Annotated in this window: 88 protein-coding genes and 1 pseudogene (2 of these 89 cut by a window edge); 49 read left to right on the top strand and 40 right to left on the bottom strand. The window is 68.4% G+C overall.

All coding sequences use genetic code 11. The features are described from left to right. Window positions 1–1,070 carry the 3' portion of a M23 family metallopeptidase gene (locus ABIE41_RS05045; RefSeq protein ID WP_192643695.1) on the top strand. Its footprint begins 958 nt before the window's first position, so only the last 1,070 of its 2,028 coding nucleotides appear in the window; its start codon lies beyond the left edge, outside the window; it ends in the stop codon at window positions 1,068–1,070. Between the two features lie 109 nt (window positions 1,071–1,179). After that, the gene (locus ABIE41_RS05040) at window positions 1,180–2,097 is read left to right on the top strand and encodes an AEC family transporter (protein WP_192643694.1); all 918 of its coding nucleotides are present in this window, start codon (window positions 1,180–1,182) and stop codon (window positions 2,095–2,097) included. A gap of 6 nt (window positions 2,098–2,103) precedes the next feature. On the opposite strand, the gene gluQRS is transcribed toward ABIE41_RS05040, so the two are convergent. Continuing rightward, window positions 2,104–2,994: a tRNA glutamyl-Q(34) synthetase GluQRS gene (gluQRS, locus tag ABIE41_RS05035; protein ID WP_192643693.1), complete on the bottom strand. Its 891-nt coding sequence runs from the start codon at window positions 2,992–2,994 to the stop codon at window positions 2,104–2,106. 119 nt (window positions 2,995–3,113) lie between these two features. On the opposite strand from gluQRS, the gene ABIE41_RS05030 reads away from it, so the two are divergent. Continuing rightward, window positions 3,114–3,758 carry a DNA-3-methyladenine glycosylase family protein gene (locus ABIE41_RS05030; RefSeq protein ID WP_192643692.1) on the top strand — a complete coding sequence of 215 codons (645 nt, stop codon included), beginning with the start codon at window positions 3,114–3,116 and terminating at the stop codon, window positions 3,756–3,758. A 7-nt stretch (window positions 3,759–3,765) separates the two neighbouring features. Here ABIE41_RS05030 and ABIE41_RS05025 read toward each other — a convergent pair whose 3' ends face one another. Both ABIE41_RS05025 and ABIE41_RS05020 read right to left on the bottom strand, forming a co-directional pair. Continuing rightward, window positions 3,766–4,545 (bottom strand): HpcH/HpaI aldolase family protein, encoded by a 780-nt coding sequence (locus ABIE41_RS05025; protein WP_192643691.1) that lies wholly within the window; start codon window positions 4,543–4,545, stop codon window positions 3,766–3,768. A gap of 144 nt (window positions 4,546–4,689) precedes the next feature. Continuing rightward, window positions 4,690–5,013: a DUF1476 domain-containing protein gene (locus tag ABIE41_RS05020; RefSeq protein WP_192643690.1), complete on the bottom strand. Its 324-nt coding sequence runs from the start codon at window positions 5,011–5,013 to the stop codon at window positions 4,690–4,692. 350 nt (window positions 5,014–5,363) lie between these two features. Here ABIE41_RS05020 and purC point away from each other — a divergent pair, with 350 nt between their 5' ends. The 4 genes from purC to purQ all read left to right on the top strand — a co-directional run bounded on the left by purC (window position 5,364) and on the right by purQ (window position 7,830). Continuing rightward, window positions 5,364–6,158: a phosphoribosylaminoimidazolesuccinocarboxamide synthase gene (purC, locus tag ABIE41_RS05015; protein ID WP_354191785.1), complete on the top strand. Its 795-nt coding sequence runs from the start codon at window positions 5,364–5,366 to the stop codon at window positions 6,156–6,158. Between the two features lie 142 nt (window positions 6,159–6,300). Then, window positions 6,301–6,807: a hypothetical protein gene (locus ABIE41_RS05010; RefSeq protein WP_354191784.1), complete on the top strand. Its 507-nt coding sequence runs from the start codon at window positions 6,301–6,303 to the stop codon at window positions 6,805–6,807. Window positions 6,808–6,887: 80 nt separating this feature from the next. Further along, on the top strand, window positions 6,888–7,130 hold the full coding sequence (purS, locus tag ABIE41_RS05005; RefSeq protein WP_192643687.1) for a phosphoribosylformylglycinamidine synthase subunit PurS: 243 nt from the start codon (window positions 6,888–6,890) through the stop codon (window positions 7,128–7,130). Between the two features lie 4 nt (window positions 7,131–7,134). After that, a complete protein-coding gene (purQ, locus tag ABIE41_RS05000) occupies window positions 7,135–7,830 on the top strand; it encodes a phosphoribosylformylglycinamidine synthase subunit PurQ (protein WP_192643686.1) in 696 nt (231 codons plus the stop codon). Between the two features lie 116 nt (window positions 7,831–7,946). Here the strand turns inward: purQ and ABIE41_RS04995 are convergent, their stop codons facing one another. From ABIE41_RS04995 to ABIE41_RS04985, 3 genes are read right to left on the bottom strand one after another with little or no spacing between them, the layout of a single operon-like run. Continuing rightward, window positions 7,947–8,552 carry a DsbE family thiol:disulfide interchange protein gene (locus ABIE41_RS04995; protein WP_192643685.1) on the bottom strand — a complete coding sequence of 202 codons (606 nt, stop codon included), beginning with the start codon at window positions 8,550–8,552 and terminating at the stop codon, window positions 7,947–7,949. Beyond that, window positions 8,549–8,722: a heme exporter protein CcmD gene (gene ccmD / locus ABIE41_RS04990; protein ID WP_192643684.1), complete on the bottom strand. Its 174-nt coding sequence runs from the start codon at window positions 8,720–8,722 to the stop codon at window positions 8,549–8,551. Before ccmD ends, ABIE41_RS04995 begins: the two co-directional genes overlap by 4 nt. Window positions 8,723–8,735: 13 nt before the next feature. Further along, complete coding sequence (locus ABIE41_RS04985) at window positions 8,736–9,497, bottom strand: heme ABC transporter permease (RefSeq protein WP_192643683.1); 762 nt, start codon at window positions 9,495–9,497, stop codon at window positions 8,736–8,738. A gap of 316 nt (window positions 9,498–9,813) precedes the next feature. Here ABIE41_RS04985 and ABIE41_RS04980 point away from each other — a divergent pair, with 316 nt between their 5' ends. Next, window positions 9,814–10,056: a hypothetical protein gene (locus ABIE41_RS04980; RefSeq protein ID WP_192643682.1), complete on the top strand. Its 243-nt coding sequence runs from the start codon at window positions 9,814–9,816 to the stop codon at window positions 10,054–10,056. A gap of 2 nt (window positions 10,057–10,058) precedes the next feature. On the opposite strand, the gene ccmB is transcribed toward ABIE41_RS04980, so the two are convergent. Both ccmB and ccmA read right to left on the bottom strand, forming a co-directional pair. Beyond that, entirely contained in the window at window positions 10,059–10,727 is a 669-nt protein-coding gene (ccmB, locus tag ABIE41_RS04975) for a heme exporter protein CcmB (RefSeq protein WP_192643681.1), read from the bottom strand. Beyond that, window positions 10,724–11,344 (bottom strand): heme ABC exporter ATP-binding protein CcmA, encoded by a 621-nt coding sequence (gene ccmA / locus ABIE41_RS04970; RefSeq protein WP_192643680.1) that lies wholly within the window; start codon window positions 11,342–11,344, stop codon window positions 10,724–10,726. Before ccmA ends, ccmB begins: the two co-directional genes overlap by 4 nt. A 233-nt stretch (window positions 11,345–11,577) precedes the next feature. On the opposite strand from ccmA, the gene acnA reads away from it, so the two are divergent. Next, window positions 11,578–14,277 carry an aconitate hydratase AcnA gene (gene acnA, locus ABIE41_RS04965; RefSeq protein ID WP_192643679.1) on the top strand — a complete coding sequence of 900 codons (2,700 nt, stop codon included), beginning with the start codon at window positions 11,578–11,580 and terminating at the stop codon, window positions 14,275–14,277. Between the two features lie 112 nt (window positions 14,278–14,389). Here acnA and ABIE41_RS04960 read toward each other — a convergent pair whose 3' ends face one another. Further along, entirely contained in the window at window positions 14,390–16,324 is a 1,935-nt protein-coding gene (locus ABIE41_RS04960; protein WP_354191783.1) for a methyl-accepting chemotaxis protein, read from the bottom strand. Between the two features lie 265 nt (window positions 16,325–16,589). Here ABIE41_RS04960 and ABIE41_RS04955 point away from each other — a divergent pair, with 265 nt between their 5' ends. From ABIE41_RS04955 to ABIE41_RS04910, 10 genes are all read left to right on the top strand, one after another. After that, window positions 16,590–16,871, top strand: coding sequence for an acyl carrier protein (locus tag ABIE41_RS04955; RefSeq protein ID WP_066473700.1), 282 nt, complete (start codon window positions 16,590–16,592; stop codon window positions 16,869–16,871). Between the two features lie 183 nt (window positions 16,872–17,054). Next, window positions 17,055–17,528, top strand: a complete 474-nt coding sequence (locus tag ABIE41_RS04950; protein WP_192643678.1) for a 3-hydroxyacyl-ACP dehydratase FabZ family protein — start codon at window positions 17,055–17,057, stop codon at window positions 17,526–17,528. Beyond that, window positions 17,525–18,652: a beta-ketoacyl-ACP synthase gene (locus tag ABIE41_RS04945; protein WP_192643677.1), complete on the top strand. Its 1,128-nt coding sequence runs from the start codon at window positions 17,525–17,527 to the stop codon at window positions 18,650–18,652. The genes ABIE41_RS04950 and ABIE41_RS04945 overlap by 4 nt, the downstream gene beginning before the upstream one ends. Before the next feature lie 10 nt (window positions 18,653–18,662). Then, window positions 18,663–19,976, top strand: a complete 1,314-nt coding sequence (locus ABIE41_RS04940; protein ID WP_192643676.1) for a beta-ketoacyl-ACP synthase — start codon at window positions 18,663–18,665, stop codon at window positions 19,974–19,976. Then, entirely contained in the window at window positions 19,973–20,719 is a 747-nt protein-coding gene (locus ABIE41_RS04935) for an SDR family oxidoreductase (RefSeq protein WP_192643675.1), read from the top strand. Before ABIE41_RS04940 ends, ABIE41_RS04935 begins: the two co-directional genes overlap by 4 nt. 60 nt (window positions 20,720–20,779) lie before the next feature. Then, window positions 20,780–21,022 carry a CopG family ribbon-helix-helix protein gene (locus ABIE41_RS04930; RefSeq protein ID WP_192643674.1) on the top strand — a complete coding sequence of 81 codons (243 nt, stop codon included), beginning with the start codon at window positions 20,780–20,782 and terminating at the stop codon, window positions 21,020–21,022. Further along, window positions 21,019–21,303 carry a type II toxin-antitoxin system RelE/ParE family toxin gene (locus ABIE41_RS04925; RefSeq protein WP_192643673.1) on the top strand — a complete coding sequence of 95 codons (285 nt, stop codon included), beginning with the start codon at window positions 21,019–21,021 and terminating at the stop codon, window positions 21,301–21,303. Before ABIE41_RS04930 ends, ABIE41_RS04925 begins: the two co-directional genes overlap by 4 nt. A 15-nt stretch (window positions 21,304–21,318) precedes the next feature. Further along, window positions 21,319–22,341 (top strand): zinc-binding dehydrogenase, encoded by a 1,023-nt coding sequence (locus ABIE41_RS04920; protein WP_192643672.1) that lies wholly within the window; start codon window positions 21,319–21,321, stop codon window positions 22,339–22,341. Window positions 22,342–22,481: 140 nt separating this feature from the next. After that, entirely contained in the window at window positions 22,482–23,450 is a 969-nt protein-coding gene (locus ABIE41_RS04915; protein ID WP_354191782.1) for a lipid A biosynthesis lauroyl acyltransferase, read from the top strand. Between the two features lie 67 nt (window positions 23,451–23,517). After that, window positions 23,518–24,276, top strand: a complete 759-nt coding sequence (locus ABIE41_RS04910; protein WP_192643671.1) for a DUF1223 domain-containing protein — start codon at window positions 23,518–23,520, stop codon at window positions 24,274–24,276. A 7-nt stretch (window positions 24,277–24,283) separates the two neighbouring features. Here ABIE41_RS04910 and ABIE41_RS04905 read toward each other — a convergent pair whose 3' ends face one another. From ABIE41_RS04905 to ABIE41_RS04895, 3 genes are all read right to left on the bottom strand, one after another. Continuing rightward, complete coding sequence (locus ABIE41_RS04905) at window positions 24,284–24,889, bottom strand: TPM domain-containing protein (protein ID WP_192643670.1); 606 nt, start codon at window positions 24,887–24,889, stop codon at window positions 24,284–24,286. Continuing rightward, entirely contained in the window at window positions 24,889–25,677 is a 789-nt protein-coding gene (locus tag ABIE41_RS04900; protein ID WP_354191781.1) for a TPM domain-containing protein, read from the bottom strand. Before ABIE41_RS04900 ends, ABIE41_RS04905 begins: the two co-directional genes overlap by 1 nt. 109 nt (window positions 25,678–25,786) lie before the next feature. After that, on the bottom strand, window positions 25,787–26,395 hold the full coding sequence (locus ABIE41_RS04895) for a LemA family protein (RefSeq protein WP_192643668.1): 609 nt from the start codon (window positions 26,393–26,395) through the stop codon (window positions 25,787–25,789). Window positions 26,396–26,541: 146 nt separating this feature from the next. On the opposite strand from ABIE41_RS04895, the gene ggt reads away from it, so the two are divergent. Further along, the gene (ggt, locus tag ABIE41_RS04890; protein ID WP_192643667.1) at window positions 26,542–28,296 is read left to right on the top strand and encodes a gamma-glutamyltransferase; all 1,755 of its coding nucleotides are present in this window, start codon (window positions 26,542–26,544) and stop codon (window positions 28,294–28,296) included. 289 nt (window positions 28,297–28,585) lie between these two features. Here ggt and ABIE41_RS04885 read toward each other — a convergent pair whose 3' ends face one another. From ABIE41_RS04885 to ABIE41_RS04875, 3 genes are all read right to left on the bottom strand, one after another. Then, a complete protein-coding gene (locus tag ABIE41_RS04885) occupies window positions 28,586–29,065 on the bottom strand; it encodes a hypothetical protein (RefSeq protein WP_192643666.1) in 480 nt (159 codons plus the stop codon). A gap of 4 nt (window positions 29,066–29,069) precedes the next feature. Further along, entirely contained in the window at window positions 29,070–30,290 is a 1,221-nt protein-coding gene (gene rlmN, locus ABIE41_RS04880; protein ID WP_192643665.1) for a dual-specificity RNA methyltransferase RlmN, read from the bottom strand. Between the two features lie 85 nt (window positions 30,291–30,375). After that, entirely contained in the window at window positions 30,376–30,987 is a 612-nt protein-coding gene (locus tag ABIE41_RS04875; protein WP_192643664.1) for a hypothetical protein, read from the bottom strand. A 205-nt stretch (window positions 30,988–31,192) separates the two neighbouring features. On the opposite strand from ABIE41_RS04875, the gene ABIE41_RS04870 reads away from it, so the two are divergent. Continuing rightward, window positions 31,193–32,167: an NADPH:quinone oxidoreductase family protein gene (locus ABIE41_RS04870; protein WP_192643663.1), complete on the top strand. Its 975-nt coding sequence runs from the start codon at window positions 31,193–31,195 to the stop codon at window positions 32,165–32,167. Between the two features lie 4 nt (window positions 32,168–32,171). Here the strand turns inward: ABIE41_RS04870 and ABIE41_RS04865 are convergent, their stop codons facing one another. Next, window positions 32,172–32,546, bottom strand: a complete 375-nt coding sequence (locus ABIE41_RS04865) for a YkvA family protein (RefSeq protein WP_192643662.1) — start codon at window positions 32,544–32,546, stop codon at window positions 32,172–32,174. Between the two features lie 193 nt (window positions 32,547–32,739). Between ABIE41_RS04865 and ABIE41_RS04860 the strand changes: the two genes are divergently transcribed. After that, entirely contained in the window at window positions 32,740–33,525 is a 786-nt protein-coding gene (locus tag ABIE41_RS04860) for an SDR family NAD(P)-dependent oxidoreductase (protein ID WP_192643661.1), read from the top strand. A 16-nt stretch (window positions 33,526–33,541) separates the two neighbouring features. Here ABIE41_RS04860 and ABIE41_RS04855 read toward each other — a convergent pair whose 3' ends face one another. The 4 genes from ABIE41_RS04855 to ftsY all read right to left on the bottom strand — a co-directional run bounded on the left by ABIE41_RS04855 (window position 33,542) and on the right by ftsY (window position 36,627). Further along, window positions 33,542–34,279: an RES family NAD+ phosphorylase gene (locus ABIE41_RS04855; RefSeq protein ID WP_192643660.1), complete on the bottom strand. Its 738-nt coding sequence runs from the start codon at window positions 34,277–34,279 to the stop codon at window positions 33,542–33,544. Then, window positions 34,276–34,686, bottom strand: coding sequence for an MbcA/ParS/Xre antitoxin family protein (locus tag ABIE41_RS04850; protein ID WP_192643659.1), 411 nt, complete (start codon window positions 34,684–34,686; stop codon window positions 34,276–34,278). The genes ABIE41_RS04855 and ABIE41_RS04850 overlap by 4 nt, the downstream gene beginning before the upstream one ends. A 71-nt stretch (window positions 34,687–34,757) precedes the next feature. Then, window positions 34,758–35,375: a septation protein A gene (locus ABIE41_RS04845; RefSeq protein WP_192643658.1), complete on the bottom strand. Its 618-nt coding sequence runs from the start codon at window positions 35,373–35,375 to the stop codon at window positions 34,758–34,760. A 55-nt stretch (window positions 35,376–35,430) separates the two neighbouring features. After that, complete coding sequence (gene ftsY, locus ABIE41_RS04840; protein ID WP_192643657.1) at window positions 35,431–36,627, bottom strand: signal recognition particle-docking protein FtsY; 1,197 nt, start codon at window positions 36,625–36,627, stop codon at window positions 35,431–35,433. 73 nt (window positions 36,628–36,700) lie between these two features. Here ftsY and ABIE41_RS04835 point away from each other — a divergent pair, with 73 nt between their 5' ends. Beyond that, window positions 36,701–37,456 (top strand): pseudouridine synthase family protein, encoded by a 756-nt coding sequence (locus ABIE41_RS04835; RefSeq protein ID WP_192643656.1) that lies wholly within the window; start codon window positions 36,701–36,703, stop codon window positions 37,454–37,456. A 9-nt stretch (window positions 37,457–37,465) separates the two neighbouring features. Here the strand turns inward: ABIE41_RS04835 and ABIE41_RS04830 are convergent, their stop codons facing one another. From ABIE41_RS04830 to ABIE41_RS04815, 4 genes are all read right to left on the bottom strand, one after another. After that, window positions 37,466–37,756 carry a 4a-hydroxytetrahydrobiopterin dehydratase gene (locus ABIE41_RS04830; protein ID WP_069053161.1) on the bottom strand — a complete coding sequence of 97 codons (291 nt, stop codon included), beginning with the start codon at window positions 37,754–37,756 and terminating at the stop codon, window positions 37,466–37,468. A 2-nt stretch (window positions 37,757–37,758) separates the two neighbouring features. Beyond that, a complete protein-coding gene (gene thpR / locus ABIE41_RS04825) occupies window positions 37,759–38,337 on the bottom strand; it encodes an RNA 2',3'-cyclic phosphodiesterase (RefSeq protein WP_192643655.1) in 579 nt (192 codons plus the stop codon). An 86-nt stretch (window positions 38,338–38,423) separates the two neighbouring features. Continuing rightward, on the bottom strand, window positions 38,424–39,479 hold the full coding sequence (locus tag ABIE41_RS04820; RefSeq protein ID WP_192643654.1) for an aldo/keto reductase: 1,056 nt from the start codon (window positions 39,477–39,479) through the stop codon (window positions 38,424–38,426). An 87-nt stretch (window positions 39,480–39,566) separates the two neighbouring features. Further along, complete coding sequence (locus ABIE41_RS04815; RefSeq protein ID WP_354191780.1) at window positions 39,567–40,175, bottom strand: arylesterase; 609 nt, start codon at window positions 40,173–40,175, stop codon at window positions 39,567–39,569. A 174-nt stretch (window positions 40,176–40,349) separates the two neighbouring features. Here ABIE41_RS04815 and ABIE41_RS04810 point away from each other — a divergent pair, with 174 nt between their 5' ends. The 4 genes from ABIE41_RS04810 to ABIE41_RS04795 all read left to right on the top strand — a co-directional run bounded on the left by ABIE41_RS04810 (window position 40,350) and on the right by ABIE41_RS04795 (window position 45,315). Continuing rightward, a complete protein-coding gene (locus tag ABIE41_RS04810) occupies window positions 40,350–41,087 on the top strand; it encodes an ABC transporter ATP-binding protein (protein ID WP_354191779.1) in 738 nt (245 codons plus the stop codon). A gap of 1 nt (window position 41,088) precedes the next feature. Further along, window positions 41,089–43,683, top strand: a complete 2,595-nt coding sequence (locus tag ABIE41_RS04805) for an ABC transporter permease (protein WP_192643651.1) — start codon at window positions 41,089–41,091, stop codon at window positions 43,681–43,683. Between the two features lie 218 nt (window positions 43,684–43,901). Further along, window positions 43,902–44,678 (top strand): Bax inhibitor-1/YccA family protein, encoded by a 777-nt coding sequence (locus ABIE41_RS04800; RefSeq protein ID WP_192643650.1) that lies wholly within the window; start codon window positions 43,902–43,904, stop codon window positions 44,676–44,678. A gap of 100 nt (window positions 44,679–44,778) precedes the next feature. Continuing rightward, complete coding sequence (locus ABIE41_RS04795) at window positions 44,779–45,315, top strand: GNAT family N-acetyltransferase (RefSeq protein WP_192643649.1); 537 nt, start codon at window positions 44,779–44,781, stop codon at window positions 45,313–45,315. Window positions 45,316–45,324: 9 nt separating this feature from the next. Here the strand turns inward: ABIE41_RS04795 and ABIE41_RS04790 are convergent, their stop codons facing one another. Both ABIE41_RS04790 and ABIE41_RS04785 read right to left on the bottom strand, forming a co-directional pair. Next, complete coding sequence (locus ABIE41_RS04790; protein ID WP_192643648.1) at window positions 45,325–45,693, bottom strand: DUF2794 domain-containing protein; 369 nt, start codon at window positions 45,691–45,693, stop codon at window positions 45,325–45,327. 363 nt (window positions 45,694–46,056) lie between these two features. Next, on the bottom strand, window positions 46,057–46,605 hold the full coding sequence (locus ABIE41_RS04785; RefSeq protein ID WP_210321014.1) for a peroxidase-related enzyme: 549 nt from the start codon (window positions 46,603–46,605) through the stop codon (window positions 46,057–46,059). Window positions 46,606–46,778: 173 nt separating this feature from the next. Here ABIE41_RS04785 and ABIE41_RS04780 point away from each other — a divergent pair, with 173 nt between their 5' ends. Together ABIE41_RS04780 and ABIE41_RS04775 are read left to right on the top strand one after the other, a co-directional pair. Beyond that, window positions 46,779–51,614, top strand: coding sequence for an NAD-glutamate dehydrogenase (locus tag ABIE41_RS04780; RefSeq protein WP_192643646.1), 4,836 nt, complete (start codon window positions 46,779–46,781; stop codon window positions 51,612–51,614). 26 nt (window positions 51,615–51,640) lie between these two features. Then, complete coding sequence (locus tag ABIE41_RS04775; RefSeq protein ID WP_192643645.1) at window positions 51,641–51,841, top strand: Trm112 family protein; 201 nt, start codon at window positions 51,641–51,643, stop codon at window positions 51,839–51,841. A gap of 105 nt (window positions 51,842–51,946) precedes the next feature. Here the strand turns inward: ABIE41_RS04775 and ABIE41_RS04770 are convergent, their stop codons facing one another. Further along, entirely contained in the window at window positions 51,947–53,194 is a 1,248-nt protein-coding gene (locus tag ABIE41_RS04770; protein WP_192643644.1) for a ubiquinone biosynthesis hydroxylase, read from the bottom strand. Window positions 53,195–53,343: 149 nt separating this feature from the next. Here ABIE41_RS04770 and tesB point away from each other — a divergent pair, with 149 nt between their 5' ends. The 6 genes from tesB (at window position 53,344) to xth (ending at window position 61,047) form a co-directional block, all read left to right on the top strand. Further along, window positions 53,344–54,213 carry an acyl-CoA thioesterase II gene (gene tesB, locus ABIE41_RS04765; RefSeq protein WP_192643643.1) on the top strand — a complete coding sequence of 290 codons (870 nt, stop codon included), beginning with the start codon at window positions 53,344–53,346 and terminating at the stop codon, window positions 54,211–54,213. Between the two features lie 237 nt (window positions 54,214–54,450). Further along, window positions 54,451–54,789 carry a P-II family nitrogen regulator gene (locus tag ABIE41_RS04760; RefSeq protein WP_054141588.1) on the top strand — a complete coding sequence of 113 codons (339 nt, stop codon included), beginning with the start codon at window positions 54,451–54,453 and terminating at the stop codon, window positions 54,787–54,789. Window positions 54,790–54,821: 32 nt separating this feature from the next. Next, entirely contained in the window at window positions 54,822–56,294 is a 1,473-nt protein-coding gene (locus tag ABIE41_RS04755; protein WP_192643642.1) for an ammonium transporter, read from the top strand. 198 nt (window positions 56,295–56,492) lie between these two features. Beyond that, on the top strand, window positions 56,493–59,096 hold the full coding sequence (locus ABIE41_RS04750; RefSeq protein ID WP_192643641.1) for a DNA translocase FtsK: 2,604 nt from the start codon (window positions 56,493–56,495) through the stop codon (window positions 59,094–59,096). A gap of 178 nt (window positions 59,097–59,274) precedes the next feature. Beyond that, complete coding sequence (locus ABIE41_RS04745; protein WP_192643640.1) at window positions 59,275–60,132, top strand: LolA family protein; 858 nt, start codon at window positions 59,275–59,277, stop codon at window positions 60,130–60,132. Between the two features lie 99 nt (window positions 60,133–60,231). Continuing rightward, the gene (xth, locus tag ABIE41_RS04740; RefSeq protein WP_192643639.1) at window positions 60,232–61,047 is read left to right on the top strand and encodes an exodeoxyribonuclease III; all 816 of its coding nucleotides are present in this window, start codon (window positions 60,232–60,234) and stop codon (window positions 61,045–61,047) included. 9 nt (window positions 61,048–61,056) lie between these two features. Here xth and ABIE41_RS04735 read toward each other — a convergent pair whose 3' ends face one another. After that, on the bottom strand, window positions 61,057–61,521 hold the full coding sequence (locus ABIE41_RS04735) for a cyclic nucleotide-binding domain-containing protein (protein ID WP_192643638.1): 465 nt from the start codon (window positions 61,519–61,521) through the stop codon (window positions 61,057–61,059). A 3-nt stretch (window positions 61,522–61,524) separates the two neighbouring features. Then, complete coding sequence (locus ABIE41_RS04730) at window positions 61,525–62,211, bottom strand: response regulator transcription factor (RefSeq protein ID WP_192643637.1); 687 nt, start codon at window positions 62,209–62,211, stop codon at window positions 61,525–61,527. 80 nt (window positions 62,212–62,291) lie between these two features. On the opposite strand from ABIE41_RS04730, the gene ABIE41_RS04725 reads away from it, so the two are divergent. Then, window positions 62,292–62,861 (top strand): L,D-transpeptidase family protein, encoded by a 570-nt coding sequence (locus ABIE41_RS04725; protein WP_354191778.1) that lies wholly within the window; start codon window positions 62,292–62,294, stop codon window positions 62,859–62,861. 139 nt (window positions 62,862–63,000) lie between these two features. Here the strand turns inward: ABIE41_RS04725 and ABIE41_RS04720 are convergent, their stop codons facing one another. Beyond that, window positions 63,001–63,666 (bottom strand): YggS family pyridoxal phosphate-dependent enzyme, encoded by a 666-nt coding sequence (locus ABIE41_RS04720; RefSeq protein WP_192643636.1) that lies wholly within the window; start codon window positions 63,664–63,666, stop codon window positions 63,001–63,003. Window positions 63,667–63,761: 95 nt separating this feature from the next. Between ABIE41_RS04720 and leuS the strand changes: the two genes are divergently transcribed. From leuS to holA, 3 genes are read left to right on the top strand one after another with little or no spacing between them, the layout of a single operon-like run. Continuing rightward, window positions 63,762–66,386, top strand: coding sequence for a leucine--tRNA ligase (gene leuS, locus ABIE41_RS04715; protein ID WP_192643635.1), 2,625 nt, complete (start codon window positions 63,762–63,764; stop codon window positions 66,384–66,386). Then, on the top strand, window positions 66,373–66,924 hold the full coding sequence (locus ABIE41_RS04710; RefSeq protein ID WP_192643634.1) for an LPS assembly lipoprotein LptE: 552 nt from the start codon (window positions 66,373–66,375) through the stop codon (window positions 66,922–66,924). Before leuS ends, ABIE41_RS04710 begins: the two co-directional genes overlap by 14 nt. A 17-nt stretch (window positions 66,925–66,941) precedes the next feature. After that, a complete protein-coding gene (gene holA, locus ABIE41_RS04705; RefSeq protein ID WP_192643633.1) occupies window positions 66,942–67,973 on the top strand; it encodes a DNA polymerase III subunit delta in 1,032 nt (343 codons plus the stop codon). 4 nt (window positions 67,974–67,977) lie between these two features. Here holA and ABIE41_RS04700 read toward each other — a convergent pair whose 3' ends face one another. The 8 genes and pseudogenes from ABIE41_RS04700 to hemE form a co-directional block, all read right to left on the bottom strand. Further along, entirely contained in the window at window positions 67,978–68,856 is an 879-nt protein-coding gene (locus tag ABIE41_RS04700; protein WP_192643632.1) for a ParB/RepB/Spo0J family partition protein, read from the bottom strand. A 31-nt stretch (window positions 68,857–68,887) separates the two neighbouring features. Next, entirely contained in the window at window positions 68,888–69,718 is an 831-nt protein-coding gene (locus ABIE41_RS04695; RefSeq protein WP_192643631.1) for a ParA family protein, read from the bottom strand. Further along, window positions 69,715–70,362 carry a 16S rRNA (guanine(527)-N(7))-methyltransferase RsmG gene (rsmG, locus tag ABIE41_RS04690; RefSeq protein ID WP_192643630.1) on the bottom strand — a complete coding sequence of 216 codons (648 nt, stop codon included), beginning with the start codon at window positions 70,360–70,362 and terminating at the stop codon, window positions 69,715–69,717. The genes ABIE41_RS04695 and rsmG overlap by 4 nt, the downstream gene beginning before the upstream one ends. Window positions 70,363–70,401: 39 nt before the next feature. Beyond that, window positions 70,402–72,285 (bottom strand): tRNA uridine-5-carboxymethylaminomethyl(34) synthesis enzyme MnmG, encoded by a 1,884-nt coding sequence (gene mnmG, locus ABIE41_RS04685; protein WP_192643629.1) that lies wholly within the window; start codon window positions 72,283–72,285, stop codon window positions 70,402–70,404. 69 nt (window positions 72,286–72,354) lie between these two features. Then, window positions 72,355–73,668, bottom strand: a complete 1,314-nt coding sequence (mnmE, locus tag ABIE41_RS04680; RefSeq protein WP_192643628.1) for a tRNA uridine-5-carboxymethylaminomethyl(34) synthesis GTPase MnmE — start codon at window positions 73,666–73,668, stop codon at window positions 72,355–72,357. A 55-nt stretch (window positions 73,669–73,723) separates the two neighbouring features. After that, window positions 73,724–74,989, bottom strand: coding sequence for a transcription termination factor Rho (gene rho / locus ABIE41_RS04675; protein WP_069053186.1), 1,266 nt, complete (start codon window positions 74,987–74,989; stop codon window positions 73,724–73,726). Between the two features lie 218 nt (window positions 74,990–75,207). Further along, window positions 75,208–75,630, bottom strand: a pseudogene (hemJ, locus tag ABIE41_RS04670) (protoporphyrinogen oxidase HemJ); the annotation flags it as partial. A gap of 29 nt (window positions 75,631–75,659) precedes the next feature. Then, a complete protein-coding gene (hemE, locus tag ABIE41_RS04665; protein WP_465247080.1) occupies window positions 75,660–76,718 on the bottom strand; it encodes a uroporphyrinogen decarboxylase in 1,059 nt (352 codons plus the stop codon). Between the two features lie 440 nt (window positions 76,719–77,158). Here hemE and ABIE41_RS04660 point away from each other — a divergent pair, with 440 nt between their 5' ends. The 5 genes from ABIE41_RS04660 to dnaQ are packed head-to-tail and all read left to right on the top strand — an operon-like array spanning window position 77,159 to window position 80,825. After that, complete coding sequence (locus ABIE41_RS04660) at window positions 77,159–77,989, top strand: pyruvate, water dikinase regulatory protein (protein ID WP_192643625.1); 831 nt, start codon at window positions 77,159–77,161, stop codon at window positions 77,987–77,989. After that, the gene (locus ABIE41_RS04655) at window positions 77,986–78,612 is read left to right on the top strand and encodes a Maf family protein (protein ID WP_192643624.1); all 627 of its coding nucleotides are present in this window, start codon (window positions 77,986–77,988) and stop codon (window positions 78,610–78,612) included. Before ABIE41_RS04660 ends, ABIE41_RS04655 begins: the two co-directional genes overlap by 4 nt. Before the next feature lie 12 nt (window positions 78,613–78,624). Continuing rightward, window positions 78,625–79,458 carry a shikimate dehydrogenase gene (locus ABIE41_RS04650; RefSeq protein ID WP_192643623.1) on the top strand — a complete coding sequence of 278 codons (834 nt, stop codon included), beginning with the start codon at window positions 78,625–78,627 and terminating at the stop codon, window positions 79,456–79,458. 43 nt (window positions 79,459–79,501) lie between these two features. Continuing rightward, window positions 79,502–80,125, top strand: coding sequence for a dephospho-CoA kinase (gene coaE, locus ABIE41_RS04645; protein ID WP_192643622.1), 624 nt, complete (start codon window positions 79,502–79,504; stop codon window positions 80,123–80,125). Continuing rightward, window positions 80,118–80,825, top strand: a complete 708-nt coding sequence (gene dnaQ / locus ABIE41_RS04640) for a DNA polymerase III subunit epsilon (RefSeq protein ID WP_192643621.1) — start codon at window positions 80,118–80,120, stop codon at window positions 80,823–80,825. Before coaE ends, dnaQ begins: the two co-directional genes overlap by 8 nt. Before the next feature lie 8 nt (window positions 80,826–80,833). Here the strand turns inward: dnaQ and ABIE41_RS04635 are convergent, their stop codons facing one another. Continuing rightward, window positions 80,834–81,577 (bottom strand): TerC family protein, encoded by a 744-nt coding sequence (locus ABIE41_RS04635; RefSeq protein ID WP_192643620.1) that lies wholly within the window; start codon window positions 81,575–81,577, stop codon window positions 80,834–80,836. Window positions 81,578–81,720: 143 nt separating this feature from the next. Beyond that, window positions 81,721–82,212 carry a protein-export chaperone SecB gene (gene secB / locus ABIE41_RS04630; RefSeq protein WP_192643619.1) on the bottom strand — a complete coding sequence of 164 codons (492 nt, stop codon included), beginning with the start codon at window positions 82,210–82,212 and terminating at the stop codon, window positions 81,721–81,723. A 242-nt stretch (window positions 82,213–82,454) separates the two neighbouring features. Here secB and ABIE41_RS04625 point away from each other — a divergent pair, with 242 nt between their 5' ends. The 5 genes from ABIE41_RS04625 to ABIE41_RS04605 all read left to right on the top strand — a co-directional run. After that, complete coding sequence (locus ABIE41_RS04625) at window positions 82,455–83,183, top strand: Tim44/TimA family putative adaptor protein (RefSeq protein WP_192643618.1); 729 nt, start codon at window positions 82,455–82,457, stop codon at window positions 83,181–83,183. Next, complete coding sequence (gene mltA, locus ABIE41_RS04620; protein ID WP_192643617.1) at window positions 83,180–84,358, top strand: murein transglycosylase A; 1,179 nt, start codon at window positions 83,180–83,182, stop codon at window positions 84,356–84,358. The genes ABIE41_RS04625 and mltA overlap by 4 nt, the downstream gene beginning before the upstream one ends. Window positions 84,359–84,360: 2 nt before the next feature. Further along, complete coding sequence (locus ABIE41_RS04615) at window positions 84,361–84,924, top strand: Smr/MutS family protein (RefSeq protein ID WP_192643616.1); 564 nt, start codon at window positions 84,361–84,363, stop codon at window positions 84,922–84,924. Then, window positions 84,921–85,307 carry a helix-turn-helix domain-containing protein gene (locus ABIE41_RS04610; RefSeq protein ID WP_192643615.1) on the top strand — a complete coding sequence of 129 codons (387 nt, stop codon included), beginning with the start codon at window positions 84,921–84,923 and terminating at the stop codon, window positions 85,305–85,307. The genes ABIE41_RS04615 and ABIE41_RS04610 overlap by 4 nt, the downstream gene beginning before the upstream one ends. Before the next feature lie 85 nt (window positions 85,308–85,392). Beyond that, window positions 85,393–85,609 carry the 5' end (the start) of an adenosine kinase gene (locus ABIE41_RS04605; protein WP_192643614.1) on the top strand. It continues 782 nt past the right edge of the window, so the window shows 217 of its 999 coding nt (coding positions 1–217); its start codon is at window positions 85,393–85,395; its stop codon lies beyond the right edge, outside the window.

Here is an 85,609-nt window from a genome sequence, read left to right as displayed (position 1 = left end):
GCTCGATGATGACGGCCTTCGCGGGCCGGGTCCGCACCGCGCCCCTGCCAGACGGCCAGGTGCTGCAGGCCCTCTATGCGCCCGGCCCCAATCCGGGCGATCCGCGCCAGATCGCCCGCGTCTCGCTGCTGACCAACGGCCAGCCCGACGGCACGGTCGCGATCAACGACCGCGGCGCCTTCGTGCTCGTGACGCTGCCGCGCCAAGAGCTGGCGGCTCCGCAACGGCCGCAGCGCCGGGCCGAGGACGGCGAGGACGAGGATGACGAGGAGAGCGGCGGTGCCCGTCTCTACGAGAGCATCTATGAGACCGGGATGCGGCACGATCTGCCGCGCCCGCTGATCGACGAACTCGTCCGCATCTTCTCCTACGATCTCGACTTCCAGCAGCGCGTCCGCGGCGGCGACAATCTCGAGGTGATCTTCACCGAAGAGGACGAAGGCGAGCGCGCCGAGATCCTCTCGGCCTCGCTGACGATCGGCGGCGAGACCCGCCGCGTCTTCCGCTTCCAGGCGCCGGAGGATGGCCTCATCGATTACTTCGACGAGGAGGGGAAATCGCTGAAGAAGTTCCTGCTGCGCAAGCCGATCGCCGATGGCGAGATGCGCTCGGGCTTCGGCATGCGCTACCACCCGATCATGCGCTATTCGAAGATGCACACCGGCGTCGACTGGGCCAACCGCATCGGGACACCGATCCTCGCCGCCGGCAACGGCACCGTGATCAAGGCGGAATGGGATTCGGGCTATGGCCGCCGCATCGAGATCCAGCACGCCAACGGCTATGTCACGACCTATTCGCACCAATCGGCCTTCGCCAAGGGCATGGCGCCCGGCGTGAAGGTGCGCCAGGGCCAGGTCATCGGCTATCTCGGCTCGACCGGCCTCTCGACCGGGCCCCATCTCCACTACGAAGTCCTGGTCAATGGCAGCTTCGTCAATCCGATGAAGATCCGCGTCCCGCGCGGCCGCGAGCTCCAGGGCCCGGCGCTGGTCGAATACAAGCGTCAGCGCGACGAGATTCAGGGCCTGATCGAGCGGGCCGGAGGAGCGGTCGCGCAACTGCGCTGAGCGCATGGCAGGCGGCGTCGCCGCAAGGCGATCTGCTCGCAGCGCTTGACTTGCACCGGCCGAACGGACACGCGCAGGGCTTGGTCTCCTCCTGCGCCGGTGCCGCACCATGCTCGCCGCCCTGCTCGTCGTCCTGCCCGTCTTCGGGCTGATCGCCCTCGGCTATCTGGCGCGCTGGACGAAGTTGTTGCGCGAGACCACGGGCGAGGGCCTGTCCGACTTCGTCTTCGTGCTGGCCGTGCCCTGCCTGCTCTTCCGCACGCTGGCCAAGGCCGATGTGCCGCAGACCCAGCCCTGGGGTTACTGGATCGCCTATTTCACCGGTCTCGCCATCGTCTGGGCACTAGCCATGCTGATCGCGAGCCGCGTCTTCGCCCGCAAGGGGCCGGAACTCGTCGTGTCCGGCTTCGCCGCCGCCCAATCCAACACCGTCTTCGTCGGCGTGCCGATGATCCTGAAGGCCTATGGCGAGGCCGGCGCCGTGCCGCTCGGCCTGCTGCTGGCGATCCACCTGCCCGTCACCATGACGGTCGCGACGCTCCTGGCGGAAGGGCGCTCGGCCTCCCCCGCGATGATGACCCGGCGGCTCTTCACGCATCCGATCATCATCGGCATCATTCTGGGCATGCTGGCACGCCCAGTCGTCGGGCAATTGCCCGTCCCGTTCTGGACGCTGATCGATCTGATCGCCGGTGCGGCGGTGCCCTGTGCGCTGATCAGCCTTGGCATCAGCATGCGCCGCTACGGGCTCGAATCGGGGCTCGGCCTGCCGGTGGCGCTGAGCGCCCTCAAGCTCGGCCTGCATCCGCTGATCGTCTATGTGCTGGCGACGATGGTCTTCGACATGCCGGCGCACTGGTCGGGCGTTGCGGTGCTGTTCGCCGCCTGTCCCTGCGGGATCAACGCCTATCTCTTCGCAGAGCGCTATCGCCAGGGCGTCGCCGACGCCTCGAGCGCGATCACGCTTTCGACTCTGATCTCGCTGTTCACCACGGCAGCCTGGCTGACCTGGCTCGGCGTCGGCTGACGGAGCTCAACCGAAGCCGAGGTCGCGCCTGATCTGATCCGGCGTGAGGCCCTGGGCCATCAGATCGGCGAGACTTTCCGAGCCGCGGCTCTTGGCGAGCTTGCGCCCCTCCGCATCCGCCAGCAGGTCATGGAAATGATAGAGCGGTGTCGGCAGCCCGAGCAGCCGCTGCAGCAGCACATGGATGTCGGTCGCCGCCTCGAGATCGCGGCCGCGCACCACATGCGTCACCCCCTGCAGTGCATCGTCGAGAACGACGGCGAGGTGATAGCTCGTCGGCACGTCCTTGCGCGCCAGCACCACATCGCCCCAGCGGCGCGGCTGCGCGACCACGCGCGTGACGCCGCCCGAGGAGTCGAAGACGCCATAGGCGAGGTCCTCCCCTACGGCCGCCAGCGCGCGCTCCAGATCGAGGCGCAGCACATGGGGCGCCTCGATCTCGCGGGTTCCCCCGCCCAGGGCGGTCGCGCGACAGGTCCCGGAATAGAGCGGTGCACCGTCCGGATCCGTCGGCCAGGGCTTGCCCGAGGCCGCGGCCTGGGCGGCTGCGGCCGCCCTGACCTCCTGGCGCGAGCAGAAACAGGGATAGACCAGGCTGCGTCGGCGCAGATCCTCGAGCGCCACGCGATATTCGCCAAAATGCTCGGATTGCCGCCGGACATCGCCGTCGAAGGCGATTCCGAGCCAGGCGAGATCCTCCCGCAGCGCGACGTCCAGCGCCGGAGTGCAGCGCTCGCGGTCGATGTCCTCGATCCGCAGCAGCAGGCGACCGTCCATCGTCCGGGCGAGGCGCTCATTCGTCAGCGCCGAGAGCGCATGGCCGAGATGCAGCCGTCCGTTCGGACTCGGCGCGAAGCGCAGGACGAGTTGTCCGGAGGCAGGAGGCGACGTCGGCATGCCATCTGTCTAGAATCGCGCGGCGATGCCGCCAAGCGGGAGGAGGCGCCCGACCGGAACGGCCAAGCGGCGCTGCTGCTGACGCCGACGGGCGGCGGCATCGGGCAGATCGGAGCGCCATGACACAGCTCATCACCACAGAAGCCGATCTCGAGGACGGCATGGCCGCGCTCGCGGTGCACGACCCTCGCTGGCTTCCCATCATCACCAGCACCGGCGTCCCGCCGCTGCGGCGCCGGGAGGGCGGCTTTCCGGGCCTGGCCGCGATCATCGTCTCGCAGCAGCTTTCGGTGGCCAGCGCGCGGGCCGTCTGGGCGCGCGTCGAGACCGTGCTGTCACCGCTGACCCCCGAACGCATCCTGGCGGCCGACGACGAAGCGATGCGGCTGTCGGGCCTGTCGCGCCCGAAGCAGAAGGCGATGCGCGCGGTTGCAACGGCTGTCGCGGAAGGGCGGTTATGCTTCGACCGGCTGGCGGAGGCGACGGCCGAGGAGGTCCACCATCACCTCACGGCGGTCTCCGGCATCGGCCCCTGGACGGCCGACATCTATCTGCTGTTCTGCCTCGGCCATCGCGACGGCTTTGCGCCGGGCGATCTGGCGATCCAGGAAGCGGCCCGGGTCGCCTTCGATCTGCCGGCGCGGCCGGGAGCCGCCGCGCTCGAGGCGCTGGCCGAAGGCTGGCGGCCGTGGCGGGGCGTCGCCGCACGGCTGCTCTGGGCCTATTACGCCGTGCTGAAGGCCCGCGAAGGCGTAAACGCCTGAGCGATCGTCAGCGCCCGAGCACCGTCAGGGCGCTCTGGGCGGCGCCGCGCAGGAACGCGGTATCGCTCATCACCGTCACCAGCTTCGCCCCCATGTCGAGGAAGGCCTTGGCCCGCTCGGCCGACTGCGCATAGATCGCGACAGGTTTTCCGGCAGCCGAGGCCCGCGCCACGATGTGCCGGATCGCCTCGTCGACCTCGGAGGACAGCGCATTGACCTCCTTGCCGCCCGAGAGCGCGATCGAGAGGTCGGAGGGGCCGACGAAGACGGCGTCGATGCCCTCCAGCGCCAGGATGTCGTCGAGGATCGCCATCGCCTCGCGGGTCTCGATCATCGCGAAGGAGAGCGAGAAGCGGTTCGCCTCGCGCAGATAGCCGTTCTGGTCGAGCCCGGAGGCGCCGAGCCCGCCATAGCTGCCCCAGCTCCGCTCGCCCATCGGCGGATATTTGGAATAGGCCGCGAAGGCGCGGGCATCCTCCATCGTGTTGATCATCGGCGCGATGACGCCGGAGACGCCGGCATCGAACAGCCGCGAGACGTTCTGGAACTCGCCGACGGCGATGCGCGCCAGCGCCGGCTTGCCGGCGGCGTTGATCAGCGGGATCGCCCGGATGACCTCGCCCAGCGTGATCGGCCCGTGCTGCATGTCGAGGGTGACGGCGTCGAACCCTTCTTTCGCCAGCAGCCCGGCGATGGCGGGGTCCTGCAGGCCGCACCAGGCGGAAACGAGGCTGTCTCCCCGGGCAAGGCGGTCGGCGAGGGAGGACAGGACGGTCTGTGAGGCCATGGCGCGTTTCATCCGTTGCGGGCCCCGCTCTTGGCTCGGCCGGCGGGTGCGTCACGTTGGACCGGGCCATGGCCGAAAAGCAAACGGGCGCCCATGCGCCCGCTTCAATCTCGACCTGCGTTTTTTGGCGCCGGAGCGCCGCCGTCAGCGGCCGGCCTGGATCTCGTCGGCGGCGCGCAGCAGAAGCTCGCCCATCACGCGGCGGATCTCGTCGTCACCCACGGCGACATTGCCGGCGGCGAAATCGCCCTTCACCTTGCGCAGCACGTCGTCGTCGCCCGCTTCCTCGAAATCGGCCACGACCACGGACTTGGCATAGGCGTCGGCATCAGCGCCCGACTTGCCGAGCTTCTCTGCCGCCCAGAGCCCGAGCAGCTTGTTGCGCCGCGCCGTCGCCTTGAAGCGCAGCTCCTCGTCATGGGCGAACTTGTTTTCGAAGGCATCCTTGCGCTGATCGAAAGTCGACATGCGGTAAAGTCCTCTGCGGGGCACGGCCGGGACGGCTCTGGAAGCACGCCGCAGGCATATAGGATGTCGCCGCCGAACAGACCAGTCCGGATTGCGGACCAGCGCCGGCAGAGATCGGACGGACCCGTGAAAACCCGGTTGCGCGGAGCGGTTTGTTGCGTTTGCGGTGCAGAAGCGCCATATAGCGCCGCATGGGCGGCCCCGGTGGCCGTCCGCACGATGAGCCGGCCGGCGGTGCGCCCGGGACCGATGTCGATTCGAATGGAATCGCCATGGACGGGCGCCAAACCGGCTGATCAGGGGCCCAGATCCCGCCGCGGGGCAACCCGCGTCCAGAGAAAGGCCGACCTTTGGATTTCCTCAAGCCACGGTATATCCCAATGAATCGCCGCCGTCGCATCTACGAAGGCAAGGCGAAGGTCCTCTATGAGGGACCGGAGCCCGGAACGCTGATCCAGCACTTCAAGGATGACGCCACCGCCTTCAACGCCAAGAAGCACGAAGTCATCGACGGCAAGGGCGTGCTCAACAACCGCATCTGCGAGCACATCTTCTCCAACCTGAACGACATCGGCGTTCCCACGCATTTCATCCGTCGGCTGAACATGCGCGAGCAGCTCATCCGCGAGGTCGAGATCATTCCGCTCGAGGTCGTCGTGCGCAACGTCGCCGCCGGCTCGCTCTCGACCCGGCTCGGGCTCGAGGAGGGCACGCAGCTGCCGCGCTCGATCATCGAGTTCTATTACAAGAACGACGCCCTCAACGACCCGATGGTCTCGGAAGAGCACATCACCGCCTTCGGCTGGGCGACGCCGCAGGAGATCGACGACGTCATGGCGCTCGCCATCCGCGTCAACGACTTCCTCTCCGGCCTCTTCCTCGGCGCCGGCATCCGTCTCGTCGACTTCAAGATGGAATGCGGCCGCCTCTGGGAAGGCGAGATGATGCGCATCGTCGTCGCCGACGAGATCAGCCCCGATTCCTGCCGGCTCTGGGACATCAAGTCCAAGGACAAGCTCGACAAGGACCGGTTCCGCCGCGACATGGGCGGCCTGATCGAGGCCTATTCCGAGGTCGCGCGCCGCCTCGGCATCCTCGGCGAGAATGAGAAGCCTGGCCCCGCCGGCCCGCGGCTCGTCCAGTAAGCGCCGACGCGCCGCCATGAAGACCGGTCTGCCGCAACGTCGGACCATGATACGGGAGCGCCTGCGCTCCCGTTTTCATGTCGCGGGCCTGGTCGCAGCCTTTGTCCTCCTGACCGGCTGCGCCGGATCCTTCGGCCCGGGATTGGCCGAACTCCCCGCCTCACAGGGCTGGCAGCCCCTTCCCATCGGCGACTGGGTGCTGAACGAGGGCATCGAGGCCCGCACCATGGTGTTCTGCCCGCGCGAGGCCTGTGCGCAGCAGGGCTTTGCCTCGGTCCTCGCCTTTTCTGGCCGCGAGGCGCAGCAGATGGAGCAGGCGCTGAAGGCCGATCCGGAGCGACTGGCGCGTCTCTTCTCGAAGCCGCCGGAGACCGCCGGCAAACCGGGCGCCACGAAGACCGCCGCGAGCAAGGCGCCGGCGAAGCCCAAGAGCACGACCCGCGTCAGCCGTTTCGAGGCCGAGGGCACGAGTGGCCTCATCGTCGAGATCCGCGCGCTCGATGCGGGCAACCCAGACCGGGGCGCCAGGAGCGCCGCGACCGCGATCCTGCACGGCCGCGAGGGCGACCGGCTGGTCCTGGCCATCGCCGTCTCGCCCGACGCCGGGAGCGCCCGCCGCGATGCGGTGGCCGCATGGCGCAGCCGCTGATTCACGTGAAACCCGCCCCGGCGGTTGAGCCCGGCCCGATTCGCGGTTAAGGCAGCCGCAGAACGCCTCCGGAGATCACCATGAAAGCCCGCGTCACCGTCACCCTCAAGACCGGCGTGCTCGATCCGCAGGGCAAGGCGATCGAGGGCGCGCTGAAATCCCTCGGCATCGAGGGCGTCGGCGCCGTCCGCCAAGGCAAGGTCTTCGATATCGAATTGTCGGGCTCCGACCAGGCCGCGGCGGAAGCCGCGCTCAAAACCGCCTGCGAAAAGCTGCTCGCCAACACCGTGATCGAGAACTACCGCGTCGAGATCGGGGCTTGATCCGATGAAAGCCGCCGTCATCACCTTTCCCGGCTCCAACCGTGACGGCGACGTCGCCAAGGCGCTGAAGCAGGCCGGGGCCGAGGTGGCTCACATCTGGCATGCCGACACCGACCTCCCGGCCGGGACCGACCTCGTCGTCCTGCCCGGCGGCTTTTCCTATGGCGATTATCTGCGCACCGGCGCCATCGCCGGCCGCGCCAACGTCATGGACGCGACCCGCGCGCATGCCGCCCGCGGCGGCTATGTGCTGGGCATCTGCAACGGCTTCCAGATCGCCTGCGAGGCAGGGCTCCTGCCCGGCATCCTGATGCGCAATGCCGATCTCAAATTCGTCTGCAGGCGCCAGCACCTCAAGGTCGAGCGCGCCGACACGCCCTATACCGCCGCCTATGCGCCGGGGCAGGTCATCGATGTCTGCATCGCCCATGGCGAGGGCAACTACGTCGCCGACCCGGAGACGCTGGCGCGGCTCGAGGGCGAAGGCCTCGTCGCCTTCCGCTATGCCGACGCGCGGGGGCAGGTCACGGCGGACGCCAATCCCAACGGCTCGCTCAACAACATCGCCGGCATCTACTCGCCCGGCTTCAACGTGCTCGGCCTGATGCCGCACCCCGAGAATCTGATCGATTCGCTGACCGGCGGCACCGATGGCCGCGGCCTGTTCGACAGCCTGATGGGCGGCAAGAAAGCGGCCTGACCGCGTCATTCCCGGGCAAAGCGAAGCGCGGACCCGGGAATCTCAGGCCGGAAGGCAGAACCGGATACTTCGCGTCATGAGATGCTCAGGGCAAGCCCGAGCATGACGCGCCTGCTTCACTTGCCCGCCATGGCCCGCGCCAGAAGCTTCCCGGCGCTCGCCGCGTCGAGCGGGCCGACATGCTTCTCGAGGATGCGCCCGTCTGGGCCGATCACGAAGGTCTCGGGCACGCCATAGACGCCCCATTCGATCGCCGCGCGGCCCGAGGCATCGACGCCGACCGCCGAGAACGGGTTGCCGAGCGCGCCGAGGAACCGGCGGGCATTCTCCGCCTCGTCCTTGTAGTTGATGCCGACCACCGCGACGCGGCCCGCCTTCACCGGCGGCGAATCGGCCAGCGCCACGAGGAAGGGATGCTCCACCCGGCAGGGCGCGCACCAGCTCGCGAAGACATTGACGATCGTCGCCCGTCCGGCCGCGAGATCCGCCATGGCGAAGGCCGGGACCGGCCGCCCCTCGCGCTGCAGACCCTCGAGCGCCGACAGCGTGATCGGCGGCGCCGGCTTGCCGATCAGAGCCGAGGGCACCTTGCTGGCGTCGCCTGCGAAAAGCCCGACGAGAAAGACGACCGCAAGCGCGCCGAACAGGATCAGCGGTAGCAGGAAGAGCAAAGGCGAGCGCCGGCGCGGCGCGGCCTCGGTGCCGGTCTCGGACTCGCTCATGACGGCTCCCGTCCGGAGCGGCGGGACGCGCCGCGCCGCTCGAGTTCGGCCAAGGCCCGCTTCTGCGCCCGGTGATCGAACAGCACGGAGAGGATCAGCCCGCCGAGCACCACCGCGACGGCCGCGTAGGAAGCCAAGATGAAGCTGGCATGAGGCCCGAGCCCGCTCATGATCGCAAACCCCTCACGCCGGAGAGCCGTCGGCGGCGAGGCGGTCGAGCCGCTCCGCCTCGAGGATCGTCAGCGTGCGCACGCGCCGCCGCATGATCTCGGCGCGCATCGCCACCAGATGCAGCGCCAGCGCCATCAGCGTGAAGCCGACCGCGAGGATCAGCAGCGGCCAGAGCATCGAGGCATGGATCGTCGGCCCGTCCAGCCGCAGCACCGAGGCCGGCTGGTGCAGGGTGTTCCACCAATCGACCGAGAACTTGATGATCGGCACGTTGACGAAGCCGACCAGCGTCAGGATCGCCACCGCACGCCCCGCCTGGGACGGCTCGTCCAGGGTGCGCCACAACGCCATGATGCCGAGATAGATCAGCAGCAGCACCAGCATCGAGGTCAGCCGCGCATCCCAGACCCAGTAGGTCCCCCACATCGGCTTGCCCCAGAAGGCGCCGGTGAGCAGGCAGATCAGCGCAAAGGCGGCACCGATCGGGGCGGCGGCCTTCTGCGCGACATCCGCCAGCGGATGGCGCCAGACCAGCGTGCCCAGCGCCGAGAGCGTCATCATCGTGTAGAACATCATCGCCAGCCAGGCGGCCGGCACATGCACGAACATGATGCGGATCGTCTCGCCCTGCTGGTAATCGGCCGGCGCGACGAACCAGGCGAGATAGAAGCCGACGCCGAGCAGCAGCGCCGCCGCCCCTGCGAACCAGGGCAGCAGGGTGGCGGAGAGGCGCATGAAGCGCGTCGGGTTCGCGAGATCGATCAGGCCAGCCATGTCATCGCATCGTGCTCGAAGGCTGCCGCCAGAGCTGCCGACGCAGCCTTACCAAGGCGAGCCACCCTCAGCAATCCGCCAGCCGCCCATGCGACATCACAGCGTCATGCCGGGTGGCGAGAACGGCGGTCACAGGGGCAGGCGGTCCCGCCGAGCGGCGCTGCGAGGAAACCGGATGGCGTGCGAGTGCCACCGGGCAACGGCGGCTGCCCATTCGCTCAAATGCTAAGCAATTGGCAGGATTGATATATCGACCGACGGCCGTTGTCGTGGCGGGAAGCCCTTGCTAGCCTGAAGTTCAGCGAGGGGAAGGGCCATGACGGGACATCTGCCGGACGACATCCAGCGCGAGGTCGAGGCCACGATCCGCGCCAAAGCCGGTGAATCGCGCGTGCTCGACGTCGATGCGACGGCGCAGGAAATCCTCGGCCGGCATACTCTGCCGGGCGTCGAGATCGGAACCATCGCTGCGATCGTCGCCCGGCTCGCCGGCCGCTATGGCTGCGCGGTCGAGCTCGGCGGCGGGCGTGAGGCCGCCTGCCGGAGCGGGACGGCCTGAGGCTAGTTCGACTGCCGTAGCGCCGCCGCGGCAGCCAGCGTGCCGACGACGATCGCCGCCAGCGACAGCGCGCACAGGATCAGGAACGGCGTGCGGAAGGGAATCGTCCCGCCCAGCGCCGCATTGGCCGCCGAGACGCCGAAAATCAGCACCGGCACCGTCAACGGCGCCACCAGCACGGGCAGGATCAGCCCGCCGCGCCGCAGGCTCGCCGTGAGCGCCGCCGCGCCGGCCCCGATGAAGCTGAGCGCCGGTGTCCCGACCAGCAGTGTCGCCGCCACCGGCAGCATCGCCTCGCCCGGCAACGCCACCAGCAGGCTGAGCAGCGGCGCCGCCAGCGCCAGTGGCAGCCCGGTCGTCAGCCAATGTGCCAGCCCCTTGGCAACCACCGCGAGCTCCAGCGGCAGGACGCCGCCGCGAATGAGGTCGAGCGAACCGTCCTCCTCATCGGCCTGGAACAGCCGGTCGAGCCCGATCAGCACCGAAAGCAGCGCCCCCAGCCAGAGAATCGCCGGGCCGATCCGCGAGAGCAGGTTGAGATCGGGCCCGAGCGCAAACGGCACCAGTACGACGATCGTCAGGAAGAAGACGAGCGCGAGTTCGCCCCCGCCCCCGGCCCGCGAGGCCAGAGCGAGATCGCGCTTCAGGATGGCGAGGAAGGCGCGGGTCACGGCCCGATCCTCACATCGCGCACGCCGTCCAGCCCGAGCGGGCCATGGGTTGCGGCCAGGATCGCCCCGCCCTGCGCCAGATGATCCCGCATCAGGCCGCTCAGCATCGCCTGGGCCGCGGCATCGAGCGCCGACATCGGCTCGTCCAGAAGCCAGATCGGCCGCCGTGCGACGAGAAGCCGGGCGAGCGCGACGCGGCGGCGCTGTCCGGCCGAGAGATAGCCGACCGGCAGCGCCGCGACATGGGGCAGGCCGACGGCGGCCAGCGCCTCGGCCGGCGACAGGGAGGCCTCCCCCAGGATCGCCTGCGCGAAGACGAGATTTTCCTGCGCCGTCAGCGCCGTCTTCAGCCCGTCGCGATGGCCGACGACATGGCTGACCTCGACCGGCGCGACCTCCTCGGCCCCCACGATCCTGATCGTGCCCGCGTCCGGCCGCAGCCGCCCGCACAGCATGGCGAGCAGGCTCGACTTGCCGGCCCCGTTGCGCCCCGTCAGCGCGATCGCCTCGCCATTGCCGAGCCGGAAGCCGAGTTCGGAAAAGATCAGCCTGCCCCCGCGGCGGCAGGCCAGCCGGTCGACGTCGAGGACGAGGGTGGGATAGGGCGGGCGCGTCAAGACAGGAGCATCTTCCGGAGCGTCAGGATTGCGCAAGAACGCGCTTCGTTCATGTAGCGGGCTTCTTGGAATTGCTCTATAGAGCCCGTGGCTACGCCGCACGCCGATCCGGCGCGGGGCTCGGGCACTCCCGGGGCGGCGCGCGCGACATGCGCAATAGGCCTTCGATCTGGCGATCCCGCAAGGGTGCCCGCCGGTTCGCGACCGCAACCCCTTGATCAGGATCAGCCCGCATGGCTTCGCTCGATTCCTTCAAATGCCGCCAGACGCTCACCGTCGGCGACAAGACCTATGTCTACTACTCCCTGCCGCTGGCCGAGCAGAACGGCCTGGCGGGCATCTCGAAGCTGCCCTTCTCGATGAAGGTGCTGCTGGAGAACCTGCTGCGCTTCGAGGATGGCCGCTCGGTCTTCAAGGCCGACATCGAGGGCTTCGTCGCCTGGCTGACCGACAGGGGCACCGCCGGCAAGGAGATCGGCTTCCGTCCCGCCCGCGTGCTGATGCAGGACTTCACCGGCGTCCCCGCCGTGGTCGACCTCGCCGCCATGCGTGACGGCGTCGTGGCGCTCGGCGGTGACCCGGCCAAGATCAACCCGCTCGTCCCGGTCGATCTGGTCATCGACCATTCGGTCATCGTCGACGAGTTCGGCACGCCCAAGGCGCTCTCGCAGAACGTCGAGCTCGAATATGAGCGCAATGGCGAGCGCTACCGCTTCCTGAAATGGGGCCAGGGCGCCTTCGACAATTTCCGCGTCGTTCCGCCGGGCACCGGCATCTGCCACCAGGTCAATCTCGAATACCTCGCCCAGACGGTCTGGACCCGCAAGGAGACGATCGACGGCGCCGAGGTCGAGGTCGCCTATCCCGACACCGTCGTCGGCACCGATTCGCACACCACCATGGTCAATGGCCTGGCCGTGCTCGGCTGGGGCGTCGGCGGCATCGAGGCCGAGGCCGCGATGCTCGGCCAGCCGCAGTCGATGCTGCTGCCCGAGGTGATCGGCTTCAAGCTGACCGGCTCGCTCAAGGAAGGCATCACCGCCACCGACCTCGTGCTGACCGTCACGCAGATGCTGCGCAAGAAGGGCGTCGTCGGCAAGTTCGTCGAGTTCTTCGGCCCTGGCCTCTACAATCTGACGCTGGCCGACCGCGCCACCATCGCAAACATGGGCCCGGAATACGGCGCCACCTGCGGCTTCTTCCCGGTCGATGCTGAAACGCTGGAATACCTCACCACGACCGGCCGCAAGACCGACCGGATCGCGCTGGTCGAGGCCTACAGCAAGGCTCAAGGCCTGTTCGCGACGATCGAGACCGCCGATCCGGTCTTCACCGACACGCTCGAGGTCGATCTCTCGACCGTCCAGCCTTCGATGGCCGGCCCCAAGCGTCCCGAAGGCCGCATCGACCTGAACGGCGTCGCCAAGGGCTTCAAGGCGGCGATGGACACCGAATACAAGAAGGGCGGCGAGATTTCGCGCCGCGTGCCGGTCGAGGGCCAGTCCTTCGATCTCGGCCATGGCGACGTCGTGATCGCCGCCATCACCTCCTGCACCAACACCTCGAACCCGTCCGTGCTGATGGCGGCGGGCCTGCTCGCCCGCAACGCGGTCGCCAAGGGCTTGACCGTCAAGCCCTGGGTCAAGACCTCGCTGGCCCCCGGCTCGCAGGTCGTCGCCGAATATCTCGCCAAGGCCGGCCTGCAGGCCGATCTCGACAAGCTCGGCTTTAACCTGGTTGGCTTCGGCTGCACCACCTGCATCGGCAACTCCGGCCCGCTGCCGGCGCCGATCTCGAAGGCCATCAACGATCAGGGCCTGATCGCGGGCGCCGTCATCTCCGGCAACCGCAACTTCGAGGGCCGCGTTTCGCCCGACGTGCAGGCGAACTACCTCGCCTCGCCGCCGCTGGTCGTCGCCTATGCGCTGGCCGGTTCGGTCCAGATGGACCTGACGACCGAGCCGCTCGGCACCGACTCCGACGGCAAGCCCGTCTTCCTGAAGGACATCTGGCCCTCCAACAAGGAGATCCAGGACTTCATCGCCAAGAACGTCACGCGCGCCATCTTCGAGGCGAAGTATGCCGACGTCTTCAAGGGCGATGCGCACTGGCAGGCGGTAAAGACCCCGGAAAGCCAGACCTACGCCTGGGAGGACGCCTCGACCTACGTCCAGAACCCGCCCTACTTCCAGGGGATCAGCAAGACGCCGACGCCGGTCACCGACATCAAGGGCGCCCGCATCCTCGGCCTCTTCGGCGACAAGATCACCACCGACCACATCTCGCCGGCCGGTTCGATCAAGGTCGCCTCGCCCGCCGGCGCCTATCTCACCGAGCATGGCGTCGCGGTGGCCGACTTCAACCAGTACGGCACGCGCCGCGGCAATCATGAGGTGATGATGCGCGGCACCTTCGCCAATATCCGCATCCGCAACCACATGATGGGCCCCAACGGGCGCGAAGGCGGCTACACCATCCACTATCCGACGAAGGAAGAGCTGCCGATCTACGACGCGGCGATGCGCTATCAGCAGGAGAAGGTGCCGCTGGTCGTCTTCGCCGGCGTCGAATACGGCAACGGCTCGTCGCGCGACTGGGCGGCGAAGGGCACCAACCTGCTCGGCGTGAAGGCCGTGATCGCGCAGAGCTTCGAGCGCATTCACCGCTCGAACCTGGTTGGCATGGGCGTCGTCCCCTTCACCCTGCAGGAGGGCACGAGCTGGGCCTCGCTCGACCTGAAGGGCGACGAGATCGTCTCGATCAAGGGTCTGGCCACGGTCAAGCCGCGCCAGATGCTCGAAGCCGAGATCACCTCGGCCGACGGCTCGGTCAAGAAGGTGCCGATCCTCTGCCGCATCGATACGCTGGACGAGATCGACTACTTCAAGAACGCCGGCATCCTGCACTACGTGCTGCGCGGCCTCGCCGCCTGAGCGCGGCTACCCTCCGCACGCCGCGGAGGGAGCGAAACGATCGAGGGCTGCGGCATCGCACGATGCCGCAGCCCTTTTCGTCTCAACGGCACCGAAGCGCGCGAGCGGCCCGTCAACCAGCCAGGCGCAGGGGCTCGGCTTGGGCGGGCCGGACCATCGCCCGGGCGCTGCCTGCGGTGCGGAACGCGGCGACCAGCGAATCGAGTTCGGCGATCTTGCGGCTGAGCATGACGGCGGCGGCCGCGCTTTCCTCGGCCAGCGCCGCATTCTGCTGCGTCATCTCGTCCATCCGCACGACGGTCTGGCTCATCGCGTCGATGCCGTTGGACTGTTCGCCCGAGGCGGCGGCGACCACCGTCACCGTGCCGGCCACCTTCTGGGTCGCCTCGACGATCTCGCCCAGCACCTCGCCAGCGCTCCGCACGAGCTTGACCCCGGCGGCCACCTCCTGCGTAGTGTCGTTGATCAGGCCGGAGATGCTCTTGGCCGCATCCGCGGATTGCTGCGCCAGCGCCCGGACCTCGGAGGCGACGACCGCGAAACCCTTGCCGGCATCGCCCGCCCTCGCCGCCTCGACCGCAGCGTTCAGCGCCAGCAGGTTGGTCTGGAAAGCGATGCCGTCGATGACCGACGTGATGTCGGTGATCTTGCCGCTGGCCAGCTCGATGCGGTTCATCGCGCCGATGGCATCGGTCACGATCGCACCGCCATTGCGGGCAACCCGCGTCGCGTTCTCGGCGAGATCGACGGCCTGGCGCGAGGCGTTGGCCGAGGCCTTCACCGAAGCGGCCAGTTCCTCAGTGGTAGCGGCGGTTTCTTCCAGCGAGGAGGCCTGCTCCTCCGTGCGCATCGACAGGTTTTCCGCGCCCGACTTGATCTCGTCGGCGGCGGCCGCGACCTCGCGCGCCGTCTGCTTGATCACCGTCACCGTGAGGGACAGCTTTTCGACCATCCCGTTGATCGAGGCGCTCACCGAACCGAGCTTGCCCGAATAATCGGTCCCGATGCCGCGCGTCAGGTCGCCCTCGGCGATGGCCTCCAGGATATCCGCGAAGGTCGTCGTCGCGCCGTCGATCGCGATGTTGATCTGGTTGATCCCTGTGACCAGCGCGGCCATCTCGCCCTGCTGGGGTCCGGTATCGACGCGATGGCTGAAATCGCCGTTGACGGCCGCATCGACCGCGCGCCGGATCTGCTGTGCGGTTTCGGCAAAGGCCGCGCTCTGCGTCTGCGACGCTCGCAGTTCCTCGTTGCGCCGCATTTGCTCTTCCGCCGCGCGCTCGGCGAGCGCATCCTGATAGGAACCGATGGTCCGGGCCATCTCGCCGATCTCGTCGCGCCGGTCGCGATGCGGGATCACCACGGTCGCGGCGTCCGAAGCACGCCGCCGCATCGTCGCGACGATCTCCCCGATCGGCCGCACGATGCTGCGCAGCACCGCGGCATAGAGCCCCAGCGCCGTCAGCAGTGCGATGATCAGGCCCGTGATCGCGACTGCGGTGGCAAGCTGGCGGGCATCGCTGGCACCGGTCTGCGCCGCCATCGCCTCGGCCTCCAGCGCGTCGCCGGCCTCCTTCATCGATTTTTCGAGCGCCTCGAAACGCTCGTCGAACAGCGCCATGCCATCGAGAGCCGGCTTTCGGTCCCTGAAGGCGAGTTCGACCAGCGTCACCGCCTGGGCGATGTAGCTCTTCAGGGGCTCGTCCAAAGCCTGCAGCCGGGCGCGTGTATCGGCGGAACCGACGATCGCCTTGGTCGCGGCGATGCGCTCGGAGAACTCCTTGGCATGCGCCCTGGTCGCTTCGATGGTTTCGGCGCCATCCTGCCCGCTGTCGGACCGGATCAGCGCCGCGTAGACATCGGCGCGCAAACCGTCATGCAGCATGTCGCCGATGGTGTGGTTGCGGATCGCCGTCGCGGAGTTCGCGAGATCGTCGATGGCGGACCCCATGCGGGATGACGCGTAGATTCCGATGCCCGCGACCACGCTGGTGACGAAGGCGAGGAACAGGCACAGCAAGGCAAAGCGCGTTTTCAGCGTAACCACGGCCAGTCCCCCGATCGAATCGAAAGCAACACAGAATCGCACCGGGACATTAACGTTACGTCACTCTTGCAATCCCAAGGGGTAGGCTGCCGACGCTGCGCGCCCGAGGCGACCTGCGCTTCCGGACTCGCCGCAGTTGTCCTCGCAACCCCCGCGGTGTAAGGGGGCGTCACAGTCATCCTTGGCGGGGGGCTTGGGGCAGGCGCAGGACAATCATCCGCGCCCGGATGTCGTCCGCCTCCATCATCACGACGGGAGCACCCGCATGTCCGCCACTTTCGAGACGGTCGCCGGAATCATTTCCGAGACCTGCGACATTCCGCGCGAGAAGATCACGCCGCAGAGCCACGCCATCGACGATCTCGGCATCGACTCGCTGGCCTTCCTCGACATCGCCTTCGCGATCGACAAGGCCTTCGGCATCAAGCTGCCGCTCGAGCAGTGGACGCAGGAAGTCAACGAAGGCAAGGCGCCTGCCGAGCAGTATTTCGTGCTCGAGAACCTCTGCAAGCGCATCGACGACCTCGTCGCCGCCAAGGCGGCCTGAGTTTTCGTCACCACCGTGATCACGGCCCTCATCCCGGGGCGCGGACGCGATGTCCGCGGCGCCCCGGGATGGGGGCCGTCCTGCTTTGGCGAGGGCACCGGCTTGAGCCCCGCCGGCTCAGCGTTTAGAGCAGAGCCGCGTCGGAGCCGGCTTCGACGCCCCGTGACCGACGATCGGAAGCGCATGCGCCTCGAATATTTCGACATGATCGACCGCGTCGTCGCCTTCGAGCCGGGCGAGAAGCGGATCACGACACGCTCGACCGTGCCGGCAGCCGATGCCAGCCCCGTCTTCGAAGGGCATTTCCCCGGCCACCCACTGGTGCCGGGCGTGCTCCTGACCGAGACGATGGCGCAGGCGTCGGGCTATCTGCTGCTTGCCCTCAATGGGCTGACGCAGATGCCCTTCCTGATGACCGTCGACAAGGCGCGCTTCCGCACCTTCGTCGAACCGCATGCCGTGCTCGACATCGCCGCCGAACTCGTCATCGAGGGCTCGGGCTATGCCGCGACCAAGGCGCGCATCGCCATCGACGGCAAGCCGATCTGCGATGCGGAGCTGCGCTTCCGCCTGATGCCCTTCCCCGCCGACATGCGCAGCCTCATGGAGGCGCGCCTGGCCGCCATCGGCCTCGTTCCGGAACAGGCCCGATCATGAAGCACGGCGTCGTCATCACCGGCATCGGCATCGCCTCCAGCCTGGGCGAGGGCATCGATACCCATGCCGACGCTCTGGCGGGGGCGCAGGCTCCCGTCGTCGACGCGACGAGCTTCGCGCCCTATCCGGTCCATCCGCTGAAGGTCCTCGAACTCGACCGGCAGATCCCCAAGAAGTCCGACCAGCGCCAGATGGAGCCCTGGCAGCGCCTCGGCGTCTATGCCGCGGGGCTCGCCCTCGACGGGGCCGGGCTGAAGGACGATGCCGAGGCCAAGGCGGTGCTGCAGGTCATCGTCGCCGCCGGCGGCGGCGAACGCGACCATGCCGTCGACAGCGCCATCCTCACCGGCCTGCGCGGCGCCAACCAGCCCGGCGCCTTCCTCAACGAGCGGCTGATGGGCGACCTGCGCCCGACGCTGTTCCTGGCCCAGCTCTCCAACCTGCTCGCCGGCAATATCGGCATCGTCCACGGCATCACCGGCGCTTCGCGCACCTTCATGGGCGAGGAGCAGGCCGGGGTCGACGCGGTCCGCACCGCCCATGCCCGCATCGCCGCGGGCCAGGCCGAGATCATGCTGGTCGGCGGCTCCTACAATGCCGAACGGCAGGACATGCTGCTGCTGTTCGAGCTCGGCGGCTATCTGCGCAAGGGCGATTTCGCCCCCGTCTTCGAGCGGCAGGCCGCGCCCGGTCTGATCACCGGCAGCGCCTCGGCCTTCCTCGTGCTGGAATCAGCCGAGCGCGCGGCCGCCCGCGGCGCCACCGTCCATGCGAGGCTCGACGCCGTCGTCGCGACCCGCTCGAAGCGCCAGCCCGGCGCGGTCGAGGCGGCGCTGCGCGGCTTGCTCGCCGATCTGGGCCCGGTCGGGCCCGGCGCGCTCACCGTCTCGGCCGCCACCGGCGTCGCCGGCGTCACAGCCGAGGAGGCCGCCGCCCTGGCGACCCTGCCGCAGGCACATCGCGTCGCAACGGGCGATCTGCTCGGCCACGCCGTCGAGGCCGCCTTCCCCGTCTCGGTCGCGCTCGCCGCCGCCGCCCTGTCGAAGGGCCAGGCACGCGAGGCCATCGTCACCGGCGCCGGCCATTGGCGCGGCGAGGGCGCCGCCCGTCTGGTGGCGCTATGAGGACCGTCCGATGAGCACCAAGTCCCCCTCCGCCACGAACGCGTCCACCGGTCACCGCGATTCCAAGGGCCGGCCCGTCGTCGCCGTCACCGGCCTCGGCATCGTCACATCGCTCGGCCAGGGCAAGGACGCGAACTGGGACGCGCTCACCGCCGGCCGCTCGGGCATCCACGCCATCGAGCGATTCCCAACGCAGGGGCTGCGCACCACCATCGGCGGAACGGTCGATTTCCTCTTCGACGGCCCCTTCTCCGCTCCGCAGCTCTCCGAAAAGCTCGCCATGCTGGCGGCCGAGGAGGCTGTCGGCCAGAGCGGCATCGGCCGGCCGGGCGACTTCCCGGGTGAGCTCTTCATGGCGGTGCCCCCCGTCGAGATGGAGTGGCCGCAGAAGCAGGAGCTCGCCGCGACCTTCGAGGGCGACGTCGACTATCGCGGCCTGCTCAGCGCCGCCGCCTCGCTGCGCTTCAAGGCGATGCACGAGATGTTCCTGTTCGGCACCGTCGCCGACCATGTCGCCGATGCTTTCGGGACAAAAGGCTCGCCGATCTCGCTCTCGACCGCCTGCTCCTCGGGCGCCACCGCGATCCAGATGGGTGTCGAGGCCATCCGCCGCGGCGAAACGCAGGCCGCACTCTGCATCGGCACCGACGGCTCGATCCATGCCGAGGCCCTGATCCGCTTCTCGCTCCTCTCGGCTCTCTCGACCCAGAACGACCCGCCCGAGGCCGCCGCCAAGCCCTTCTCCAAGAACCGCGACGGCTTCGTCATGGGCGAGGGCGCGGGCGCGCTGGTGCTCGAGGATTATGATCACGCCCTGGCGCGCGGGGCGACCATCCTCGGCATCGTCGCCGGTTGCGGCGAGCGCGGCGACGGTTTCCACCGCACCCGCTCCAGCCCGGACGGCAAGCCCGCCATCCTTGCCATGCAGGATGCGCTGGCCGATGCGGGCCTGAACCCCGACGACGTCGACTACATCAACGCGCACGGCACCTCGACGCCGGAGAACGACAAGATGGAGGCGATGAGCTGCGCCGCCGTCTTCGGCGAGCGCATGGCACGCCTGCCGATGTCCTCCAACAAGTCGATGATCGGCCACACGCTGACGGCGGCCGGCGCAGTCGAGGCGGTGATCTCCTTCCTGACGATCGCGAAGGGGCGCATCCCGCCGACGATCAATTACACCACGCCCGATCCGGCGATCGCGCTCGATGTGGTGCCGAATATCGCCCGCGACGCCCGCGTGCGGACGGTGCTGTCAAACTCCTTCGGCTTCGGCGGGCAGAACACCAGCCTCGTCCTGACCGCGGAGCCTGCCCGCTCATGACAAAGGTTCTCGTCACCGGCGGCGCCAAGGGCGTCGGCGCGGCCATCGTCCGGGCGCTGGCCGCAGCCGGCCACGATGTCGACTTCACCTATCGCTCGTCGGGCGAGCAGGCCCTGGCGCTCGCCGCCGAGATCGCCGCAGCGCATCCCGGACGCGCCATCCAGGCCCTGCCGCTCGACCTCTCCGACAAGGCGGCGCTCGACGCCTTCTGCGAGGAGCGCGAGGGCGAGAGCTATTTCGGCCTCGTCCACAATGCCGGCCAGCCCTATGATTCGCTCGCCGCGATGATGGCGCAGGACAAGGCGGAAGCGGCCATGCAGGTCAATTTCTGGGCCTTCACCCGCCTCGCCAAGAGCCTGATGCGGTCCATGATCCGTGCCCGCGCGGGGCGCATCGTCGCCATCGGCTCGGTCGCGGCGCTGCGCGGCAACCCGGGCAACGCGGCTTATGCTGCCTCCAAGGGCGCGCTGATCTCCTATGCGAAGACGCTCGCGGTCGAGACCGGCAAGCGCGGCGTCACCGTCAATGTCATCGCACCGGGCTTCGTCGACACCGATATGATGGCGCCTTACGCCGCCTATCGCGACAAGATGCAGGCACAGATCCCGGCCGGGCGCTTCGCCAGGCCCGCCGAGGTCGGCGGCCTCGCCGCCTTCCTGATGAGCGAGCCGGCCGCCTACATCACCGGCACGGTCATTCCGATCGACGGCGGCGTGACAGCGCAGCTCGGCGTCCATCGCTGAGAATCGACATTTCACGAGACGCGACCTATTTTGGTTCGGTCCGAACCGGAGTGAACCGCCATGACGGCTGCTTTCACGATTCGCCTCGATGACCAGATGCTGGCGAAGCTCGACGCGCTTGCCGCCGAGACTGACCGCTCGCGCAGTTGGCTCGCCGCCAAAGCGATCGAGGATTATCTCGAACTCAACGCCTGGCAGATCGCCAGGATCAAGGACGGCATCGCCGAGGCCGACCGCGGCGAGTTTGCCAGTGACGAAGAGGTGGAGGCCGTCTTTGCGAAATACCGGGCTCAGCCGGCGTGAAGATCGTCTGGACCCGCCGCGCCTTACGTGAAATCGACCAGGCTTTCGCGTTCGTCGCTCGCGACAGTCCCGCCGCAGCATCCGCCATGGTCGCCGCGATGGAAGCCCGGGCCGCGGTCTTGGCCGAGCATCCGGAGATCGGGCGTCCGGGGCGAATGGACGGGACACGCGAACTCGTGCTGTCGGGCCTGCCTTATATTCTTCCCTATCGCGTCCGCGACGGTCGCATCGAAATCCTGGCCGTGTTCCACATCTCGCGAGCCTGGCCCGACCATCTCTGAAAGATTGACCTCATCATGCGTTCCCTCCAGCTCCACGGCGACCGCGACCTCCGTCTCGAGGAGATCGAACCGCCGCCGCCTCCCGCCGCCGGCGAGGTCCAGATCCGCATCCGTGCCGTCGCGCTGAACTATCTCGACGTCTGGGGCTTCCGCGGCATGGCCTTCGCCAAGCGCAAGATGCCCCAAGCCGCCGGCGTCGAGGCCTCGGGCGAGATCGTCTGCGTCGGCGAGGGCGTCACCGGGCTCGCGGTCGGCGACACCGTTACCGCCTATGGCGCCGAGACCTGCGGCCACTGCAAAGCCTGCCGCGAAGGCCGTGACAATCTCTGCGAGAACGTCGCCGGCATCATGGGCTTCCATATCGATGGCTTCGCCCGCGAATTCCTGAACAAGGCGGCAAGACTCGTCGTCAAGGCCCCGGCCGGCGTCTCCTTCGAGGACGCCGCCTGCGCGCCGATCGGCTTCGGCACGGTCCAGCACATGCTGTTCGACAATGCCAAGCTCGAGCCCGGTGAATCGGTCCTGGTGCATGCCGGCGGCTCCGGCATCGGCACGGCCGCGATCCTGATGGCCAAGGCGATCGGCTGCACGGTCTACACCACCGTTGGCGACGACGAGAAGGGCCGCAAGGCCAAGGAGCTCGGCGCCGATTACGTCGTCAACTACAAGACCGAGCGCTTTGAAGGCGAGGTTCGCCAGCTCACCAAGCGCAAGGGCGTCGACGTCGTCTTCGAGCATGTCGGTGCCGACACCTGGAACGGCTCGCTGCTCTGCCTGAAGCGTGGCGGCCGCCTCGTCACCTGCGGCGCGACCTCGGGCGCATCGGCCACGATCAACCTGATGCAGCTTTTCCAGCAGCAGTATCGCATCACCGGCTCCTTCGGCTGCCGCATCGAGAACATCCGCCAGTCGCTCGACAAGATGGCGGCCGGCATGAAGCCTGTGATCGACTCGGTCTTCCCGCTGGAGGATTTCGAGAAGGGGCTGGCGCGTCTCGAGGGCCGGCAGGTCTTCGGCAAGGTCGTCGTGACGTTCTAGGCGCGCAGCGAAACGCGAGGCCACAAAAGGGTCGCAGCGGCTGAAAACTTGACGAAACCGCCGTCCTGCCGCAAGTCGCGGCATCAGCCCGGCCGCAGCGGCCACAGGGGCGCGAGGGGACCGGGCCGATCTTGAGACGCTTGAAAGCAATCGCCGCACGCGCCGGCGCGGCGGTGATGATCGGCCTGATCCGGGCCCTGTTCGGCTTCCTGCGCCTGCTCGGCCCCGAGCGGTCGAGCGACCTCGGCGGCTGGCTGCTGCGGTCGGCGAGCCCGCTGATCCCGGTCAACCGCGTCGCCCTGGCCAATATCCGGGCGGCCTTTCCCGGCATGGACGAGGCCGAGGTGCGCCGCATCGCCCGCGGTGCCTGGGAGAATCTCGGCCGCACTGCCGCCGAATACGCCCATCTCGCTACGCTGTTCGACTACGACTACCTCAACCCCGACGCGCCCTCACGCGTCGAGGTCGAGGGCATCGAGCATTTCATCGCGCTCAAGGACGATGCGAAGCCCGGGCTGATCTTCTCCGCCCATCTCGCCAATTGGGAATTGCCGGCGATCTGTGCCCAGGCCTATGACCTCGACACCACCGCCGTCTTCCGGGCGCCGAACGACCCGGCCATCGCGGCGGTCGTCCACGAGATCCGCTCGGGTGCCATGGGTGGGCTTGCCGCCGCCAAACAGGGCGCCGCCTTCGCGATGCAGGGCGTGCTGGAGCGCGACGGCCATCTGGGCATGCTGATCGACCAGCATTTCACCCGGGGCGTCGTGGTGCCCTTCATGGGTCGCCCGGCCCTGACCAACCCGATCCTCGGCAAGTTCGCCCGCCGCTTCGAATGCCCGGTGCATGGCGTGCGCGTCATCCGCCTGCCGAACCAGCGCTTCAAACTGCAGCTCACGCCCCCGCTCGACCTGCCCCGCGATGCACAGGGCGAGATCGACGTGCAGGGCGCGATGGCGATGATGACGGCCGTGGTCGAGGGTTGGGTCCGCGACCATCCCGAGCAGTGGCTCTGGATGCATCGCCGCTGGCGGCCCAACATGATCCCGGCCGCCGCCGCCGAGACGGCGATGGGCGTTGCGCCCATGCCGGCTTTCAAGGCAACGTGATTTTGAAGTGAGACGAATGGGGCGCTTTGGTAACGCCTGAGATGTAAGGTCTCGCCGAGTTCAAGCCATGAAACGTTCAGCGCCCCTCCTGCCCGCCGTCGCCGCCCTGCTCCTGCTGGGCGCCGCTGCCGCGCGCGCTCAGGCGCCGGACCTCCAGCCCCGGGCCGTGGTCGAACTCTTCACCAGCCAGGGCTGCTCATCCTGCCCGCCGGCGGATGCCCTCTTCGTCGATCTGGCGAAGCAGCCGGACATCATCACCCTGACCCTGCCGGTGACCTACTGGGACTATCTCGGCTGGAAGGATACGCTCGGCAAGGACAGCTTCGCCAAGCGCCAGAAATACTACGCCAAGGCCCGCGGGGACGGGCAGGTCTATACCCCCCAGGCCGTGATCAACGGCGCCGCGCATGTGGTGGGGTCGGACCGCGGCGAGATCGAGCGCGCCTCGAAACAGCCCCCCGGTGGCAGCTTCGTCGCCAAGCTCGGCGTCAAGGAAGACAACGGGCAGCTTGTGGTGACCCTCGCGCCCATCGGCGATGCGCAGGAGCGGACGGCCGGCGTCTGGATCGCGACCACGACGAAGATGGTCACGGTGCCGATCGCCCGCGGCGAAAACCAGGGCAAGACCGTGGCCTATGCCAATGTCGTGCGCGGCATGACGCGCATCGGCGACTGGGATGGCCGGCAGGCGACGCTGACGGCGCCCATCGCCGTCACCCAGGGTCCCGAGGTCGACAGCTACGTCGTGCTGGTCCAGGCCGAGAGGCAGGGCAAATCCGGCGTCATGCCGTCCGCGGTGCTCGCAGCGGCGCGCAGCCCGCGCTGAGCGGCACTCACAGGATCACGACATTGTTTGGCAACTCGTCGACGTCGTCGGGCGAGCGCGGAGCGTGGTTCGCCAACACCGCTCCGATCGCGCGCACCGCGGTGACGATCCCCTCGCGCAGCCGGTCTTCGCGGCCCGCGGCTACGACCGCCTCGACGATGCCGTCCCACACCGCCTGATCGACCCGGCCGTCGATGCCCGTATCGGCGATGATCTCGGCATAGCGCTCCTGGATCGCCACATAGAGCAGAACGCCGCTGCGCTGGCGCGTATGACTCAGGCCGCGTGCCGCGAATTCCCGCAGCGCCACATCATGGGCCCGCCGCCGCTTGACGAAACCGGGCACGAAGCGCCCGCCGCGCCCATACCAGAGCAGCGTCGCGAGCAGCAGAACCGCGCAGATGAGCTGGATCAGGAAGATGCGCGGGGCGCTCGTCGCGGTCAGGGCCAGGAGCGGCCAGGGCACGAACAGCGACAGGGTGAGCGCCAGCACCACCGGCACGGTGCGGTAGCTCGCCGCGGCGCGGTCGATCATCACCACGATCTCGCCCGACGTCTCGCTCTCGGCCTGCCGTACGGCCTCCGCGATCGTCTGCCGGTCCTGTTCGTTCATCACCAGTCTCCCGAGGCCCCGCCGCCGCCCGACGATCCGCCACCGCCTGAAAAGCCGCCGCCGGAGCCAGACCCAGAGCTCCAGCCGCCGCCACCCCAGCCCGACCCGCCGCTCCCGCTCGAACTCGGCGGCAGCGTCACCCAGCGGCCGTCGCGCATCCGGTGACGCCTTGCCCCGCTCTTGCCGCCCGCCTCCCTCAGGAAGGCGGCGACCAGGATGAAAAGCAGCAGCATCACGAAGACGATCGCGATGACGTCGACCGCCGACGTCTCGTCGCTGCGCACGCTCGCCCGACGCTGCCATTCCTCGGCATCGCCAGCCAGAATGGTCAGGATCGCATCGACGCCCGCCTCGATTCCGCCGGCGAAGTCGCCCGTCTTGAACTTCGGCGCCACTGCCGTGGTGATGATGACCTTGGAAAGCGCGTCGGTCAGCGCCCCCTCCAGCCCGTAGCCGACCTCGATGCGGACCTTGCGCTCCTTGGGCGCCACCAGCAGCAGGACGCCATTATTGGTCTTGGCCTGGCCCAGCTTCCAGAACCGGAACAGCCCGTTGGCGAAATCTTCGATCGTCACGTCCTGCAGCGACGGCACGGTCGCGACGACGAGCTGGTCCGAGGTCTTGTCCTCATGCGCCTTGAGCTTGGCTTCGATGCGCTGGCGCGCGTCGGGCGCGATGAGATTGGCGCCATCGACGATGCGGCCCGAGAGCGTGGGGTAGGAGGGCTCGGCCGCCAGCGCGAGCGAACCGAACACGGCCATCAGCAGAGCGAGGCACACAGCCGTCATTCTCGGGCGCAGCGAAGCGAAGACCCGAGAATCTCTCCCTGGAGATGCTCGGGTCGAGCCCGAGCATGACGGCTGGGTCAGCAGCATGGCCTCGACCCGTCGAACGCCCTCAGAACTTCACAGCCGGCGGCCGCTCCGCTCCCGCCGTCGCTGCAAAGGTCTCCATCGCCTTGGCGCCCCAGAACAGCCGCGCCCAGATCACGCCCGGAAAGGTGCGAATCTCGGTGTTGAAGGCCTGGACCGCCTGGATGTAGTCGCGCCGCGCCACCGTGACCCGGTTCTCGGTGCCTTCGAGCTGGGACTGGAGCGCCAGGAAGTTCTGGTTCGACTTCAGCTCCGGATAGCGCTCGACCGTAACTAGCAGCCGCCCCAGCGCCCCGCTGAGCTGGTTCTGCGCATCCTGGAATTCCTTGAACTTGGCGGGATCGGTGATCGTCGAGGCATCGACCTTGACCTGGCTCGCCTTGGCGCGCGCCTCGACCACCGCCGTCAGCACCTCGCGCTCCTGCGCGGCAAAGCCCTTCACGGTCTCGACGAGGTTGGGAATCAGGTCCGCGCGACGCTGGTACTGGTTCTGCACCTCGCTCCAGCTCGCCTTGGCCTTTTCCTCCAGTGTCGGCACGTTGTTGACGCCGCAGCCTGCCAGGACCAGCCCGAGCAGGGCCATGGCAGCGAAGGCGAAGGGCCGGCGGACAGATGAGACGGACGAAAGCGACATGCCGGGCCCCCTTGGCACAATCAGGAAACGAAGATGTGCGCCGACCTTAGCCGTGGCAGGGGATGGCTCCAAGCGGCGCGAGGAGATGGCGCGTTCGCCCGCTTGCGTTAGGCTGGCGTCCGGACCCGCCAGCGGATAATCGCCCCATGCCCCTGTTTCCCGGCCACCGCCCTGCCATCCGGGCCTGCGCGCTGCTTATGCTGATGGCTGCGCCGGCCGCGGCCCAGACGCTCGCGCCGGCGCCCGAGGCTGCGACGGGCAGGATCGCGAAGGCCACCGCCACCGCCCAGCGCTTCATGGTGGCCGCCGCCAATCCGCTGGCCGCCGCCGCGGGGCGCGACATTCTGCGCGCCGGCGGCAGCGCGGTCGATGCCGCCATTGCCGTGCAGCTGGTGCTGAACCTGGTCGAGCCGCAGAGTTCCGGCCTCGGCGGTGGCGCCTTCCTCGTCCACTGGGACGAAACCGCCCGGCGGGTGATCACGCTCGACGGTCGCGAGACGGCGCCCGCCGCGGCGAAGCCCGACCGCTTCATCGGGAAAGACGGCAAGCCGATGCATTTCGTCGACGCGGTCGTCGGCGGGCGTTCCGTCGGGGTTCCCGGCACGCCGAAGCTGCTCGAGGAGGCGCATCGCCGCTGGGGGAAACTGCCCTGGGCACAGGTGCTCGCCCCGGCGATCAAGCTGGCGGACGACGGCTTTGCGATCTCGCCGCGCCTGAACGGGCTTCTGTCCGGCGAAAAGAACCTGGCGAAGGACGCCCGCGCCGCCGCCTATTTCTACGAGGCCGACGGCCAGGCGAAGGCGGTCGGCACGATCCTTCGCAACCCCGCCTTCGCCGCGACCCTGCGTGCGCTGGCCGAACGCGGCGCGGGCGCCTTCTACGAGGGCGAGATCGCGCGCGACATCGTCGCGACCGTGACCGGCCACGCGACCAATCCCGGCGACATGACGGCCGCCGATCTCGCAGCCTACCGCGTCGAGGAGCGCGAGCCCGTCTGCGGCGCCTACCGGGTCTGGCGCCTCTGCGGCATGGGCCCGCCGAGCTCGGGAGCCGTGGCCGTGCAGCAGATGCTCGGCATCCTCGAAACCCGCGATCTCGCTCGCATGCAAGCCGGCGCGGATGCCGCGCACTGGTTTTCGGAAGCCGGGCGCCTCGCCTTCGCCGATCGCAACCTCTATCTCGCCGATCCCGCCTTCGTCGGCATTCCGCTGCCCGGGCTGATCGACCGCGACTACATCCGCTCCCGTGCCGGCCTGATAAGTCCCGAGCGCTCGATGGGCCGCGCCAAGGCCGGCAAGCCGCCCAACAAGCGGGTGCAGCTTCTGGCCCCCTCTGAGGGCATCGAGAACGGCACCAGCCACATCTCGGTCGTCGATGGACAGGGCAACGCCGTCTCGATGACCACGACGATCGAGGACGGCTTCGGCGCGCGGCTGATGACGGCCGGCGGCTTCCTGCTCAACAACGAACTGACGGATTTCTCGTTCATGCCGGAGGAAGACGGCAAGCCGGTCGCCAACCGCGTCGAGCCGGGCAAGCGCCCGCGCTCCTCGATGGCGCCAACGCTGGTCTTCGATGCCTTCGGCCGACTCTACGCCGTGGTCGGTTCGCCCGGCGGCAGCCAGATCATCGGCTATGTCGCCAGGACGCTGGTCGCATTGCTTGACTGGAAGATGGACCCGCAGGCCGCCGTCGATCTTGGCAATTTCGGCAGCCGCAACGGCCCGACCGAGCTGGAGAAGGGCACCGAAGCCGAGGGTTGGAAGGCGGCGCTCGAGGCGAAGGGCCATGAAATCCGCCTGGTCGAGATGACCTCCGGCATCCAGGCCATCGTCAAGACGCCGGAGGGCTTTGTCGGCGGGGCGGATGGACGCCGGGAAGGCGTGGCGATCGGGGATTAACGAGGGCTGAGTTTCGGAACCACCGCCGTCATCCCGGGCTTGCCCCGGGATCCATCGGAGGGCTCCGCAGCTTTATGATGGATTCCGGATCGGCGCGGCTGCGCCGCTTGTCCGGAATGACGGTCCGCTTCCGAGTGAAATCAGCATGCTCTAGCGAGGAACCTCGCGTCGCCACGAACGATGCAATGCAAATTCATGGGCAGACCATCAAATCTTGATAGAAATCAGCATGTTAGCGAGCAGTAGCGCCGCGTCATACTTGGGCTGACCAAGTCAGACCGGGCAAGCACTAGGCTTGTTCGCGCCGCTCGCCACCCGCACTGCGCCCCGCGATCAGCCAGTAGACGAACCCCGTCGCGGCGCCGACCAGCACAAGCGCGCCGAGCACCTGGACCTCGGCACCCGTGGGCGTCCGCGCCAAACCCAGCATCCCCAGCGGCAAAAGCGCCGCGAGGAGGCCGGTCAGCCCGCTCTGGATCAGGCCGCTGCGCAGGGAAAACAGCTCGCAGGCGACGGCGACCAGAACCACAGGCGCGACGATGATCGCAAAACCCAGCCGCCCGAGCAGCACCAAGGCGGCCTGCGCGGTCGGGGCGGGGTCGATGCCCATGTCCGCCAGCCCGAACAGCGCATCGAGCAGCCGCTCGAAGCCGCCGCCGATCAGGAGCGCGATACCCGGAGAGACGACGCTGGCGACCATCATCGCGACGAGGCCGGCAGCCATCGCCATCACCAGCGCGAACGGAATCAGCAGGAGCCAGCGCAGCATCGGATCAGCCAGCGGTCGCCGCGGCCGCATCCTCCTGGTCCAGCATCAGCCGGGCCCGGGCAGAGAGCTTCTCGGTCTCGCTCTTGAGCTGGCCGCAGGCGGCGAGGATGTCGCGGCCGCGCGGCGTGCGCACCGGCGAGGCATAGCCGGCGCGGAAGACGATCTCGGAGAAACGCTCGATCCGGTCCCAGTCCGAGCACTCGTATTTGGTGCCGGGCCAGGGATTGAACGGAATCAGGTTGATCTTGGCAGGGATGCCCTTCAGCAGCCGCACCAGATCGCGAGCCTCGGCGTCCGAATCGTTGACGCCCTTGAGCATCACGTATTCGAAGGTAATGCGCTTCGCGTTCGACACGCCCGGATAGGTCCGGCAGGCCTCAAGCAGATCGGCGATCGGGTACTTCTTGTTGAGCGGCACGAGCTCGTTGCGCAGATCGTCGCGCACGGCATGCAGGGAGATCGCCAGCATCGTGCCCATCTCCGATCCCAGCGGGCCGATCTGCGGCACGACGCCCGAGGTCGACACGGTGATGCGGCGGCGCCCGAGGGACAGCCCCTCATTGTCGGAGATGACGTCGATCGCGTCGCGCACGCTGTCGAAATTATAGAGCGGCTCGCCCATGCCCATGAAGACAATGTTGGAGACGAAGCGCCCGCCATCCTTCGGCACGAAGGCGCCGCCCGGCGCGCTGCGGTTGGGGAAGTCGCCGAGCCGGTCGCGCGCCACCATCAGCTGCGCCACGATCTCCTCGGTGGTGAGGTTGCGGACCAGGCGTTGCGTGCCGGTGTGGCAGAAGGTGCAGGTCAGCGTGCAGCCGACCTGGCTGGAGACGCAGAGCGTGCCGCGGTCGACTTCGGGGATATAGACGCATTCGATCTCGGCCCCGCGGTCGCGCGGCCCGGTCGGCGCCATCCGCATCAGCCATTTGCGGGTGCCATCGGTCGAGATCTGCTCGGCCGTGACCTCCGGCAGATCGAGCGTGAAGCGCTCGGCGAGAGCCCCGCGAAGCCCCTTGCCGATCGTGGTCATCTCCGCGAAATCGCGCACGCCGTAATGATAGATCCAGTTCCAGAGCTGGCCGACGCGCATGCGCCGTTCCTTCTCGGGGATCCCGATCTCGGCCAGCGCCTCGGCCAGCCCGGCGCGCGTGCGCCCGACCAGCGAGGGCCGCTGCAAAACGGGTTCGGCCGCCGGGGCGGCGGGTTCAAGGACGGTCACGGTCATCGGAACTCTGGCTCGGGGCGGACGGTCGCGGCCCGCATTAAGGCGGGCTCATAGCACGAGAACGCGCGCCAGAGAAATCGCCGGCCTATTTGCAGGCGTCTTCGGCGCGCTTCACCGCCTGGCTCATGCCCGACAGCGAGTATTTGTCCGCCGTCGGGTTGCCGCGCTTCGACGTGCCCTTGATCTCGAGCCCGGCGCCCTTGCGCAGCGAATCGAGCATGCGCGGCTCTTCGGCCGGGTTCTTCAGCCACATGTTCTGGCCCTTGGCGACCAGCGCGAAGCGTTCCGAGCCGATGATCGCCTGATGCTCGACATCTTCCTTGAGATCGAAATTCAAAACGAAGCTGATCTCGTTGCGCACACCCTCGGCGGGCCGTGTCGCGACGAAGAGCAGGCCCTCGACATCCTTGAGATTCGCCGGCAGCCGGCTTTCCGCCTTCGAGAGGGCGTAGCAGACCTTGGAACGGCCCTGCTGCGAGGAGAAGGCCTGCCATTTGCCGGCGGTCTCGAGCAGCATCGCCTGGCCCTGGCCGGCCGCAGCGGGCGCAGCCGCTGGCGCCGCGGGGCGCCCGCGCTGCTGCTGGGCCTGGACGGCCGAGGCGAGGAACGCGGCGCCGAGGCAACCCGCGAGCAGCGACGGCAGAAGGGGGACGCGGCGCGAGGCGGAAACGCCGGGACGGAAAAACGAGCTGATCATGGCCGCCATCAATCATTAAAAATCTTAACACTGCCTTTACCACCCGTTGACGGGCGCGATGGCTGGGGCAGGCGGATAGAGTGCCACGATCCTGGCGAAAATGCGAATGACGGCGCGGTTTGCGTCCACGTTTCGCAGGCGGCGCCGCCATGGCACAGTCGCACAGCGAAGCGAGGCGTGCTCAGCGCCGGAAACGGGGAAGACCATGAGGGCGCTGCTCTGCGAAAGCCACGGCCCGGCCGAGACGCTGGTGATCCGCGACATCCCGGAGCCGCAGCCGGGCCCCGGCGAGATCGCGATCGCGGTCAAGGCGGCCGCGCTGAACTTCTTCGACACGCTGATCATCGAGAACCGCTACCAGACCAAGCCCGCGCTGCCGTTTTCGCCGAGCGCGGAATGCGCCGGCACGGTCGTGGCCCTGGGCGAGGGTGTCTCCGGCTGGCGCGTCGGCGCGCGCGTCGCCGCCTGGCTCGGCTATGGCGCGGCCCGCGAGCGCGTCGTCGTCCCCGCCGGCAGCGCGATCCCGATTCCGGACGGCCTCTCCGACGCGCAGGCGGCAGGGCTCTTCGTCACCTATGGCACGGCCCTGCACGGGTTGATCCAGCGCGCGGATGTGAAGACCGGCGAGACCCTGGCGGTGCTCGGCGCGGCCGGAGGGGCAGGGCTTGCCGCCGTCGAGATCGGCGCTCTGCTCGGGGCCCGCGTGATCGCCTGCGCCTCCTCACAGGACAAGCTCGCCCTGGCTCACCGGCACGGCGCCGCCGAGGGGATCGACTACGGCAGCGAGGATCTGCGCGCCGCGCTACGCCGCCTCACGGAGGGCCGCGGCGTCGACGTGCTCTACGACACGGTCGGCGGCGATCTCGCCGAGCCGGCGCTGCGCTCGATGGGCTGGGAGGGGCGCTATCTCGTCGTCGGCTTCGCCGGCGGCGGCATTCCAAAGATCCCGCTCAACCTGCTGCTGCTGAAGGGCTGCGATTTGCGCGGCGTCTTCTGGGGCGATTTCGTCAAGCGGGAGCCGGGCGCCCAGCGCGCCAATATGGAGCGGCTGCTGGGCTGGGTCGCGGAGGGTCGGATCCGCGCCCATGTCCATGCCGAGATCCCGCTCGAACGGTGGACGGAAGCCTATGCGCTGATCGGCGACCGCAAGGCGCAGGGCAAGATCGTGCTGATGCTGTGAACGCTCACAGCTCCGCCATCGCCTGCTTCGCCTTCTCGCGATGCTCGGGCGTGATCGAGCCCGCTACCGCTGCCAACGCCGCCGCGATCACCGCCGCATCGTCGGTGAAGCCGAGCAGCGGCATGATGTCGGGCAGCGCGTCGAGCGGCAGCACGAAATAGCCGAGCGCCGCCAGCAACGTCATGCGCACGCGCCGCGGCGTCGACGGATCGCGCGCGCAGATCCAGGCCGCCAGAAGATCCTCCGCGAAGGGGATGCGCTTGGCGACGCGCTTCAGCCGCGCGAAGAAATCCGCACCGAAGCGCGCCTCATCGCGCAGGCTCTTCCGGATCGCTGCCATTTCCTCCTCGCTGAAGCGGGAGGTGAAACCGTCGCTCATCTGGCCCCTCCTGAGGGCACGTTGCGGGACATCGACATGCCATCATGCGGCTGGCCACGCCCTGTCGAAAGATGTGGCCCCGCCAAAACCCGCTGCAAGAGGTCTGCCCAGCGGGCGGTGCAAGAAACCGCCTTGGAGGACAAGGCCACCGCCACTAAACGCTGAAGCGTCGCATCAGATCCCGGGACACGCCATGCAGATCGATTCCTCCGTCGCCGCGATCGTCACCGGCGGGGCTTCCGGCCTCGGCGAGGCCACGGCCCGCATGCTGGCCGCGCAGGGTGCGCAAGTCGCCCTGTTCGATCTCAATGCCGAGCGGGGGGAAAAGGTCGCGGCCGAGATCGGCGGCCTCTTCGTCTCCTGCGACGTCACCAGCGAGGCCTCGGTCGACGAAGCGCTGGCCAAGGCGCGCGCCGCCCAGGGCGTGGCGCGCATCCTGGTCAACTGCGCCGGCATCGCGCCCGGCCGCCGCATCGTCTCGAAGAAGCGCGAGACCGGCGAACTCGTCGCCCATGACACGGCCCTGTTCGAGAAGGCGCTGGCCATCAACCTGACCGGCACTTTCCGGCTGATCGCCAAATCGGCCGCGGCGCTGGCCGCGCTCGAGCCTGTCACCTCCGATGGCGGGCGCGGCGTCTTCATCTGCACCGCCTCGATCGCGGCCGAGGACGGCCAGATCGGCCAGGCCGCCTATGCCGCCTCGAAGGCCGGCGTCGCCGGCATGACCCTGCCGATCGCGCGGGAACTCGCCGCCTCCGGCATCCGCGTCATGACGATCATGCCCGGCCTGTTCGAGACGCCGATGTTCGACGGCCTGCCCGAGGAGGCCCGCGCCTCGCTCGCCGTCTCCGTCCCGCACCCCTCGCGGCTGGGCAAACCGGCGGAATATGCCGCGCTGGTGAAGAGCATCGTCGAGAACGACATGCTCAACGGCAGCGCGATCAGGCTCGATGGCGCGCTGCGCATGGCCCCGAAATAGACGTCGAGGCCGGAAGCTAGCAGTCGCGCGCCCCGTCCTCCGGGACGATCCGGTAGACCGTCCCGGCGCTGCGGTCGCGGCAGAGGTCCACACGCTCGCCGTTCCAGTGATAGTCGAGATGGCGGCCCTGCACCGGCTGCGAGGCGCGATCCGGATAGAACAACCCGACACATTGCCCGCCCGCATGCTGGACGCTGGGGTACACCACGCCATCCGAGCCCGCCGCACGCAGCGCCGCCCCCAGCGCTTGGCTGGCGACATAGTCATCCGGCTTCAGGAGCGCCTCGAGCTCCGATTGCGGCCCCCGCAGATCATGCAATTGCGCGGCGATATCGAGCCGGATTTCGCGAAACTGCGAGGTCCAGCCCGGCGGCTGGCGCGTCGCCGCCATGAAGCGGGCATGGTGATGCACCGTCTCGAAAAGCGCCGTCTCGAAGCTCTCCCCGGCATAAAGCACGCCGAAGGCACCCGCCGAGAAGCGGCTCGGACGATCCGTGCTGACATGGGTGAAGGGCGCCATCAGCCAGGTCGCGCCCGGCCCCGCCACCCGCCGCTCGGGCGGCACGAGGTCGAGCTGGCCGATCGTTTCCATCAGACGCGGATTGGTCTTCTGCTCGGCGGAGAGCAGCAGCGGCCAGTCGGCCGGATCGGCGATGTCCTCGAACAGGTCGATCGGCGGAAAGAGGCTGCGGATGATCCGCACCGCACCGCGCCAGTGGACCGCCGCGACCGGCAGGCCGCCTGGGTCGATCACCAGCCGCCCCGCTCGTCGTCGAGATAGCGCCGCACCCGCATCAGATCGGTGAGCTCGCCACCGAGCATCACCTGCAGCGCCGAGCGCCCGGCGAAGACCGCGTTCGCAGCATGGATCCAGTCATAGCCGCGCTGGGGCTCGCGGAAGATGATCCGCAGCGCCTTGTGGATGCCCATCAGGTTCGAGAGCCTGGCCTTGCCGTCGCGCGAGATGCGGCCGATCTGCCCGGCCTTCCAGCGGCCGAAGCTCCGCGCCGGCATGTCGAGCAGCGTGGCGGCTTGCTCGTCCGTCAGCCGCCAGTGCCGGAACAGGTTGACCGCCGCCCGAAACATCGCGGCCGCCTCGTCATCGCTGATCGGTTCGGGCACGAAGCCCCGCGTAGCGGTGTCGATCTCCAGCAGCGCCATCGGCCATCCTCCGCCATTTGGCTAAAGATGATGATGTCGACGCCATATGGCAAGGCTGCCCACCGCAGCGGTTATTCGTTGGCCTTCGCCGGCTTGATCTCGTGCTTCAGGATCAGCGGTGTCTGCGCCAGGGCAAAGGCCATGGTCAGCGGCATCACGCCCCAAACCTTGAAGGCCACCCAGAAATCTTGGGTCTGCGTGCGCCAGACGATCTCGTTCAGTGCCGCCAGCACGAAGAAGAACAGGCCCCAGCGCAGCGTCAGCTTGCGCCAGCCCTCCTCGTCGAGCTGCATCACCGATTCCAGCACGAGCGCCAGCAGCGAACGGCCGAAATACAGCCCACCCAGCAGCACGCAGCCAAACAGCGCGTTCACGATCGTCGGCTTGACCTTGATGAAGAAGGCATCGTCGAGCGCAATGGTCAGCCCGCCGAAGACCGTGACCACGACCGCGTTCACCATCGCCATGCGCGGCAGATAGCCCATCAGGATGCGCGACGCCGCCAGTGCCACCAGCGAGGCGACGATGAAGATGCCGGTCGCGACGAAGATGCGGCGGTCGGAGGCCACGCCGAACAGCCGGTCGCCATAGGAATTGGCGAAGAAGAAGATCGCGAGCGGCCCGAATTCCAGCGCCAGCTTGAGCAGGGGGTTGATCGGCCTGCCCTTCGCCTCGGGGGGCTGCGCCATGCTGTCGCTCATCTCGTCCTGCCTGTCTGCGCCGGCGGCCTGATGCCGCGAGCTGTCACGCCGCTTCGTCCAAACCGGACACCGCCCGCGCGAAATCGCGCGCCGAGAACGGCTCCAGATCCTCGACGCCCTCGCCGACGCCGATGAAATGCACCGGCAGGCCGAATTTCGCCGCCAGCGCCACCAGGATGCCGCCGCGCGCCGTGCCGTCGAGCTTGGTCATCACCAGCCCGGTCACCCCGGCCGTATCGCCGAACGCCTCGACCTGGCTGAGCGCATTCTGCCCGACCGTGGCATCGAGCACGAGCAGCGCCGCATGGGGAGCCTCCGGATCGAGCTTGCGGATGACGCGGACCACCTTGGCGAGTTCGTCCATCAGCCCGGTCTTGTTCTGCAACCGCCCGGCGGTGTCGACCAGCAGCACATCCGTACCGGCGGCCTTCGCCTTCTGCAGCGCCTCGAAGGCGAGCCCCGAGGCGTCCGCTCCCTGGTTGCCGGAGACGACCTCCGCCCCCGTGCGCTCGCCCCAGACCTTGAGCTGCTCGATCGCCGCCGCGCGGAAGGTATCGCCTGCCGCCAGCATGACCGACCGGCCCTCAGCCCGGAACTTGGCCGCCAGCTTGCCGATCGTCGTCGTCTTGCCGGAGCCGTTGACGCCGACCATCAGGATCACGAACGGCTTTTTCGTGGCGTCGATCACCAGCGGCTGGGCGACGGGCGACAGGATCGCCTCGACCTCGCGCGCCAGGATCGCCTTGACCTCGGAGGGCTCGATCTGCCGGTCGTAGCGCCCCTCGCCGACCGCCTTGGCAACGCGGGCGGCGGTGGCCAGACCGAGATCGGCCTGGATCAGGATGTCCTCGAGGTCTTCCAGCGTGCCGGCATCGAGCTTGCGCTTGGTGAAGAGGTCGGTGATGCCGGTCGTGAGCGCCGAGGAGGTCCGCGACAGCCCCTCGGTCAGGCGGCGCCACCAGCTCCGCTTCGGCTCGGGCGCAGGCACAGGTGCGGCAACCGGCGCGCTCAGGATGGGCGCAGCCTGCACGGGGGCCGGCTCGGGCATGGCGACCGGCAGCGGCATGGCTTCGGCCGGCACGGCCGGGGGCGCGATCAGGCTGTCCGTGGCCGGAGCCTCGGGCGGCACCGGCGCTGGCGCCGGCGCCGGTGGCGCGGACGACGCAGGCGTCTCGGGCTCGGGCTCGACGCCGAACAATCTCGAAAAGAAGCCGCGCTTCTTCGGTTCGTTCTCGCTCATCACTCGTTCCGTCGCCTCTGCCGCGCAGCGGCTCGTGCTTGCGCCCAAGGGAGGCCTTCGCTAGCGCAATGCCATGACCACGCCCGAGCGACCAGAGATTTCGCAGCCGAGCCCGGATTCCAGCCGGCCCGAGCCCGAACTGCCGTTCCCGCTGCTCTACCGCGACGCGATGATGCTGGTCATCGACAAGCCGGCCGGCCTGCCCTCGCATCGCGGCCCCCAGGCCAAGCGCCGGGTCATTCCCGTCCTGACCGACCATCTCGACGCGCTGCGCTTCGGCCTGCCGCGCCGGCCCGAGGCCGCGCACCGCCTCGACAAGGACACCTCGGGTTGCCTGATTCTCGGCCGCCATCCCCGCGCCATGGCCGAGCTCAACCAGATGTTCCGCGAAGGCGGGATCGACAAGACCTACTGGGCGATCGTGCAGGGCGATCCGGCCGCCGAGTCGGGGCTGATCGACCTGCCACTCGGCAAGCGCGCGCCGGATCGCGGCTGGTGGATGAAGGTCGATCCCGACGGCCTGCCCTCCCAGACGCGCTACCGGGTGAGGGGACGAGGGCAAGGCGAAGCCGGCCCGCTCGCCTGGCTCGAGCTGGAGCCGCTGACCGGCCGCACCCATCAATTGCGGGTCCATTGCGCCGAATCGGGCTGGCCGATGCTGGGCGACGAGATCTATGGCGATGCCCCGCGCGAGGGCGGGCCGGGCCTGCAGCTTCATGCCCGCTCCGTCACCGTGCCGCTCTATCGCAAGAAGCCGCCGATCCGGGTCGAGGCCCCGCCGCCGCCGCATATGCTGGCCGCGCTGCGGGCCTGCGGCTGGCGCGAATAGCGCCTCAAACTACGGGCGCAGCGCATCCATGGCATGGGCGAGGCGGACGTCGAGTTCCGTCAGCCCGCCCGCATCATGCGTTGCCAGCGTCACCTCCACGGTGCGGTAGACGTTGAACCACTCGGGATGGTGACCCATCGCCTCGGCCAGCAGCGCGACCCGTGTCATCCACCCGAAGGCCTCGCTGAAATCGCGGAAGACATAGCGCTTGGTCATGGCTTCGCGCCCCTCGACGAGTTTCCACCCGGTCAGCGTCGTCAGCGCCTCCTGCAGGGCATCGGGGCCGAGTCGCTTGGGCATGGTCATCTCCGCTGATGGTCTGCCCGAATCGGCCGGTTCGGATAGGACGGGCCGAGCGGATAGGCCGCCTCCAGCACATAGGGCCCGCCGCCGACCGAATCGCGCGACGACATCAAGGCCAGCCGCCGCGCCGTGAAGCTGATCGGCCGGACGATCGGGTGCAGGCTGAGGAAATGCGCCACGTCGAGCGGGGAGGTGTCGCGCAGCCGCGCCAGCGTGACATGCGGCACGAATTTGCGGCCCTCCGCTGGCAGGCCGAGACGCCGCATCAGCCGCTCGAGATCGGCCTGAAGCTCGGTCAGCCGCGGCGTCGGCTGAACCCGCGCATAGACCGCGCGCGGCTTGTCGCCGCCGAAGGTGCCCAGCGCATCCAGCGTGATCTCGAAGGGATAGGATTGGATGTCGCCGAGAAAGGCATCGACATCGTTGGCGGTGCGCCGGTCGACATCGCCCAGGAAGCGCAGCGTGATGTGGTAATCGGCAGGCTCGATCCAGCGCGCCCCGGACAATCCGCCCCGATGCGGCGTCAGGGCCGCAGCGACCTCGGCAGGAATCTCAAGCGCTGTGAACAGCCTCGGCATGCCGAATCAGTGCCAGTTTTTTGTGACTCTGGCGAGACGAAATGCCGGGCAGGCGCTGCCCCGCGAGGCAGCGCCCTTGGGACCTATCAGGGGCAGGGATTGCCGACGAGCTGATGGATCGCGTCGATCCCGGCCTCGATCTCCGGCGACAGCGTGACCGCGATCGAGGCGATATCGGTCTTGAGCTGCTCCATCGAGGTCGCCCCGATGATGTTGGCGGTGACGAAGGCGCGGGAATTCACGAAGGCCAGCGCCATCTGCGCCGGGTCGAGCCCGTGCTCGCGCGCCAACGCCATGTAGCGCTTGATCGCATCCTCCGCGCCCGGCGTCTGGTAGCGCTGGCCGCGGTCGAACAGCGTCGTGCGCGCGCCCGCTGGCCGGGCACCGTCGAGATATTTGCCGGTCAGGAAGCCCTGGCCGAGCGGCGAATAGGCGAGCAGCCCGACATCCTCGCGGATCGCGATTTCGGCGAGCGCCGTCTCGAAGGTGCGGTTGAGCATGTTGTAGGAATTCTGGATCGACTGCACCCGCGGCCCGCCGCGGGTCTCGGCGTCGCGCACGAAGCTCATCGTGCCCCAGGCGCTCTCATTGGAGAGGCCGAGATGCCGGATCTTGCCCTCCTTGACGATCTCCGCGAAGGCGTCGAGCTGCTCGGCGATCGGGGTCTCGTCGTCGGGGCGCTCGAAGGCGGCCTTCGAGAAGCGCGTCGGGTTCGAGCCCCAGGGCATCGGCCGCTCAGGGAAATGGATCTGGTAGAGGTCGATATAGTCCGTCTGCAGCCGCTGCAGGCTCTTCTCAACCGCCTCGCGGATCTGCTTGCGCGTGACACGCGTCGGGCTCTTGTCGTCGCGGAACCAGGTGTTGGCGCCGCGCCCGCAGACCTTGGAGGCGAGGATGACCTTGTCGCGGTTGCCGCGCGCCTTGAACCAGGTGCCGAGGATCCGCTCCGTCGAACCTTGCGTCTCCGCCTTGGGCGGGATCGAGTAGAGCTCGGCCGTGTCGAAGAAATTCACGCCCTGGTCGAGCGCATAATCCATCTGCGCGTGGCCCTCGGCCTCGGTGTTCTGCTCGCCATAGGTCATGGTTCCCAGGCAGATCACCGACACCTCGAGATCGGTGCGGCCGAGACGACGATATTCCATGGCTAAGCAACTCCGGAAGCGGCGGGCGAAGGACGCGCGTCGAGCAGATGGGGAAGGCGGTCGGACGGGCGCGACGGCCCGCAGGGATCAGGGCTTGGCCGGCAGCGTCGCGAGGAAGCGCTCGACCGTAGGCAGGATGTTGCGGACGATGACGCGGACGCCCTCGGCCGTGGGGTGGAGCAGATCGGGCTGGTTGAGCACGCGGTCGCCCGCGATGCCCTCCAGGAAGAAGGGGTAGAGCACCAGCCCGTGAGCCTTCGCAAGCTCGGGGTAGATGCTGTCGAAGCGTGTTGCATACTCCGTGCCGAGATTGCGCGGCGCGTACATGCCGGCGAGCAGCACCGGGATGCCCCGCGCCTTCAGACGCGTAATGATCGCCTCGAGGCCTTTCCGCGTCGCTGCCGGGTCGAGCCCGCGCAGGGCGTCGTTGGCACCGAGCTCGAGGATGACGCCGTCGGTGCCGTCAGCCACAGACCAGTCAAGCCGATCGAGCCCGCCCTGCACGGTGTCGCCGGAGACGCCGGCGTTCACGATCTCGACAGCGTGCCCCTTGGCGCGCAGCGCCTGCTCCAGCACCGGCGGGAAGGCGGCGCTGGCCGGCAGATTGTAGCCGGCGGTCAGACTGTCGCCGAGAGCGACCAGTTTCAGCGTGCGCGCCGGGGCGGAACCGGGGCTCGGGGGCGGAGTCTGGGCCATGGTCGAGACCGGCAGCAGGGAGAGACAGAGCAGAAAAGCGGCGCAGAGAGATTGGACAAGCGCGAGGCGGCGCCCATATCGCGGCTCTGGGGCACGACATGACGGCTTGCCCTGCTCGGACCGCTTTTGGCTGCGAGCAGGGTCGCTGATGGATATCGAAGTCAGGATCATTGGATGATGAGCGATACGCGCGTCCCACCGACGGATCAGCCGGCGATCGAATTGCGGGATGTTGAGCTTAGTTTGGGGCGTGCGGCCGCCCGCGTCCATATCCTCAAAGGTGTTTCTTTGTCGCTGGCCTCCGGCCAGGCGACCGGCCTCGTCGGTCCCTCCGGCTCCGGCAAGTCGACCCTGCTGATGACGATGGCCGGCCTGGAGCGGCCCGACAGCGGCATGGTCAAGGTCGCCGGCCAGGATCTCGGCGCGCTCGACGAGGACGGGCTCGCCGTCTTCCGCGGCCGCCATATCGGCATCGTCTTCCAGTCTTTCCACCTCGTCCCGACGATGACGGCGCGCGAGAACGTTGCCCTGCCGCTCGAACTCGCGGGCGTCGGCGATGCCTTCGCCCGCGCCGAGGCCGAACTGCGCAATGTCGGTCTTGGCGCCCGCATGGACCATTACCCGGCCCAGCTCTCGGGCGGCGAGCAGCAGCGCGTCGCCATCGCACGAGCCGTGGCGCCCGACCCCGCCATCCTCGTTGCCGACGAACCGACCGGCAATCTCGACGAGAGCACCGGCCGCTCGATCGTCGACCTGATCTTCGCGCTTCGCCGCGAGCGCGGCGCGACGCTGGTCCTCGTCACCCACGACCTGTCCCTGGCCGCGCTCTGCGACCGCACCGTGCGCCTGCGCGCCGGGCGCATCGAAACCGCGGAGCAGCCCCAGGCTTCCGCCGACATGGCGGCGCTCTGAGATGCACGGCACCGTCAAGCCTCTCCCGGCCTCCCCGGCCGGCGCCCCGCTGGTCGCACTCGCGCTGCGCCTCGCCTGGCGCGACCTGCGCGGCGGCTTTCGCGGCTTCGGCGTCTTCATCGCCTGCCTTGCACTCGGCGTGATGACGATCGCCGCCGTCGCCTCGGCCTCGCGCGGCCTGACCGAGGGTCTCTCCCGGGAGGGGCGGCGCATCCTCGGCGGCGACGCGGCCTTCGGGCTGATCCACCGCGAGGCGACGCCGCAGGAACTGGCTTTCCTCACCGGGCGCGGCACGGTCTCGACCATCGCCACCATGCGCGGCATGGCCAATGCCGGCGACAAGGGCGCGGCCCTCGTCGAGATCAAGGCGGTCGATGGCGGCTATCCTGGCATCGGCGAGCTGGTCACTGACCCAGCGGGCTCCGTCGCGGAACTGCTGGCCCCGCGCGACGGCGTCTTCGGGGCCGTTGCCGACCCGGTTCTGCTCGGCCGTCTCGACCTGAAGCCGGGAGATATCGTCTCCGTGGGCTCGGCGCGCGTGCAGCTGCGCGCCAACCTTGTTTCCGAGCCCGACAAGATCGCCGCCGGCGTCGGCTTCGGCCCCAGGCTGCTGATCTCGCAGGACGCGCTGCGCGCCACCGGCCTCCTCCAGCCGGGAAGCCTGGTGCGCTGGACCTACCGCGTCGCCCTGCCGCCGCTGGCCTCGAGCGATGCCGACCTCGCGGCCCTGATCGCCGATGCCGGCGCGCAGCAGCGCGATGCGGGCTGGGAGATCCGCTCCCGCGCCAACGCCAATCCCGGCTTTCAGCGCAATCTCGAACGCTTCACCCAGTTCCTGACGCTCGTCGGGCTCACCGCCCTGCTGGTCGGCGGCGTCGGCGTCGCCAATGCGGTGCGCCGCTTCGTCGAGGCCAAGAAGCTCGACTTCGCCACCATGAAGGCGGTCGGCGCCACCGGCGGCCGCGTCGTCGCCATTCATCTGACCGAGGTGATGCTGGTCGCGGCGCTCGGTACCGCGATCGGTCTCGTTCTCGGCGCCGCCGCACCGTTTGCGCTTGGTGCCGCGCTCAAATCCGTCCTGCCGGTCCCCTTCGAGCCCACATTGGCGCCCGGCGAACTCGGCGTCGCCGCGCTCTATGGCCTGCTCACCGCGCTGGTCTTCGCCATCCTGCCGCTCGGCCGCGCGCATGACGTCCCGGTCTCGGCTCTCTTCCGGGATCAGATCGCGCCCGATGCGCGTCGGCCCCGTGCAATCTATCTCGCGCTTTGCCTGGCGGCGATGGCCGGTCTCGTCGGCGTGGCGCTGCTCTTCGCCTATGACCGGCGCATCGCCATGATCTACATCGCGGTGATGGCCGGCATCTTCCTGCTGCTGCGCGGCGTGTCCTGGGGCCTGATGGCCCTGGCGCGCCGGCTGCCGCGGCCGAAGAACCCCTCGCTGCGCATGGCGCTGGCCAACAGCCACCGCCCCGGCGCGCTCACGCCTTCACTCGTGCTGTCGCTCGGGCTGGGTGTCGCCCTGCTCTCGGCGCTCGCCTTCATCGACACCAGCCTGACCCGGCAATTGACGCAGGCCCTGCCCCAGAAGGCGCCGAGCTTCTTCTTCCTGGACATCCCCAACGCCGAATCGGCCCGCTTCGACGCGCTGCTGCGCGAGGAGCGGCCGGGCGCTGCACTGGACCGCGTGCCGATGATGCGCGGTCGCATTGTCTCCATCAACGGCGTCCGCGCCGAGGACATCAAGGCCACCGAGCAGGCGGCCTGGATTCTCGACGGCGACCGCGGCATCACCTATGCGCAGGCGATCCCCGAGGGTTCGCGCATCGCGCAGGGAGAGTGGTGGCCGGCCGACTATCGCGGCGAGCCGCTGGTTTCCTTCGACGCCCAGATCGCCGAAGGCATCGGCCTCAAGATCGGCGACCGCCTCACCGTCAACGTGCTGGGCCGCAACATCACCGCCCGCGTCGCCAATCTGCGCGGCATCGAATGGCGCTCGCTCGGCATCAACTTCGTGATGCTGTTCTCGCCCAACACCTTCGCCGGCGCGCCCCACACCAATCTGGCGACGATCACGCCGGCCGGCGGCGCGGCGGCTGCGGGCGCCTCCACCGATGCCGCACTGCTGCGCCGTCTGGCAGTCGAGTTCCCCTCGGTGACGGCCGTGCGCGTCAAGGACGCGCTCGAGGCGGTCAACACGATCGTCGCCCAGCTCGCCACGGCGATCCGCGGGGCCTCGGGCCTCGCTATCGCCGCAAGCCTGCTCGTTCTGGGCGGTGCATTGGCCGCCGGGCAGCGGGCGCGACTCTACGACGCCATGATCCTGAAGACCCTCGGCGCCACCCGCCGCTTCATACTTTCGTCGTACGCCCTCGAATACGCCGCCATCGGCCTCGTCTCCGCGCTGTTCGGCGTTGTCGCGGGCGCTCTCGCGGGCTGGGGCGTCGTGACCCAAGTGATGAAGATCGAATTCGTCAGTGACCCGACGGGCGCATTACTGGCCGCGACTGCCGCAATCGGTGTGACCGTTCTGTTCGGGCTGGCGGGCACGCTGCAAATACTGTCGAAAGCGCCGGCTTCTCACCTGAGAAATTTGTGACGACTGGCCGGCGACGACTCTGGCTAGACATGGAGGCCCCGGCGTTTTGCATGGGGAGAGGGCCGCGTTTCTATGGGCGACTCCGTTTAACCATGAGGCCCCCTTGTAAGGACCGGGCAACCCCCTCATATTCCGCATATCGCCACTGTTGTGAGCGATGACCGGACCCCGCCCGCGGGGTGTCGGTCCGGAAATCAACCTCAGGGGAAACTCGCTCCATGAGCAACTTCGACCGCAATGCTCCAGTCTGGGGTGCCGGCCGCGCACAGCAGACCAGCGCCGTCGAGATGGATCAGGGCCTGCGCTCGTTCATGCTCGGCGTCTACAACAACATGTCGATCGGCCTGGCCATCACCGGCCTCGCCGCGATCGGCATCTCGATGCTGGCGATCGCCGGTGTCTCGCCGACCGGCAAGGTCACGGCGCTGACCCCGCTCGGCCAGGCGCTCTATCTCAGCCCGCTGAAGTGGGTCGTGATGCTGGCGCCGCTCGCCTTCATCTTTTTCTTCTCGTTCAAGGCGGAGAGCATGAGCTCCTCGTCCGCGCGGGCCATGTTCTTCGCCTTCGCGGCGGTGATGGGCGTGTCGCTGTCGTCGATCTTCGTGGTCTACACGGGTGAATCGATCACCAAGGTGTTCTTCATCACCGCCGCGACCTTCGGTGCGCTGAGCCTCTACGGCTACACCACGAAGAAGTCGCTGTCGGCGATGGGTTCGTTCCTGATCATGGGCCTGATCGGCCTCGTGATCGCTTCGGTGGTCAACATCTTCCTGCAGTCCAGCGCCCTGTCCTTCGCCGTCTCAGCGATCGGCGTGCTGGTCTTCGCCGGCCTGACCGCCTGGGACACCCAGCGCCTGAAGGAGATGTATCTCTACTCGGACATGGATGCGGAATCGGCCGCGAAGCTCTCGGTGAACGGCGCGCTGTCGCTCTACCTGAACTTCATCAACATGTTCCAGATGCTGCTCTCGCTGTTCGGCAGCAAGCAGGAGTGATCCACTCCCTGCCCCTCATCCGGGCAGGCATGCGAAAACACCGAGCCCCGGCCTCACGGCCGGGGCTTTTCTTTTGGCGCGGGGCACGGACAATCGCGGCATGACAGCGCCTGCGATCCGCCCCGCCACAGCGGCCGACATCTCCGCCATCGCCGCGATCTACGGGCACGCCGTTCGCCACGGCACGGCCTCCTGGGAGCTCGAAGCCCCCGATGAGACCGAGATGCTGAAGCGATTCGACGCCATCTGCGCGGGCGGCTACCCCTATTTCGTCGCCGAGCGTGACGGTCGGGTGGTGGGCTATGCCTATGCCGGCGCCTATCGGCCTCGCCCGGCCTACCGCAGCACGGTCGAGAACTCGATCTACATCGCCCCCGACGCCCAGGGGGCGGGTGTCGGCCGCGCCCTGCTCGACGCACTGATGCAGGACTGCGCCCGCCGCGGCTTCCGCCAGATGATCGCCGTCATCGGCGACGGCACGGGCGCATCCATTGGCTCGCGGCGCCTGCACGAGCGGGCCGGCTTCCGCCTGATCGGAGTGGCCGAGAAGGTCGGCTTCAAGCACGGTCGCTGGCTCGACCAGATGCTGATGCAGAAGGACCTCGGCGAGGGGGATCGCACCCCGCCCTCGCTCTGAGCGGCGGCCTCAGCCGACCACGCTCAGTTTCTTGTCTAGCACGCGCAGCACGCGGGACAGCTCGGTGCCGCGCTTCAGAACGAGCCCCGTCGCCGCGACGACCGAATAGGCTCCCTGTCGCTTGGCGAGCGCGGGATCCTTGACGATGCGGTAGAGCGGCACCTCCGAGGAGCGCCGATAGACCGAGAACTGCGCCTGATCCTTGAGGAAATCGATCGCGTAGTCGCGCCATTCGCCGGCGGCCACCATGCGTCCGTAGAGATTGAGCAGCTCGGACAATTCCCGACGATCGAACGTGACCGTGGCTGGCTTTGCGGGAGCGGGAAAGGGAATCACCCCGTTGCCCGCCTGCGATTGCGGCGTCTCGCTCTCGCTCATGGCGCCTCCCGATTCGCGGCCGCGAGGGCTCGCTTTGAGATTGGGCGGAGAATGATGCGCCCGAGATGCTGCGCTGGCAAGCAATCCTCCCCGCCTCTGCGAAGCCGTTGGCGTGGCTGGTGGGCCATCACGGCTTCGTCAGCATCGCCGCATTTTCGCCGCGATCGGGCCAAGCGGCCGCCCTGTTGCGTGGGTCTGATGCCGACGTTGCCTCGACGGCCCGGCTTCGCCGATCTTCGGTTTGTCAGCCCCCCAGCCCCCCGCGGATCGTGCGGGGCCGGGCCAGTTCAGTCGGGGCCAACTCAGCGGCTGGCGTTTCGCGCCGGCCGTTTTTCTTTGGTGCCACTGCTCGGGCCCGCGGCTTCAGCGGGCCTGCGCGTGATACTCGGCGTTTGGCCGCATATCGACCGCAGAGGCCATGCGGTTCGACATGTTGAAGAACGCCGCCACCGCCGACACATCCCAGATGTCCCGCTCCGAGAAGCCGACCTCGCGCAGGCCCTGCCGGTCGCCCTCGCCGATGAGATGGGGCGCCTCCGTCAGCTTCACCGCGAAGTCGAGCATCGCCCGGTGGCGCGGCGGCAGGTCGGCCGCGCGATGGTTCATCGCCATCAGCTCGCCGAGCACCGGATCCTGCGAGAGCTGGCGCACCGCGGCGCCATGGGCCGTCAGACAGTAATAGCAGCGGTTTACGCTCGACACCGCGACCGCGATCATCTCGCGCTCCAGCTTCGACAGCCCCGAAGGCGCCAGCATCAGGTCGTTGTAGAAGGCCGCGAAGGCCGAGAGCTTGGCGTCGTCATGGGCATAGGCCACGAGCACGTTCGGCACGAAGCCGAGCTTCTCGAGGCATTTATCGAAATAGGCCTGATTCGCCGCCGAGAGCGTGCCCTGCGGCAGGCCGAGCGCCATCGCGGGCTCGTCGAGACCCTGCCGGGAGGGCGCCTCGCCGGGCTTCGGTTTGTCATGATTGGCCGCCATGGTACGTCCTGTCGTGTCGTCGGGAGCCTGATCCCGGCGCTGCGCCGAGATTGAAAGGCGCCCCAGCCTATGTCATCGCTGCGGCAAAATAACAGGGGTGGACCATGGGCAAGCGCGTGAACCAGGCGGCGGCGGCCGTTTCCGCCATCGAGGGTGCCGCAGCCGGCCTGTCCGGTTCGATGCCCGCCGAGTTCCCCCGCCTGCTCTACGGACGCGCCGTCGCCGAGGATCTCGAGGCGCTCCCACCCGAACTGCTCGCCCGCGCCGCCGCCGCCGCCTTCGACCATCTGAGCGCTCCGCGCGCGCCCGAGGCGATCAATCTGCGTTTCCGCGACGAGGCCTATGCCGGCGAGGGCCGCGAGCGTCAGCTCACGATTCTCGAGGTCGTCAACGAGAACAAGCCGTTCCTGCTCGACTCGACGCTGGCCGAGCTGGCCGACCAGGGTTACGAGCCGCGCCTCGTCTCGCACCCCATCCTCGCCGTCGCGCGCGCCGCGGACGGCGCCTTCCTCTCGCTCGCCGGCGAAGCCGCCGGCCGCGCCCCGGAAGGCACGCGCCGCGAGAGCCTGATCCAGATCGTGCTCGAACGCATCGATTCGCCCGAGGCGCGCGACCGTCTGCGTATCGGCCTCGAGCGCGTCTATACCGATGTCGGCCTGGCGGTCGAGGATTGGGCCGCGATGCGCGGCCGCATCACCGAGGTGATCCAGGCCTATCGCGGCAACCCGCCGCCGCTGCCGGAGGACGAGGTCTCCGAGGCGCTGCAATTCCTCGAATGGATCGCCGGCGACAACTTCACCCTGCTCGGCATCCGCGCCTACCGCTTCCCGAACGGCGATGCGGCCGCCGACCCGATCGAGGGCTCCGGCCTCGGTATCCTGCGCGATCCGGCGGTGAAGGTGCTCCGCAAGAACCGCGAGATGGTCACCGTCACGCCGGAGATCCGCGCCTTCCTGGCCAAGCCGCAGGCGCTGATCATCACCAAGGCCAACGTCAAGAGCCGGGTGCACCGCCGCGTCCATCTCGACTATGTCGGCGTCAAGCTGTTCACGCCCGACGGGCGGCTCGACGGCGAATTGCGCATCGTCGGTCTGCTGACCTCGAACGCCTATACCGGCAGCGCGCTCGCCATCCCGTATCTGCGGCTCAAGGTCGCCCGCGTCGCCAAGAACATCGGCTTCGATCCGGCGAGCTATTCCGGCCGCGCCCTCTACAACGTGCTCGACGCCTATCCGCGCGACGAGCTTTTCCAGATCGACGCCGCGACACTGGAGAGCTTCGCGCTCGCCATCCTCCAGCTCACCGAGCGGCCGCGCATCCGCGCGCTGGCCCGCGTCGACGAGTTCGACCGCTTCGTCTCGATCCTCGTTTTCATCCCCAAGGACCGCTACGACACCCGCGTGCGCCGCCGCGTCGGCGAGTTCCTGGCAGGCATCTATCAGGGCCGGATCTCGGCCGCCTACCCGGCCTATCCCGAGGGGCCGCTCGCCCGCACGCACTACATCATCGGCCGCGACGAGGGGAAAACGCCCCGCATCGACCGCCCGACGCTGGAAGCCGGCATCACGGCGATCGTGCGGACCTGGAGCGACGGCCTGAAGGACGTGCTCGACGCGCAACGCTCCGGCCCGGCAGCCCGTGCGCTGGCCGAGCGCTATGCCGAGGCCTTCGGGGCCGCCTATCGCGACCGTTTCTCTCCCACAGAGACGCTGGCCGATATCGACCTGCTGCAGCGCATGAGCGCCGAGCGGCCGCGCTCCGTCGATCTCTACCGCCGCGAGGGCGACCCGGCGACGCGCGCCAATCTCAAGGTCTTCTCACGGGGCGCGGCGATCTCGCTCTCGGCCCGCGTGCCGGTGCTGGAGAACATGGGTTTCCGCGTCGTCAACGAGCGGACCTACAACATCACGCCGCAGCCGGCCGCCGGCGAGGCCGCCGACACCACCCGCGTCTGGCTCCACGACATGACGCTGGAGCGCGCCGACGACGGCGAGATCGACGTCTCCCGCCTCGGGCCCGCGCTCGAAGCTGCGATGATGGCGCAGTTCCGCGGGCTCGCCGAGTCGGACCGCTTCGACCAGCTCGTGCTGGCGGCGGGGCTCGCCTGGCGCGAAGCCTCGCTGCTGCGGGCGCTCGGGCGCTATCTGCGCCAGGTCGGGGCGCCCTATGCGCAGGGCTACATTGCCGACGCGCTGGCGCGTCATCCCGCCATCGCCGCCGGGCTGGTCGCACTCTTCATCGCGAAATTCGATCCCCGCCTCGGCGAGGGTGAGCGCGGTGAGAAGATGGAGGGCGAGCGCCGGGCGATCGAGACCGCGCTCGACGCCGTCAGCAGCCTCGACGAGGACCGCATCCTGCGTCGCCTCGTCAACCTGATCGACGCGGCCCTGCGCACCAATTTCTTCCAGATCGGCCCCGACGGGCAGCCGCGCGGCACGATCTCGATCAAATACGACTGCGCCAAGGTCGATTCGCTGCCGCTGCCGCGCCCGCTCTACGAGATCTTCGTCTATTCGCCGCGCGTCGAGGGCATCCATCTGCGCTTCGGCAAGGTCGCACGCGGTGGCCTGCGCTGGTCCGACCGGCCGCAGGATTTCCGCACCGAGGTGCTCGGCCTCGTCAAGGCGCAGCAGGTCAAGAACGCGGTCATCGTGCCCGTCGGCGCCAAGGGCGGCTTCGTGCCCAAGCACCTGCCGCCGGCTTCGGACCGCGCCGCCTGGTTCGCCGAGGGCACCGAGAGCTACCGCATCTTCGTGCGCACCCTGCTCGAGCTGACCGACAATCTCGACGGCGAGACGGTGATTCCGCCGGCCGACACGGTTCGCCACGACGGCGACGATCCCTATCTCGTCGTCGCCGCCGACAAGGGCACGGCGACCTTCTCCGATACCGCCAACGCGCTCTCGCTGGAAAAGCACCACTGGCTCGGCGACGCCTTCGCCTCGGGCGGCTCGCAGGGCTACGACCACAAGAAGATGGGCATCACCGCCCGCGGCGCCTGGGAAGCGGTGAAGCGGCATTTCCGCGAGGTCGACATCGACATCCAGACCACGCCCTTCACCGTGGCGGGCGTCGGCGACATGTCGGGCGACGTCTTCGGCAACGGCATGCTGCTCTCGCCAGCGATCAGGCTGGTCGCGGCGTTCGACCACCGCGACATCTTCCTCGATCCCGATCCCGACCCGGCCAGGTCGCTGGCCGAGCGCCAGCGCCTGTTCGACCTGCCGCGCTCCTCCTGGCAGGACTACGACAAGAGCCTGATCTCGGCCGGCGGCGGCGTCTTCTCGCGCCAGGCCAAGAGCATTCCGCTCTCGCCGGCCGTGCAGGCTCTGCTCGGCCTGTCCAAGGCCGAGGTCTCTCCGCCGGAGCTGATGACCGCGATCCTGAAGGCGAAGGTCGATCTGCTCTGGTTCGGCGGCATCGGCACCTATATCCGCGCCTCCGACGAGAGCGACGCGCAGGTCGGCGACCGCGCCAACGACCCGATCCGCATCAGCGGCGGCGAGGTCGGCGCCCGCGTGATCGGCGAGGGCGCCAATCTCGGCGTGACCCAGCGCGGCCGCATCGAGGCCGCCCGCGCCGGCATCCGCCTCAACACCGACGCGATCGACAACTCCGCCGGCGTCAACACCTCGGACGTCGAGGTCAACATCAAGATCGCGCTCGCCGGCCCGGTCCAGGATGGCCGCCTGCCGGAAGAGGCCCGCAACGCCCTGCTTGCGGAGATGACCGAAGAGGTCGGCCAGCTCGTCCTGCGCAACAACTACCTGCAGACGCTGGCGCTTTCGCTCACCGAAGCCCGCGGCACCGGCGCGACGCCGGGCCTGCGCTACCTGATGCAGACGCTGGAGACGCAGGGCCGTCTCGACCGCACGGTCGAGTACCTGCCGAGCGACGCGGTGCTGGCCGAGCGCGAGAAGCGCGGCGAGGCGCTGACGCGACCCGAGCTCGCCGTGCTGCTCGCCTATGCCAAGCTCGCCTTGCACGATGCGCTGCTGGAATCCGACGTCCCCGACGACCTCTATCTCAACAGCGAGCTGGTCCGGTACTTCCCGCAGGCGCTGCGCGAGCGCTATACCGGCGACATCGCCGGCCACAAGCTGCGCCGCGAGATCGTCGCGACGCAGCTCGCCAACGCCATCGTCAACCGGGGCGGGCCGACGCTGGTGCCGGTGCTCTCAGCACTCACCCATGCCGAGATCCCCGCGATCGCCGCCGCCTATGCCGTGGCGCGCGACGCCTTCGACCTGATCTCGCTCAACGGCGCGATCGACGCGCTCGACGCGAAGCTGCCCGGCAAGGTCCAGCTCGCGCTCTACGGCGCCGTTCAGGACCTGCTGCGCGACCGTATGGGCTGGTTCCTGCGCCGCGGCGCGGCCAAGCCCGGCGCCATCGAGGCGACCGTCTCGCATTACCGCGCCGGCGTCGCCGCCCTGGCCGAGACCCTTGAAACGCTGCTGCCGGACATCCAGGCCCAGGCCCGCCAGGCGCGCATCGCCGTGCTGACGGCTGAAGGCGTGCCCGCCGACCTCTCCGCACGCATCGCCAGCCTGCCGACCCTGGCCCAGGCGACCGAAATCGTCGACATCGCCGGGCAGACCGGCAGCGACATCGCCTCCGTCGCCGCGATTCATTTCGGAGTCGATTCGATCTTCGGCCTGTCGGCTCTCGCGACCGCGGCCGCGGCCGTGCCGGCCACCGATGATTACGAGCGGCTCGCCCGCGAGCGGGCCGTCGAGACGCTGTTCGACGCCCAGGCCGGCCTGACCCGCGAGATCGCGGCGGGCGGCACGGGCCTCGACGCCTGGCAGGAGGCGCGCCGCAGCGATGTCGAGCGCTGCCGCAGCACCGTCCAAGCCATCGCGGCGTCCGGCCTCTCCCTCCCGAAACTCATGGTGGCGGCCGGCATGCTGGCCGATCTGCCCCGCAAGGGCGCCTGAGCGCCCACCCAACCGAAAGCCCTGCGATGACCGAGTCCGTTCCCGATACCGCCAGCCGGATCGACCCGAAGCTGCTGGAAATCCTCGTCTGCCCGCTGACCAAGGCGACGCTGGAGTATGACGCCGCGAAACAGGAGCTGATCAGCCGCGCTGCGAAGCTCGCCTATCCGATCCGCGACGGCATCCCGATCATGCTGCCCGAGGAAGCCCGCCCGCTGGACGAGTGAGAGACGGCGTCATTCTCGGGCGAAGCGCAGCGGAGACCCGAGAATCTCCTGCCGATCACGTCCGGACAGAGATGGTCGGGTCAAGCCCGACCATGACGTACCCCTTCAGAGCGCCTCGCCGCGCAGCAGACGCGGCGGCGCACCGGCGACACCCGCCGCCTCGCGGATGAAGAAGCGCTTCAGCCCCGGCAGCCGATCGACCAGCCCCAGGCCCAGATCGCGCGCCAGCCGCAGCGGCGTCGCGTCGTTGGAAAACAGCCGGTTGAGCCCGTCCGTGACCGCGCCCATCGCCACCGTGTCGAAGCGTCGCGCCTGCTCATAGCCCTCGAGCACATCGCCAGCGCCCGGATCGAGCCCGAGACGAGCGGCATCGACGATGATCTCGGCCAGCGCCGCGACATCCTTGAGGCCGAGATTGAGACCCTGGCCGGCGATCGGATGGATCACATGCGCGGCGTCGCCGAGCAGGGCCAGCCGCTCGCCGACGAAGCGGCGCGCCACGCCGAAGCCGAGCGGATGCGCCATCACCGGGCTCTCCAGCGCGATCTCGCCGAGTTCCAGTCCGAAGCGCCGTTCGATTTCCGCGAGCATGCCCTCCTCGTCGAGCGAAAGCAGCGCCGGCACGTTCTCATTGCGCTCGCTCCAGACCATCGAGGAGCGATGCCCCAGCCGCCCGCCATCGCTGAGCGGCAGGATCGCGAAGGGGCCCGACGGCAGGAAATGCTCGACCGCCCGCCCGCCATGCGGCCGCTCATGGCCGATCGTCGCCACCAGCCCCGACTGGGCGTAATCCCAGCCGACCCAGCCGATGCCGGCCTGCTCGCGCAGCCTCGAGCGGGCTCCATCCGCCGCGACGAGCAGCCGGGCCCGCAACGCTTCGCCGCCCGCGAGCACGACGCTGACACCCGCCTCGCCGCTGTCGAAGCGCGCCACGCCCTCGCCCCGCAGCTGGACGCCCGCCTCGCGGCAGGCGGCGGTCAGCGCCTCGATCAGTGCCCCGCTGCCGACCATATGGGCGAAGGGCTGCCCCGGCTCGACCTCGCCGTCGAAGGTCAGAAAGACCGGCCTCACGACATCGCCGCTGCGGCTGTCGGAGACGACCATCTCGGTCATGGCCTGCGCGCCGTCCGCGATCTTGTCCCAGATGCCGAGCGAGGTGAGCATCGCTTGGGCCGCCGCGGCGACCGCATAGGCGCGCGTATCGGGTAGCCCCGGGCGCGCGAACACCGGATCGGCGACGATGACCGCGAAGGCGTTCCCGAGCGCCTGCTTCAGCGCAAGCGCCAGCGAAAGCCCGGCAATGCCGCCGCCGGCGATGACGATCACCTCGCTCGGCCGTGTCTGCTCGCTCATGCGCCATCCTCCTCATCGCCACGGGAGCGCGTGCCCCTCCCGCCTTGACGATCCGGGACGGGTCGGTGCTGATGCGGCGGAACCGGCGGCTGCTGTGCGCGCATGCCGGCTTCACCGTCAACCCGCCCGCCGCCAGAGCCTGTTCGACCATGTCCCAGATCAGCGACTCCCTGATGTCGATCCTCGACCTCGAGCCGCTCGAGCGCAATCTGTTCCGGGGTCGCAGCCCCCGCGTCGGCTGGCCGCGCGTCTTCGGCGGGCAGGTCATCGCGCAATCGCTCTACGCCGCCTGCAAGACGGTGGAGGGCCGCCAGCCCCATTCCCTGCACGCCTATTTCCTGCTCGGCGGCGATCCCGAGATCCCGATCATCTACGAGGTCGACCGGCTGCGCGACGGCCGCTCCTTCACGACCCGGCGCGTGCTGGCGATCCAGAAAGGCGAGGCCATCTTCGCCATGTCCGCCTCCTTCCAGGTGGAGGAGACCGGCTACGACCACCAGATGCCGATGCCCGACGTGCCGCCGCCGGAGGATCTGCCCGATCGCGACGCGATGAGCCGCGACATCCTGCCCAACATGCCCAAGGCCGTGCGCGCCTATTACCAGCGCGAACGGCCGATCGAGATCCGCCCGGTCGAGCTGCGCCGCTATGCCGGCACCGGCGAGACGATGGAGCCGCGCTTCCATGTCTGGATCCGGGCGATGCAGCCCCTGCCTGACGATCCGGCGGTCCATCAGGCCGTGCTCGCCTATGCCTCGGACCTGATGCTGCTCGATTCGAGCCTGATCGCCCATGGCACCACCGTCTTCGATCCGACGGTGCAGGCCGCCAGTCTCGACCATGCGCTCTGGTTTCACCGGCCGTTCCGCGCGGACGAATGGCTGCTCTATGCGCAGGACAGCCCCTCCGCCTCGGGCGCGCGCGGCTTCTCGCGCGGGCTGGTCTTCGACCGGCAGGGCCGGCTTGTCGCCTCGGTCGCTCAGGAAGGCCTGGTCCGGCCGCGGCCGGACCGCGTCTGATTATCTTCTAGGCAACAGCCCCTAAATTCATCAACCGCTCGATTTCTGGGCAGCGTGCCCGCGCCGGAATCACTCCCGTGCGGCGATTCCCATTGCATGCCGCCTCTCCCCCGCCCTGCGCCGCCAGTTGGCACGGGCCTTGAATTGCGACCGCCGACGCGCCGCGATGACAGGCGCGCGAGGCGCAACAGGATCGCCGGGGCTGACTTCCGGGCGGCGAAACGGGGAAACCCAGCAATGAAGATCGTGATGGCTATCATCAAGCCGTTCAAGCTGGAGGAGGTGCGCGACGGGCTCACCGCCATCGGCGTGCACGGCCTGACCGTGACCGAGGTGAAGGGCTATGGCCGCCAGAAGGGCCATACCGAGATCTACCGTGGCGCCGAATACGCCGTGAGCTTCCTGCCCAAGATCAAGATCGAGGTCGCCGTGTCCGACGAGCTGGTCGGCAAGGTGATCGAGGCGATCACGGCAGCCGCCCGCACCGGCCAGATCGGCGACGGCAAGATTTTCGTTTCGTCGATCGAGAAGGCCGTGCGCATCCGCACCGGCGAGACCGACGGCGACGCCCTCTGATCACACGCGATCCTTCCGAGGAGTTTCAAACGATGCACTTCAAGACCATCAGCCGGGTCGGGCTCGTCGCGCTGGCGCTCGCCGCCGCCGGCGGCGCGCTCGCCCAGACGCCCGCCGCCCCCGCGCCCGTCCCCAACAAGGGTGACGTCGCCTTCATGATGAGCTCGACCGTCCTGGTCTTCCTCATGACGATCCCGGGCCTCGCCCTGTTCTATGGCGGCCTCGTCCGCAGCAAGAACATGCTCTCCGTCCTCACTCAGGTGTTCGCGATCGTGAGCATCGTCGCCCTGATGTGGGTGATCTTCGGCTACTCGCTCGCCTTCACCAATGGCGGCGGCCTGAACGACTATGTCGGCGGCTTCTCGAAGGCCTTCCTGCGCGGCGTCGACGCCACCACCACCGTCGCCACCTTCTCCAACGGCGTCGTCATCCCCGAATATGTCTATCTGGCCTTCCAGATGACCTTCGCCTGCATCACCCCGGCCCTCATCGTCGGCGCCTTCGCCGAGCGCATGAAGTTCTCGGCGCTGCTGCTCTTCACCGTCCTCTGGGTCACCTTCATCTACTTCCCGATGGCCCATATGGTCTGGTACTGGGGTGGCCCGGATGCGGTCGGCAACGCTGCCAAGGCGCTCGCCGAGGCCGGCGCCGACGGCAAGGCGGCCGCGCAGGCTGCGCTCGACGCCGTCAACGCCGATGCCGGCATGCTCTTCAAGTGGGGCGCGCTCGACTTCGCCGGCGGCACCGTGGTGCACATCAATGCGGGCATCGCCGGCCTCGTCGGCTGCATCCTGATCGGCAAGCGCATCGGCTACGGCAAGGAGCTGATGGCCCCGCACTCGCTGACCATGACCCTGATCGGCGGCGCCCTGCTCTGGGTCGGTTGGTTCGGCTTCAACGCCGGCTCGAACCTCGAGGCCAACGGCACCGCCGCGCTCGCGATGGTCAACACCTTCGTCGCCACCGCCGCCGCAGCCGTCGCCTGGCTGTTCGTGGAATGGGCGGTCAAGGGCAAGCCCTCGATGCTCGGCATGGTCTCCGGCGCGGTGGCCGGCCTCGTCGCCGTTACCCCGGCCGCAGGCTTCGCCGGCCCGATGGGCTGCATCATCCTCGGCTTCGTCTCCGGCACGGTCTGCTTCGTCTTCTGCTCGACGGTGAAGAACGCGCTCGGCTACGACGACTCGCTCGACGTCTTCGGCATCCACTGCATCGGCGGCATCCTGGGTGCGCTCGCCACCGGCATTCTCGTCAATGTCGATCTCGGCGGCGCGGGCATCCCGGACTACAGCTCGAAGCCCGGCGAACTGGCGGTCGGCGCCTATGAGTTCGGCACCGCCTTCATGGCCCAGGTCAAGGCCGTGCTGTTCACGCTGGTCTTCAGCGGCGTCGGCTCGCTGATCCTCTTCAAGATCGTCGATGTGATCGTCGGCCTGCGCGTCGCCCCCGATGCGGAGCGCGAGGGCCTCGACATCGCCGAGCATGGCGAGCGCGCCTACCACGCCTGAGGACAGGCGCCCGGCCGGGCTCGACCGGCCACCACATCATCATCCCCGGCGGGCGACCGCCGGGGATTTTTCATGGGCGGAGGGCTGCGACCCGGACGATCTCGCCAAGGTTAAGCGTGTCTTAACCTCGGCTTCCTAACGTGGTCGAAACGGCCGATGCGATGCGGCCCGCAGTCCCGAATGACGGCCCAATCCCGCATGCGTACGATCCGACGCTCCACCTCGCTGATGGACCGCCTGCCCGATCCGGTGCGGGAGTTCCTGTCGCGCCGCGCCAGCGAGATGGTCGGCCTCGCGCTGATGGCGCTGATGGCGGCGGTCGCCCTGTCGCTTGCGACCTGGTCGGTCGACGACCCCAGCCTGAACAACGCCACCAGCGGCGCCGTCGCCAATTGGCTCGGCCGGCCCGGCGCCATGGTCGCCGACCTGCTGATGCAGCTGATCGGGCTCGGCGTCCTCGCGCTGCTGTTCCCGCCGCTGGTCTGGTCGCTGCGGCTCGTCCGCTTCCACATCTTCGACCGTGGCGCGCTCAAGCTCGGCCTCTGGATCGTCGCCATCGCCGCCACGGCGGCGGTCGGCAGCGCCCTGCCCGCGACGCCGCGCTGGCCGCTCCCGACCGGCATGGGCGGCGTCATCGGTGACGGCCTCCTCTTCGGCACGCGCAATCTCGCCGGCATCGCTGGCAATGCGGTCGGCGGGCTCGTCGGCTTCCTCTATGCCGGCATCGCCATTCTCGCCGTCACAGCCGCCGCGGGCTTCGGTTTCGTCAGCGACGAGGACCCGGTCCTCGACGAGGACGAGGCCGACGAATCCTGGTCCGAGAGCGAGGACCGCCGCGACGACGAGCCCGGCATCGCTGTGATCATCGTCGGCTGGCTCGCCCATGGCGCCATGGCCCTGCGCGGCATGATCCTGCGCCGCCTGCCGCAGCCGCCGCGCGCCGCCACCCAGGGTGCCGGTACGCCGGCCGCGAACCGCAGCGGGCTGGAGCCCGTCGCAGCCGGCCGTGTGCGCCGCGAGCCCCAGTTCGACGAGGGTTCGGCTCGGAAAGCGGGCCTGCGTCCGGAGGTGCCCTTCGACCCCGCTCCGCTGCCGCCGCTGCGCGGCCCCCGCGCCGCACCCGTCGACGACGCGCCCTTCGATCTCGACGACGAGCCGCTCGATCTGCGCGACCTGAATGCGCCGCGCGTCACGGCGCCGGCTCCGGGCCCCAAGCCCGGCAAGCGCATCCAGCGCGAGGCCCAGCCCTCGCTGCTCGACCGCGAGGAATTCGAGCTGCCGCCGCTGACCTATCTGTCCGAGCCGCGCAAGCTGCCCGCCAACGCGATCTCGACCGATGCGCTGGAGCAGAACGCGACGCTGCTCGAAGGCGTGCTGGAAGACTTCGGCGTGCGCGGCGAGATCACGCAGGTGCGCCCCGGCCCTGTGGTGACGCTCTACGAACTCGAGCCCGCTCCGGGCACGAAGTCCTCCCGCGTGATTTCGCTGGCCGACGACATCGCCCGCTCGATGAGCGCGATCTCGGCGCGCGTGGCGGTGATTCCCGGTAAGAACGCGATCGGCATCGAGCTGCCCAACGCCAAGCGCGAGACGGTCTATCTGCGCGAACTGCTGGCGAGCCAGGATTTCGAGAGCTCCAAGCACAAGCTCGCTTTAGGGCTCGGCAAGACCATCGGTGGCGAGCCGGTGATCGTCGATCTCGCCAAGATGCCGCATCTCCTGGTCGCTGGCACCACCGGCTCGGGCAAGTCGGTGGCGATCAACACGATGATCCTGTCGCTGCTCTACCGGCTCAAGCCCGAGCAGTGCCGGCTGATCATGGTCGACCCCAAGATGCTGGAATTGTCGGTCTATGACGGCATCCCGCATCTGCTCACCCCCGTCGTCACCGACCCCAAGAAGGCGGTCGTCGCCCTGAAATGGGCGGTGCGCGAGATGGAGGAGCGCTACAAGAAGATGTCGAAGCTCTCGGTGCGCAACATCGACGGCTTCAACGCCCGCGTGGTCGAGGCGCAGGCCGCAGGCGAAGTCATCACCCGCACGGTCCAGACCGGCTTCGACCGTCATTCCGGCGAGGCGATCTACGAGGAAGAGGTCATGGACCTCGCGCCTCTGCCCTATATCGTCGTCATCGTCGACGAGATGGCCGACCTGATGATGGTCGCCGGCAAGGAGATCGAGGGCACGATCCAGCGCCTCGCCCAGATGGCGCGCGCGGCCGGCATCCATGTCGTGCTGGCGACGCAGCGCCCGTCGGTCGACGTCATTACCGGCACGATCAAGGCGAACTTCCCGACGCGCATCTCCTTCCAGGTGACCTCGAAGATCGACAGCCGCACCATCCTCGGCGAGATGGGCGCCGAGCAGCTTCTGGGCCAGGGCGACATGCTCTATATGGCCGGCGGCGGGCGCATCACCCGCGTCCACGGCCCCTTCGTCTCGGATGCCGAGGTCGAGAAGGTCGTCGCCCATCTCAAGACGCAAGGCCGGCCCCAGTACCTCGACGCGGTCACCTCGGAAGAGGAAGAGCCCGGCACTGAGGCCGAGGACGGCGCGGTCTTCGACAAGGGCGCGCTCGCAGCCGCCGAGAGCGAGGACCCTTACGACCAGGCGGTGGCGGTGGTGCTGCGCGACAAGAAGGCCTCGACCTCCTACATCCAGCGCAGGCTGCAGATCGGCTACAACCGCGCCGCCTCGATCATGGAGCGGATGGAGAACGAGGGCATCGTCGGCCCCGCCAACCACGCCGGCAAACGCGAAATCCTCGTCGAAACCGGACGCGCCCGCGAAGACGAGGATTGAGGGAATGCAGGGCGCGGGCCTTGTCCCGAGCGCCTGCGGTCCTCAAATTGCCATCAGCGCGCTGCAACCTGCTTGGCAGCGGACGCGTTCAGGCAAGGACGCCGTGGCCGTCTTCGGACTGCACGCAGCCGCCGACCCGATCGGGAGCGGCGACAAGACAGGGGAGAGAGGCCGGGACATGGCACCGAATTCGACGCGACGGACCAGGGCTGCGCTCACGAGCCGCGTCACGGTGCTGGCATGGTTCGGCTGCATTGCTTTGTCCGGCCCGCTCTCCGCCCAGCCGCTTCAGATCCTGCCGCCCAAGCCAGCTGCCGCGAAGCCTGCCGGCCCCCGCCCCCTGCCGCTGCCGCCGATGCGGCCACCGGGGCTCGGCATGCCGCGCATCGCCGAAGCCGCGACCGTTCAGGCAGCCGCCGTCGGCGCTGTCGCGCCCGCGGCTGCCGAGGCCGCACGCACCACACAGGCGCCCCCCGTGACGCGGGCGCGCAGTGGCGCTCCCGCCACGCGCGAGGAGGCCATCGAGCGGCTGAACGCCTATCTCAACAGCTTCACCACCCTGCAGGGCAACTTCATCCAGCACGCCGCCGACGGCCGTCGCCTGGAAGGTCGGATCTATATCCAGCGGCCCGGCAAGATGCGTTTCGAATACGAGCCGCCCGCGACGATCGAGGTGATCGCCGATGGCACCTCCGTCGCCGTGCGCGACAAGCGGCTGGCAACGCAGGACGTCTATTCGCTGGGCCAGACGCCGCTGAAATTCCTCGTTCGCGAGCGCATGGACCTGGCACGCGAGGGCACGATCACGGGCGCCGCCGTCGATGGCGACGTGCTGACGCTGCGCCTGGAGGACCGCACCACACTGGGCGGCACCTCCAAGATCGCGCTCAAATTCGACCTCGCGGCCAATGTGCTGCGGCAATGGGTGGTGATCGACCCGCAGGGCTATGAGACCAGTGTCTCGCTCTACAACCTCGACACCCAGCGCAAGCCCGACGCGAAGAACTTCGTCATCGACTACCAGCGCAAGCTCTGACGCCTTACGGACCGTCCATCCGCGACGGCCCCGATCCGGCTTGCTTTTCGCGCCGCTCCGAACCAGTTTCCGGCACCTCTCTTTGCCGGAAGCGCGCGCGTGCAACTCACCGTCACCAGCTGGAACATCAACTCGGTCAGGCTGCGCATCGGCATGGTCACCGACTTCCTCGCGCGTCATGCGCCGGACATCCTGTGCCTGCAGGAAACCAAGACCCCGGACGAGCAGTTCCCGGCCAAGGCGTTCGAGAAGGCGGGCTATATCCACCAGGCCTTCATTGGCCAGAAGGGCTATAACGGCGTCGCGATCGTCTCCAAGCTGCCTTTCAGCGAGCGTGACGCGATGGCGATGTGCGGCCGCAACGACGCCCGCCACATGACGGCCGTGCTCGATGCCGGCGCGGGCGCAGCGGCGGGCATCGCGATCCATAATTTCTACATCCCTGCCGGCGGCGACATTCCCGACCCCGAGAAGAACGAGAAATTCGCCCACAAGCTTGCCTTCCTCGACGAGATCGGCGCCTGGAATGTGGCCAAGCGCCCGACCGATCGTCCGGCGATCCTCGTCGGCGACCTCAACATCGCGCCCTATGAGCATGATGTCTGGAGCCACAAGCAGCTCCTCGACGTGGTCAGCCACACGCCGATCGAGACCACGACGCTGGAGAAGCTGCGCTCCGAGGGCGGCTGGACCGACGCGGCCCGCACGCTGCGCCCGGAGCCCGAGAAGCTCTACAGCTGGTGGAGCTACCGCGCCGCCGACTGGGAGGCCTCCAACCGCGGCCGCAGGCTCGACCATATCTGGCTCTCGGATGCGCTGACGCCGGCCTTGCGCGACGTGACCTTCCTGCGCGAGGCACGCGGCTGGGAGCGCCCCTCCGACCATGTCCCGGTCACGGTGACGCTGGAGCTCTGAGACGCGCCCTCAGCCCCGCTCGAGGGCGGTGAGGGCTTCCTGAACGGCGGTGAGCTGGCCGACGAAGCCCTGCAGCCGCTCCGCCACCGCCGCGGCGATCGCTTCCGCCGAGGCAGGCGATTCGGCCAGGACCCGGCGCATCACGCTGCGCGACAGCCGCATGACCTGCGTCGGCTCGCGCGCGATCGCTGTCACCGGCCGCGCCACGGCGGCAAACAGCGCCGTCTCGCCGATCAAGGCGCCAGGCCCGACGATCTCCTGCGCCGGCTGGCCGTCCTCGCGGCTGTCGAGCGCCACCGCACCCGAGATCACCAGCACCGCCCCATCCGAAGGCTCGCCGACGCGGAACAGCACGTCCCCGGCGCGCAGGATGCGGCTCTCGGCCGCGAAGGCGACCAGACGCAGCGCATCACGCTCCATCAGGCTCAGCAGCGGCTGCCGGGCCAGCAGGGCGATGTCGTCGTCGAGGGCCATGTCTTAGGGGTTGAGCCGGTAGCCGCCGGCATCCGTCACCAGCAGGCGAGCATTGCCCGGATCGGGCTCGATCTTCTGCCGCAGCCGGTAGATATGCGTCTCGAGCGTGTGGGTGGTGACTTGGCTGTTGTAGCCCCAGACCTCCTGCAGCAGCACCTCGCGGGCGATCGGCTTGCGCCCCGCCCGGTAGAGGAAGCGCAGGATCGCGGTCTCCTTCTCGGTCAGCTTCGTCTTCGAGCCCTTCTCGCTGACGAGAAGCTTGGAGCCGGGATGGAAGGTGTAGGGGCCGACCTGGAAGACCGCGTCCTCGCTCGCCTCGTATTGGCGCAGATGGGCGCGGATGCGCGCCAGCAGCACAGCGAACTTGAACGGCTTGACGACATAGTCGTTGGCGCCGGCTTCCAGCCCCAGCACCGTGTCGGCGTCGGAGCCCTGGCCGGTCAGCATGATCACCGGGCTCTTGAAGCCGTTCTTGCGCATCAGCTTCACCGCCTCGCGGCCATCCATGTCGGGCAGGCCGACATCCATGATGGCGAGGTCGATTCGCTCAGCCTGCACCGCCTTGACGGCCGCCGTAGCGGTACCGGCGGTCGAGAGCTTGAACTCGTCATAGAGCGCGAGCTGCTCCGCAAGCGCGTCTCGCAAGGTCTGGTCGTCGTCGACCAGAAGGATATGATGCACGGCGGGCATGGGGATCGTTCGCACGAGAAATGACGCGTTACCATGAGCCCGCAGAATCGCGACCGCAAGTCACGCGCAATGGAATTCCCGTGAGAAACCGTGATCGGGCCGGCTTCCGCCGCCTCCCGCAGAGCCTCCGCCTCCTCTCCACCTTGCGCGTCTTCGCCTCGGTTCGCGACCGCAGGAAGGGCTTTCTGGTCGCCGGTGGAGCAGTCTTTCCCTGCGCTCTCGGCCGCTCGGGCATCGGCACGCTGAAGCGCGAAGGCGACGGCCGCACCCCGCGTGCCGAGCTGCCGCTGCGAAACGTGCTCTACCGCGCCGACCGCATCGGCCGCCCGCTCAGCCTACTGCCGCTGCGCATCATCGGCCCGCGCGATGCCTGGTGCGACGATGCCGCGGATCGCCGCTACAACCGCCTGATCGACCGCCCGCCCGGCGAGGCGGAGGAGCGGCTGACCCGCGACGACCATCTCTACGACGTCATCGTCGAACTCGGCTGGAACGACGCCCCGGTCTTGCGCGGCCGCGGCAGCGCGATCTTCTGGCACCTCGCCCGGCCCGGCTTCACGCCGACGGCGGGCTGCGTCGCGGTCGAACGTCACGTCTTCGCGAAGGTCCTGCCCCGGCTGGCACGACGCTGCGTGATGCGGGTCAGATAGAGGCATCGCGGCTAAACACCGCCTCAGCCAGATCGTCATTCTCGGGCGGAGCGAAGCGAAGACCCGAGAATCCCGGCCGAAAGGAGCGCAGAACCTCTCCGGCCTGAGATGATCGGGTCAAGCCCGACCATGACGTAAACTACCCACGCGCGCCGAAGATGGCGCTGCCGACCCGGACATGCGTCGCACCGAGCTGGATCGCCGCCTCGTAATCAGCGCTCATCCCCATCGACAGGCCGCGCAGGCCGTGGCGGGCTGCAATCTTCGCCAGCAGCGCGAAATGCGGCGATGGCGGATCCTCGGCAGGCGGAATGCACATCAGCCCTTCGATCAACAGGCCGTGATGCACGCGGCAGCTCTCGAGCAAGCCATCGATCTCGGCCGGGCTGACCCCACCCTTCTGCGGCTCGTCACCGGTGTTGACCTGCACATAGATCGTCGGCGCCCGCCCGCTGCGCGCGATCTCGCGGGCGAGCTCCTTGGCAAGGCTTTCGCGGTCGAGCGAGTGGATCGCGTCGAAAAGCTCGACCGCCTCCCTCGCCTTGTTGGACTGCAGCGGCCCGATCATATGGACCTGCGTATCGGGAAAGCGTTCCTTCAGCGCCGGCCATTTCGCCTTCGCCTCCTGGACATAGTTCTCACCGAAGACGCGCTGTCCGGCTTCCAGCACCGGCAGGATCACGTCCGCCGGCATCGTCTTGGACACCGCAATCAGCGCCACCGAATCGGGATCGCGCTCGACATCGCGCGCAGCCTGCGCGATCGCCGCCCGGGTTTCCCTCCATCGCTTCACCGTATCGCTCATCACGTGCCCTCGTATGCCCGGCGCGGCGTTGACCGCGCCGCCTCAATGGTGTCCTAGTCCCGGCACCTCCGATGATGCAAGAATAGCCCGCTGCCATGGCCGTTGAACGCTACAATCCCAAGGAATCCGAGCCGAAATGGCGCGCCGTCTGGCAGGAGCGCAAGCTCTTCGAGACGCGCAACGACGACCCGCGGCCGAGCTACTACGTGCTCGAGATGTTTCCCTACCCGTCGGGCCGCATCCATATGGGCCATGTCCGCAACTACGCGATGGGCGACGTGGTCGCGCGCTACAAGCGCGCCAAGGGCTTTGCCGTACTGCACCCGATGGGGTGGGACGCCTTCGGCCTGCCGGCGGAAAACGCCGCCAAGCAGAAGAACGTGCACCCGCGCGAATGGACCTACGCCAACATCGCCGCGATGCGCACGCAGCTCCAGTCCATGGGCCTCTCGCTCGACTGGAGCCGCGAGCTCGCGACCTGCGACCCGTCCTATTACCGCCACCAGCAGAAGATGTTCCTGGACTTCCTCAAGGCCGGGCTCGTCGACCGCAAGACGGCCAAGGTCAACTGGGACCCGGTCGACGAGACCGTGCTCGCCAATGAGCAGGTCATCGACGGCAAGGGCTGGCGCTCGGGCGCGCCGGTCGAGATCCGCGAGCTGACGCAGTGGTTCTTCAAAATCACGACCTTCGGTCAGGAGCTGCATGACGCGCTGGAGGGTCTGACCCGCTGGCCCGACAAGGTGCGGCTGATGCAGAAGAACTGGATCGGCCGCTCGGAAGGGCTGCTGGTTCGTTTCGCGCTCGAATCGAATACCTTCGGCGCCGAGGAGGTCGAGGTCTACACGACGCGGCCGGATACGCTGTTCGGCGCGAAGTTCCTCGGCATCGCCCCCGATCACCCCCTCGCCAAGGCCGCCGCTGCGGAAAATCCGGCGCTGCAGGCCTTCATCGAGGAGTGCAAGCGCACCGGCACGGCCCAGGAGAACATCGACAAGGCCGAGAAGCTCGGCTTCGACACGGGCCTGCGCGTCGCGCATCCCTTCGATCCGTCCTGGACGCTGCCGGTCTATGTCGCGAACTTCATCCTGATGGAGTACGGCACGGGCGCCATCTTCGGCTGCCCGGCGCATGACCAGCGCGACCTCGACTTCGTCAACAAATACGGCCTCGGCAACACGCCGGTGGTCGCGCCCGAGGGCGTCGATCCGGCGAGCTTCGTCATCACCGACACGGCTTATGTCGATGACGGACGGATGATCAATTCGCGCTTCCTCGACGGCCTGACGATTGCACAGGCCAAGGAGGAGGTCGCTCGACGTCTCGAAAGCGAGAGCCGCGGCCATCGCCCGGTCGCCGCCCGCAAGGTCAATTTCCGCCTGCGCGACTGGGGCATCTCGCGCCAGCGCTACTGGGGCTGCCCGATCCCGGTCATTCATTGTTCCGCGTGCGGAACGGTGCCGGTTCCCGATGCCGACCTGCCGGTGAAGCTGCCCGACGACGTCTCCTTCGACCGGCCGGGCAACCCGCTCGACCATCACCCGAGCTGGAAGCATGTCGCCTGCCCGCAATGCGGCGCGGCCGCCCGGCGTGAAACCGACACGATGGACACCTTCGTCGATTCGTCCTGGTATTTCGCCCGCTTCACCGATCCCTGGCGGACCGAGAGCCCGACCGACCGCGCCGTCGTCGACCGCTTCCTGCCGGTCGACCAGTATATCGGCGGCGTCGAGCACGCGATCCTGCACCTCCTCTATTCGCGCTTCTTCACCCGGGCGATGAAGGCGACGGGCCATGCCGGGCTGGACGAGCCCTTCGACGGCATGTTCACCCAGGGCATGGTCGTCCACGAGACCTATCGCGACGCGGCCGGCAACTGGGTCGAGCCCGGCGATGTCCGCATCGAGACCGAGGGCAGCGAGCGCCGCGGCTTCCATGTCGAATCCGGCGTGCCGATCGAGATCGGCGCGATCGAGAAGATGTCGAAGTCGAAGAAGAACGTCGTCGATCCCGACGACATCATCGCCTCCTACGGCGCCGATACAGCCCGCTGGTTCATGCTGTCGGATTCGCCGCCGGACCGCGACGTGATCTGGACCGACGAGGGCGTACAGGGTGCGGCGCGCTTCGTGCAGCGCCTCTGGCGTCTGCTGAACGAGATCGCCGAGCGCACCGGCAACGCCGCCACTGCGCCTGACGCGACCGGAGAGGCGGCCCAGACACTGCGCAAGGCCACCCACAGGGCGCTGGACGCCGTCGGCAACGATATCGAGCGGCTCGCCTTCAACCGCTGCATCGCGCATGTCTACACGCTGACCAACGCGATCGGGAAAGCGCTCGATGCGGCCGCCGAGAGCGCCACCCTGCCGCCGGATCAGGCCTTCGCGCTGCACGAGGCCGGCGTCGTAATCACCCAGCTCGTCGCGCCGATGATGCCGCATCTGGCGGAGGAATGCTGGCGGGTACTCGGCCAGACCGGCCTGGCCGGCGAGGCCGCCTGGCCGGTCGCGGAGGCCGCGCTGCTGAAGGACGACAGCATCGTTCTGCCCGTGCAGGTCAACGGCAAGAAACGCGCCGAGGTGACCGTACCGGCCGATGCGGATATCATCGCCGTCGAGGCGCTGGTGCGCGCATCCGATGTCGTCGCGAAGGCGCTTGACGGCCGCGCGATCCGCAAGATCATCGTGGTTCCCGGGAGAATCGTGAATGTCGTCCTCTGAGACTAGTCGCCCCGGAGCCCTGCGGGGCTCCCGCCTGATGCTCGCCGCGGCCCTGATCGCGGCCGCGGCGGCAGGCGGATGTTTCCAGCCCCTCTATGCCGAAAACACGCGCTCCATCACCGGCGGCAGCGTCAAGGACACCTTCAAGGAGATCCAGGTCCCCGAGATCAAGGGGCTGATCGGCCATTACCTGCGCAACGAGCTGGTCTTCGAGCTCGATGGCGGCAACGAGCCGGACCGCGCCAAACGGCTGACCTTCCAGACGCAGATCTCTGAGGCGATCGAGGTCGTGACCGTCGACTACGCCAACGGCCGGGCTGATTCGGCGATTCTGGTCGCGACGGCGACATGGTCCCTGACCGACACGGCGTCCGGCAAGGTCGTCTCCAGCGGGAGCAATGTCGTCCGGGCTCCCTATGAGCGCTCGACGCAGCGTTTCGCCACGGTGCGGGCGGCCCGCGACGCCCAGATCCGTGCGGCGAAGAACCTCGCCACGCTGATTCGCGGACAGATCGCCGCCGACCTCGTCGCCGGCTGAGCGGATCAGGACGCCGCATGGCCTCGATCAAGGCGCATGAGGCGGACCGCGCGCTCGCCCGGCTCGACCCCGCCTATCGTCTCGTCCTGATCTATGGCCCCGATGCCGGCCTCGTCTCGGAGCGCGCCGCGGCCCTCGCCCGGGCCCATGTCGACGATCCGCAGGATGCCTTCCAGCTCGTCCGGATGAGCGGCGACGAGATCGCCGGCGACCCGCTCAAGCTCGTCGACGAAGCCAACACGATCGGAATGTTCGGCGGGCGGCGCGCGATCCGCGTCTCGCCCACCGCCAAGATGCTGCTCGGCGCCGTCGAGCCGCTCCTGGCCACCCCCTCGCAGGATGCCATCGTCATCGTTGAGGCCGGCGATCTCCAGCGCACCAATCCGCTGCGAACCGCCTGCGAGCGCGCACGGACCGCGCTCGCCGTGCCCTGCTATGGCGACGCCGCGCGCGATCTCGGCACCATCATCGACGAGATGGTCCGCGCCGCCGGAAAGACGATCGACCGCACCAGCCGTGACCTGCTCGCCGGCCTGCTCGGCGGCGACCGGCAGACCTCGCGCCGCGAAATCGAGAAGCTTCTGCTCTATGTCGGCGACGATCCCGCGATCGGGCAGGCGCATATCGAGGCCGTCGTCGGCGACACCGCCCAGCGCGAGCAGGCGATGCTGGTCGATGCCGTCTTCGCGGGGAAGCTGCCGGTCCTCGACCTCGCACAGGCAAAACTCGCCAGCGAGGGGCTGGATGCCGGCGTCATGCTTGGCGCCGTGCTGCGGCACGCTCTGGCGCTGCTGAAGGCCCGGCAGGGGGTCGATGCCGGCCGCAGCGCCCGCGACATGGTCGCGGCCATGCGCCTGCCCTACCCGCGTATCGCCACCACGGAGGCGGCGCTGTCGGCCTGGAGCACGGCGAAGCTGATGGAGGCGGTCACCTTGCTGGGCAATGCCACGCTGGCCGCCCGCCGCGACGGCGATCTCGGCCGGGCGGGTGCGACGCGGGCGCTGTGGACGCTGGCGCGCCTCGGCCGTGTGGCCGGGCGCGGGGACTAGCCGCTCAATCCTTGAGGCGGCGGCAGAGCGCGTCGAGCTGTTCCAGCGTCTTGTAGCTGATCTTGACCTCGCCGCTGCCATTGGCGCGGTGGCTAATCGAGACGGACAGGCCGAGCGCCTCCTCCAGCGCCTTTTCGACCGCCCGCGTGTCGGGGTCCTTCTCGACCCTGGGCTTGCTCGAGATGCTCTTGGTCTCGCCCCGCGACTCGTCCTGGACGATGCGCTCGATGTCGCGCACGCTGAGGCCTTCGTCGACGATCTTGCGCGCCATCAGTTCCGGGTCCGAAACGGAGAGCAGCGCACGGGCATGGCCGGCCGACACGGCGCCGTCGCTGACCATCTGCCGGACGGACGGCGGCAGCTTCGAGAGACGCAGCGTGTTGGCGACATGGCTGCGGCTCTTGCCGATCACCCGCGCGAGGTCGGCCTGCGTGTAGTTGAACTCGGCAATCAGCTGCTCGTAGCCCGCCGCTTCCTCGATCGCGTTGAGATCGGTGCGCTGGACGTTCTCGACGATGGCGATTTCGAGCGCCTCGCGATCATCGGCCTCGACGAGGATGACCGGGACATCGTGCAGTCCGGCCCGCTGGGCCGCGCGCCAGCGGCGCTCGCCGGCAATGATCTCGTAGGCATCGAGCATGCCGACGATCGCCCGCACGATGATCGGCTGCAGGATGCCGCGCTCACGCACGGACGCCGTCAGCTCCTCGAGATCCTCCTCCGCGAAGCTGCGGCGCGGATTGCGCGCGCTCGGCCGCAGGAATTCGACCGGAACGCGACGCTGGCCGCGGGCCCGCTCCAGCGCGCCGATCTCCTCGCCGACATCGCCGATCAGCGCGGCCAGGCCGCGGCCGAGACGCGAGCGTCCCTGTTCTTCCGCCATCGCCATTGCGTTCAACCTCTGCGTAACGTTTTCAGGCGGCGGCGCGCAGCGCGCGCTCACGCCGGATGACCTCGGAGGCCAGTTTCAGATAAGCCTGCGAGCCGGAGCAGCGCAGGTCATAGAGCAGCGCCGGCTTTCCATAGGAGGGCGCCTCGGAGACGCGCACATTCCGCGGGATCACGGTCTCGTAAACCTTGTCGCCGAGGAACTCGCGGACATCGGCCATGACCTGTCCGGACAGGTTGTTGCGCGGATCGTACATCGTCAGCACGACCCCCTGGATGATCAGCCGCGGATTGAGCCCGGCCCGCACCTGCTCGACCGTCTTCAGGAGTTGGCTCAGACCCTCCAGCGCGAAGAATTCGCACTGCAGCGGCACCAGCACGGCGTCGGACGCGGTCATCGCATTGATGGTGATCAGGCTCAGCGAAGGCGGGCAGTCGATCAGCACATAGGTCAGGTCCGAGCAGCGCTGGTCATAGACCAGCTCGTCGATCGCGTTCTTCAGCCGGTGTGCCCGGTCCTTGGAGGAGGCGATTTCGAGTTCGACACCCAGCAGATCCAGCGTCGAGGGCGCCAGGAACAATCCAGGAACGGCGGTTTCCTGCATGGCCTGCCCGAGGCCGACATCGCCGCAAAGCACGTCATAGGTCGAGGACTTGCGGCTGCGACGATCGACACCCAGCCCGGTCGAGGCGTTGCCCTGGGGGTCCAGATCGACGATCAGCACCTTTTCGCCGATCGCGGCCAGTGCCGTACCGAGGTTGATTGCCGTCGTCGTCTTGCCGACGCCACCCTTCTGATTCGCGAGCGCGAGCACGCGCGGGCGGCGCGGCATCGGAACAGGAGTCAAATCGGTCATGAATCGGCCCGTTTCTCGGCTGCGCGGACCATCAGGATCCGGGCGGCCCCATCCGTCAAGGAGGAAACCGTTGAGGCCTGAATCTTCCAATATCTGGACGACTCCGTCAATTCCGCATCTAGATGTTGTCCCTTCGGAAAGAGTCCGAGCGTGCCTGTTCTCAACAGCTCTTTGCACCAATCGAGGAGCTGCGGCAGCGGCGCCAGCGCCCGGGCGGTCACGACGTCGACTTGGCCGGTGAAATCGCCCACCACATCCTCGATCCGCGCCGCATGCACCGTCACGGGCGCCCCGGTCAGCCGGGCCGCGTGACGCAGGAAAGCGCATTTGCGGCTGTTGCTCTCGACCAGATGGATGCGACCGCCTTCGACCTCCGCAAGGCAGATGCCGATCACCAGGCCCGGGAAGCCGCCGCCGGAGCCAAGATCCAGCCAGGTTCGGGCGGTGGGCGCGAGCCGGAAGAGCTGGAGGGAATCGGCGATGTGCCGCATCCAGACATCGGCGAGAGTGGTGCTGGAAACCAGATTCTTGGCGGCCTGCCATCGCCCCAGCTCCGCCACCAGCAGCGCGAGGCGCTCCTCTGTTTCACGTGAAACAGGCGTCAAGCGCAAAGCGCGGCCGCGGTCCGAATTATCAACAGTCATGACGCGTTATCAACAGTTTGATGGGGTGCGCCACGGCCGTCAGCCGACAGTCGCAAGAACGCGCCGCTTGCGCGCATGAGCAGCGAGCAGGGTGAGCGCCGCTGGCGTCATGCCCTCCAGTCGGCCGGCTTGGGCAATGTCCGCCGGGCGCTCGGCCCGCAACTTGGCCTTGAGTTCGTTGGAGAGCCCGGAAATCGCGTCGAGATCGAGATCGTCTGGCACCTTGAGGGCCTGATCGCGCTGATAGGCTGCGATCTCATCTGCCTGGCGATCGAGATAAACGGAATAGACGGCATCGGCCGTGACCCGCGCGATGGTCCGCCCGGAAAAGCCAGCCAGATCCGGCCAGACGGCAGCCAGCGAGTCGAATGCCGCGTCGGGATAGGACAGGATCTGATAGGCGCTGCGGCGGATGCCGTCGCGGTTGACCTGAAGACCCGCGGCCTCCGCCTGTTGCGGCGACAGCGTCAGGGCCCGCAGCCGCTCCGTCAGCGCCACCGTCTCGGCATTCTGGCTTTCGTACGCCGCCATGCGCCGGCTTCCCACGACACCAAGCCCCGCGCCGAGAGCCGTCAGGCGCTCGTCGGCGTTGTCGACGCGAAGCGACAGCCGGAACTCCGCACGCGAGGTAAACATTCGATACGGCTCCGTAACGCCACGCGTCACGAGGTCGTCCACCATCACGCCGATATAGGAGGCCATTCGTTCCAGCACGACGGGCTCGGCGCCGCCGGCACGACACGCCGCGTTCAGCCCAGCCAACAGGCCCTGGGCGCCCGCCTCTTCATAGCCGGTTGTGCCATTGATCTGCCCCGCCAGGAAAAGGCCGGCAATGGCCCGGGTCTCCAGCGTGTTTCGCAGCGACCGGGGATCGACAAAGTCGTATTCGATCGCATAGCCGGGGCGCAGCATCGTCGCCCGCTCGAGGCCTGGGATCGTCTCCAGCAAACCGCGCTGCACATCCTCCGGGAGGGAGGTCGAGATGCCGTTCGGATAGACGGTGTCGTCGTCCAGGCCCTCGGGCTCGAGGAAGATCTGGTGGCCGTCCCGGTCGCCGAAGCGGCCGACCTTGTCCTCGATGGACGGACAGTAGCGCGGCCCCCGCCCCTCGATCTGCCCGGAGAACATCGGCGCACGATGAAGATTGGCGCGGATGAGATCGTGGCTCGCCAGCGTCGTGCGCGTGATCCCGCAGGCGATCTGGGGTGTGGTGATGGCATCCGTCAGCGCCGAAAACGGCTCGGGCGGATCGTCGCCGGCCTGCATCTCGAGGGCGGCCCAATCGATGGTACGGCCATCGAGGCGAGGGGGCGTCCCGGTCTTCAGGCGACCAAGCGGGAAACCGTGCCGATCCAGCGTCGCCGACAGGCCCAGCGAGGGCGCCTCGTCGACCCGACCTGCGGGAATTCGGGTCTCGCCGATATGGATCAGCCCACGCAGGAAGGTCCCCGTCGTCAGCACGACCGTTCCGGCTCCGAATCGCCGCCCATCCCCGAGGATGACACCCGCGACCCGCCCGTCCCTGATGTCGAGATCGAAGACGTCCCCCGCGATCTGCGTCAGGCCGTCCTGATGCGCCAGCAGATCCTGGATCGCCTCGCGATAGAGCTTGCGGTCGGCCTGCGCCCGCGGACCCCTGACCGCAGGGCCCTTCCGACGGTTGAGCATGCGAAACTGGATGCCACCCCGGTCGGCCGCTCGCGCCATGAGGCCGTCCAACGCGTCGATCTCGCGGACAAGATGGCCCTTGCCCAGCCCCCCGATCGCCGGGTTGCAAGACATCACGCCGATCGTATCGAGACGATGCGTGATCAGAGCCGTCTGCGCGCCGCAGCGTGCTGCAGCGGCGGCAGCCTCGACGCCGGCATGACCGCCACCCACGACGACGACATCGTAGCGGCTCTCGGAGCGGTTGTGGGACATGCGATTTGGCTAGCGAAGCGCCGCGGACAGGTCAAACACTATCGCAGACGTCCGTGCGGTAGCCTGCCGCTACTTGCCGATGCAGAAACCGGCGAAAAGCTGGTCGAGCACGTCCTCGACATCGACATGGCCGAGCAACCGTTCGAGCGCGCGCACCGCGAGCCGGACATCCTCCGCCAGCAGCTCGGCTGGCGCCCCCGGGGAGGCGAGGGCGCGCTCCAGCGCGACGATCGCTTCCATCACCGCGACACGATGGCGTTCGCGCGTCAGGAGGGCAGGCTCGGTTTGGTCCTTGCCGGCGAGCCTCCGTGTCAGCAGCTCGATGAGCTGTGGCAGGCCGTCGCCGCTCTGCACGGACACGGGCAGCTCGCCAGGCCGCAGCGTCCCCGTCAGATCCGCTTTCGTTGCGAGAGGAACGACACTTGAACCCTCCTGATGTCGATCCGCTTCCGAATCGATCGCGCGCAGGCTCAGGACGAGATCGGCCTTGGCAGCGAGATCGCGGGCGCGGCGAACGCCTTCTGCCTCGATCGCATCCGCGCTGTCGCGCAAACCTGCCGTATCGATCAGCGTGACCGGGATGCCGTCCAGATCGAGCCGGACCTCGATCGCATCACGGGTGGTGCCTGCCACCGGCGAGACGATCGCGACATCACGTCGGGCCAGCGCATTGAGCAGGCTGGACTTACCGGCATTGGGCGGGCCCGCCAGAACCACGACGAAGCCCTCACGCACGCGCTCGCCCCGGGCGAAGCTGCCTTGCGCCGCCTTGAGCCCTCGCAGTGCGACGGCGACGAGCCCGAGCGCCCGCTCGACCATAGGCCCCTCGACATCGCCTTCGTCTGAAAAGTCGAGCTCGGCCGCCAGCAGCGCCAGCGCCTCGACGAGATCGCGGCGCCATTCTGCCACCGCAACCCCCAAGGCGCCGTCCATCTGGCGCAATGCCTGGCGCCGCTGCCATTCCGTTTCCGAATCGATCAGATCGGCCAGTCCCTCGACCTCGGCGAGATCGAGCTTGCCGGCCTCAAAAGCGCGGCGCGTGAATTCGCCGGGCTCGGCCAGGCGGACGCCGTCATGGGAACAGAGCAGTTGCAGGAGCCGGGCCAGAACGGCCCGCGAACCGTGAATCTGGAACTCGGCGACATCCTCGCCGGTGAAGCTGGCGGGCCCGGGAAAGAACAGGACAAGGCCTTGGTCGACGACCTCGCCGGCCGTGTCCCGCAGCGCCCGCAGTGATGCCAGGCGCGGAGCAGGCAACGGACCTGCCACCGTTTCGAGGACGAATCGAACGCGGGGTCCCGAGACGCGGACAACCGCGACGCCCGCTCGCCCCGAGGCGGAGGAGAGGGCGACGATCGTCGGCACGTGGAAGAGCGTGTTCATCGCCGGACCGGCAACCCGTCCGTCACGGAGCCGAATCGGCCGCCGCGCCAGAATGTCAGGTGTTCATCGAGTCGAAGAAGTCGGCGTTCTGCTTGGTCTGGCGCAGCTTGTCCATCAGGAACTCGATCGCGTCCTGCGGGCCCATCGGGTTGAGGATGCGGCGCAGCACATAGGTCTTGGCCAGCACATCCTTCGGCGTGATGAGCTCTTCCTTGCGGGTGCCCGACTTGAGGATGTCGATCGCCGGGAAGATGCGCTTGTCGGAGACCTTGCGGTCGAGCACGATTTCCGAGTTACCGGTGCCCTTGAACTCCTCGAAGATGACCTCGTCCATACGGCTGCCGGTGTCGATCAGCGCGGTGGCGACGATGGTCAGCGAGCCGCCTTCCTCGATGTTGCGGGCCGCGCCGAAGAAGCGCTTGGGGCGCTGCAGGGCGTTGGCGTCGACACCGCCGGTCAGCACCTTGCCGGAGGAGGGGACGACCGTGTTGTAGGCGCGCCCGAGGCGGGTGATCGAGTCCAGCAGGATCACGACGTCGCGGCCATGCTCGACGAGACGCTTAGCCTTCTCGATCACCATCTCGGCGACCTGGACGTGGCGCGTGGCCGGTTCGTCGAAGGTCGAGGACACGACCTCGCCCTTCACCGAGCGCTGCATGTCGGTGACCTCTTCAGGCCGCTCGTCGATAAGCAGCACGATGAGGTAGCATTCCGGGTGGTTGGTCGTGATCGACTGCGCGATGTTCTGCAGCAGCACGGTCTTGCCGGTACGCGGCGGCGCGACGATCAGGGCGCGCTGGCCCTTGCCGATCGGCGCGACGATGTCGATGACGCGGGCCGAGAAATCCTTCTTGGCCGGCTCGGCAACCTCGAGCCGCAGGCGCTCGTCGGGATAGAGCGGCGTCAGATTGTCGAAATTGATCTTGTGCTTGATCCGCTCGGGATCCTCGAAATTGATCGTGTTGACCTTGAGCAGAGCGAAATAGCGTTCGCCGTCCTTCGGGCTGCGGATCGGGCCTTCGACGGTGTCGCCGGTGCGCAGGCCGAATTTCCGGATCTGCGTCGGCGAGACATAGATGTCGTCGGGACCCGGCAGATAGTTGGAGTCGGGCGAACGCAGGAAGCCAAACCCGTCCGGCAGGACCTCGACCACGCCCTCGCCGAGGATCTCGGTCTCGCGGGCGGCGAGCTGCTTCAGGATCGCGAACATCAGCTCCTGCTTGCGCATGGTGCTGGCGTTCTCGACCTCGAGCCCCTCCGAAAAGGCGAGCAGTTCGGTCGGAGACTTGACCTTGAGGTCTTGGAGCTTGATTTCCCGCATGGGGCACCCGGATCGAAAATGTCACGACACTGAAGGCCGCGACCAGGACGGTAATGGGATGATCGACAGGCCCGGACGGACGGCGCTGGGGTTGAGCGCCACGAGCGGCTGCCAGGGCAGTCGGCTCACGAACCATCGACAACAGGGAGAACGCTGGAGAAGCGTGATGTCTGATAACCGGAAACCGCGTCCGGCTCAAGCGCCAAACGGCGATTGCCTCAGAAGGGTTTGACGATGACGAGAATGACGATGCCGACCATGAGCACGGCCGGCACCTCGTTGATCACCCGGTAGAAGCGGCCCGACTTGGTGTTGCGGTCGTTGGCGAAGTCGCGGACCCGCCCGACGAGATAGCCATGGACGCCCGAGAGCAGCACTACGAGCAGGATCTTGCCGTGCAGCCAGCCGCCTTTGAAGCCGAACGCAGCCCAGGCGAGGTACAGGCCGAGCACCCAGGTGACGATCATCGCGGGGTTCATGATCCCACGGAGAAGCCGGCGCTCCATCACCTTGAAGGTCTCGGACTGCACCGAGCCCGGCGCGGCATCGACATGGTAGACCATCAGCCGCGGCAGGTAGAGCATTCCCGCCATCCAGGAGATCACCGCCAGGACGTGGACGGCCTTCAGCCATTCATACATCGCGAACGATCTCCGTCATGCCGGTTCGATCAACCCCGCACCGCGGCCAGAAGCCGCTCGACATGCGCAATCGGCGTATCCGGCAGGATGCCGTGCCCGAGATTGAAGACGAAGGGTCCCTTGCCGAACGCCTCCATCACGGCCGCGATCTCGCGCTCCAGCTCCGGGCCACCGGCACGCAGCACCAGCGGATCGAGATTGCCCTGCACCGGCACGAGCGACTGGATCTCGTCGCGGGCGAAACCACGATCGATCTCCGATTCCAGGCCGACGGCATCGACACCCGTGCCGCGGACGTAAGCCGGGATCAGCTTGCCCGCGCCACGCGGGAAACCGATGATCTTCGCCTGGGGCTGTCGGGCGCGCACGCCCTCGACGATCCGCCGCGTCGGCACGATGCACCAGCGCTCAAAATCAGCCTCGCCCAGCGAGCCCGCCCAGCTGTCGAAGATCTGCACGGCGTCGACCCCGGCCTCGATCTGCGCGCAGAGATAATCGATCGAGGTCACGACGATCCGGTCGATCATGAGGCGGAAGAGTGCCTCGTCGCGGGTGAAGAGCTCCTTGGCCGGCCCCTGGTCCGGCGTGCCGCGACCCGCGACCATATAGGTCGCAACCGTCCAGGGCGCGCCACAGAACCCGATGAAGGCCGTCTCCTTCGGCAGCGAGGCTCGGACGCGACGCACCGTCTCGATGACGGGGTCGAGCACGCTGAGTCCGGCCTGGCGGTCGATCTCGGACAGCCTGTCCCGGTCGGCCACAGGCTCGAGGCGGGGACCTTCGCCCTCGACGAACCAGAGCTTCTGGCCCAGCGCCTGCGGCACGACGAGAATGTCGGAGAACAGGATCGCGGCATCGAAACCGAAGCGGCGGATCGGCTGGAGCGTGACCTCGGCGGCCCATTCGGGATTGTAGCAGAGGCCGAGGAAACTCCCGGCCTTGGCACGGAGCTCGCGATACTCGGGCAGATAGCGTCCGGCCTGGCGCATCATCCAGATCGGTGGCGTCGGCAGCGTCTCGCCGGACAGCGCTTTCAGAAAGGCAGGCTGGTCAGGTGTCGTAAGGCTCATCGGCGATCCATCCCCCATCTCTCTTAAATAGATTTCTAGAGAGAGAATCTTCTTTTTTGACTCTTGGATGGGGGCAGATAGCCCGACGCAATCCGATCCACAACCTGTCCACAGGTGCCGAGCCTGATCGAGGCGAGACGTTCTGTCTATCGGTGGGGCGTTAACGGTTTGTTAACCCGTGTGAATCGTGGTCGCTCGTCGGCGCGGCAAAATGATTCACGTGAAACACTCCTGCCTCTCCCCACAGCCCCTGGCCTGTTAACGGATCGTTAGGGTTATACAGACCTTAACGGCGCGGCCCTCGAAAGCGCTCTCTTGTCCACAGCGCTCCCCAGCCCACACATGGCCCTCGGCCTGCGTGCGGCCCCCTCACAGTGCCGCGGCATTCACCCGCCGATTTGCTTTGGCGGCCCGCCGGGCTAGAGGTGGCAGACCGCGTCACCGCTCCGGGGAACCCCGTGCACCGCAATTATTTTCATCTCCACCTGGTGTCGGACGCGACCGGCGAGACGCTCATCGCCGTCAGCCGGGCCGCGGCCGCGCAGTACGAATCGGTCTCCGCGATCGAGCATGTCTATCCGCTGGTGCGCTCGGAGGCGCAGCTCGCGCGCGTGCTCGCCGAGATCGAGGCCTCGCCCGGCGTCGTGCTCTACACCCTGGTCGAACCGGAATGGTCGCAGCGGTTGGAGAACTTCTGCCGCGAGCTCGGCTGCCCCTGCCTGTCGGTGCTCAACCCGGTGCTGACGCTGTTCCAGTCCTATCTCGGCCAGGCCTCGGCCCCGAAGCCGGGCGCCCAGCACGTACTCAATGCCGAGTATTTCCGCCGCATCGACGCGATGAACTACACGCTGCTGCATGATGACGGGCAGCTCGGTGGCGATCTCGAGAATGCCGACATCATCCTCGTCGGCATCAGCCGGACCTCGAAGACGCCGACGTCGATCTATCTCGCCAATCGCGGCATCAAGACTGCCAACATCCCGCTGGTGCCGAATGTGGCGCTGCCGGCGGAGCTCGAGCATGTCAGGAAACCGCTGATCGTCGGGCTCGTCGCCAGCCCCGATCGCATCGTCCAGATACGCCAGAACCGGCTGCTGTCGCTGCGCGCCGACGACGAGACGCCCTATGTCGACCCTGCCTCGGTGGCCGACGAGGTCGCCCAGTCGCGCCGCCTCTGTGCTCGCAAAGGCTGGCCGGTGATCGACGTGACCCGACGCTCGATCGAAGAGACGGCCGCCTCGATCCTCGATCTCCTGCGCGACCACCGCATGAAGTTCATCGCGACATGATCGCGGGCTCTCGCCTCTGGCTCTCACCTCAACCGTTGGTGCTGGCCTCGGGCAGCACCACCCGCCGCGACATGCTGATGGCAGCCGGGGTTCCCGTGGAGACGGTGAAGCCATCGGTCGACGAGCGGGCGGTCGAAGTGCCGCTGCTGGCTGCGGGCGAATCCCCGGCGCGCATCGCTCTGGCCCTTGCTGTCGCCAAGGCCGCGGCCGTCTCGGCGCAGCAGCCGGACCGGTTGGTTCTGGGGGCCGACCAGACGCTCGCTTGTGCAGGCGAAGCCTTTCACAAGCCGGCGGACCGTGCCGCGGCGGGCCGGCAGATCGCCGCTCTCGCGGGCCGCGATCACGAGCTGCACAGCGCCTTTGCGCTGGTGCGGGGCGGTGAGGTTCTGGCCGAGGGACACCAGACCTCCCGGCTCACCATGCGCCCGCTGACGCCCGGCTTCATCGAGGCCTATCTCGACAGGGTCGGTGATGCGGCCTTCTCCAGTGTCGGCGGCTATCAGATCGAGGGCCTGGGCGCACAGCTCTTCGAGAGCATCGAGGGCGACCATTTCACCATTCTCGGCTTGCCGCTGCTGCCCGTCCTGGCGGCGCTGCGCGATCTCTCTGTCCTTGCCCGCTGAGCCCGACCCTCCATGACACCGCGCTGCTTTGTCCTCGGCCACCCCGTCGCCCATTCCCGCTCGCCGCTCATCCATGGCAGCTGGCTTGCCGAACACGGCCTCGCCGGCAGCTACGAGCGCATCGATGTCGCCCCACCCGATCTGGCGGCCTTTGTCGCGCGGCTGCGAGCGGGCGAGTTCACCGGTGGCAATGTCACCGTTCCCCACAAGGAGGCGATGCTGGGGCTGGTGGACCATGCGACGGATGCCGCGCGCGCCATCGGCGCGGTCAACACGCTCTGGCGCGAGGGCGAGCGCATCTGCGGCGACAACACCGACGTCTCGGGCTTCCTCGCCCATCTCGACGCCACCGCACCGGGCTGGGACGAGCGCGTCTCGACGGCGCTGGTTCTGGGCGCGGGCGGCGCCGCCCGCGGCATCGCCTTCGGGCTCAAGGGTCGCGGCATCGGTCGGATCATCCTCGTCAACCGCAGCCGCGCGCGGGCCGATGAACTGGCGACCGCGCTCGGCAAGCCGATGGAGGCCGCAGACTGGGCACGGCGCGACGCGCTCGTGGGTGAGGCCGATCTGGTGATCAACACGACGGCGCTCGGGATGCACGGCCAGCCACCACTGGAGATCGACCTTGCGGGCCTGCGGCCAGGAACCATCGTCGACGATATCGTCTATGTCCCGCTGGAGACGCAGCTGCTGATCGAAGCGCAGCGCCGCGGCGGCATCCCCGTCGACGGACTCGGCATGCTCCTGCACCAGGCGGTGCCGGGTTTCGCGCGCTGGTTCGGCGTCAAGCCGACCGTCACGCCGGCGCTGCGGGCGAGGCTCGAAGCCGATATCCTCGGCCACTGATTCGCAGGGCAAGCCCACCTCGGGCTCCGGGACGCGGCACGCCATGACCTTCATCCTCGGCCTGACCGGCTCGATCGGCATGGGCAAGTCGACCACCGCCGCGCTGTTTCAGGCGCGTGGCATCCCGGTCCACGATGCCGATGCCACCGTTCATGCGCTCTATCGCGGCCGGGCCGTTCCGCTGATTGCGGCGGCTTTCCCCGATGCCGTACGCGACGGCGCGGTCGACCGGCCAAGCCTCTCCGCCGCCGTGCTGGGCAAACCGGAGGCGATGGCGCGGTTGGAGGCCATCATCCATCCGCTGGTGCGCGAGGAGGAGGAGGCGTTCCTGCGCCGATGCCGGGAGAGAGGGCAGGGCCTTGCGGTCCTCGACGTACCGCTCCTGCTCGAGACTGCCGGCGAGAGGCGCTGCGACGCCGTCCTCGTCGTCAGCGCCTCGGCGGAGATCCAGCGCGCCCGCGTGCTGGCCCGGCCGGGGATGACCGCCGAGCGGCTCGATGCGATCCTGGCCCGGCAGATGCCGGATGCGCAGAAGCGCGCGCGGGCCCAATTCATTGTGGACACGTCGCGCGGCGTTGTGGCGGCGGGCCGGCAAGTCGGGTCTATCCTGGCTGCGCTCGCCGGACGTCCGGGCCGAGGCGGGCAAGGGTGGACCGACCATGCGTGAGATCGTTCTCGATACCGAGACCACCGGCGTCGAGGCGCTGGGCGGCGACCGCGTCGTCGAGATCGGCTGCGTCGAACTCGTCAACCACTGCCCGACCGGGCGCAGCTTTCACAAATACATCAATCCCGAGCGGCCGATGTCGGAGGGCGCCTTCAAGATCCATGGCCTGTCCGACGCGTTTCTGGCACCGCAGCCCATCTTCGCCGCCATCGCCGACGAGTTCGCCGGGTTCATCGACGGCGCCCGGCTGGTGATCCACAACGCCGCCTTCGACGTCGGCTTCCTGAACATGGAATTCCAGCGCATCGGCCTGCCGCCGATCGAGTCCTCGCTGGTCGTCGATACGCTCTCGATGGCCCGCCGCAAGCATCCGGGCGCTTCCAACAGCCTCGATGCGCTGTGCACGCGCTACGGCATCGACAACAGCCGCCGCACGCGCCACGGCGCGCTGCTCGACGCCGAGATCCTGGCGGAGGTCTATATCGAGCTGATCGGCGGCAAGCAGGCGTCGCTGGGCCTTGGCGCCGGGGAGGCCGGTGGCAGCGGTCTGGCGCCGATCCGGATCGAGCGGCCGCAGCGCCAGCGCCCGCTGCAGCCAAGGCTGGACGAGGCTGCCATCGCCGCCCATGAGGCCTTCATCCGCTCGCTCGGCAAGAACCAGCTCTGGCGCGGCTATCTCGGCATCGCCGAGGAGGCCTGACGCCCTCCTCAGTCGCCTTTACTGCGCATCGCCCGGCGCGAGAGCATGTTGAGCGCCTCGACCATCGCCGAGAACGCCATCGCCGCGTAGATGTAGCCCTTGGGCACATGGGCGCCGAAGCCCTCCGCGATCAGCATCCCGCCGATCATTAGCAGGAAGCCCAGCGCCAGCATCACGATGGTCGGGTTCCTCTCGATGAACAGCGCCAGCGGGTCGGCTGCCAGCAGCATGACCAGGACGGAGACGAGCACGGCGATCACCATGACCGGGATGTGGTCGGTCATGCCGACCGCAGTGATGATGGAGTCGATCGAGAAGACCAGGTCGAGCAGCAGGATCTGGAAGATCACGCCGCCGAAGGTGACGGTCGCGGCACGGCCGCCGTCGAACACGTCCGGCCCGTGATCGGGATCGACCTTGTGGTGGATCTCGACGGTCGCCTTCCAGACCAGGAAGAGCCCGCCGCCGATCAGGATGAGGTCGCGCCAGGAGAAGGCCTTGCCGAAGACCGAGAAGATCGGCGCCGTCAGCTGCACGATGATCGCGACCGTGCCGAGCAGGGCGAGCCGCAGGAACAGGGCGAGCCCGATGCCGATCTTGCGCCCGCGCGAGCGCTGCTCCTCCGGGAGCTTGTTGGTCAGGATCGAGATGAAGATCAGGTTGTCGATGCCGAGGACGACCTCCATGGCGATCAGGGCACCGAGCGCAGCCCAGACTGCGGGATCGGCGGCGAGCGTCATGAGATAGTCCATCGGTCCTCCGGCAGCGCGTCGGGATTCGGGGGAGATGGCGAGCGGTGGGTGGTCCCGCAAGGGAAACGCGTCGGAAATGCCCGGCCTTGGCCAACGAAAAAGGGCCCCGCAGGGCCCTCGATCGTCTCGGCTTCGGTCTCGGCTCAGGCGAGCGGAGCGCCCTGCTGGCCCTGGAACTCCTGCATGCGCTGCTGATACAGCGCCGCGAAGTCGATCGGCGGGACATAGAAGGGCGGGAAGCCGCCATTCTGCACCGCCTCGGCGATGATCTGCCGGGCGAAGGGGAACAGCAGCCGGGCGCAATCGATCACCAGCACGGGGTGAATATGCTCCTGCGGCACGTTCACCAGCCGGAACACGCCGCCATAGCTGAGGTCGAAGGCGAACAGCGTCTCGCCGTTCAGCTCGGCCTTGCCCTCGAGCTGGAGCACGGTCTCGTAGTCGTTCTCGCCGAGCGCGCTGCTGGAGACATTGACCTGCAGCGACATCTGCGGGCCTTCCTGGGCGGCCTGCTGGCCGAGAGCGCGCGGCGCCTTGGGATTCTCGAAGGAGAAATCCTTGGTGTACTGGATCAGGGCGCTCATGCTCGGCGCTGCGTCTGCGGCACCGTTGCCGTTGGGAAATTCGTTGGCCATCGGTCCCATCGCTTTTGGCTGGCTGTCTCGGGAAGTCCGCACCCGTCCGAGGCCTTGGACTGCGCTCTGCACTCACGCAATGGCGCGGGCGTCGGCTATCATGGTCCAAAGCGCCGCACAAGAAGTCGCCTTCACAAGCCGAGGGGTGGATGTTACGAGCCTAGTCCCCCATATGACGCGTACGGCGCTCCCGCGAGGGGATGCTGGTCCTGCAATATGACTGGAGCTCGGGTCAGCTTTCGATGCAAAATTCCTTCGACATGACGACTCTGGTCTTCCTGGCTCTGGCCGTTTTCGTCGCCTGGAAGCTGCGTTCCGTGCTCGGCCAGAAGACCGGCAGCGAACAGCCCCCGGCCGATCCGTTCTCCCGCCGCGAAACTCCGCCGCTGCGGCCCGACCAGGCCGCCCCTGCCGATGCGCGCCGCGACAACGTCATCCGCCTGCCCGGCGCGGCCAATGATCCGGCTGCAGCCGCACCCGCGGCCGACCGCTTCAAGGATATCGCGCCGGAAGGCTCGCCGATCCTCGCCGGCATCGAGAGCGTCATCAAGCAGGAGCCGGGCTTCGATCCGCGCGAGTTCCTCGGCGGCGCCAAGGCCGCCTATGAGACGATCGTCACCGCCTTCGCCCGCGGCGACCGCAAGATGCTGAAGGGTCTGCTCGCCAAGGAAGTCTATGAAGGCTTCGAGCAGGCCATCACCGATCGCGAGAAGCGTGGCGAGAAGGCCGAGTCCAGCTTCGTCTCGATCGACAAGGCCGACATCACCGCGGTCGACGTCAAGGGCAAGACCGCCCAGGTGACCATCGCCTTCATCTCGCAGCTCATCAGCGTGACGCGCGACGCCCAGGGCAATGTCGTCGACGGCAGCGCCGAGGCGGTCTCCGAGGTCAACGACATCTGGACCTTCTCGCGCCAGCTCGGCAGCCGCGACCCCAACTGGCTTCTGGTCGCGACCGAATCCGCGGCGTGATCCGTGGCGCCGGTCTCGCACTGGCGCTGCTCGCGGCCTGCGCGACACCCCTGACCGCGATGGCCACGACACCTCCTCCTCTGCCGCAAGGGGCTCGTGCCGAGGCCCTGGCACCGGTCCAGGTGCCGGGCTGGGCCGGAGACGATCATCGCATCGTCCTCTCGCTCTTCGCCGCAGGCTGCCAGGCCGAGCCGCCTCTGCGCGCCGCCGTCCCCGTTCCTGCTGCTCTCCTTTCGGCCTGCGCCCAGGCCGGGCGTCTCCAGGCCGCCGGCCCGGTCAGTGCCGCCGCGGCGAGGCAGTTCTTCGAGACGCAATTCGGCTTCTGGCGGATCCGCTCCGCGCCGGGAGCAACCGGCTTCATGACCGGCTATTTCGAACCCGAGTTCGAGGGCTCGCTCACCCGCTCCGCCGAGTTCCCGACGCCACTCTATGGCCGACCGCCGGAACTGGTTACCCGCATGCCGGGAGACGACTGGCCGGGCCTGGATAGCGGCTTGTCGGCTGCCCGACGGACGGGCAATGGCCTCGAGCCCTTCCCGGACCGTCTGGCGATCGAAACCGGCGCGCTCGACGGGCGCGGCCTCGAAATCCTCTGGATGCGCGATCCCGTCGATCGCTTTGTCCTGCAGGTCCAGGGCTCCGGCCGCATCCGCCTGCCGGACGGCCGCGTGACGCGGCTGGTCTATTCCGGCCGCAACGGCCATGCCTACACCTCGCTTGGCCGCGTCCTGAGTGAGCGCGAGGCCATCCCGCCCGCGCAGATGACGATGGACGTCCTGATCGCGCGGCTGAAGGCCGATGCGGATTTCGCGCGGGACCTGATCCGGCTCAACCGCTCCTTCGTCTTCTTCGCCCGCCGCGACGACCTTCCGGCCGAAAGCGGGCCGATCGGCGGCGCGGGCCTGCCGCTGACGCCGCTGCGCAGCATCGCCATCGACCGGGGTATCTGGCCCTATGGCCTGCCGGTCTGGATCGACGCGACCGTTCCGGGCGCAGGCGGCGGCGAGGAGCGGCTGGCGCGGCTGATGCTGGCGCAGGACACCGGATCGGCCATTCTGGGCCCGGCGCGGCTGGATCTCTTCGTCGGGTCGGGGGCAGCGGCCGGCCATCGCGCCGGGCTGATCCGCCACCCCGTCGATTTCATCGTCCTCTGGCCGCGCGATCCCGGGCCTTAAGCATGCGGTCGCGGCGGGGACGGACATTGTCGGAGGCCGATCTCGCGCTCTGGCGGCAGGTCGCGCGCTCCGTGAAGCCGCTGCCGGGTCGCGCCCCGGTCGAGCCGGAACCCCCGCCGGTCGAGGCGCTCCCTGTCCCCAAGGAGCCGCAGCCCGCGGCGGCTGTCGCCCTCGGCCGTCCACCCCCCGCCAAACCCGCCCCGCCGCCGCTGGCGCCGCTGGAGAACCGTCTGCGCACGCAGCTTCGGCGTGGCCAGCAGGGCGTCGAGGCCGTCATCGACCTTCACGGCATGCGGCAGGACGAGGCGCATCTGGCACTGCGTGCCTTCCTGCGCCGCGAGCAGGGGCGCGGCACCCGCCTGGCGCTGATCGTCACCGGCAAGGGCGCAGCCGGCACGACACTGTTCGGGGAGGAGCGCGGCGTGCTGCGCCGGGTCGTGCCGCACTGGCTGCGGCTGCCGGATCTGCGCCCGCTCGTCGTCGGCTTCGAGGAAGCGCAGCAGCGCCATGGCGGCTCGGGCGCGCTCTATGTCCGGCTGCGCCGCGCCCGGGATGCCGGTCCGTGACGCCCTTCGGACGGCGCGTGCGCGACCTCAGGGACGAGCGCGGAATGACGCTCGCGGAGATGGCGGGCGTCCTCGGCGTCACACCGGCCTATCTCTCGGCCCTCGAGCACGGCAAACGCGGCCGCCCGACCTTCACCCTGATCCAGGGCGTCATTCATGTCCTTGGCGTCATCTGGGACGAGGCGGACGAGCTGGTGCGCCTCGCCGATCTCTCGCATCCGCGGGTGACGGTCGACACTGCCGGCCTCGATCCCGAGGCGACCCTGCTGGCGAACCGCCTCGCCCGCGATATCGGCGTGCTCGATCCGGAGGACCTGACGCGGCTCTGCGATGTCCTCGACGAGGCCGCGGCCCGGCGCGGCCGCGCGGGCGGCGCGCCTTGACCCGCATCGCCATGGATGCGACAGGCCCCGCCAAGCCTAGCCATTCCCTTCCGACATCCCCTTTTCGCACAGCAACGGGCATCCCATGACCAGCACGCGCACCGACGTTCTCGCCCTCGGCAACGCCATCGTCGACGTCATCGCGGCGGCGGAAGAGGACTTTCTGGCGAAGCACGGCCTGACCAAGGGCGCGATGGCGCTGATCGACGAGGCCCGCGCCGAATCCCTCTATGCCGCGATGGGGCCCGGCAAGGTCATCTCGGGCGGCTCGGCTGCCAACACCATCGCCGGCCTCGCCTCCT

This window comes from Bosea sp. OAE506 (genome assembly GCF_040546595.1).
Classification (GTDB): domain Bacteria; phylum Pseudomonadota; class Alphaproteobacteria; order Rhizobiales; family Beijerinckiaceae; genus Allobosea.
This window is presented reverse-complemented; position numbering and strand designations above follow the sequence as displayed.

What these genes read in the sequence shown, in the direction of transcription:
- ABIE41_RS05040 (WP_192643694.1), top strand. Translation starts at nt 1,180, where the DNA reads ATGCTCGCCGCCCTGCTCGTCGTCCTGCCCGTCTTCGGGCTGATCGCC.
- gluQRS (WP_192643693.1), bottom strand. Translation starts at nt 2,994, where the DNA reads ATGCCGACGTCGCCTCCTGCCTCCGGACAACTCGTCCTGCGCTTCGCG.
- ABIE41_RS05030 (WP_192643692.1), top strand. Translation starts at nt 3,114, where the DNA reads ATGACACAGCTCATCACCACAGAAGCCGATCTCGAGGACGGCATGGCC.
- ABIE41_RS05025 (WP_192643691.1), bottom strand. Translation starts at nt 4,545, where the DNA reads ATGGCCTCACAGACCGTCCTGTCCTCCCTCGCCGACCGCCTTGCCCGG.
- ABIE41_RS05020 (WP_192643690.1), bottom strand. Translation starts at nt 5,013, where the DNA reads ATGTCGACTTTCGATCAGCGCAAGGATGCCTTCGAAAACAAGTTCGCC.
- purS (WP_192643687.1), top strand. Translation starts at nt 6,888, where the DNA reads ATGAAAGCCCGCGTCACCGTCACCCTCAAGACCGGCGTGCTCGATCCG.
- purQ (WP_192643686.1), top strand. Translation starts at nt 7,135, where the DNA reads ATGAAAGCCGCCGTCATCACCTTTCCCGGCTCCAACCGTGACGGCGAC.
- ABIE41_RS04995 (WP_192643685.1), bottom strand. Translation starts at nt 8,552, where the DNA reads ATGAGCGAGTCCGAGACCGGCACCGAGGCCGCGCCGCGCCGGCGCTCG.
- ccmD (WP_192643684.1), bottom strand. Translation starts at nt 8,722, where the DNA reads ATGAGCGGGCTCGGGCCTCATGCCAGCTTCATCTTGGCTTCCTACGCG.
- ABIE41_RS04985 (WP_192643683.1), bottom strand. Translation starts at nt 9,497, where the DNA reads ATGGCTGGCCTGATCGATCTCGCGAACCCGACGCGCTTCATGCGCCTC.
- ABIE41_RS04980 (WP_192643682.1), top strand. Translation starts at nt 9,814, where the DNA reads ATGACGGGACATCTGCCGGACGACATCCAGCGCGAGGTCGAGGCCACG.
- acnA (WP_192643679.1), top strand. Translation starts at nt 11,578, where the DNA reads ATGGCTTCGCTCGATTCCTTCAAATGCCGCCAGACGCTCACCGTCGGC.
- ABIE41_RS04955 (WP_066473700.1), top strand. Translation starts at nt 16,590, where the DNA reads ATGTCCGCCACTTTCGAGACGGTCGCCGGAATCATTTCCGAGACCTGC.
- ABIE41_RS04950 (WP_192643678.1), top strand. Translation starts at nt 17,055, where the DNA reads ATGCGCCTCGAATATTTCGACATGATCGACCGCGTCGTCGCCTTCGAG.
- ABIE41_RS04945 (WP_192643677.1), top strand. Translation starts at nt 17,525, where the DNA reads ATGAAGCACGGCGTCGTCATCACCGGCATCGGCATCGCCTCCAGCCTG.
- ABIE41_RS04940 (WP_192643676.1), top strand. Translation starts at nt 18,663, where the DNA reads ATGAGCACCAAGTCCCCCTCCGCCACGAACGCGTCCACCGGTCACCGC.
- ABIE41_RS04935 (WP_192643675.1), top strand. Translation starts at nt 19,973, where the DNA reads ATGACAAAGGTTCTCGTCACCGGCGGCGCCAAGGGCGTCGGCGCGGCC.
- ABIE41_RS04930 (WP_192643674.1), top strand. Translation starts at nt 20,780, where the DNA reads ATGACGGCTGCTTTCACGATTCGCCTCGATGACCAGATGCTGGCGAAG.
- ABIE41_RS04920 (WP_192643672.1), top strand. Translation starts at nt 21,319, where the DNA reads ATGCGTTCCCTCCAGCTCCACGGCGACCGCGACCTCCGTCTCGAGGAG.
- ABIE41_RS04910 (WP_192643671.1), top strand. Translation starts at nt 23,518, where the DNA reads ATGAAACGTTCAGCGCCCCTCCTGCCCGCCGTCGCCGCCCTGCTCCTG.
- ABIE41_RS04905 (WP_192643670.1), bottom strand. Translation starts at nt 24,889, where the DNA reads ATGAACGAACAGGACCGGCAGACGATCGCGGAGGCCGTACGGCAGGCC.
- ABIE41_RS04900 (WP_354191781.1), bottom strand. Translation starts at nt 25,677, where the DNA reads ATGACGGCTGTGTGCCTCGCTCTGCTGATGGCCGTGTTCGGTTCGCTC.
- ABIE41_RS04895 (WP_192643668.1), bottom strand. Translation starts at nt 26,395, where the DNA reads ATGTCGCTTTCGTCCGTCTCATCTGTCCGCCGGCCCTTCGCCTTCGCT.
- ggt (WP_192643667.1), top strand. Translation starts at nt 26,542, where the DNA reads ATGCCCCTGTTTCCCGGCCACCGCCCTGCCATCCGGGCCTGCGCGCTG.
- ABIE41_RS04885 (WP_192643666.1), bottom strand. Translation starts at nt 29,065, where the DNA reads ATGCTGCGCTGGCTCCTGCTGATTCCGTTCGCGCTGGTGATGGCGATG.
- rlmN (WP_192643665.1), bottom strand. Translation starts at nt 30,290, where the DNA reads ATGACCGTGACCGTCCTTGAACCCGCCGCCCCGGCGGCCGAACCCGTT.
- ABIE41_RS04875 (WP_192643664.1), bottom strand. Translation starts at nt 30,987, where the DNA reads ATGATCAGCTCGTTTTTCCGTCCCGGCGTTTCCGCCTCGCGCCGCGTC.
- ABIE41_RS04870 (WP_192643663.1), top strand. Translation starts at nt 31,193, where the DNA reads ATGAGGGCGCTGCTCTGCGAAAGCCACGGCCCGGCCGAGACGCTGGTG.
- ABIE41_RS04865 (WP_192643662.1), bottom strand. Translation starts at nt 32,546, where the DNA reads ATGAGCGACGGTTTCACCTCCCGCTTCAGCGAGGAGGAAATGGCAGCG.
- ABIE41_RS04860 (WP_192643661.1), top strand. Translation starts at nt 32,740, where the DNA reads ATGCAGATCGATTCCTCCGTCGCCGCGATCGTCACCGGCGGGGCTTCC.
- ABIE41_RS04850 (WP_192643659.1), bottom strand. Translation starts at nt 34,686, where the DNA reads ATGGCGCTGCTGGAGATCGACACCGCTACGCGGGGCTTCGTGCCCGAA.
- ABIE41_RS04845 (WP_192643658.1), bottom strand. Translation starts at nt 35,375, where the DNA reads ATGGCGCAGCCCCCCGAGGCGAAGGGCAGGCCGATCAACCCCCTGCTC.
- ftsY (WP_192643657.1), bottom strand. Translation starts at nt 36,627, where the DNA reads ATGAGCGAGAACGAACCGAAGAAGCGCGGCTTCTTTTCGAGATTGTTC.
- ABIE41_RS04835 (WP_192643656.1), top strand. Translation starts at nt 36,701, where the DNA reads ATGACCACGCCCGAGCGACCAGAGATTTCGCAGCCGAGCCCGGATTCC.
- ABIE41_RS04830 (WP_069053161.1), bottom strand. Translation starts at nt 37,756, where the DNA reads ATGCCCAAGCGACTCGGCCCCGATGCCCTGCAGGAGGCGCTGACGACG.
- thpR (WP_192643655.1), bottom strand. Translation starts at nt 38,337, where the DNA reads ATGCCGAGGCTGTTCACAGCGCTTGAGATTCCTGCCGAGGTCGCTGCG.
- ABIE41_RS04820 (WP_192643654.1), bottom strand. Translation starts at nt 39,479, where the DNA reads ATGGAATATCGTCGTCTCGGCCGCACCGATCTCGAGGTGTCGGTGATC.
- ABIE41_RS04815 (WP_354191780.1), bottom strand. Translation starts at nt 40,175, where the DNA reads ATGGCCCAGACTCCGCCCCCGAGCCCCGGTTCCGCCCCGGCGCGCACG.
- ABIE41_RS04810 (WP_354191779.1), top strand. Translation starts at nt 40,350, where the DNA reads ATGATGAGCGATACGCGCGTCCCACCGACGGATCAGCCGGCGATCGAA.
- ABIE41_RS04805 (WP_192643651.1), top strand. Translation starts at nt 41,089, where the DNA reads ATGCACGGCACCGTCAAGCCTCTCCCGGCCTCCCCGGCCGGCGCCCCG.
- ABIE41_RS04800 (WP_192643650.1), top strand. Translation starts at nt 43,902, where the DNA reads ATGAGCAACTTCGACCGCAATGCTCCAGTCTGGGGTGCCGGCCGCGCA.
- ABIE41_RS04795 (WP_192643649.1), top strand. Translation starts at nt 44,779, where the DNA reads ATGACAGCGCCTGCGATCCGCCCCGCCACAGCGGCCGACATCTCCGCC.
- ABIE41_RS04790 (WP_192643648.1), bottom strand. Translation starts at nt 45,693, where the DNA reads ATGAGCGAGAGCGAGACGCCGCAATCGCAGGCGGGCAACGGGGTGATT.
- ABIE41_RS04785 (WP_210321014.1), bottom strand. Translation starts at nt 46,605, where the DNA reads ATGGCGCTCGGCCTGCCGCAGGGCACGCTCTCGGCGGCGAATCAGGCC.
- ABIE41_RS04780 (WP_192643646.1), top strand. Translation starts at nt 46,779, where the DNA reads ATGGGCAAGCGCGTGAACCAGGCGGCGGCGGCCGTTTCCGCCATCGAG.
- ABIE41_RS04775 (WP_192643645.1), top strand. Translation starts at nt 51,641, where the DNA reads ATGACCGAGTCCGTTCCCGATACCGCCAGCCGGATCGACCCGAAGCTG.
- ABIE41_RS04770 (WP_192643644.1), bottom strand. Translation starts at nt 53,194, where the DNA reads ATGAGCGAGCAGACACGGCCGAGCGAGGTGATCGTCATCGCCGGCGGC.
- tesB (WP_192643643.1), top strand. Translation starts at nt 53,344, where the DNA reads ATGTCCCAGATCAGCGACTCCCTGATGTCGATCCTCGACCTCGAGCCG.
- ABIE41_RS04760 (WP_054141588.1), top strand. Translation starts at nt 54,451, where the DNA reads ATGAAGATCGTGATGGCTATCATCAAGCCGTTCAAGCTGGAGGAGGTG.
- ABIE41_RS04755 (WP_192643642.1), top strand. Translation starts at nt 54,822, where the DNA reads ATGCACTTCAAGACCATCAGCCGGGTCGGGCTCGTCGCGCTGGCGCTC.
- ABIE41_RS04750 (WP_192643641.1), top strand. Translation starts at nt 56,493, where the DNA reads ATGCGTACGATCCGACGCTCCACCTCGCTGATGGACCGCCTGCCCGAT.
- ABIE41_RS04745 (WP_192643640.1), top strand. Translation starts at nt 59,275, where the DNA reads ATGGCACCGAATTCGACGCGACGGACCAGGGCTGCGCTCACGAGCCGC.
- ABIE41_RS04735 (WP_192643638.1), bottom strand. Translation starts at nt 61,521, where the DNA reads ATGGCCCTCGACGACGACATCGCCCTGCTGGCCCGGCAGCCGCTGCTG.
- ABIE41_RS04730 (WP_192643637.1), bottom strand. Translation starts at nt 62,211, where the DNA reads ATGCCCGCCGTGCATCATATCCTTCTGGTCGACGACGACCAGACCTTG.
- ABIE41_RS04720 (WP_192643636.1), bottom strand. Translation starts at nt 63,666, where the DNA reads ATGAGCGATACGGTGAAGCGATGGAGGGAAACCCGGGCGGCGATCGCG.
- leuS (WP_192643635.1), top strand. Translation starts at nt 63,762, where the DNA reads ATGGCCGTTGAACGCTACAATCCCAAGGAATCCGAGCCGAAATGGCGC.
- ABIE41_RS04710 (WP_192643634.1), top strand. Translation starts at nt 66,373, where the DNA reads ATGTCGTCCTCTGAGACTAGTCGCCCCGGAGCCCTGCGGGGCTCCCGC.
- holA (WP_192643633.1), top strand. Translation starts at nt 66,942, where the DNA reads ATGGCCTCGATCAAGGCGCATGAGGCGGACCGCGCGCTCGCCCGGCTC.
- ABIE41_RS04700 (WP_192643632.1), bottom strand. Translation starts at nt 68,856, where the DNA reads ATGGCGGAAGAACAGGGACGCTCGCGTCTCGGCCGCGGCCTGGCCGCG.
- ABIE41_RS04695 (WP_192643631.1), bottom strand. Translation starts at nt 69,718, where the DNA reads ATGACCGATTTGACTCCTGTTCCGATGCCGCGCCGCCCGCGCGTGCTC.
- rsmG (WP_192643630.1), bottom strand. Translation starts at nt 70,362, where the DNA reads ATGACTGTTGATAATTCGGACCGCGGCCGCGCTTTGCGCTTGACGCCT.
- mnmG (WP_192643629.1), bottom strand. Translation starts at nt 72,285, where the DNA reads ATGTCCCACAACCGCTCCGAGAGCCGCTACGATGTCGTCGTCGTGGGT.
- mnmE (WP_192643628.1), bottom strand. Translation starts at nt 73,668, where the DNA reads ATGAACACGCTCTTCCACGTGCCGACGATCGTCGCCCTCTCCTCCGCC.
- rho (WP_069053186.1), bottom strand. Translation starts at nt 74,989, where the DNA reads ATGCGGGAAATCAAGCTCCAAGACCTCAAGGTCAAGTCTCCGACCGAA.
- hemE (WP_465247080.1), bottom strand. Translation starts at nt 76,718, where the DNA reads ATGGGGGATGGATCGCCGATGAGCCTTACGACACCTGACCAGCCTGCC.
- ABIE41_RS04655 (WP_192643624.1), top strand. Translation starts at nt 77,986, where the DNA reads ATGATCGCGGGCTCTCGCCTCTGGCTCTCACCTCAACCGTTGGTGCTG.
- ABIE41_RS04650 (WP_192643623.1), top strand. Translation starts at nt 78,625, where the DNA reads ATGACACCGCGCTGCTTTGTCCTCGGCCACCCCGTCGCCCATTCCCGC.
- coaE (WP_192643622.1), top strand. Translation starts at nt 79,502, where the DNA reads ATGACCTTCATCCTCGGCCTGACCGGCTCGATCGGCATGGGCAAGTCG.
- dnaQ (WP_192643621.1), top strand. Translation starts at nt 80,118, where the DNA reads ATGCGTGAGATCGTTCTCGATACCGAGACCACCGGCGTCGAGGCGCTG.
- ABIE41_RS04635 (WP_192643620.1), bottom strand. Translation starts at nt 81,577, where the DNA reads ATGGACTATCTCATGACGCTCGCCGCCGATCCCGCAGTCTGGGCTGCG.
- secB (WP_192643619.1), bottom strand. Translation starts at nt 82,212, where the DNA reads ATGGCCAACGAATTTCCCAACGGCAACGGTGCCGCAGACGCAGCGCCG.
- ABIE41_RS04625 (WP_192643618.1), top strand. Translation starts at nt 82,455, where the DNA reads ATGCAAAATTCCTTCGACATGACGACTCTGGTCTTCCTGGCTCTGGCC.
- ABIE41_RS04615 (WP_192643616.1), top strand. Translation starts at nt 84,361, where the DNA reads ATGCGGTCGCGGCGGGGACGGACATTGTCGGAGGCCGATCTCGCGCTC.